We start from the raw sequence: 82,633 nt of genomic DNA, 5'->3' as shown, positions 1-82,633 counted from the left end.
AAAGGCCGTCTGAAACGTTTCAGACGGCCTTAAAATGTCAAGGTTTTCGCGTCAGGCGGCAGCCGCTTTCCGTTCATGAATCAGTAAATTCAACAGGGCGGCCGCGCCTGCCAAGACTGCGTCGGCGTACCACATCCAGCCGTAATCGTTGAAGCGCGTGATGACGATGCCGCCGATGTACGAACCCAAAAAGCCGCCGATTTGGTGGCTCAACATGGTCAACCCGAAGAGGGTGGCCAAGTAGCGCGTGCCGAAAAGTTTGCCGGTAATGGCGGCGGTGGGGGCGACGGTTGCCAGCCAAGTGAAACCGAGTCCGGCGGCGAAAAGATAGAAGTTCAAATCGGTTTTAGGTGCGGCCAGATAAATCAATATCATGGCGACACGCGAAGCATATAAACCGAAGAGGACGTATTTGCCCAAAAATCTGCCGGTACACCAGCCTGAAAAAATACAGCCGGCAATGTTTGCCAAATCAATAATGGCAATGGAGGTTGAAGCGACCGTAGCGGGGAGGCCGCAAAGTGAAATTTCGGTCGGCAGGTGGGTAACCAAAAAGGCGATGTGGAAACCGCAGGTAAAGAAACCCAAATGCAGCAAGATATAGCTGCGGTTGGCGAAAGCCTTGCAGACGGCCTGCTTCAGGGTTTGGCCGCCGTCGTCGGTATGGACGGTATGAGCAGCATGTTTGCCGCCGGCCAGCCACCAAGAAATCGGCAAAATCAAGATGGCAATGACTGCCCAAACATAAAATGTCCCCGTCCAGCCGACATGGGGCAGGGCAATCAAACCTTGAACCAGCGGCGCGAACAAAAATTGCCCTGCGGACCCGCCAGCATTGACCAGGCCGGAAGCCAAGCCGCGCCGATGAGGCGGCGTTTTGGCGGCAACCTGTCCCATAATGATGGAAAATCCGCCCGAACCCGTACCGAATGCCAACAATAAACCGATACCCAGCATCAGCCCCCAATAAGTCGGCATTTGCGGCACCATCAGACAGGCGGCAATCAACAGAACCGTACCGCCGGCTAAAACCTTAAACGCGCCGAAACGGTCGGCCAACGCGCCGGACAAGGGTTGCGATATGCCCCACATCAATTGGAACACGGCAATAATCAGGCTGAACTGGGTCATGCTCAACTCGGTCGAGTTGACGACGGGCAGGACAAAAAGCCCTAAAGTCATCCTCATGCCGATGGTAATCAGCAGGATGGAGGCGGCAGCGGCAATCAGCAGCCACAAATTGGGTAATTTGGCAGAAGAATCGGTCATGATGTTTGTGTGTGTAATAGGCAGGGAATAAAAGCTATTCCTGCCACTATATTATTTATTTGATTTCTCGGCGGGCCGATATATAAACGCGCGATTCTAGCATTGGGCAAGAAACGGCATAAATAACCGTTGGTTCTTTGGATATGGTAAAAAGTGATATGGCTTGAGGATGAATTGAGGATGAAGCGGCCAAATATTCTTCGTTTGGCGCTGACGGAGCAAGCAAATTGTCGTTGAATTTCCGTTTGAGAAGAAAGGCCGTCTGAAAAGTTTCAGACGGCCTTTGTTTGACTGACTTACATCAGATGATTTCCAAAATGAAATACTGACGCAGTTTTTCGTACACATTATTTTGTACGTTGATACAACCATTGGTTATGATGCGGTCGGCCACATTGGGAGAGGCGATGCGTTCCATGCGTCTTTCCTGCGGCTTGAGCGTCCATACCCTGTGTAACGCAAACAGAAAGTCATTTTCTTCTTTGAAGCCGATAACTTCGCCACCGTAACCCGGTTTGCTGGTCATCATCGGCGTCATATTGAATTTGCCTTTCGGCGTGGTCTTGCCAATCAGTACCGGATGGCACTGACCGTCATCGGCAAAGCAAAGCTCCGCCTTAGCTGTATTGACCACAACTTTTTTACGCTGGATATAGTCACTGACAGCATCGGCAGCGGCCAAAGAATTCAGACCTGCTGCCAAGGCTATACCCAATAGGATCCGTTTCAAATTTGTCCTTATTGACGGATGCGTTTAGGAGCTTCTTTAATGATCTCGCGGATGATCACTTGAGGCTCTTGTTTAGGTGTAGGTGCTGGAGGAGGACATACAGCATCTTTAGGGAATACTGGATTCCAGAAGAAGCTGCGTGCAAATTTGTCTTTGTCGAAGATCACTTTGTATTGGCAAGTAGTGATGCCTTCAACGCCGGAAGTGTTTTCAGGGTCAACACCTACGCCTGGGGTGTAGAAGTGGAACAGGTAGTCCCATTCACGCACGCCGACCATGCCTTCGTCGTAGTGAGGACGGCCGAGGATTTTGTAGATGTCGTCTTTGGTCAGGCCGGGACGCATTTGATCCAGCTCGTCAAAAGTCGGGAATGTACCGCGGTCTTTGTTGAAGGTCAGGGAGTAAGGTTTAGGGAAGCGTGGCTCGTCTGTAGTGCCTTCAGGAGTGATTTTGCTCTTAGTAGCACAGGCGGCCAGCAGGCCGGTAGCCAGCAGGACGAAGCCCACTTTTGCGATTTTTTTCATTTGATAATCCTTTTATTGATTTTACCAGCCGAACTTTTCAGACGGCCTGTTAGTGCCGGCAGCGAGTTTGCCGGTTTACCCAAATAATGTTGTGCTTCTTAAAGATGTACCCGACGGTTTGACAAACAGAACATCGGCACATTCCGAGGGCATTGCGCCCCATCTCTGCTGTATCCGCCTGAATCGGCACAACCGTTCAGACGGCCCGACTGACATTTATTGTCACTTTGTAACAATTTCACTGCGAGTCAGGCTTGGGGTTTGGAGATTTTCGGTTTTCGATAAATCAGGTTGTATTGCGTAATACCTTGTTATCTTTGTGCTTTAGTTCTTTTTGGCATTTGCCGGAGATTAGGTACTTAATCTTTCGGGTGTTATCCCTGCAAATTGTATGCCAGTTTTCCTTGATGCGCATAATTTGTGTATGCCGGAATGTTGGCTTTATACAACATTCATATTAACGAACCAGAAACGGATTGTACCTTTTCTCATGCCCGATACTGGTCATACGGCCGTGTCCGGCTATAACTTGCGTGGTTTCGGGCAGGGTTAATAGTTTAGCGCGGATATTGTTTATGAGGTCATCATGATTGCCGCGCGGAAAATCTGTGCGACCAACGGTCTCATAAAATAAAACATCGCCTGCGACTAAAAGTCCGTTTTCAGCGTTGTAAAAAACGACTTGGCCGGGGGTGTGGCCGGGAATGTGGAGGACTTGGAAACTGTGGTTGCCGACCTTGAGCGTTTCCCCTTCTTCCAGCCAGCGCGTCGGCGTGAATGACGGAGAAACGGGGAAACCGTATTGCGCCGTCGTTTGTGGAAGGGCTTGGAGCAGGAATTCGTCGTCTTTGTGCGGGCCGAGAACAGGTACGTCGCAGGTTTTCAAAAGTTCAACCACGCCGCCTGCGTGGTCAAGATGGCCATGGGTCAGCCAAATCGCGGTCAGCTTGAGGCCTTTGTTTTGGACTTGTTGCAATAAATGGGGTACGTCGCCGCCGACATCGGTCAACACAGCTTCTTTGGTTTCGTCATCCCAAATCAGCGTGCAGTTTTGACGGAAGGGGGTAACGGCGTTGATTTCAAATTGGAGTGCCATGAGTGTTCCTGGGAAAGGCTTATTTAATGGTTATTTACGTTTTAGACGACCTTTGGTCTATTTAGAATCTAGGCATTGAGCAGGCTTCGTTTACAACGATTTTGCATTTAAGAGCACCAGCTGCATTACATTTATTTAAAGCTTTAGGTTCAGCAAGACCGGGAGCTTCCATACCATAAAATGTTTTTAATTTTTTTCCGGATGTTCCTTGAGCTACTGCAACGCAGCCGTTTCTGACTGAAGCTGCTATAACACAGGGGGCATTGCTTCCTCCTCGTTCACAGGTCCTGATGGCTTCCTTTTCAGCTTCGGCACGAGAATCCATATCGAGTGCACCACCTGAAATACCCGTTTTAATATTAACTGCCAGTGCCAAATATTTTGAAGGAACATCAATATTGATAATTTTGGGTTGAGTGGAACCGCTATTGGAAGATTGAGGTCTTCCAACGTTATATAGAATCTGTCGGCCAGAGCTATCAATAATACGGCAGGTTCCAGTTGCAGGTTGGTATTCTCCACCACAGCCATTGGCGTAAACATTAAGGCTTGCCAGCCCCAATAACACAAAAAGCATTTTTTTCATTTCAAATCCAATCTATTAGTTATCTAAATCTTTGTCAGTTGGTGCACACCGTCCTTTATAAGGTTTCCAATACATCGGGCAATTCGGCCAAGCTGTTGAGCATGGCGATATGGGGCAGGGCGGAAAGCTGTTTGGCGGTGTGCGCGCCGGTGGTGACTGCGATGGCACGGATTTTGGCATTGGCGGCCATTTCTAGGTCGTGGGTGGTGTCGCCGACGACGACGGCCTCTTCCGGCTCGACCCCCAGTCGGTCGCAGAGGGCGAGTACCATATCGGGCGCGGGTTTGGACGGATATTCGCTAGCGCAGGCGGTTTCCAGCCAGAAGGCTTGGGTGCCGGTTTGCTCGATGGACCTATCCAGTCCGCTGCGGCCTTTGCCGGTCGCTACGGCAAGCCAATAACCTTGTTGCTTCAAGCGTTGCAGGCAGGGCAGGGCTTCGGGGAACAGGGTCATGTTGCGGTTGTTGGGATTGAGGTAGTGCGCGGCATAGGTCTCAATCAGGGTTTCCTGAACGTGTTCGCTGACGTTGTGGGCAAGGCGGCGGATGATGCCGGAGAGGCTGTATCCAATGAGCGGGCGGATTTGGTCGGCTTCGGGAACGGGCAGGCCGCAATCGGCAAAGCTTTGCTGGAAGGTGTGGATGATGGGGTTGGTGGTGTCGGCAAGCGTGCCGTCCCAGTCGAAAATGATGAGTTTGGGTTTCATGGGTTTCCTTTCAGACGGCCTTTTCCTGATTTTCCAACATTACAACAAATTGTGCCAATTCTTGCGGCAGGGGGGCTTTCAGAATCAGTTTTTCGCCGGTCAGCGGATGGGCGAGGTGCAGCTCGGAGGCGTGCAGGAACATTCTTTTCAAACCGAGTTTCTGCAGGCGTTTGTTGGCTTGATAGTCGCCGTAGCGTTCGTCGCCGGCAATGGGGCAGTCTTGTGATTGCAGGTGGACGCGGATTTGGTGGGTGCGGCCGGTTTTCAGGGTGGCTTCGACAAAGGTCAGGTCGGATAGGCCGACTTGGTGTAAAAGGCTGTCTGAAAAACGGTTTAACACGCGGAAGATGGTGTGGGCGGATTGGCCGTCTTCGCTGACGCGCACCATTTTTTCGCCTTGTGCGCCGGTGTATTTGAACAGGGGGAGCTTGACGTGGAAGCGGTCGTTCGGCAGCCTGCCGACACCCAGTGCGAGATAGATTTTTTTCGGATGGTCGTTGCGGATGGCTTCGTGCAGCTTCACTAATGCGCTGCGTTTTTTGGCTATCATCAAAAGGCCGCTGGTGTCTTTGTCGAGGCGGTGGACGAGTTCGAGATAACGCGCTTCGGGACGGGCGCGGCGGATTTGTTCGATGACGCCGAAGCTCACGCCGCTGCCGCCGTGGACGGCAACGCCGGAAGGTTTGTTGATGACCAAAAGCGCATCGTCTTCGTAAACGATGTCAAATTCGCGCGCGGGCGCGGCATGGTTTTCAGACGGCCTTTGTTTTTCGGCGGTGCGTATCGGCGGAATGCGGACGGTATCGCCTGCCTGAATGCGGTTGTCGGGTTTGCAGCGTTTTTTGTTCAGCCGCACTTCGCCGGCGCGGATGATGCGGTGGATATGGCTTTTCGGGACGCCTTTGAGGATTTTTATCAGATAGTTATCAAGGCGTTGGCCTTCCTCGTGTTCGGCAACGGCAATCAGGCTGACTGAATCTTTGCGTATTGCGTGCATTTTCTCTATAATCCCAAACGTCCGTTTCGGGACTTGAACCTGCCGTTGCAGGCCGTCTGAAACGGATTTATTGTTAAAACGAGATTTTATATTAAAAACGCACTCCGCAAAGCATTTCCTTGTGTTTGTTCAAAGCCGGCAAACGCAATCCCGTAATTAAGTTTGAATTGAACCTGCCGTCCGGCCGGGCGTAAGACGCAGTCTGCGCAGCACCGTCCGAAATTACCGGCGCTACGATAATAAGAAGATGTAGGCTGCCTTATTTTGTCCGAAGCATCAGCATTCGGACGGCAGCGGAACCATCAACCTTTCCGCCGCATCGTTCTTTATTTCCTTCTTTATCTGAATCCGTCCGCACATGGCTTGAGCTCAAGCATGCAACCTTGCGGATTTCAAATCAAATACTGGTTACACGGGGATTTTCCCATCTTGCCTTTGAAGAGTGCCAACCGGACAGACAGGCCGTCTGAAAAAGATATTCACAAATCAAACGGCCGCTGTTCACGAGGTGACTATGAAAAGAATGTTATTCAACGCAACGCAGGCTGAAGAGCTGCGCGTTGCCATTGTCGATGGCCAAAACCTTTTGGACTTGGACATCGAAACGCTGGGCAAAGAACAGCGTAAAGGCAATATCTACAAAGGTATCATTACCCGCATCGAGCCGTCGCTGGAAGCGTGTTTCGTCGATTACGGAACCGACCGCCACGGCTTTTTGCCGTTTAAGGAAGTGTCGCGTTCATATTTCCGCGACTACGAAGGCGGCAGGGCGCGTATTCAGGACGTGCTCAAAGAGGGCATGGAAGTCATCGTCCAAGTCGAAAAAGACGAGCGAGGCAACAAAGGCGCGGCACTGACCACGTTCATCAGCCTGGCCGGCCGCTATTTGGTATTGATGCCGAACAACCCGCGTGGCGGCGGCGTATCCCGCCGCATCGAAGGCGAAGAGCGTCAAGAGTTGAAAGCCGCTATGGCCGAACTCGACATTCCAAACGGCATGAGCATCATCGCCCGCACCGCAGGCATCGGCCGCAGCGCGGAAGAGTTGGAATGGGATTTGAACTACCTCAAGCAACTCTGGCAAGCCATTGAAGAAGCAGGCAAAGCGCATCATGACCCTTATCTGCTCTTTATGGAAAGCTCGCTGCTGATTCGTGCGATTCGCGACTATTTCCGTCCCGACATCGGCGAGATTCTAGTGGATAATCAAGAAGTTTACGACCAAGTTGCCGAGTTCATGAGCTATGTCATGCCGAGCAATGTAGGCCGTCTGAAACTCTATCAAGACCACACGCCGCTGTTCTCCCGTTTCCAAATCGAACACCAAATCGAAAGTGCATTCTCACGCAGCGTCAGCCTGCCTTCCGGCGGCGCGATTGTGATCGACCACACCGAAGCCTTGGTTTCCATCGACGTCAACTCTGCGCGTGCCACACGCGGCTCGGATATTGAAGACACCGCGTTTAAAACCAATATGGAAGCTGCCGAAGAGGTTGCCCGTCAAATGCGCCTGCGCGACTTGGGGGGTTTGGTCGTGATCGACTTCATCGACATGGAAAATCCGAAACACCAACGCGATGTTGAAAACGTCCTGCGCGACGCGCTCAAAAAAGACCGCGCCCGCGTGCAAATGGGCAAACTTTCGCGGTTCGGCCTTTTGGAGTTGAGTCGCCAACGTTTGAAACCGGCTCTGGGCGAAAGCAGCCATGTTGCGTGTCCGCGCTGTGCCGGTACAGGCGTCATCCGCGGCATCGAATCCACCGCCCTGCACGTTTTGCGCATCATTCAAGAAGAAGCAATGAAAGACAACACCGGCGAAGTACACGCACAAGTGCCTGTCGATGTTGCCACCTTCCTGTTGAACGAAAAACGCGCCGAGCTGTTTGCGATGGAAGAGCGCTTGGATGTGAACGTCGTCCTGATTCCAAATATCCACTTGGAAAATCCGCATTACGAAATCAACCGCATCCGCATCGATGACGTAGAAGAAGACGGCGAACCGAGCTACAAACGCGTCGCTGAGCCGGAAGAAGACGAATCCGCCAAACCTTTTGGCAGCGAAAAAGCCAAAGCTTCCCGTCCTGAGCCAGCTGTCAAAGGCGTGCGCCATACACAGCCTGCACCGACTGTCGCCCCTGAGAAAAAAGCCTCTTGGTGGGACAGCTTCAAAGCTTGGTTGAAACGCATTTTCGGCGGTGAGCCTGCACCTGCCGCAGTTGCTCAAGAGCCTGCCGAAAAACGCACTACAACCAACCGCAGCCAAAACAGTAACCGCCGTTCAAACAGCCGCCGTCAAAATCCACGCCGCAACAACAAACACGACGGCAGCAAAGTCGAAGTGCGCGAAGTGAATGCCGAAGCTGCCGACAGCAAGTTTGAAGAAAACAAATCAAGCGAAAGCCGCAACGACGAGCGTAAAGACAGCCGCCGCAACCGCAACCGTAACAACAACCGCCGCGATGATCGCAACAACGAGCGCAACCGTGTTGAGGAAGTGGTTGAGGACGTAAACGTTCAAGAAGTGGCTGCACTGGCTGAGATGCCGTCTGAAAACCAAGCGGAACAAAACGGCAATAAACGCCGCCGCAACAACAGTCGCAACGAGCGCAACCGTCATCAACCTGCGGAAAACCGTGTTGAGGACGTGAACGTTCAAGCCGATGGCGAACAGGCGCAAGTCGAAGCGGACGACAACGCCCGCAACGAAGAGGGCGTGAAAAACAATGGCCGTCAAGGACGCGACCGCAACAACCGTCAGCGCAACAACCGCAACGACCGCCGTTCCAACAGCAAAAAACGCAATATCCCGTCTTCAGCAAAAATCGAGCAATACCTGAACATTACCGATACCGCCGACAAAGTCCTCTTTGCTGTAGCGCATGTTTTGGGTTTGAATGAAATGGTTGAAGCTGCAAATGCGACATTGTCTTCTGAAAGCGATCAAGCCGAGCCGCTGGTGATTGTGGTATCCGAGCCTGAAGTGACCAGCGCAGAGCCATTCGTATTTGCCATTGAAAGCGAAGACGAGCCTGCCGTAGCGCAAACTGAAGGCGCGGATGCCGAACAAGCCCTGCTTGCTTCTGCTGTCAGCAACGTCAAAGAAGCTATTTCTGCAGTATTGTCTCCGAATGCAACGACTACTGTTGCACCGGTTGAAGTACCAACCGAAGCTATTGCCACACAAACTGAAACCGTCGCTGAAGTAGCGCCTGTTGCAATCGTTGTACCTGAGAGCTTAGGCGATTTGATCTTCGTTGAAACCGATCCGCAAGCCGTTGCCGCTTTTGCAGCGCAGCCACAACCTGAACCAGTTGCTAAAACACGCCGTTCGGATGTGCCTAAAGTAGAAGTGGAAGACGTAGCAGTCGAAATGATTTTGGTGGAAACACGCAAAGACTAAGATTGGTTTTCCAGTTAAAAGCCCGATGTTGAACACATCGGGCTTTTTATTGGTTGAGAGGGAGTGAGCCACTTATTTTTTGTATAGTGGATTAACTTTAAACCAGTACGGCGTTGCCTCGCCTTGCCGTACTATCTGTACTGTCTGCGGCTTCGTCGCCTTGTCCTGATTTAAATTTAATCCACTATATTTGCCATGAGCGGTTGCTTCATGGTTAAAAAGCAGGATAGCTTGCTGAGAAAGGGAGGGGCGTTATTTTCTCAAAGGGAAAGGCTTGACGATAAATAGATCGGTATGAAAAAAGGCCGTCTGAAATGGTTTCAGACGGCCTTAGTTTGTGTGTATGTTTGGGTATTGTGATTATTTTTTGTTCAGGGAGTCACGGATTTCGCGCAACAACAGAACTTCTTCGCTAGGCTCTGCCGGTGCTTCTTCAGCAGGAGCTTCGGCTTTTTTCACAGAGTTGATGGCTTTAACCACGCAGAAGATGGCAGCGGCGATGATCAGGAAGCTGATTACGGTGTTGATGAACAGACCGATGTTCAGGGTAACGGCACCGGCTGCTTGGGCGGCTGCCAGGTTGGCGTAACCTTCTGCAGGAGCGGTTTGTGCGCCGTTTTTCAGGGTGATGAACAGGTTGGAGAAATCAACGCCGCCGATCAACAGACCGATAGGAGGCATGATTACATCGTCAACCAATGATTTGACGATGCCGCTGAATGCTGTACCGACAACCATACCGACTGCGAGGTCGACAACGTTGCCACGCATAATAAATTCTTTAAATTCTGAAGCGATTGACATAATTAATCTCCTGTATGTGTTTGAGTCAAAATCAGATGTGATTCAGTTAATCGGCAGGCATCTTAACGCTTTATTAGTTAAGAAGAATTCAATAATGTTAAATTTTGTATTTCATGCTAAAAATGCCCTGCTTCTATGCCTTCTGTATGAAAAACAGGCCGTCTGAATTTTTTCTGTTACTTTTTTACACCACTTTTTATCAGTAGCTAAGTATCAGATAACATGAATGTTATCTTTAGAATCAATGCTCTATCGGAATTTTAAATTGAGGTAGAATGATAATATAATAATGTTGAAAACATAATCATTGAAAGCCTGTAAAGGTAATGTTTCGTATCCGTATTTGACTTTCAGACGGCCTTTTTTGTCATGCAGTTATTCAAACCATAATGTAATGACCATAAAAAAACGCACTTTCATCATGAAAGTGCGTTTGGAGTGAAAACTGTTTAGTTCTCTTCGTCGTTCAGCGCGTTGATGCTGTAACCGCCGTCAACGTATGTAATCTCGCCGGTGATGCCGGAAGCGAGGTCGGACAGCAGGAAGGCGGCTGTATTGCCGACTTCTTCAGTGGTAACGTTGCGGCCCAATGGGTTGTGGGAAGCGACGTGGCCCAAGAGTTTGCTGAGATCGGCGATGCCGGAAGCGGCCAGGGTTTTGATCGGGCCTGCGGAGATGCCGTTGCAGCGGATGCCTTCTTTGCCCAGGCAGGCGGCGGTGAAGCGGATGCCGGCTTCAAGGCTGGCTTTGGCCATGCCCATAACGTTGTAGTTAGGAATGGCACGAACGGCGCCCAAGTAGCTCAGTGCAACGATTGCGGCGTTGCGCCCCTGCATTATCGGACGTGCGGCTTTGGCCAGCGCAGGCAGGCTGTATGCGGAGATTTCGTGAGCGGTGTTGAACGCTTCGCGGCTGATGCTGTCGAGGAAGTCGCCGCTCAAGGCTTCCTTGGGGGCGAAGCCGATGGAGTGGACGAGGCCGTCCAAGCCGTCCCAGTGTTTGCCCAAATCAACGAAAACTTGGTTGATTTCGTCATCGCTGGCAACGTCGCAGCGGAACACGAGTTCGGAGCCGAGTTCGGCCGCCATTTTACGGACGCGCTCTTCCAGTTTGTCGACAACATAAGTAAATGCCAATTCCGCGCCTTGTTCGCGGCAGGCTTTGGCGATGCCGTAAGCGATGGAACGCTCGGAGATCATGCCGGTAATCAGAATTTTTTTGCCTTGCAAAAAGCCCATTTTCTTATCCTTTAGCAGTGGTATTGCGGTTGCATTAAACTGCGCATTATAGCAAAAACCGCTGTTTCGGCATAGAAAAAAACGGATAACCCTTTGTCTTGCCTCAAATAGGGATAAGGTTTTCTGTCAAGGCCGTCTGAAACCTGACGGAACAGCGTCAAAACGTTATACTTGATAGTCTTAATGACCGATGTTTCAGGAGTAAACCATGCCCGAGCAAAACCGCATTCTCTGCCGAGAACTCAGCCTGTTGGCGTTTAACCGCCGTGTACTGGCTCAGGTGCAGGATACGAAAGTTCCTTTGTTGGAGCGTTTGCGTTTTTTGTGCATCGTGTCTTCCAATTTGGACGAATTTTTTGAAGTGCGCATGGCGTGGTTGAAACGCGAAAACAAATTGCGCCCGCATCAGCCGCTCGACAACGGCAAAACCGCGGCCGAAACCATCGAAGCGGTGGCAAAAGAGGCACAGGCCTTGATTCGCGAGCAGTACGATCTGTTTAACAAAGTATTGCAGCCTGCACTCAGTCGCGCCGGCATTCATTTCTATCGCCGCCACAAATGGACGGCCGCGCAGAAAAAATGGATTGAAAATTATTTTGACAACGAGCTGTTGCCCATTCTCACGCCCATCGGCCTTGATCCGTCACACCCGTTCCCACGCCCGTTAAACAAATCGCTCAACTTTGCCGTCGAACTAGAAGGTACGGATGCGTTCGGCCGTCCGTCCGGAATGGCGATTGTTCAGGCTCCGCGCATTTTGCCGCGCGTGGTCCCCATGCCGTCTGAAATTTGCGGCGGCGATGCAGGCTTTGTGTTCTTGTCTTCGATTTTGCACGCCCATGTCGGCAAACTCTTTCCCGGCATGAAGGTTAAAGACTGCCATCAGTTCCGCCTCACGCGCGACAGCGATTTGACGGTTGATGAAGAAGATTTGAAAAACCTGCGTGCCGCGATTCAAAACGAATTGCACGACCGCGAATACGGCGACGGCGTGCGCTTGGAAGTGGCGGATACTTGTCCGGCGCATATTCACGACTTCCTGCTTGCCCAGTTCAAGCTGACTTCTACCGAGCTGTATCAGGTCAAAGGGCCGGTCAATTTGGTGCGCCTCAATGCCGTCCCCGATTTGGTGGACAGGCCGGATTTGAAGTTTCCACCGCGCAACGCAGGCCGTCTGAAAGCCTTGCGCAAAAACGGCTCCGTGTTCAAACTGGTCAAACAGTCGCCGATTTTGCTGCACCACCCGTATCAGTCGTTCGATCCGGTTGTCCAAATGATACGCGAGGCTGCGGCCGATCCGGATGTGTTGGCCGTCAAAATGACCATCTACCGCACCGGCAGCAATTCCGAGCTTGTGCGCGCATTGATGAAGGCCGCACTGGCGGGCAAGCAAGTTACCGTCGTGGTCGAACTGATGGCGCGTTTTGACGAAGCCAACAACGTCAATTGGGCGAAGCAGCTGGAAGAGGCGGGCGCGCACGTCGTGTACGGCGTATTCGGCTACAAAGTCCACGCCAAAATGGCTTTGGTTATCCGTCGCGAAGACGGCGTGCTCAAGCGTTATGCACACCTCGGTACCGGCAACTACCACCAAGGCACATCGCGCATTTACACCGACTTCGGCATCATTACCGCCGACGAACAAATCACTGCCGATGTGAATACTTTGTTTATGGAAATCACAGGCTTGGGCAAGCCGGGCCGTCTGAACAAGCTCTATCAAAGTCCGTTTACCCTGCACAAAATGGTCATCGACCGCATCAAGCAGGAAACCGACCACGCCAAAGCCGGTAAACCGGCGCGGATTACCGCCAAGATGAATTCACTCATCGAGCCGAGTGTGATTGATGCGCTGTATCAAGCCAGCGCGGCAGGCGTACAAATCGACCTGATTGTGCGCGGTATGTGTACCTTGCGCCCGGGTGTCAAAGGCTTGTCCGAAAACATCCGCGTCCGCTCCATCATCGGCCGCCAACTCGAACACTCGCGCGTGTATTGCTTCCATAACAATGGTGCAGACGATACCTTTATCTCCAGCGCCGACTGGATGGGTCGCAACTTCTTCCGCCGCATTGAAGTCGCCACGCCGATTACCACGCCCGAACTCAAAGAACGCGTGATCCGCGAAGGTTTGGAAATGGCCTTGGAGGACAATACCCAGGCTTGGCTGATGCAGCCTGACGGCAGCTACGTCCGCACCCAGCCGCAAGACGGCGAGCCTGCGTTTGGTTCGCAGGAAGGTTTGTGGAAAATATACGGACGTTAAATTGAATAATGTCTCAGGCCGTCTGAAACGCAGGTTTCAGACGGCCTTTTTTGATTTTGCCGTTATAATTCCGTTTCCCAATCTTTCAGACGGCCTTTTTTTATGAAATCCTACCCCGATTCCTATCTCCATTTTGAAAACCTCGAATCTCCCGAAACGCAAGAGTTTGCCGCTGCGGCGCATGTCGAAACGCGCGCCCGTTTTTTAGAAAACGACAAAGCACGCGCATTGTCGGACGGTATTTTGGCGCAGTTGCAGGACACGCGGCAGATTCCGTTTTGTCAGGAACACCGCGCGCGGATGTACCATTTCCATCAGGATGCGGAATATCCAAAAGGTGTGTACCGCGTATGTACCGCGGCGACTTACCGTTCCGGCTATCCCGAGTGGAAAATCCTGTTTTCGGTGGCGGATTTCGACGAGCTGCTCGGCGACGATGTATATCTAGGCGGCGTGTCGCACTTGGTGGAAAAGCCCAACCGCGCGTTGTTAACATTGAGCAAATCGGGCGGCGATACGGCGTACACGCTGGAAGTGGATTTGGAAGCAGGGGAGTTGGTAGAAGGCGGTTTTCACTTTCCAGCAGGCAAAAACCATGTGTCGTGGCGCGATGAAAACAGCGTATGGGTGTGTCCGGCTTGGGACGAACGCCAGTTGACCGAATCGGGCTATCCGCGCGAAGTGTGGCTGGTGGAGCGCGGCAAGAGTTTCGAGGAAAGCCTGCCGGTGTATCAAATTGCCGAAGACGGCATGATGGTGAACGCGTGGCGTTATCTCGATCCGCAGGGTTCGCCGATTGATTTGATTGAAGCGTCGGACGGTTTTTACACCAAAACTTATTTGCAGGTCTCAGCCGAAGGCGAAGCGAAACCGTTAAACCTGCCCAACGATTGCGACGTAGTCGGCTATCTGGCCGGACATCTTTTGCTGACGCTGCGCAAAGACTGGAATCGCGCGAATCAAAGCTATCCGAGCGGCGCATTGGTGGCAGTAAAATTAAACCGTGGCGAATTGGGCGCGGCGCAGCTTTTGTTTGCGCCCGATGAAACGCAGGCATTGGAAAGCGTGGAAACGACCAAGCGTTTTGTGGTGGCAAGCCTGCTGGAGAACGTACAAGGCCGTCTGAAAGCATGGCGCTTTACCGACGGCAAATGGCAGGAAGTCGAACTGCCGCGCCTGCCTTCGGGTGCGTTGGAAATGACCGACCAGCCGTGGGGCGGCGACGTGGTTTACCTTGCCGCCAGCGATTTCACCACGCCGTTGACGCTTTTTGCATTGGATTTGAACGTGATGGAACTGACCGTCATGCGCCGTCAGCCGCAGCAGTTTGATTCAGACGGCATCAACGTGCAGCAGTTTTGGACGACTTCAGCCGACGGCGAGCGCATTCCTTATTTCCACGTCGGCAAAAACGCCGCCCCCGATACGCCGACTTTGGTTTATGCATACGGCGGTTTCGGCATTCCCGAATTGCCGCATTATCTGGGTAGCATCGGCAAATATTGGTTGGAAGAGGGCAATGCCTTTGTGTTGGCGAACATCCGCGGCGGCGGCGAATTCGGCCCGCGGTGGCATCAGGCGGCGCAGGGAATCAGCAAACATAAAAGCGTTGATGATTTATTGGCAGTCGTGCGCGATTTGTCCGAACGCGGCATGAGTTCGCCCAAACACATCGGTTTGCAGGGCGGCAGCAACGGCGGCCTGATTACCGCCGCCGCCTTCGTGCGTGCACCGCAAAGCATAGGCGCGCTGGTGTGCGAAGTGCCGCTGACCGACATGATCCGTTATCCGCTGCTCTCCGCCGGTTCAAGCTGGACGGACGAATACGGCAATCCGCAGAAATACGAAGTCTGCAAACGCTGGCTGGGCGAATTGTCGCCGTATCACAATCTTTCAGACGGCATCAATTATCCGCCTGCGCTCATTACCACCAGCCTCAGCGACGACCGCGTCCATCCCGCCCACGCGCTCAAGTTCTACGCCAAACTGCGCGAAACCTCGCCGCAATCTTGGCTCTACTCGCCTGACGGCGGCGGCCATACCGGCAACGGCACCCAACGCGAATCCGCCGACGAACTCGCCTGCGTCTTGCTGTTTTTGAAAGAGTTTTTGGGGTAGAAGCAAGCAGCAGGACTGACCGTTTTGTAAAGTTGAGAAACAAAATACTCTTGTTTCGGCAAGTGAAAAGAAGGCCGTCTGAAAAACGAATATTAAAGTTTTCCAGACGGCCTTCTTTTCTTTTAACTTTCAACATATCCCGATAAAATGGATACTTCGTAAGTAATCATTGATGGAAGACGTAATTATGGCAACCGAACCGAACCGAACCGAACCGAACCGAAATTATACACGATTTAGAAAATAATTTCAAACAAAACAACATATTAAAACTCAAACAAATCTTTCCCGAAGTCTTTTGCGAAGACCAAGTCGACTTTGAAAAGCTCAAACTCGTTCTCGGCGCCGAAAACCTTGCCGGTGCGGGCGAACGTTATCAACTCGATTGGGCGGGCAAAACCGCCGCCTATCTCAACCTGCAAAGCCCCACTTCCCGCACGCTCGTTCCCTGTAAAGAAGAATCTACAGATTTCGACAGCACGCAAAACGTGTTTATCGAAGCCGAAAACCTCGAAGCCCTGAAAATCCTGCAAAAAGCCTACGCCGGCAGCGTGAAGATGATTTACATCGACCCGCCCTACAACACCGGCAGCGATTCCTTTATTTATCCCGACAAATTCTCCGAAAGCCGCGAAGAATACGCCCGCCGCGTGGGCGATACCGACGACGCAGGCTACCTGAAGCGCGACGGCGTATTCCAAGGCGCGTGGCGCAAAAACGGCAAAGACAGCGGCCATTACCACAGCAACTGGCTCTCCATGATGCTGCCGCGCCTGCATCTGGCGAAAACCCTGCTGCGCGAAGACGGCGTAATCTTTATCTCGATAGACGACAATGAACAGGCGCAGTTGAAATTGTTATGTGATGAAGTGTTTGGGGCGGAGAATTTTTTAGGTGGAGTTATTTGGAAAAATGCCACTGATAACAACCCAACAAATATAGCTATTGAACATGAATTTATCGTTGCATATTGTAAAAATAGAGTGTCTATTAACAGTGTCTGGAAAAGTCAACTATCTGATATAAAAGAAAAATTAGTTTACACTGGACATGAAATCTTATCTAATTCTTCTAATCTAGAAGAGGCGAAAAAGGCATATCAGATATGGTTTAAAGATAATAAACACCAATTAGGTAAATTAGACAGGTATAAATATATTGACGAACAAGGAGTTTACACAGGAAGCCAAAGTGTACATAACCCTGGCAAAGAAGGCTATAGATATGATGTGATTCATCCTGAAACTGGCTTACCGTGTAAACAACCGTTAATGGGATACCGTTTTCCCAAAGACACAATGGACTCACTATTAAAAAACAATAAAATCCTTTTTGGTAAAGATCACAATAAGATTATTGAATTAAAAGTATATGCTCATGAATTTTCAGAAAAGTTATCAAGCGTATTTGATTTGGATGGAAGGATAGGAGCATATGATTTAAAGGAATTATTTGAATTAACACAACTTTTTACCAATCCAAAACCTGTTGAATTATTGTGCCATTTTTTTGCTTTTACAGCTAATCAAAATGACCTAATCCTAGACTTCTTCTCCGGCAGCGGCACTACCGCCCATGCTGTGATGCAGCTTAATGCCGAAGACGGCGGTAGCCGCCGTTTCATCTGTGTCCAGCTTCCCGAAGAAACCGACGAAAAGTCCGAAGCGCGCAAGGCGGGTTTCAACACGATTGCCGAAATCGGCAAAGAGCGTATCCGCCGCGCGGGCAGGCAGATTTCAGACGGCCTTCAAGACGGATCGAAAATAGATACGGGCTTTAAAGTCTTCAAACTTGCCGAAAGCGGTTTCAAACAATGGCGGCAGCCCGCCGGCACCGATGCCGAAAGCCTACAAGGTGAATTGTTGTTGAATATCGATTCCGTGCTGTCTGAAACATCGTCTGAAAACCTGCTCTACGAATTGATGCTGCGTATGGGCTTGAAGCTGACTTGCAAGGTTTCGCTTTCAGACGACGTGTATTTCGTGGAAGACGAGGATACGGGCGGGCTGTACGCTTTCCTGCTGGAACGCGTGGATCAGGGTTTGATTGATGCCGTGCTGGAGAAGCACCCCGTCAAGGTGGCGGTTTTGGACAGGCTGTTTGAGGACGACGACGCGCTCAAAAGCAATACTGTGTTGCAGATGAAGGACGCGGGCGTGATGTTCGAGTGTGTGTAGGGAGAAAACGATGGAACTGAAATTTGAAGAACTGCCCTATCAGCTTAATGCGGTAAATGCCGTTGCGAATCTTTTTGCAGGGCAGCCGAACCATGCCCGGACATTTGATTTGACCAGTCAGGGGACGGGGCGGTTTGTAGGAAACGGCTTGGATTTGGATGGGGAAACGCTAGGCCGAAATTTGAATGCAGTACAAAAGCAAAACGGACAGCCTGAAACGGAAATTGGCGCGCACGGGCTGAATTTTTCCCTGGAAATGGAAACGGGTACAGGCAAAACCTATGTCTATCTGCGTACGGTTTACGAATTGAACAAGCTCTACGGCTGGAAAAAATTTGTCATTGTCGTACCGAGCGTACCGATACGCGAAGGCGTATTGAAAAGCCTGGAAATTATGAAGGCACATTTTGACGGGGTGTTCGACAGGCCCGTGATGCGTTATTCGGAATATTCAAGCGGCCGGCTGTCGGACTTGCGCGCTTTTGCGGTAAACGACCACATCGAGATTTTAGTTATCAACATCCAGTCGTTTGAAAAAGATGGAAACGTTATCAACAAGGTAAACGAAAGCGGGGAAGCACCGATTAAGTTTATTCAGGAAACGTGTCCTATCGTCATTATCGACGAGCCGCAAAATATGGAAACGGAAGGCCGTCTGAAAGCTTTGGCATCGCTCAATCCGCTTTTTACCCTGCGCTATTCGGCAACGCATAAAAAACCGTACCACAAGGTTTATAGTCTGAATCCCGTGCAGGCATACAATTTGAAGCTGGTAAAGCAAATCGAAGTTTTGCCGGTATTGGCGGAAAACGATGTGAACGGCGCATTTGCGGAGCTGCTGGAAGTAAAGCAGGCGGCCAAAGGCCGTCTGAAAGCCGATTTGAACATTCATTATCAGGATAAAAAGGAAACCAAGAAGAAAAAGGTATCCGTCAAATCGGGAGACGATTTGTTTGAAAAATCGGGCGGCAACGAAGCCTACCGCCACGGTTTCATCATTGACGGCATGGATTTCGATAAGCAGGAATTGGCGTTCTCAAGCGGTAAAACCATTACGCGAGGCGGAGACGGCGATGCGGTGCGCGATGAAATCATGAAAAACCAAATCCGCGAAACGGTAAGGGAGCATTTGGCGAAGGAGAAACGGCTGAATCCGCTGGGGATTAAGGTGTTGTCGCTGTTTTTCATCGATCGTGTGGAGAATTACCGCACAGCAGATGGAACAGCAGGCAAGTTTGCCCTTTGGTTTGAAGAAATCTATCGAGAGCTTGCAGGCAATACCGATACGGCAGGTGTACACGACGGCTATTTCTCGCAAGACAAGAAAGGCCGTCTGAAAAACACCGACGGCACAACGCAGGCGGACAACGATACCTACCGCCTCATTATGCGAGACAAGGAAACCCTGCTTTCCTTTGATAGCCCGCTGCGCTTTATCTTTTCCCATTCCGCGCTGAAAGAAGGTTGGGACAACCCCAATGTATTCCAAATCTGCACGCTCAACGAAACCCGCTCGCCGCTGAAAAAGCGGCAGGAAATCGGGCGCGGGCTGCGTATAGCAGTCAATCAGGAAGGACGGCGCGTGCGCGATGAAAAAGTGAACATACTGACTGTGGTGCCGAACGAAAGCTACGAATCGTTTGCCGCCAACCTGCAAAAGGAATACGAAGATGAATGCGGTATTAAATTTGCCGCCGAAAACATCAAGGACGGCAATAAGAAGAAAAAACAGCTATTCCGCAAAGATTTTCCGCTCGATCCTGAATTTCAGGCAATTTGGGAGAGGTTGAAATACAAAACGCGCTACCGCGTGCGCTTTGATACGGAAGAATTGATTAAACAAGCTTCGGAGGCAGTAGCAAACTTGCCAGAAATCCAAAAGCCGAGAATCCGCGTCCGCAAGGCGCAATTAAAACAATCACAAACCTACGGTATCGAAACAGTTGAAATTGCCAGCCGCAGCCGTGAAATGGACGTTCAATGGGAGATTCCGGACATACTCGGCGAGATTCAAAAAAAGACGGGGCTGACGCGGCGCACGGTGTACGAAATCATCACACAGTCAGGCCGTCTGAAAGATGTAGCTGGTAATCCGCAACGCTTCATCGACCTTGCTGCCGAAGCGGTAAACCGCAGCCTGTACGCATTGATGGCGGCAGGAATCGAGTATGAACAAACCGGCAAAGTGTATGACCAAAAGCTGTTGGAAAATATGGTGCGTGAAGGTATTGAGTTTTATGAGAACAGCTTTACATTTGCAGTAAGTAATCCGCAAAAAACCATTTGCGAAAACTATATCCCATTGGATTCCGGAACGGAAAAAAACTTTGCCGCCGATTGCGAGCATTATGATGCTGACCATGAAGGCGGTGTAGCGTTTTATTTCAAACTGCCAGGCTGGTTCAAAATCCCTACCCCACTGGGCAATTACAATCCCGATTGGGCAGTGGTAAAACAGGTTCAGGGCAAAGTGTACTTTGTTGCAGAAACTAAAAATACTGGCAAAGGCATTCAGGCTGGTGTGGATACGGACAAACTACGCCAAAATGAGAGGCTGAAAATCGAATGCGGCAAGCGGCATTTTGCGGCATTGGACGGGCTGGAATATCGTGAGACGGATGATGTGGGCAGTTTGGAAAAATAATTGGAGGAAATATTTGAAATTGCATTAAAGCCGTTTGAGAAGCCGAAATTAGGATTTTTAGACGGCCGCGACTCATGATAATAAAACTTAACCCTATGATATCAAATAAAAACAATTTCCTGCTTGTAGGTTAAAATCAGCCTATGCTAATATGCGCAACAACAGGTTTTTACTGAATAATCTGTGCTAAAATGCAGGATTAGATGGAAAACTCTATCCGAATTCGGTACAATACCGACGAATTATTTCTCTTAAACAACCTGCCGCAAGGCGAAAAGGAACGACTGACATGTCAAACATCGAACAACAAGTTAAAAAAATTGTTGCTGAACAACTGGGCGTAAACGAAGCCGAAGTGAAAAACGAATCTTCTTTCCAAGACGATTTGGGTGCCGACTCTCTGGACACCGTAGAACTGGTGATGGCTTTGGAAGAAGCTTTCGGCTGCGAAATCCCTGACGAAGACGCTGAAAAAATCACTACCGTACAATTGGCTATCGACTACATCAACGCCCACCAAGGCTAATCGGTCGCACCAAACATCCAGCCTCTGCTGCGCTATCGCAATAGAGGCTTTTACCTTATTATTAAACCCCTGAAATTTCAGACGGCATGAGTTTTGCCCGTTTCACGAAGAAAAAGAGCAAGGCTGCCGCGAAAATCCCGACAACCAACAGCGAGATTATCATGAGTCAGAGAAGAGTAGTCATCACAGGTCTTGGCCAAGTATCACCGGTCGGCAACGACGTCGCCACCGCATGGAGCAATCTGCTCGCAGGCAAAAGCGGCATCGGACGGATTACCCGCTTTGACGCATCCGACATCAACAGCCAAATCGCCGGCGAAGTGCGCGATTTCGACATCGGCCAATACATCAGCGCGAAAGAAGCGCGCCGTATGGACGTGTTTATCCACTACGGTATCGCCGCCGCCCTGCAAGCCATCAACGATTCAGGCTTGGATGATTTGGAAACCCTCGACAAAGACCGCGTCGGTGTCAACATTGGCTCCGGTATCGGCGGCCTGCCGAGCATCGAAGCGACCGGCAAAGCCGTTATCGAAGGCGGCGCGCGCAAAATCAATCCTTTCTTTATTCCGGGTTCGCTGATTAACCTGATTTCCGGCCACGTCACCATTCTCAAAGGCTACCGCGGCCCGAGCTACGGCATGGTTTCTGCCTGTACAACCGGCGCACACTCCATCGGCGACTCTGCACGACTGATTAAATACGGCGATGCGGATGTGATGATTGCCGGCGGTGCGGAAGGCGCGATCAGCACTTTGGGCGTGGGCGGTTTTGCTGCGATGAAAGCCCTTTCCACCCGCAACGACGACCCTGCCACCGCTTCCCGTCCGTGGGACAAAGGCCGTGACGGTTTTGTTATCGGCGAAGGCGCTGGCGTGCTGGTGTTGGAAGAATTGGAACACGCGAAAAAACGCGGTGCGAAAATCTACGCCGAAATCGTCGGCTTTGGTATGAGCTCCGATGCCTACCACATTACCGCGCCTAACGAAGAAGGCCCTGCATTGGCGGTTACCCGCGCGCTGAAAGATGCCGGACTGAATCCCGAAGACGTTAATTACGTCAACGCACACGGTACGTCCACTCCGCTGGGCGATGCCAACGAAACCAAAGCCCTCAAGCGCGCACTGGGCGATCACGCGCACAAAGTCATCGTCAACTCTACCAAATCCATGACCGGACACTTGCTCGGCGCGGCAGGCGGCGTGGAAGCGTTGTACAGCGTGTTGGCGGTACACGAGCAAAAATCTCCACCGACCATCAATATTTTTGAACAAGACGTTGAAGCCGGTTGCGATTTGGATTACTGCGCCAACGAAGCGCGCGACGCGAAAATCGACGTTGCCATCTCTAATTCCTTCGGTTTTGGCGGTACCAACGGCACATTGGTATTCAAACGCTTTACAGGCTGATAGAAGGTTGTAAGTAGATTAAAAGGCCGTCTGAAACTTGGTTTTCAGACGGCCTTTATATTGTCCGTATTATAAATATTGTTGATAATCTATATCATTTATAGAATAATATGGTCTTGTTTAAAATTTGTCCGAGTTTTTCGGATAAATAGTTTAACCATATTCTACATCAGGAGTAAGCGATGAAACGCATCGGTATTTTGACATTGGCCGCCTTAGCTGCCATACCTGCATTTGCAGCTGATTTCGGCCATGAACAAGCATTGGCCATAGACGGCAAACCTGCTTATCTGGCAGAAACATCGGCCCGTATTTTGGCAAATGAAGATTTGACTGCGCCGCAGTTGGTTGAAGATATTGCCGATGGATTGGGTTCGAAAAAAATTCCGGGCTATAAATTGATGATTATGGGCCGTACTTATTCGGTGGCGGCGGAAACCAAACCGCCGAGAGAGGGCCAAACTCAGTGGCGGGACAATACGTTCATTCATCGCGGTGTAAAACTGTTTGTCGGTATTCCGGTTAAAAACGGCAAGATGGATTTGGCAGCTGCCCGATTAATTAATATCGGCGTGGTTGACGATAACGGTGGTGCCGCGCCTCATGATGAGGGTGAAAAAATCCGTCCGGTCGGCAAGCAGCTGATGTCTCCCGATACCAAAGTGGAAAATGTGAAACTCAATATTGCCAAACTGACGTTCCCAAATATGAAATTGGGCGAAACCAGTGGCGGTGGCGTGAAATTGGAAGCGTCGGCAACATTGGACGGTAAACCGATACAAACCAAAATCGACAGCACTTTCTCCCGCTTCTATTCGGCCAAGCCAGCCGCTACACGGCCGTTTATGGCAGATGCACGGTTTGTGAAATAATCGCAAAGGCCGTCTGAAACCCAATTTCAGACGGCCTTTTATTCATAAAAGCAATTTAATACCGCATCATCTTGGCATCGATTTGCTCCGCCCAAGCATCAATACCGCCTTGCAGGTTGTAGAGGTTTTCAAATCCGGCGTCTTCCAAATACATTGCCGTGTGCAGGCTGCGGATGCCGTGGTGGCAATAGACGACGATGGGTAAATCATCGTCGGGCAGCTCGTTTTGGCGCAGGGGGATGAGGTTCATCGGAATATGAATGGCAGCGGGCAGGGTGCAGATGGCGCGTTCTTCATCGGTGCGGACGTCGAGCAGATGAAATGCGCGGCCTTCGTCCTGCCATTGCTTCAATTCGGTAGGCGAGAGTTGGATGATGTCGGTCATAGGGTAGGGTATGAAAGCATGAGGCCGTCTGAATTTTCAGACGGCCTGTTGTTTAAAAATCGAAATCGCCGAACGGATTGGCCGATTTGTCTTCCAAGTGGGCCACGACGGTGTCGAACAATACTTTTTCGGAAAACTCATTGCCGTTGCGTGTCAGCAAAAGCGCGTGTTGTACCGGTTTGCGGCCGACAATGATGACCATGCGACCGCCGTCTTTCAATTGCTCTTTTAAGATTTCAGGCACGCTGTCTACTGCGCCGCCCACATAAATCGCATCAAAAGGCGCGCCTTGCGATGCTTCGGTCAGACCGTTGTTTTGCACATAATCGACGTTGGCAAAGCCCAATTCGTCCAAGACTTTTTTGGCGCGTTGCTGCTGCTCGGTATCGATGTCGTCGGTGACGACTTTGCCGGCCAGTTTGGACAGTAGGGCGGTTGCATAGCCTGAGCCTGTACCGATTTCTAAGACGGTTTCGTCTTTTTTCAGTTTCAAACCTTGAGCCAGGCGGGCAACGACTTTGGGTTCCAACATCTTATGGCCGTTGGCCAGCGGCAGCTCCATATCCGCATAGGCCAAGCCTTGAAAAGCCTCGCCGACGAAATGTTCGCGCCCGATTTCCTCCAAAGCATCCAAAATGTCGAAATCCAAGACATCCCACGGACGAATCTGCTGTTCAACCATATTGAAACGCGCTTTTTCAAAGTCCATATTTGTGCTCCGTTCAATTCTTAATTTTATCGAAACATACATTATAAATCCTTGTCGGAGAGTGTGCCATCTTTCAGACGGCCCCGAGGCTTGTTAATAATTGCCAAGCGCACATATATCCACTAAACTTTCACATTACACCACGCTACAACAAGCAACAACCAACACACGGAGCAATAAAGATGTATCACCAAATCGGAATGTGGGATCAAAAATGGGTTATCGGCAACTGGAAAATGAACGGCCGACTCCAAAACAACAATGCACTTATGCACCGCTTCCGCGTCATGCCAACCGCCGAGCGCGTATTAATCGGCCTGGCCGCTCCGACCGTGTATCTGTTGCAACTGCACAACGCCATGCAAATCGTTTTGAACAACCGCATCTTGACTTGTGCGCAAGACGTGAGCCGTTTTCCGAATAACGGCGCGTACACCGGCGAAGTGTCCGCCGAAATGCTTGCCGACATCGGTACAGACATCGTCCTCATCGGCCACTCCGAGCGCAGCCTTTATTTCGGCGAGAAAAACGAAATCCAACGCCGCAAAATGGAAAACGTCCTCAACGTCGGCCTGATTCCATTGTTGTGCGTCGGCGAAAGCCTGGAAGAGCGCGAAGCCGGTAAAGAACACGAAGTCATTGCCCACCAGCTTTCCATCCTGCAAGGTCTGAACACCCAAAACATCGCCGTTGCCTATGAGCCGGTTTGGGCGATCGGTACAGGCAAAGTCGCCACCGTCGAACAAATCGCCGACATGCACGCATTTATCTACAAAGAAATCTTGTCTTTGTGCGGAAGCGATGTTAAAATCCGCGTTCTTTACGGCGGAAGTGTGAAAGCGGATAACGCAGCCGACATCTTCGCAGTACCTCATGTAGACGGCGCATTGGTTGGTGGCGCGTCATTATCATATGACTCCTTTACCGCCATCATCAACGCAGCACAAGCCTCGTAGAAAACATATGGAAGCCTTTAAAACCCTTATCTGGATTATTAATATTATTTCCGCTCTATTCGTAATCGTGTTAGTATTGCTGCAACACGGTAAAGGTGCGGATGCCGGCGCAACATTCGGTTCCGGCAGCGGTAGCGCGCAAGGCGTATTCGGTTCTGCCGGTAATGCCAACTTCCTCAGCCGCTCGACTGCCGTTGCTGCAACATTTTTCTTTGCGACCTGCATGGCAATGGTGTATATTCACACCCACTCCAATAAGCACGGTTTAGACTTCAGCGATGTGAAGCAGACCCAACAGGCTCCTAAGCCTGCAACGCCTGCACAAAACAATACAACTCCTGTTGCTCCGAATCCTCAGCAGCAGTAAGACAATTTGATTTATGCCGACATGGTGGAATTGGTAGACACGCTATCTTGAGGGGGTAGTGGCCGTAGGCTGTGCGAGTTCAAATCTCGCTGTCGGCACCACATTAGAAAATCTAACCGCTTTTTAGCGGTTATTTTTTCGTCTTGAGAATCTGCCTTTCCTTTATTTTTAGGCCGAGACAGGGAAATACAATGAAGCGTTTGGTTGTCGGCATCAGCGGTGCCAGCGGTTTTCAGTATGGCGTGAAGGCTTTACAGCTTTTGCGCGAGCATCAGGTAGAAACGCATTTGGTGGTTTCGCAAGGGGCGGAGATGACCCGTGCTTTGGAAACGGATTACACCAAAGAAGACGTTTATGCTTTGGCGGATGTCGTGCATTCTGTCCGTAATGTCGGGGCAAGTATTGCCAGCGGTTCGTTTTTGACGGACGGAATGTTGATTGCGCCGTGTTCAATGAAAACTTTGGCTTCGGTTGCTCATGGGTTTGCCGATAATTTGCTCAGCCGTGCGGCGGATGTAACGTTGAAAGAGCGGCGCAGGCTGGTGTTGATGGTGCGTGAAGCGCCGTTAAACTTGGCACACATCGACAATATGCGCCGTGTAACAGAGATGGGCGGCATAGTGTTTCCTCCCGTTCCGGCTCTGTATCAGAAGCCCGAATCCATTGATGATATGATTACGCACAGCGTGTCTCATGCTTTGGACTTGTTCGGTATTGTTCAAACCGATGCGCCGCGCTGGCAGGGCTGATGTTTCAGACGGCCTGAAAATAAATTAATACACTGAGAAAGAAGATAAAAATCATGCAAGCGATTCCTGCCAATATCGTTAAATTTTTGAGCAATCATCATGTCGTTAGTATTGCTGCTGCGGCAGACGGCGAAGTTTGGGCGGCTTGTTGTTTTTATGTGTTTGATGAAGCCAATGCCCGCCTGATTGTGCTGACTTCTTTGAAAACAAAGCATGGCGGACTGATGAGCCGTTCTGTCAAAGTAGCCGGCACCATCGCCGGTCAGCCTGACAGTATCACGAAAATCAGCGGTGTTCAGTTTGCGGCGACTGCCGCTTTGATTGAAGATGAAGCGGATTTGAAAGCGGCGCAGTCTTTATTTTACAAAGCGCATCCTGCCGCCAGGGTGATGAAAAGTGATGTCTGGGCGTTGAATTTGGACAGTGTGAAATTCACTGACAATAAATTGGTATTCGCACAAAAAACGTACTGGAATCGCGAGGATTAAGAAAAGGCCGTCTGAAAGATGAAATTTCAGACGGCCTTTGATGCTTTAAGAATTAATCGTGTCCGATGTCTACGGTTTTTTCTTTGTAACGTGTGTCGGGAATCAAAACAATTTTATCGTCCACTTTACCGATGGCTTTCACGTCTTTGCCCGGATAGTCCAGCTGGTGCAGGAAGTAGCGGATACAGTTCAAACGTGCGCGTTTTTTGTCGTCGGAGCGGATGATGACCCAAGGCGCGTCGCCGGTGTGGGTGTGGAAGAACATGGCGTTTTTGGCTTCGGTGTAGTCGTCCCATCGGTCGAGCGACTGGATGTCCACAGGGGACAGTTTCCAGTGTTTCAGGGGGTCGTCACGGCGGGAGATGAAGCGGCGGAGTTGTTCTTCACGGGATACGGAGAACCAGAATTTGAACAGATGGATGCCGCTGGCAACAAGCATGCGTTCCAATTCAGGAGTTTGACGCATGAAGAGCAGGTATTCGTTAGGTTCGCAGAAGCCCATGACGCGTTCTACGCCGGCACGGTTGTACCATGAGCGGTCGAAGAATACCATTTCGCCTGCGGTCGGCAGGTTTTGGATGTAGCGTTGGAAATACCATTGGCCGCGTTCGGTAGTGGTCGGTTTTTCCAGTGCGACAACGCGTGCGCCGCGGGGGTTCAAATGTTCCATAAAGCGTTTGATGGTACCGCCTTTACCGGCTGCATCGCGGCCTTCAAACAGGCTGACGATACGCTGACCGGAATCTTTGACCCAGCTTTGTACTTTTAATAATTCGATTTGCAGCTTCTGTTTTTCTTTTTCGTAAACAGAACGGCGCATACGTTGTTTGTACGGGTAGTTGGCAGGAAGCGGTGCGCTGCTGGAATCCTCGTCAGTGCCGCGTCCTTCGTGTTCCAAAACAGCCTTTTCGAATACTTGCAGCTGGTCTTGTTTCTCGCCCAGTTCAACATTTTCGAACGGTTCTAGTTGGTGGTCTGCCATAAAGTCTCCTTATCGATTAAGTTTTAAATGATATAGTGTGGTATGGTTTGATTCTACCCTTTTATGCCTCGTTCGACTACATAAAATTACATTTGAGTGCTTTTTTTGAATTTGTCTGCTAACTTATGTAAAAGCAGCGTATAATCAGCCTATTTGTACAGCAATCATGCCTTATTTCGCCCTGTTTGACGATGCCGTGAGCGGCCGAGCAAAACTCTATCAAAATCATGTAGAAAGCCATCGGTTTTATCATAACGAACTGGATTCGTTAACAAGTATTTTGCAAGCCGGCTGGAAAAAGGGTTTGCATGCAGTGTTGTTTGCAGACTACGAATTCGGGTTGCCGCTGATGGATATTCCGTCTGGCCGCAGTGGCAGTCTGCGTTTACACTGGTTTGCCGATTATTCCGAAATCGATGCCGAAAACTGGCTGGCCAATCATTCAGACGGCCTTGAGGCAGGTATTTCCACTCCCCGATTCTCCGTATCCGAAGCCGATTATCTCGAGCATATCCGTCAAATCCACGAAGCCATCCGCCGCGGCGATACCTATCAAATCAATTACACCGCACGCCTGCACCTGCAAACTTACGGCAATCCGATTCAACTTTACCGCCGCTTGCGCCAGCCTGTGCCGTATGCTGTTTTGTCTTGTTTGCCCGACGGGGTAGGGCAGGAAGCGTGGACTTTGTGTTTCTCTCCCGAACTTTTCCTCAAAATCGATTCAGACGGCCTGATTACAACTGAGCCGATGAAGGGCACTGCGCCGATTCTTCACGATGGGCAAGATGAACGCCGCGCGGTTGAGTTGCGAAACGACCCGAAAAACCGCGCAGAAAATGTGATGATTGTCGATTTGTTGCGCAACGACCTCGGCAAAATCGCGCAAACAGGCAAAGTACGCGTGCCTGAACCGTTTAAAGTTTCCCGTTTCGGCAGTGTTTGGCAGATGACCAGTGCCATCGAAGCGCAGGCGCTGGCTGATGTTTCGGTTGCCGATATTATCCGCGCAGCCTTCCCGTGCGGCAGTATCACCGGCGCACCCAAACGCATGAGTATGCAGATTATTGAGTCCCTTGAATCCGAACCGCGCGGTTTGTACACAGGCAGCATCGGTTTTTTGCATCCGTGTGATACGGGTTTGGGGTTTGAAGGCGTATTTAATGTCGTGATCCGCACCTTATCCCTGAAGCCGGTTTCAGACGGCCTTTATCAAGGTGTTTATGGCGTAGGTTCGGGGATTGTGATTGATAGCGATCCTGAGGCCGAATATCGCGAGTGCGGTTGGAAGGCGCGCTTCATCAATGAATTACGGCCTGATTTCGGTATTTTTGAAACCATGCGCGTGGAAGACAAACAATGCCGTTTGCTTGATTTGCATTTGGGCCGTCTGAACAGCTCGGCGCAAGCGCTTAACCTGCCTTGGCCTCAAAATGCAATAGAGCAAATCCAACATTATATAGATGCATTGCCAAATGGGTTGTTTAGAGTCAAAGCAGCCTTGTTTTCAGACGGCCTTGTATTGAGCCATGCGGCTGTTTCTGAATTGGATGAACAACAATACGTCATCCTGAGTGAACACACATTAAGCCAACGCGATTATTTGCGCCGTTTCAAAACCACACGCCGTGAAATTTTTGACCAAGCATGGAAAACGGCAGAAGGGCAGGGCGCATTTGACACCTTGTTTTTCAATTCAGACGGCCTGTTGTTAGAGGGTGGAAGAAGCAATGTGTTTATCAAATATCAGGGACAATGGCTTACGCCGTCTTTGGATTTGGATATTTTGAACGGAGTGATGCGCCAAGCGGTATTGAAGCAGCCGCGGCTTTTAGGTGCGGATACAATCAAAGAAACCCGCATCACGCGTTCTATGTTGGAAAATGCGGAAGAAATCCGCTTAAGTAATGCTTTAAGGGGTGTGTTTGCGGTTTCGCTCCGTAGATAAACGGCAAGGGTCAAATCATCGTGATTCAAATTGTCGTAAAGCGGCAATATCCGATAGAATACGTCATTTCAACACTGAGGCCGTCTGAAAGGGAAAACAATATGGCAAAAGCAAAAGGATTGGGACGCGGTTTGGATTCGCTGATATCCAATGCGGTGGACAGCAGCAGTAGCGACCGCCTGACAACGGTTGCCATCACCGATATTCAGCCCGGCCGCTATCAGGCGCGTGTGCAAATGGATGACGAAGCCTTGCAGGAATTGGCCGATTCTATTAAGGCACAAGGCATTATCCAGCCGGTTATCGTACGCGAACGTGGTCTGTCTCAATATGAATTGATTGCCGGCGAACGCCGTTGGCGCGCTTCCCAGTTGGCCGGTTTGACCGAAATTCCCGTCGTCATCAAAACCATCAGCGACGAAACCGCGTTGGCCATGGGTTTGATTGAAAACCTGCAACGCGAAAACCTCAATCCGATTGAAGAGGCACAAGGTTTGAAACGCCTCGCCGACGAATTCGGTCTAACCCACGAAACCATTGCAAAAGCCGTCGGTAAAAGCCGTAGCGCCATCTCCAACAGCCTGCGCCTGTTGAGCCTGCCTGAGCCGGTTCAAGAAATGCTTTACCAACGCCGTCTGGAAATGGGTCATGCCCGTGCGTTGCTGACCTTGCATGTAGTTGACCAATTGGAATTGGCGCAAAAAGCCGTCAAAAACGGCTGGTCGGTGCGCGAAGTAGAACGCCGCAGCCAATTGGCGCATCAAAAAGCCAAGCCTGAAGCAGCCAAAACCATCAGCCCGGATATCCGCCGCATCAATGATGCATTGACCGAGCATTTGGGCGTTAATGCCGAAGTCAAAACCAGCAATCAGAAAAAAGGCAAAATCGTGCTGCATTTTGATACGCCGGAAACATTCGAATATTTGCTGAAGCAGTTAGGTATCAATCAAGCGTTCTAACGGCTTTATAAACAGAACAGGCCGTCTGAAAAAAGCTTTTCAGACGGCCTCAATTTTTGAAAAAGCGTAGAGCGTATAAATGTTTACAATACAAATCAAAATCTTCTGTAAAATCTATGTAACAACATGTAATTTGTGTTAAACTCCATTCCAGCAAAGATTTGTTTTATATGTGTTAATCATTTACTTGTGAAAGGTTCACAAAGATTAACATATTGCTTGACGTTAACAAACTTCTTGATTATATTAGCCTGCCTTGCTTTTTGGGGTACAAAGTACAATGAATCAGATAGTCCCATTGCAAGTGATTGTATTATTAATAATTTCAGTTGTTTGTGCATTATTCTCCGGATTGCCCGGCTTCCTCTCTGCTTTGGCGGGAGGATTTTCGTATATTTTGCCTACCCTGGTTGCAGTTTTACTTTTAAAGTTTTCCCGACGAAATCCCGATCTGCAAAGTTCGATGTTTATCGGCGGAGAGGTTTTAAAAGTAGTGCTGTCGCTGGTATCTATGTTGGTCGTTTTTGCGATATGGCATCGATCACTGGTATTTTACCCATTTTTATTGGCGTTTCTTGGCGTCAGTCATTTGGTTTTTTTAGTATTGTTGAGAGTAAAACACTATGGCAGGTGAAACTATGACCGCTGCCGACTACATCAAGCACCACTTGCAAAGCTTGACCAGTATGTCGGATGTTACTCAGGGTCAAGGACTGAAAAACATTGCTGATTTTTCGTTCATTAACCTTGATGCAATCTTTTTTGCCGTTCTGTTGGGCGTAATCGGCAGCTTCCTTTTGTGGCGCGGCGCTAAAAAAGCGACGGCCGGTGTTCCCGGTCGTTTCCAAGCGGCTGTTGAAATTCTGTTCGAATTCGTGGATGACATGTGTAAAAGCATTATCCATAACGAACAATCGCGTAAAGCCGTTGCCCCGTTGGGTCTGACCTTGTTTGTCTGGATTCTCTTGATGAATGCCATGGATATGCTGCCGGTTGATTTGCTGCCGATGGCATGGCAAGGCATTACCGGTAATCATCATGCCCTGTTGCGCGTCGTACCGACTGCTGACTTGAATACGACTTTGGCTCTGGCGATTGGCGTATTGCTGATCTGTATTTACTACAATGTCAAAATCAAAGGCCTTGGCGGTTGGATTCACGAGTTGTTCTGCGCACCTTTCGGTCCGTGGCTTGCTCCGGCCAATTTCCTGCTGAACTTGGTAGAGTTTTTGTCCAAAACTGTATCCCACGGTATGCGGTTGTTTGGTAATATGTATGCTGGCGAGCTGGTGTTCCTGTTGATCGCTCTGTTGGGTGGTGCATGGGCGTCAACCGGCAGTGTCGAAACTTTGGATCCGATTTTATTTGTGTTCCACCTGATTGCTGGTTTGGCTTGGGCGATTTTCCACATTTTGGTCATCACCTTGCAGGCATTTATTTTCATGGCGTTGGCGTTCGTATATATCGGACAGGCGCATGATGCACACTAATCAAGTAGTTTTTTCGTAGTTTGTTTTTTGTAGTTTAACCTTTACTATTTTAAGGAGTTTAAAAATGGGTTTGATTGCTATCGCATGTGGTTTGATCGTTGCCTTGGGCGCATTGGGTGCCTCTATCGGTATCGCAATGGTTGGTTCTAAATACTTGGAATCTTCTGCTCGCCAACCTGAGCTGATCGGTCCGCTGCAAACCAAACTGTTCTTGATCGCTGGTCTGATCGATGCGGCTTTCTTGATCGGTGTGGCTATTGCCCTGTTGTTCGCCTTCGTTAACCCGTTTAGTGGTGCGTAATCAAGACGGAGCGATCCGTTCAGATACAGGCTTGCCGTCTGTTTGATTAACCCAGATACGAAGGTTAAGTAACGTGAATATTAATGCAACCTTATTTGCGCAAATCCTAGTTTTCTTTGGCTTGGTTTGGTTTACGATGAAATTCGTATGGCCTCCGATTGCCAAAGCATTGGATGAGCGTGCCGCAAAAATCGCCGAGGGCTTGGCTGCCGCCGAGCGCGGTAAGAGCGATTTTGAGCAGGCAGAGAAAAAAGTTGCAGAACTTATGGCCGAAGGGCGTAATCAGGTAACCGAAATGGTTGCCAACGCCGAAAAACGTGCTGCAAAAATTGTAGAAGAAGCCAAAGAGCAAGCTTCTCATGAAGCAGCACGCATTGCAGCCCAAGCAAAAGCTGATGTAGAGCAAGAAGTTAACCGTGCACGCGAAGTGTTGCGCGAACAGGTCGCTTCATTGGCTGTTAAAGGTGCGGAATCTATCCTGCGTAAAGAAGTCGATGCTTCCAAACATGCAGATCTGCTCAGTGCCTTAAAACAGGAGCTGTAATCTTATGGCAGAGTTCGCAACGATTGCCAGACCTTATGCGAAAGCATTGTTTAGTCTGGCTCAGGAAAAAAACCAAATCGAGTCTTGGTTGGGCGAACTGAAAGAACTCGCAGCGGTTGTTCAGGATGAGAAAGTCATTGCTTTCATCGAGCAGCCGGAAACGGGAGCTTCCGAAAAGGCAGAAACGCTCAAAGGTCTTGTAGGTATCAAAAATGTCGAATTGGCAAATTTTATTACCGTTTTGGCCGAGCAAAAGCGTTTGCTGGTATTGCCGGAAATTTATGCCCAATATCAAGATTTGACCTTGATACACAACAATACGAAATCGGCAGTAATTTACAGCGCGTATGAGCTCAGTTCTCAGCAGCTGGCCGATGTTACCGATATCCTGACAAAACGCTTCAACAGCAAATTGGATGTGGTAACTAAAGTTGCCCCTGAATTAATCGGCGGCATCAAAGTAGAAGTGGGTGATCAGGTCTTGGATTTGTCCGTACAAGGCAAACTGAATGCTTTGTATGCGACTATGACAAATTAGGAGAGTTTTCATGCAGCTTAATCCTGCTGAAATTAGCGATTTGATTAAAGCCAAAATCGAAAATCTGTCCGTCAATACAGAAGTGCGTACCCGTGGTACCGTTGTTTCTGTTACAGACGGCATTGTGCGCATTCATGGCTTGTCAGACGCGATGCAAGGTGAGATGCTCGAATTCCCCGGTAACACTTTCGGTCTGGCCATGAACTTGGAGCGCGACTCCGTCGGTGCCGTAGTGTTGGGTGAGTACGAACACATTAAAGAAGGCGATACAGTTACCTGTACCGGCCGTATTTTGGAAGTGCCGATCGGTCGCGAATTGGTTGGCCGCGTAGTTGATGCATTGGGTCGTCCTATCGACGGTAAAGGTCCAATCAATACAACTTTGACTGCTCCAATTGAAAAAATCGCACCGGGTGTGATTGCGCGTAAATCGGTTGACCAACCCATGCAAACCGGCCTGAAAGCCATTGACTCTATGGTTCCGGTTGGTCGTGGCCAACGTGAGCTGATCATTGGTGACCGTCAAACCGGTAAAACTGCCGTAGCACTGGATGCCATCGTTAACCAAAAAGGTACAGGCGTTATCTGTATCTATGTGGCTATCGGTCAAAAAGCATCTTCTATTGCCAACGTAGTGCGCAAATTGGAAGAGCATGGCGCGATGGAACATACCATCGTGGTTGCTGCGACTGCTTCTGAAGCCGCTGCGCTGCAATACATTGCTCCTTACTCCGGTTGTACCATGGGTGAATTCTTCCGTGACCGCGGTGAAGATGCATTGATCGTATACGATGACTTGTCTAAACAAGCCGTTGCATACCGTCAAATTTCCCTGCTGCTGCGCCGTCCTCCTGGCCGTGAAGCCTATCCTGGTGACGTATTCTACCTGCACTCCCGTCTGTTGGAACGTGCAGCCCGCGTCAGCGAAAACGAAGTTGAAAAACTGACCAATGGCGAAGTAAAAGGCAAAACCGGTTCTCTGACTGCGTTGCCGATTATTGAAACCCAAGCCGGTGACGTATCAGCATTCGTACCAACCAACGTAATTTCGATTACAGACGGCCAAATCTTCTTGGAAACCGACTTGTTCAACGCCGGTATCCGTCCTGCAATCAATGCCGGTATTTCCGTATCGCGCGTAGGTGGTGCGGCACAAACTAAAGTCATCAAAAAACTGGGTGGCGGTATCCGTTTGGCGTTGGCACAGTACCGTGAATTGGCGGCGTTCTCCCAATTTGCTTCCGATTTGGACGAAGCAACACGCAAACAGCTGCAACATGGTGAAGTGGTTACTGAATTGATGAAACAAAAACAATTCAGCACATTGAACACTGCCGAAATGGCATTGACTTTGTGGGCGATCAACAACGGTTCTTACGCAGATGTTCCGGTATCCAAAGCCTTGGCTTTCGAAGCAGAATTCCTGAGTTTCGTACGTACGCAACATCCTGAGGTTCTGGATGCGATTAATGCATCAGGCGCAATGTCTGACGAAAGCGAAAAAGCATTGACCGAAGCCATGAAATCTTTCAAATCTTCTTACGCTTACCAAGCATAAGTATTGAGATGAAAGGAGTCTGAAATGGCAGTCGGAAAAGAGATTCTCACCAAAATCCGTAGTGTTCAAAATACCCAAAAGATCACTAAAGCGATGCAAATGGTGTCGACCTCTAAAATGCGGAAGACTCAAGACCGGATGCGCTTAGCGCGTCCGTACGCCGAAAAAGTGCGTACAGTGATGAGCCATCTTGCACAGACCAATGCCGATCATGGTATCAAATTGTTGGAGCCACACCGCGAAGTGCGTCGTGCCGGTTTCATTTTGATTACCTCGGACAAAGGTTTGTGCGGCGGCTTGAATGCAAACGTACTGAAAAAGTTTTTGGCGCAAGTTCAAGAGTATCAGGAACAAGGCATCGAAGTCGAAGTCGTGTGCCTGGGTAGTAAAGGTTTGGCTGCATGCCAAAGCATCGGTTTGAACGTTATTGCCAGTGCAACCAATTTGGGCGATACCCCGAAAATGGAAGCGTTGCTTGGCCCTTTGACCGAAATCTTCCAACGTTATGAGAAACATGAATTAGACCGTATCCATATGGTTTACTCACGTTTTATCAACACAATGCGCCAAGAGCCGCGTATGGAAGTTTTGCTGCCTATCGGTGAAAACGTTATTGACGACGGAACAGGTCATTCTTCATTTACTTGGGAATACCTCTACGAGCCGAGCCCTATCGCCGTATTGGAATATTTGGTTCGCCGCTATTTAGAGTCTGTGGTTTATCAGGCATTGAGCGACAACATGGCATCTGAACAAGCCGCGCGTATGGTAGCGATGAAAGCCGCAACCGACAACGCAGGCAATGCCATCAAAGAATTGCGCTTGGTGTACAACAAATCGCGTCAAGCCGCGATTACCACAGAATTGTCAGAAATTGTAGCAGGTGCAGCGGCAGTTTAATGCCGTCTGAAGCCTGAACAGGAAATTAGGATACGATAATGAGCCAAGGCAAAATCGTACAAGTTATTGGTGCGGTGGTTGACGTGGAATTTCCACGCGACGCTATCCCGCATGTTTACGATGCCCTGAAATTGGACGAGAACGGTCTGACTCTGGAAGTTCAACAGCTTCTGGGCGACGGCGTTGTCCGTACTATTGCAATGGGTAGTTCAGACGGCCTGAAACGCGGCATGTCTGTAAGCAATACTGGTGCGCCAATCACTGTGCCGGTAGGTAAAGGTACATTGGGTCGTATTGTCGACGTATTGGGTACGCCTGTTGATGAAGCAGGTCCGATCGATACCGACAAGAGCCGTGCCATTCACCAAACTGCTCCGAAATTCGACGAGTTGTCTTCAACTACCGAATTGCTGGAAACCGGTATTAAAGTGATCGACTTGCTGTGTCCGTTTGCTAAGGGCGGTAAAGTAGGTCTGTTCGGTGGTGCCGGTGTGGGCAAAACCGTAAACATGATGGAATTGATCAACAACATCGCCAAAGCGCACAGCGGTCTGTCCGTGTTCGCAGGTGTGGGTGAGCGTACCCGTGAAGGTAACGACTTCTACCACGAGATGAAAGATTCCAACGTATTGGATAAAGTAGCCATGGTGTATGGCCAGATGAACGAACCTCCGGGCAACCGTCTGCGCGTTGCTTTGACCGGTTTGACCATGGCCGAATACTTCCGTGACGAAAAAGACGAAAACGGTAAAGGTCGCGACGTATTGTTCTTCGTTGACAACATCTACCGTTACACTTTGGCCGGTACCGAAGTATCCGCACTGTTGGGCCGTATGCCTTCTGCAGTGGGTTACCAACCGACATTGGCTGAAGAAATGGGTCGTTTGCAAGAGCGTATTACCTCTACCCAAACCGGTTCCATTACTTCCATCCAAGCCGTATATGTACCTGCGGATGACTTGACTGACCCGTCTCCAGCGACAACTTTCGCCCACTTGGACGCAACCGTCGTATTGAGCCGTGATATTGCCTCTTTGGGTATTTACCCGGCAGTTGACCCGCTTGATTCTACTTCACGCCAATTGGATCCGATGGTATTGGGTCAAGAGCACTACGACGTAGCGCGCGGTGTACAGTCCACTCTGCAAAAATACAAAGAATTGCGCGACATTATTGCCATTCTGGGTATGGACGAATTGTCTGACGAAGACAAACTGACTGTAATGCGTGCCCGTAAAATCCAACGCTTCCTGTCTCAACCGTTCCACGTTGCAGAAGTGTTTACAGGTTCTCCAGGCAAATATGTCGCCCTGCGCGATACCATTGCCGGCTTTAAAGCCATCTTGAACGGCGAATACGACCATCTGCCTGAACAAGCGTTCTACATGGTAGGCGGCATCGAAGAAGCAGTTGAGAAAGCGAAAACCTTAAACTAAGGAGGTCGGCATGAGCGTCATGCAAGTTGAAGTGGTCAGTAGCGAGCAAAACATCTATTCGGGCGAAGCCAGCTTCGTGGTGGTTCCGACCGTTCAAGGTGAGCTTGGTATTTATCCACGACACGAGCCGATTATGAGTTTGGTACGCCCCGGCGCATTGCGTTTGACTGTTCCGGGTGAAGCTGAAGAAGTGCTGGTTGCCGTTTCCGGCGGTGTTTTAGAAGTACAGCCTGATAAGATTACCGTATTGGCAGACGTCGCCGTCCGCAGTACCGAAATGGATCAGGCGCGTGCTGAAGAAGCTAAGAAAGCAGCCGAGGCAGGTGTTTCTGCAGCCAAAGATGATAAATCTCTGGCCGAAGCGCACAAAGCATTGGCAGCAGCCATTGCCCAGCTGAAAACTTTGGACTACCTTCGTTCGCAAAAAAACAAGTAATGTGGGTTCATCAAGAAAAAGCACAACGAAATGTTGTGCTTTTTTATTTGCCTGAAGATAAGCGGCTTGATATTGAAATGTCGATAGACGAGTAGATGGCAAGTTTGAAATCGAAACGCTAGAATTGGTTTTTATGACTCAATTGTTGGTGGATCATTGTCAAAGCAGTTAGTCTTGTTATTTGGCTAAAAATAGCCCACTCAATCTTTTTTAACCACAAAAAGCAGGTTGGATGATTCCTAATTAATTGCAACCGCAACAGATCTGAATTGGTCAGTATTGAAAATATTAGAATTTGTGGAAGTTCTTGTCTAAACAAAAGGCCGTCTGAAAACCTGTTTCAGACGGCCTTTAAACCATTATGACGGTATCTGTTTATGATTGGTCGATGCTTTTATCCAGTCCTTGGGTCAGACCGTTGATGTCGCCACCATTCAGTCCCAACTCTTTCAAGAGGCCGTCAACCAGCGGGGCTTGGCTGCGGTAGCGCAGGGCGCTGTTGACCATTTGGTCTGCAAGGCTGGCTTGTGTGGTTTGGCCGTCTGAAGCACCTTCCGCGCCGTTTGCACCACCGGCAAAGCCACCCAGACCATTGACTTGCAAAATCTTGATGTCTTCGATTTTTTCCATTGGGCGGACGGATTCGCGGATGATGTCGGGCAGGTGTTTCAAGAGGGCAAGGCGGACTTGCATTTCAACCTGCTCGACGCTCAGCACGTTGGCGGCTTCGTTGACGGCGCGGGTACCTTCGGCGTCAACCTTGTATTGTTGCTCTTGCGCTTGCGCCAACAGAATTTTGGCATCGGCTTCACCTTTGGCTTGCAGGCGTTGTTTCTCGGCTTCGGCTTCGGCGGCGATACGCACGGCTTCAGCTCGGTCTTGTGCAGCTTGTTTTTCGGCTTCAGCGGCGACGGTGAGCGAAATCGCGTCTTTTTGTGCGGCTTCTTCGGCGGCAATCAACTCGACCGCTTTGGCACGCTCGGCGCGTTCGGTTTCGCGTACGGTAATCACGCTCTCTTCTTCGCGAACGGCGGCGGCGCGGGCTTTGTCGGCCTCTGCTTTGGCTTCGGATTCGGCACGCGATTTCTCGGCAACGGCGATAGCGCGGTCTTGCTCGGCCAACTCGATGGCTTTGCGGCGTTCAACCTCTGCCTGCTCGACGGCTTGGGCTTTGCGGATGTCTTCGTTTTTAATGTCGCGTTCGGCGGCAATGCGTTTCAAATCCACTTCGCGTTCGGCGGCAATTTTCGCTTCTTCCGCCTCGCGTTTTTTCTGAGATTCTTGTTCGGCAATGCTGGCCTCTTGTTCGGCGCGGCGGACGGCAATTTCACGCTCTTGTTCGAGTTTGGCGTATTCTTCTTCGCGCGAGATTTTCAGGCGTTGCTGCTCGGCTTCGAGGTTTTTGGTTTTAATCGCCAAGTCGGTGTCTTGTTCGATTTCGTTGCGTTTTTTGCGGCGGCCTTCGATGGTTTCGGTCAGTTTGGTCAAACCTTCCGCGTCAAAGGCGTTTTGAGGGTTGAAGAACTCAAAGCTGGTTTGGTCGAGGCCGGTCAGGGAGACGGTTTCGAGTTCGAGGCCGTTTTTAAACAAGTCTTCGCTCACGACTTGTTGCACTTTCTGAACGAAATCAACACGTTTTTCATGCAGTTCTTCCATGGCCATTTCGGCGGCAACAGCACGCAGGGCATCAACGAATTTACCTTCGACGAGGTCTTTCAGCTCATCGGGGGACATGGTTTTCATACCCAGCGTTTGTGCGGCGGTCGCAATGCTCTCGGCGCTGGGTTTGACGCGGACGTAAAATTCAGCCATCACGTCAACGCGCATACGGTCGCGGGTAATCAATGCTTGTTGGGCAGCGCGGCGCACTTCGAGGCGCAATGTGTTCATGTTGACGGGGATGATTTCGTGCAGCACGGGCAGCACCATCGCGCCGCCGTTCATGATGACTTTTTCGCCACCGAAACCGGTACGGACAAATGAGACTTCTTTGCTGGCGCGGCGGTACAGACGGGTCAGGATGAGGCCGAGTACAATTAGCGCGACGAGTATGACGCCGGCGATGGTGCCGATGGAGACCAAGTTCATGGTTTTTCCTTTCTTCTTGTTAATATGCCTTTGAGGGCGGTGGATTCAGAAGGCTTTGAGGGAAAGAGGCCGTCTGAAAGGGTTAAAAATATGGGTTGAAATAATAGGGGGGCTAATTGTTATTTCAAATTTCTAGATAGTGAGGATAGAGCGGTAAAGTATCTATTTTTCCCGTATCGATAAATCAGCGGTTTCAGACGGCCTTAATCTACCAAGCTGCCGCTCGGATTCAAAATCGCTTTAAATGTATTTCCGTCCAACGACACCAGTAATACCGCATCTCCTTGTTTTAATACATCTTCAGAGTCAGGCTCTACCATCACATAATGCTGTTGGCCGTAAGCATCTTTCACGCGCACCTGCGCCGCATTGCCTACCCGAGCTTCGCCCAACACCACCGTGCCGACGCGGCCGATTAAACTTTCCTGCGAAACGGCAGTGGTTTCATCTTTCGGCATAATTTTGTACAAACCGCTAGCTGTTACCCGCACTAAGGGTAGGGAAAGAAACCAAACGATGACTGCTGCCAGCGTGCCATTCAGATAACTGCCGAATACAGTGGCAAAGGCCGTCTGAAACAGATAACCCGTCAATCCGTATACGGCAAGAAACACCACCATCAACATCAACACCGGGATACGTCCGACATACAGCCAGCTCAGGAAACGCACGAATATGCCTGCGTCCGCCACATCTAATCCGACCTCGGCGTGCGCGGTTTCGGTCAGGCTGTCGGGCAACAGGTTGTCCAACCAGTCGCTAATACCGCCTGCCAGCATGGAAATGACTTCAAACACACCGAGCAAAACCATCAGTGCAATGGCAATGCCGAAGATTTCAGTTTCGGGGGCGTTGATTAGATTCCACATATTGCATTTCCTTATTCTTTTTAATTTTCAGACGGCATATATTTTATTTTAAAGTTAAGCCGGTTGGATATGGATATTTTTATTAATTTGTCGTAACTGACAGGATTTTTCCCAATCCGGCATCTTTTTGTTATTGAAGCATGTATGGTTTTCTTTTTTCAGACGGCCCCGTGAAGATAAAGGCCGTCTGAAACCGCGATTTTCTCAATATGGCTTATGATTTCGCTTTCAACGCCGCCAATCGTTCGGCAATACGGTTGTTACGGCTCAAGTCTTCCAATTCCTTCAATTTTGCCAACTGCGCCGCATCGGTGCTGCTGTGTACCGAGTTTTGGCGACCCATCACGCGGTCGAAAGCGTTGCCGCTTTTTTCAGCATCACGGGCGATGCGGTTGAGGTCGTTGCCGCCTGAAGCTTTGCCTGCGCCAGCGTTCTGCTGCGCGGCGCGCCAGTCTTGCAACTGCTGCTGCATCTCACGTTTTTTTGCCTGCAGGGCGGCGATAAAGCCTTCGAGCTCTTTTTCTTGTGCGGCACAATCGGCAATGGTGTTTTCTAAGATGGGCAGACGCGCTTCGATGTCCATCTGTTCGGCGATGCCTGCCTCGGCAAGATCGTCGCGTCCCGCGACTACGGCGGCTTGCAGGTTGGCATCGATGGCTTCGTGGCGGTTGCTCTCATCCGCCATTTTCTTGGCGGCAAGGTGTTTCTGCGCCAACACTTTGCCCAACTCGGCGCGTACTTCGTCCACCGCCCGCTCGATTTCGCGGATGCTCTCGTTCATGACCGCTTCGGGTGCAAGGTTTTCCGCCGCATCAATCAGGGCATGAAAACCGCCGCTTACCAGACGGCCTACTCGGCGGGATAGGGTTTCGCTCATTTGGATTTTCCTTTCACTAAAATGTGTTTGTTTCATTTGGTATGGCGGCAGTCTTAAACTTCATTTGCCTGCTGCACAATCTTCGCCAGTTTCAAAGTATTTTCAAGCTGTTGCAGCACGGTGTCGTCATATGCCGCGCCTTTGCCGGTTACGGCGAGTTGCAAGATGCTGTCGGTGAGGCGGACGATGCGCCACATCAGTTCGCGTTCGTATTTTTTCAAATCGTCGAGGTCGGCTTCTTCGGGCAGGTCGGCGGCGAGCGTTGCGCCTAAGTCGGGAAGCTGTTCAAACAACCTCGCCACGATATGCGAATGCACTCCGGCCTGTTTTTCAGCGTGCAAGATTTCGTGTTTCGCCGCTTGGAAAAATTGCTCCTGCGCCGTCAGTGCGGAGCTGTAATCGCGTGTCTGCGTATGCGCCAAGCGCGCCAGTTTGAGCAGTTCGCGGATTTTTTCAGACGGCGTATTCGCACCTTCGATTTTGAGTTCAGCAATAAAATCAGCATCTTCCTGAGTGATGCGCACACTAATTGGGATACGGTTCGTTGCATTCATATTCGTTTGCTTTGGTTTGTATTCATTTGAATACAAATATACAAGATGGGATTCTGAGGCGCAATACCTGAAACCGTATATTTATGTAAACATCAGGCCGTCTGAAACTTGATTTTCGGTTTTCAGACGGCCTTTTCCTTTATAATCCGTACATTATTTTCATACACACAGCAGGTTCTCCATGTCCAACAAACCCACTCTCCTTCTCGTTGACGGTTCTTCTTATCTTTACCGCGCCTATCATGCTATGGGGCAGAATTTGTCCGCGCCCGACGGTGCGCCGACAGGGGCGATGTATGGCGTGTTGAACATGCTGCGCCGGCTGCGTGCGGATTATGTGCATGACTATTGCGCAGTGGTGTTTGACGCTAAGGGCAAAAATTTCCGCCACGAGATGTTCCCCGACTATAAGGCGACGCGCCCACCGATGCCGGACGATTTGCGCCCGCAGGCGGAAGCTTTGCCGGATTTGGTGCGCCTGATGGGCTGGCCGGTGTTGGTGATTCCGCAGGTGGAAGCGGACGACGTTATCGGCACTTTGGCTAAGATGGCTGGCGAAGCAGGGTGGAACGTGGTGGTGTCCACCGGCGATAAGGACATGGCGCAGTTGGTGAATGAGCGCGTGACGCTGGTGAACACGATGAGTGGCGAAACGCTCGACATTGAAGGCGTGAAGGAAAAATTCGGCGTGCGCCCCGACCAAATCCGCGATTATCTCGCGCTGATGGGCGACAAGGTGGACAATGTGCCGGGCGTGGAGAAGTGCGGCCCGAAAACGGCGGTGAAGTGGCTGGAAGCCTACGGCTCGCTGGCCGGTGTGATGGAACACGCTGCGGAAATCAAGGGCAAGGTCGGCGAAAACCTGCAAGCTGCGCTGCCCCAACTGCCGCTTTCGTATGATTTGGTGACGATTAAAACCGATGTGGACTTGCACTCGGAGCTTTCAGACGGCCTCGAAAGCCTGCGCCGCACTTCGCCGAAATGGTCGCAGCTTGCTGTCGATTTCAAACGCTGGGGCTTCCGCACTTGGCTGAAAGAAGCGGAAAGCCGTATGCACGAAGCGGCGGACGGCGATTTGTTCGGCAGCGATACGATAGGCGAACAGGCGGCGTTGGACATGGAAACGTCGTCTGAAAAAATCATAGAACATGCCCCCGCCCCCAAAAAGCTGGATTATCAAGCCGTTACCACCGAAGCGCAGTTTGCCGCCTTGTTGGACAAACTGTCTCAGACGGACAAAATCGGCATCGACACGGAAACCACATCCTTAGACGCGATGAACGCCGCGCTGGTCGGCATCAGCATCGCGTTCCAAGCAGGGGAGGCGGTTTACATCCCCGTAGGACACAGCCTGACTGCCGCGCCCGAACAGCTTGATTTGCAAGACGTATTAGGTCGTCTGAAACCGCATTTGGAAAACCCCGCCCTGAAAAAAATCGGGCAAAACCTCAAATACGACCAACACGTTTTCGCCAATTACGACATCGCCTTGAACGGCATTGCCGGCGATTCCATGCTCGCTTCCTATATTATTGAGAGCCATCTCGGACACAGCTTGGACGAGTTGTCCGAACGCTGGCTCGGCTTGGAAACCATTACCTACGAATCGCTGTGCGGCAAAGGCGCGAAGCAGATCGGTTTTGCCGACGTCGCCATCGGGCAGGCAACCGAATACGCCGCCCAAGACGCCGATTTCGCCCTGCGCCTCGAAGCGCACCTGCGCGCGCAAATGGATACCAAGCAGCTTGAAATGTATGAAAAAATGGAGCTGCCCGTCGCGCAGGTATTGTTTGAAATGGAACGCAACGGCGTACAAATCGACCGCGCCGAACTCGCCCGCCAAAGCGCAGAACTCGGCGCCGAACTGATGAAGCTCGAACAAGAAGCCTACGCCGCCGCAGGCCAGCCGTTCAACCTCAACTCGCCCAAACAGCTGCAAGAAATCCTGTTCGACAAAATGGGCATCCCCACCAAAGGCCTGAAAAAAACCGCTAAAGGCGGCATTTCCACCAACGAAGCCGTGCTCGAACAGCTCGCGCCCGACTACCCCCTGCCCAAAATCATCCTGCAAAACCGCAGCCTGGCGAAACTCAAATCCACCTACACCGACAAACTGCCCGAAATGATTTCGCCCAAAGACGGACGCGTGCATACCACCTACGCCCAAGCCGTCGCCATTACCGGCCGCCTCGCCAGCAACAACCCCAACCTGCAAAACATCCCCATCCGCACCGCCGAAGGCCGCCGCGTGCGCCGCGCCTTCACCGCACCGCAAGGCAGCGTCATCATTTCCGCCGACTATTCCCAAATCGAGCTGCGCATCATGGCGCACCTCTCCGGCGACAAAACCCTCATCGCTGCGTTCCAAAACGGCGAAGACGTACACCGCCGCACCGCCGCCGAAGTATTCGGCATCGCCCCCGAAAACGTCTCGTCCGAACAGCGCCGCTACGCCAAAACCATCAACTTCGGCCTCATTTACGGCATGGGTCAATACGGCCTCGCCAAATCATTGGGCATTGACAACATCTCCGCTAAAAACTTTATCGACCGCTACTTTGCCCGCTACCCCGGCGTCGCCGAATACATGCAGCGCACCAAAGAACAAGCCGCCGCACAAGGCTTCGTTGAAACCCTGTTCGGCCGCCGCCTCTACCTGCCCGACATCCACAACAAAAACGCCAACGCCCGCGCCGGAGCCGAACGCGCCGCCATCAACGCCCCCATGCAAGGCACCGCGTCCGACCTCATCAAACGCGCCATGATAGACGTATCCCACTGGCTTTCAGGCGACCTCATGCAAAGCAAACTGATTATGCAGGTGCATGACGAATTGGTGTTGGAAGTACCCGAAGCCGAACTGGATTTAGTGAAAGAAAAATTGCCGCAGATTATGGCGAAAGTGGACGAAGGGATGTTGAACGTGCCGCTGGTGGCGGAAGTGGGCGTGGGGATGAATTGGGAAGAGGCGCATTGAGGAAGTAGTATGTATTTTAATCGCTATATTTTTGATTGTTATCTGCAAACTGATTCAGCAAGAGAAACTAAAAACTTTTTTGAGAATTTATCTGTATGGGTAAAAGAAGAAAAATGGAAGGAAATATACTCTTATTTATTTAAGCAAGGATATACACAGGAAAGCGAAGGTTATTGGATAGAAACTTTTGTCTTTATACAAAACCTATTAGAAAATTTTTCAGATTGGGAACGTGCTGAGAATATTGAGCAGGCAATTGAAAAGTTTGAAGGATTTGTTGATTCTTTTCTTGCTGAAAGTGATAAAAAGGAATGTAGGAACAAATTGGCATGGTTAGATAGAATTTCATTTTTTTTGTATCTAAAAGACCCTGAACATTATATTCCGTACTTTTTTACTAACCGGTTTTTCTTGTTGGAAAGAGTTTTCCAGTCATTTGATATACCTTTGCCAATACTGCCAAGTAAACAAAAATACCGTGATCGTTTCTTTTACTATGGAAATTTATGCCGAGATATTTACGAATTTCGGAAAAAATATTCATTAGACTATATAGAATTAAATTGTTTTCTATATGATTTTTCGTTAAAAACCCTACCTGAATTTATCAATACCGATGAATTGCCTGATGCGATCAATATTTATATCAGCGGAGGAACCAAAGAGGATACGGATCTATTAAGTAAGAATGGAGAAAAATATCAAACTTTTTGGCAGGGAAATCCGCAAACAAAAATAGGGGATATTATTTTATTGTATAGTTTGTCCCCGTATAGTGGATTGACGGCTATCTTCCGTGCGGTATCTCCTACCTACTATGATCCATTTAGTTACTATCCTGAACGAGTTTGGGTAGGCTTTCCCATAGTCATTCCGACGATTTATTTATCTGAATTGAAAAATAATCCAGTTTGGAAAGAAAAAGGTTTGGTTAAAGCCAATATGCAAGGAGTGAATGGAAGGGAATGTACATCAGATGAATACAATGCAATCATAGAGATTTTAAAATCTAAAGACTTTGATGTTTCTATACTGCCAAAATTACCATTTTTAGACGAGCCTGATTTTGGCAATTTAAGTAATGAGCGGGATGTAGAAATTACTTTACTTGAACCATTATTGAAACAATTAGGTTTTGATGAAGATGATTGGCTGAGGCAGATGACTTTAAGAATGGGGCGTAATGATCGTGTTTTTCCTGATTATGCCCTATTTGCAAATGATCGACGTGGAGAAGAGAATGCTCGATTTATTTGGGAAGCCAAATATCGTATTGCTAATGAAAGACAGTTAAAAGATGCCTTCCTGCAGGCAAAGTCTTATGCTTTGCGTTTGGGGTGTGATGGCTTTGGCTTGGTTGCGCTTGAAGGGGTATGGATTTCAACTCGGCAAGATGACTTTAAGTGGGAGCGATTGCATAAGTTTTCTTGGAGTGAGTTGAAACAAAAAGAAAATTTTTCAAGATTGACAGGATTGGCAGATAAACGTGTATTGATTAAGTAGTTGTAGATTGAATTCAAAATATATCCAAGGTCGTCTGAAAGCCTTTCAAGGTTTTCGGACGACGTTATATTCAGCATTACTAGATTTTAAGAATTTGATTTAATGGCAGCCACTATTTCAATGGGTGTAATTAAAAAATAGTTATGGTATCGAAAATAAAAAATAAATAAGACTGGGAATATAAGATGAAATTGTTACTTGCTTGTTTTTTAATAGCTGTCGCGATTTTCCTTTTCAAGCTTATGAGGCGAAGTACGGCTAAGGAATATGCTCCTGTCCATACTCCTGATCCTATTCAAGCTATTACTCAGTTGGCAGAAGAAGGGAATGTCCATGCCCAATATAAATTAGCTGGGTTATGTTGTAATAAAGAGCCTAAAGATTATCGAAAGGCAGTGCATTGGTATATGAAGGCGGCAGAGCAGGGGCATCTTGATGCGCAATACCTTTTAATAAAGGAGTATTCTAGTTTTCTGACTAACAGGGACTATGAGCAGTTGAAACAGTGGCTGCATGTGAAGGCAGAGGAGGGTATTGTTCAAGCCAAATTCTATTTGGGTGAGCTGTATTTCCAACTGTCAGATTATGAGCAGGCATTGTATTGGTATCGTTTAGCTGGTAATCAGGGATATGGTCCTGCTATGTGCCGATTGGGGCAGATGTATGAGAATGGAACGGGTGTTGCGCAAGACTATAAACAGGCAGAAGAATGGTTTATTAAAGGCGGGCCATATGGCGATGCTCAGTGGCATCTGTTGACGATGTATGAGCATATGGCAAATGAAGGAGATATAGAGGCTCAATATAAATTGGGTTTGCAGTATCGATACGGTGGAAGTGTAGATCAATGGGATCCTTCTTTTGGTATTGATTATAAGCAGGCACTGTCTTTATTTCGTAAATCGGCGGAACAAGGACATGCCGATGCTCAGTTTCAATTGGCTCAGATGTACAATGATGGAGTAGGCGTGACGCAAAATGATGTATTGGCGATTTATTGGTATCGTAAAGCAGCAGAGCAGGGGGTTGCATCAGCTCAGTTTTGTTTGGGCATTAAGTATAAACTTGGCCAAGGTTTTCAACAGGATGACACGCTGGCTCAGGAATGGTTTGAGAAGGCTTATAGCAACGGGTATCCTCGTGAAGAGTCTTAAGGTTCAATAAGTAGTTGCTCAATAATATTAGGCCGTCTGAAAACCTTCTAAACATTTTCAGACGGCCTTTTTCTATGTCGATTATCTATATTCTATTTGCCGTATGCTTTTATTCTCGGCCTTTTGTCTCTTTTTTTCATGAATAATGTTGCCGGTGTTACAATCGGCATATTCTTATTGTTATCAAACAGGTGTTTTATGCAGTTTTTCGGCCTGCTTATTCCTATTATTATCGGCTATTTTCTTGATGAGATGGCCACGGGCGTGATTATTGGGTCGTTGTTTTGGCTGGTTGCTTGGTCGATTGCCAAACAGCGTCAAGAAGAGCGTTTGGCTGAATCTGCTACGGCAGGCGAGAGGATGCAGAAGCTGGAGCAGGAAATCGAGCTGCTGAAACGGCGTTTGTCGGTGTTGGAACATGAGGCTGTCCGTGATGAGGCGAAGGTAGGGCAGGGGCTTGAGGTTCGGCCTGTTGCCGATGTTCAGACGGCCTCTGAGCCACGTCATGTCCAGGTTGAGCCTGAGGCGGAAGCTGCGCCTGTTAAGCAGAAAATTGAAGAGGCGTTTGCCCCTTCTTTTTCTATACCTATTAATCCTGTTTCTGCCAAGGCTGCTGCTTCGTCTGAGCCTGTTGCGGAAGAAGTTGTCGGGGTGGTCGCTCCGGTTGTTGCTGAACAAGCAGGGCTGCCTAAGGAAGAGGTTGTTGTTGCTTCGATGCCGTCTGAAAAAGAAGAAGCGCCATCGCGTCAATTCGTTATCCATAAAGCTCAGTCGGAAGGCGGAGAGTATAAGTTTTCCGACAATCCGATTGTTGCTTGGTTCTTGCGCGGCAATCCGCTGTTGAAAACCGGTATTGTGGTGCTGTTCCTCGGCTTGGCGTTTTTGCTGCGCTATGCCTCCGAGCGGGTTCATGTGCCGGTGGAGTTGCGTTATTTGACTGTGGCTGGCGCGGGTTTGGCGGCGGTGGTCGGTGGCTGGAAGCTGCAAAGCCGTAAGCGTGAATATGGCTTGGTGTTGCAGGGTTTCGGCGTGGCGGTGATGTATTTGACGGCGTTGGCGGCGTTGAAACTGCATCCGCTGCTGCCTGTGTCGGTCGTGTTCGGGCTGATGGTGGCGATGGTTGTGCTGATGGCGTGGCTGGCGGTAAGGCAGAATGCGCAAATTATGGCGCAGGTTGCTTTAATCGGCGGTATGGCCGCGCCTTTGCTGACTTCAGACGGCAGCGGCAATTATTTGGTGCTGTTTTCTTATCTTGCCCTGCTCAACGGCGGTGTGGCCGCGATTGCTTGGTTTAAGGCATGGCGTCCGCTGAATCTGACGGGTTTTGTCGCTACTTTTGCCATTGCCGCGCTGTGGGGCATGCGAAGTTATACGCCGCAACATTTCGCCACTACCGAGCCTTTCCTGATTTACCACTGGCTGCTCTATACCTTTATCGCTTATCTGTTTGCACGTCGTAAGCTGATGGAAAACAGCAAAGACAGCGTTACGCCGATTGCCGACAATGCGACTTTGGAGGAGATTGGCAACAGTATTTATACACACGGCCTGCGCGTGCATGTCCTCGACCATACTTTATTGTTTGGCACGATGGCGGCGGCGTTCGGCCTGCAATACCGCATGGTAGAGCATTGGCCGTCTGCAGATGCGCTTTCTGCATTGGGTTTTGCCGCTGTTTACGGATTGGCGGCGCTGCTGCTGAAACGTCAGCAGGGTTTGTATATTTTGCGTCAGGCGTTTTTTGCGTTGGCGGTGTTGTTCCTCACGATTGCCGTTCCGCTTTATTTTGAACCGAGCAATACGGTCATTTTGTGGAGTGCCGAATCTGCACTGGTTTATTTCTTCGGTCTGCGCCAACAGCGTCCGCATATCCGTTTGGGTGCGCTGATTGTTTATCTCTTGGCGGCGCTGATTCAGCTGGGCAATTATCAGGGCTTCGGCACCGATACCGTTCTGGAAGGGCAGTGGTTTACGACGGTTGTGGTGTTGCTTGGCGGTGCGGCGATTTATTTGCTGTGGTATTTCTCGCGTCGCGAAGGTTCGGCGCAATGGGAAAAATCCGTTCAGACGGCCGTGTTGTCTGCCGCCTTGCTGTACATCTCTATTTTGCCTTTGCTCTTCTTGGCCAACCGCGGCAGCATTGTTGCTCTTTCCGCTTTGGCGGCGGCGTGGGCATTCTGCCGGCGCAAACACGAGCCGAATGTGTTCATCACTTTTACTTTGGGCAATGTATTGTTCGCCCTGTTGTTGCAAAGCAGCATTATTTATGAATCCAAAGGCTTCCTGACCCATCTGTACCTTGTTGCCGCTACACCTTTGCTGTTTGCGGCTGCCTACGCGCTGCAATATCCGCGCGTGCCGGTTGCAAGCGAAAAGCCGGAAGGAAACGAGGTTTACTTTGCGCAGGTTGCAGGCTGGATCATCCTGCTTACTGCGTTGGCAACAGGCAGCTACGCCCTTTATATGCAATGGACAGGCGAGGAAACCCTGTTTACCCAGTTGTGGTTGTGGCCGATATTTGCCAGCTTACTGTTGTTTGCCAAACGTCTGAAATGGGAAGAGCTTCTGCAAACCAATTTGGCATTCTTGCCATTGTTTGGCCTGCATTTCCTCTCCTACCATACCGAACATGCGGTGACGGCCGCCGCATCCTTGCCGCTTGTCGCCGCCACCGTGTTGAACTTCATTATTTTGAACAACTATCCGCGCCATGATCTGTCTTGGTTGCACAAACTCAATATCACGATACTTGGCGTGCTGTGGACGCTTTGGACGGCGCTGTATGTCAGCGAGCGTTTTTACGGCGTTTGGGCGCAGCTCTCATGGCTTGTCGTGCCGCTGGCGATGTGGATTGTTTTCCATACGCAACGCCACCGCGAATTTTTCAGACGGCATCAAGCCATTTATCAGTATTTTGCTATGCCGTTGTGCGCCCTTGCCGCTGCCTGTTGGATGTTGTGGACTAACTTTTCCACGCCGTTCCAACCTTCGCCGTTGCCGTATATTCCCGTGCTCAATCCAGTGGAACTTGCCAGCGCCGGCATGCTTTGGTTTGCCCTGAAATCCCTGCCTGAAGCCTTGCCGCCCGACCTTCGCCGTACTACAGCGACCACTGTCTCCGCCTTGGCATTTATGCTGATCAGCGCAGGCGTGATGCGCGTATGGCATTTCTACGACGGCATTACTTGGCGACTCGACATCATGCTCCAATCCTTCGGTCTGCAAGCTAGCCTCTCCGTCGTTTGGGCAGTAACCGCCATCATCTTGATGGTACTCGGCAACCGCCACAAACAGCGTTCCTACTGGATGACAGGCGCGACGCTGATGGGCATCGTGGTCGTCAAACTCTTCCTGATCGAGCTTTCCAACAGCGGCGGTATCGAGCGTATTGCCTCCTTCATCATCGTCGGCTTGCTGCTGCTTCTGGTCGGCTGGTTTGCACCCGTTCCGCCCAAAGCAGAGAATGATGGCAAACCTAAAGCCTAATCATTAATCCCCAAAGGAAAAGGCCGTCTGAAACCCCATTTAAGTTTCAGACGGCCTGAGACCTTTGCAAAGGATGGTTGAACAAATTATACATTATACCCGTGCAGAAAACGTGCTGCTTCATTGTTCCATTTGACCAAATGATCGCCTTTGGCCGTCAGGTTTTCAGCACCGCGCTCGCCCAAGATAATCTCGGAAGACTGGCGTTTGCCTGTTTTCAACGCAATTTTGGTCGGCAGGTTGTCACGTAGGCGGCCGCTGAGTGTTTTCGCATCGGGGCGTTGCGTTGCCAATAACAGATACATTCCTGCGGAGCGCGCTTTTTGTGCCAGCCGTACCAAATGCCCTTCTGCGTCACTGCTGACATCGATAAGGTCGGCCAGTTCGTCAATCACGATAACAACATATTTTGGACGGGCGTGCTGTGGGACTTCTGCAATATCCTTTGCAGCGTATTCGTCCATCAGGCGGTATCGTTTATCCATCTCGTCAGCAAAAGACGACAATATTTCAGCAGCTTCTTCCGCATCGCTGACTATGCGCCCCTGCCATAAATTCGGACGGTCTTTGAAGGCGGCGAAATCCGCAGAAACTTTGCAATAACACACGACGATTTCCGTTTCATTCTGAGGAGCGAGTTCGAACAGGGAAGCCAGCATTGAGCGCACCAGTACCGATTTCCCAGCCCCCGTTCCCCGCCTACCATCACATGCGGCGCGGTGGCAAAATCTTGAAACACGGGTTCGCCGCGTTCATCCAAGCCGATACACACGGGCAATCTGAACTGCCGTGCCGATGTGCGGTATTGCTGCAAGGCCGTCTGAAACTCATCTTGTCCATATTGCCGCCAAGTATCTTTCGGGCGCAAGATATTGATGTGCCAAGTGTTGGATTCCCCGTGAGTGGTGCGTCCGCAGCGCATTTCGTCATCGCCGATGCCCAATTCGGAGCAAATTTGGCTGTGGTATTTTTCCAAATCCACATAGCGGTCAAACTGCACGCGCAAGCAGTCATAGCGCACGCCGCCGTATTCAGGCTGTATCGTACCGCCTTTGCCGACTGTTTTGTCCAGTGCGGTTTTGAGTTTGATGCAGGTTTGTTCTTCCGTGCCGGAAGCGGCCGGGTGCAGGCTGCCTGAAACGGCAGGGGCAGCACCGTCCGAACCACTGCCCCGGTGTTGCGCCGCCAAGCCGGCCAGTTCGTCAAAGAATATTTTTTTGGCTTCCACGATGCTGCCGTCACAGTAGTCCAAGGCTTTCCGGTAACGTTCCTCCAGCAGTTTCGCGCCGTTGTGCCACGCCAGTTGGATATAGGCAAACAAGTGTTTTTTGGTGAATTTCCGTTCTGGCACTTCGTCAAACATGCGCTGGCTGATGTAGGCTAGCCAAAATTTTTCTTCGCCTTTTTTGCCGTTTTGATTAAAGCAGGTGTTGAACGATGCGATTTCCAAACCACCGTCCATGCTGGGTTTCTGTTCCCAATCTTTGATATTTTTGGTTTTGGCAAAGCAGAAGGCGATGCACAGCCGCGCCCATTCATGGTTCTGCATTTTAGGCAGCACGCCGTCGCTTTCGAGCTGTTTTAGGATTTTGGCTGCTTCGCCGCTGGATTTGATGTGGGTGTTTTCGGTCAGCGTTACCCAGTATTTGTCGTTGCAGATTTTGTCGTCGTCCAATTCGTACATGGCGTTTCCCTTTATTCAAAATAGGCGTGCGGGGTAACGGTGGCGCATTTTCCGCCACCTTGCAGGCTTTGCGAACGGATAAGGTAGCTTTTGCCGATGCGCCCCTGTGCGTTGAGCTTTTGATAGGCTTCGGAACCGATTTCGGCACTCTGCACCAGAATAATCACTTGGCGGTTCAGATTCATCCAGTATTGCACCAGGTTGTTGCAATGGCGCGTGTCCAAAGATGTGAGCGGGGTGTCGACCACGAAGGGGACCTGGTAGTCGGTAATTTCGGCCAGTGCGGCAATCAGGGTCAGCACCAGTATTTTCTTTTCACCGTGCGAAAGCGGCTGGAAGTCGATAGCCGTACCGTTTTGGCTGTACAGAGACAGGCTGCCGTCTTCGCCGATTTCGATGTCGCCGATTTGTTTGTCATGGGCGATTTTCTTGTGCAGGCTGCTTACGGTTTTGCGGAATGCATCCAGTTTGCTGCGGCGCAGTTGCACGGCCAAGTCGTCTATCAGACGGCATACGGCTTCGGCGCGCTCGGCCTTTTGTTGTTTGGGCAGGCTGTCTATCAGTGCCTGTTGCAGGGTTTCCCATTCGGTTTTCAGGCGGTTGGCTTCGGTTTGGCTGCGCTCGATGCTGTTTTGCGCGCCGCCGAGTTTTTGGTTGGCTTCGGCCAGCTCTTTCTGAACGCGCTCCAATTCTTCGCGCAGGCGGTCGGAATCGGCAAGGCTGTCTTCCTGCTGTTCGTAGCGGCGTTTCAGCTCGGCCAGTTTGGTTTCCTGACGGTTTTTCTCTTTGTTTAGGCTGCCGAGGTCGTTGTCAGGCGATGTGATGCGGGCGATGTTGTCGGAGGCCGCCTGAAAGCCTGCATCGTCCAAGTAATTATGCTGCATGGGGTCAGATGCATCTGGCGGCAGTTTATCGAACAGAACGTTCCATGATTCGTTCAGAGCACGTTTGAGCAGTTCGTCTTTCAGGATTTTCGGCGTCAGTAGTTCCAGCGTGTTGGGATTGGTGGAAAACGCTTGCCAGAATTCTTCCAACCGGTGCGCGTTCTGCTCTTTGCCCTGCTCGTGCAGCAGGCGGCGGTAATCACCGTGAAGCTGCGTTTTCAGGGCAGCGATATCGTTTTCAGGCAGTAGGGCAAGCGGCAAGGCTAACAAGGCTGCCTGAATGCTTTGGTTCAGTTGGGTGGTTTCGGTTTCGCACTGTTCGATTTGGGCAATCAGCTCTTTGGAATGCTGCGTGCTGCCCGCGCCCCGCAACCGCATCTGCAAGTCGTCCTGCCGAGTTTCGGCTTCCTGCTTCTGCCGCTGCCACTGTTGCAGGGTTTCGGTATGACGCGCCAACTCTTCAGAGGCAGCCTGAAAACGGCGTTCGGCTTCAGAAAGCTGCTCTTTCTGCCTGCCACCCGCCTTTTCGCTGTATAGCTTCTGCCCGTATTCCCTCACGTCTGCCTGCAAGACTTTAAGCAGGTCGATGCCCAAAAGTTTGTTCAGCGCACTGCTCATCCAGCCGCCTGCGCCGAACTGTTTGGCGATATTGACCAGCTGTTCCCCGTCAAAAAAGAAAAACGTGGAATATTCGGACGGCAGGCCGTAATCTTCCAGATAGTCTTGGATTTCTTCGCCCGAAATGGGGTGCAGGCTGCCTTTGTCGGACGAATACAGCATCAGTTCGTTAAACTCTTCCCGATAACGGCCGTGATGGTCGAAATGCCATTTGCGGACGATGCGGATGCCCTGTTCGTCGAACGTGCCGGTTTTCATCAAATCCATTTCTAACACCATCTCGTAGGATCTAGCCATTTGGGCGGCGGCTTCCTTGTACAGCGACTGACTGATGAAGTCATGGTATTTGAATTTGCTGTCGCCCAGTCCGGCGCGTTGGAAATTGGCAATCGCGTCTTTGTCGTACAGGCACAGGTAAATCGCTTCCAGCAGCGTGGTTTTACCGTGCCCGTTTTCCGCCCCGACCAAAATCAGGTTTCGCCCTTTTTCAGGTGGGGGAAATTCAAATTCGGCTTCGGCGTAGGATTTGAAATTTTTCAGTTTTATCCGTTTGATATACACCTTATTCCCCCCATAAATCCTGTTGTTCGAAGATTTTGTCCAGCTTCTGCTTCATGCCGCCGTATTTGTCACCCTTGCGCCGCACCTGACGCGCCCAAGCAAGAAGCTCCGCCGCCGCTTCCATTTTGACATTGTGTTTTTTGGCGGCCACTTCCAGCAAATGGCGCGCGTCGTGGTCGCGCCACAGCAGTAGGTCGGCAATTTGTGCTTCGGTTTCCGGGTTCATCGTCTGTCTCCTTGTTTCAAAATATCTTCCGTCCAAATCTGTTTGATTAGGTCGATTTCGTCCTGCGAAATCAGTTCTTCGCCGAAAGCAGCCTGCACTTTTAGCAGCTTCGCCAGCATTTCCTGCCGCGCCTTGATGGTGAACGGGCCGGGGATGTGTTTGCCGCCTTTGAACGTAAGTTTTCCGTTGCGCCGTTCGGCCTGGCGGTATTCGGGTTTGTTGCGGATGTCCACCAGCCAGTCGCGGTATTCGATTAACGGTGTGAATTCGGTTTTCCCCGCATCCACAAATCCTTGCAGGCTTCTATCTTTATTGACCACCGTACACGTCCAACAGCCGAAACGGCTAGAGTTGGTGCCACAGCCAGGGGCTTCTTCCTGCGACAGTACAATCGGGCATTCGCCGCCAGCGGCTTCGCGGTAGAGCTTGATTAAATCGCTGTGTGCGCCTCCCCAGGGCGGGTCGTTGGCAGCAAGGAATTCCCACACGTCGTCGGTACTCAAATCGACAATCGGTCGGTACACCAACGCGTTTTTCAAATCACTGTGCGGAGTCAGATTGCTGTTTTCCAAGTTTTGGTGGCTTTCGATACTTGCTTTGCGGGTGGCAGATTCGTCTTTGCGCACGCCCAGTACGATGATGGCTTTGCCGTTTTCGTTTACTTTTTGCAGGATGTAGCCGCTAGTAGGCTGGATTTTCAGGCGGTCGGTGCACCAGCGCATTGAGCGGTTGGGCGTGGGGTAGCCTTTGCCAATGAGTAGCGTCCAAAAGGTGTCCTGCAATTTCGGCACGGTGATTTCGCCGCTGACGGGCAGCCTGAAAATTTCAGCGGCACGCAGAATTTCTGCCAAAGATTGGCGCATGTGTTTCACTACCAGCGGGCTTTCCACCAGCGTGTCGTTGGAAATGAAGAACACCTGCCGCGTCCGCAGCATCGGCGGCAGCGAAAGCAGCATGTCAAACACCAAATGGGCGACAAGGGTGCTGTCCTTGCCGCCTGAAAAGGTAACAATCCAAGGGTAGTGCTGCGTTTCGCTCAAATATTCTTCAGTGATGTTTTGGCGTATAGCGTCGAACGGGTTGGCAGGGTGTATGGGTATTACGGTCATTTTTATACATATTTCTTATTTGCACCTAAAACAGGTGCATGCGTGATTGTACCTAAAATCGGAGCGCATGAGAAATATTCGTTTGTCGGTACACTCTGCCGAACACACCTATTTGCGACAACTCCTTATCCGCAGAAGATTGGATTTGGGGTTGTCGCAGCGTGCATTGGCGGAACGGATGAATGTGGTGCATTCGTTCGTAGGAAAAGTGGAAACAGGTGACAGGCGGCTGGATATCTTTGAGTTTATTGATTATTGCCGCGCATTGAATTGGCAACCGGAGGAGGTATTGCAAAGTTTGCAGAAGGAAGCGGTATGAAAGATTTGGCAGCATTATTAAAATATGCGGAACAATTCCGCAGCCTGCATACAAGTTTTACACAAGCAAACAACCGTGCCCCGCATAAATTCATCCTTCTATACAGTTTATGCCTGCTGTATGAATCAGGCAGCCTGCACACAGAAAAAATTGATTTTTCGGATACGCTTTTGGAAGAATGGCAGGCAATATTCAGACAGCAATGGCAGCGGTGGGTGGCAAACGCATACCACCAAGAAAATTTCGGCATGCCGCTCTACCACATGAGGACCGAGCCGTTTTGGTATTTTTGTGTCAAACCTGGTATGGAAGATGCATTCGAACAAAAAAACCGCATGAAGGCTTTATCCAGCCTGCGTCAAACTGTTTCGGGCGTAGAAATCGATGCACTACTCGCACGGCTGCTTCGGCAGGCCGAAACGCGGGTGGTGCTGCAGGATGTGCTGTTGGCACAATTGTTTGAAATCTTATGAGCAGGGAAACGAGTGAAATTTAAAGTGCAGGCTGCTTTTTCATCACCCCAAAAGCAGCAGCCGTAGGTCGGATTCTCGAATCCGACATTTTCCAACAGCGTTTTTTTCGGAAACGATAGACGCGTCAATGTTTTTGTTGGATACGAGTATCCAACCTACATTTCTACTTCTGGATTCCCGCCTGCGAGGGAATGACGGCGGAGGTTTCGGCAAAATTGCTCCTCCCGTTTTCAGACGGCCTTTATCATTCCAAGCTTTCTAATTTCTACATCTCTTCCAATTTCGCAAACTTGGTGTCCAACTCTTTCACGCCCTGTTTGCCGAAGTTGATGGTCAGTCGGGCGGATTCGCCTTTGTCTACGGCATCGATGATGACGCCGGTGCCGAATTTGGCGTGGCGGACGTTTTGGCCGATACGGAAGCCTGCGTAGGTTTGGGGCTGTTTGAAGTCGTCGATGATTTTGTCCCGTTGTACGGTGGTTTGGCGTGTGTTGCCGTAGCTGTCGAAGGCGGGTTTTTTGACGGACAGGTAGTGCAATACTTCGGGTGGGATTTCTTCGACGAAGCGGGAGACGATGCCGAATTGGGTTTGTCCGTGCAGCATGCGTTGTTGCGCCATGGTGATGTAGAGGCGTTTTCGGGCGCGGGTGATAGCGACGTACATGAGGCGGCGTTCTTCTTCGAGGCCGCCGCGTTCGGCAAGGCTCATTTCGCTGGGGAAGCGGCCTTCTTCCATGCCGGTGAGGAAGACGGCGTTGAATTCCAAGCCTTTGGCTGCGTGGACGGTCATGAGTTGGACGGCTTTTTCGCCTGCGCCTGCTTGGTTTTCGCCGGATTCGAGGGCGGCGTTGCTGAGGAAGGCGAGGATGGGGAAGGCGGGGTCGTCTGAAATGTTTTCGGGCAGGGTTTCAAAGTTGCTGTCTTCGGGTTTGAACTCGATGGCGGCGTTGACGAGTTCGTCAAGGTTGTCGAGGCGGTCTTGGTTGTCGCCTTTTTGGGTTTTGTAGTGTTCGGTCAGGCCGCTGTCTTTGAGGATGCCGACGATGATTTCGGATAGGGGCATTTGTCCGACTTGGTTGCGCAGGGCTTCAATCAGGCGGACGAAGGCGGCGATTTTGGTGGCTTTTGCGCCGGCATTGCAGGCTGCCTGCCAAAGGGTGATGCCTTGTTCGTTTGAGGCCGTCTGAAGGTTTTCAATGGTGCGTGCGCCGATGCCGCGCGGTGGGAAGTTAATCACGCGCAAGAGGGCGTTGTCATCGTCGGGATTGACGGCGAGGCGCAGGTAGGCGAGGGCGTGTTTGATTTCTTGGCGTTCGTAAAAGCGCAGGCCGCCGTAGATTTTGTAGGGGATGCCGCTGCGAAACAGGCTTTGTTCGATAACGCGCGATTGGGCGTTGCTGCGGTAGAGGACGGCGATTTCGTCCAAATTCCAGCCTTCGCGTTCGAGGGCTTTGGTTTCGTCAACGATGAATTGGGCTTCTTCGAGGTCGGTAAAGGCGGAGTAGTAGCGGATTTTGTCGCCTGCTTCGGCGTCGGTGCGCAGGTTTTTGCCGAGGCGTTCGTCGTTGTTTTCGATGACGGCGTTGGCGGCGGCGAGGATATTGCCGACGGAGCGGTAGTTTTGTTCGAGTTTGACGGGCGCATCAATGTGGAACTCTTCCATCAGCGCGGTCATGTTGCCGACGTTTGCGCCGCGGAACCGGTAAATGCTTTGGTCGTCGTCACCGACGGCAAAAATGGCGGCGTTGTTGCCGGCAATCAGTTTCAGCCAGGCGTATTGCAGCTTGTTGGTGTCTTGGAACTCGTCGACCAGAATGTGGTTGAAGCGGTTTTGGTAGTGTTGGCGCAGGATTTCGTTGCTTTGCAGCATTTCGTAGCTGCGGAGCATGAGTTCGGCAAAATCGACCACGCCTTCGCGTTGGCAGATTTTGTCGTATTCGGCGTAGCACTCAATCATGCGGCGCGTGTGCGGATCGGGCGCGCTCAACACGGAAGCGCGCAAACCGGATTCTTTTTGCGCGTTGATAAAGCCTTGCAATGAACGCGGCGCGATGATTTCTTCGGCGATGTTGAGGTTTTTGAGCAGGCGTTTGATCAGGGAAAGCTGGTCGCCGCTGTCGAGGATTTGAAAGGAAGAGGGCAGGCCGGCATCGCGGTGGTGCAGGCGTAGAAAGCGGTGGCAGAGACCGTGGAACGTACCGAGCCACATGGCGCGGACGTTGACGGGAATCATCGCGCCCAAACGGGTTTGCATTTCTTTGGCGGCTTTGTTGGTAAATGTTACCGCCATAATGCTGTGTACGCTGGCTTGCCCGCTTTGCAAAAGCCATGCGATGCGCGTGGTCAGCACGCGCGTCTTGCCGCTGCCCGCGCCTGCCAAAACGAGGGCGGATTGCGGCGGCCAGGTTACGGCGGAGAGGTGTTCGGGGTTTAAGCCTTGCAGCAGATTGGGGGCGGATTCGTTAGGAAACATGAAGAGGCCGTCTGAAAATAAATGGGAATGCGATATTTTAAAGGAAATACAAAAGGCCGTCTGAAAAGATGTTTCAGACGGCCTTTGCGTTGGAAGCCGATTAGAACGGACGTACTTCCAAACCGAACATACGGCGCGCGGTGTTCAGCATTTGGCAGCTGAAGCCCCACTCGTTGTCGTACCATGCGAACACTTTAACCATTTTGCCTTCGGTTACTTTGGTCAGCGTAGAGTCGAATGTGCTGGCTTGGGTGGTGTGGTTGAAGTCCATAGAAACCAGCGGCAGGGTGTTGTAACCCAAAACGCCTTTCAGACGGCCTTCTTCGGAAGCGGCTTTCATCAGCGCGTTGATTTCTTCGACAGAAGTCTCACGGCTTGCCTGGAAGCTCAGGTCAACCAGGGAAACGTTGACGGTCGGTACGCGGATGGCGAGGCCGTCGAGTTTGCCTTTCAGGGCTGGCAATACCAAGCCGACGGCTTTTGCCGCGCCGGTTTTGGTCGGAATCATGTTTTCCACGCCGCTACGCGCACGGCGCAGGTCTTTGTGGCGTACGTCGGTGACGGTTTGGTCGTTGGTCAGCGCGTGGATGGTGGTCATCACGCCGTTTACGATGCCGATGTTTTCGTTCAACACTTTGGCCACGGGCGCCAGGCAGTTGGTGGTACAAGACGCGTTGGAGATAACGGTCATGTCGCCGGTAATCACGTCGTCGTTTACGCCGTAAACGATGGTTGCGTCAACGTCATCGCCGCCGGGAGCGGAAATCAGTACTTTTTTCGCGCCGCTTTCCAAGTGGATTTTGGCTTTCTCTTTGCTGGTGAACGCGCCGGTACATTCCATGACCAGGTCAACGCCCAATTCGCCCCATGGCAATTCGGCAGGATTGCGGGTGGAGAAGTAAGGGATTTTTTTACCGTCGATGATGAGGTGTTTCTCATCGTGGGAAACTTCAGAGTTGAAGCGGCCGTGAACAGTGTCGAATTTGGTCAGGTGAGCATTGGTCTCGATGCTGCCGCTGGCGTTGATGGCAACGATGTCAAGTTGGTCTTGCAGTTTGTAGTCGAAAATAGCGCGCACTACTTGGCGGCCGATGCGGCCGTAACCGTTGATGGCAACTTTGATACCCATGGCTTTTCCTCTTCTTTTGGGTTTGGGTTGTGGATTGAATGGCGGCAATTATAGCAAAAATGTAGTGCTGTGTAATTAATGTTTTATTGAAATTTTTTGATTCGATTATTTTTGATTGTGGATAATTAGAGTAGAAATACGGGTTTAAAATTAATATTATTTTGGATTTTTTATTATTTTATTTTTTATTCATTTTATTTTTGATATTTTATGCTTATTTTAAATGATGGTGATGAAGGGCGCAGAAAAAGGTGGATTGTTTTTGTTTATATTAAACAGAATTTGAGGACGGTTTCTTGATTACAACATGCAACAGTGAAATTTTCAGACGGCCCGGATGGGACGGAAGGAAAACAGGCCGTCTGAAACATTTTGATGACGGGGATTTGAATGCGTTGGGTTGCCGCTTTTCCCTACGGGATAAGGGGAAGGCGGTTTGCGGCAAGGGTGGTTGTCAGTGGGAAGGGGAGGAAAAAACGGGGCTTGAGTGTTGCGTTTGGCTTGTATATAAAGAAGTGTATGAAGATTTTAGTCGTAGTGCATGAAGATTTTCCTTGCGATTTTAATGCAATACTGACTTGCCAACAGTGTTAAATTTTTTTACGATAAGGTCAGATTATGTTTGCATGGCCATAAGCGGTGCATTCTTTAAATACCGGATATTATCCTTGTCCGAATATCTATTTTAACCGGCCGCTTTGTCCGGCCTGATTTCTAAATATATACGCGCAAGGCCGGGAGGCCTTGACGACACTCGATTTTTAAGAGGTTCATTGTGTCAAATTCTCAATCCAGCGAACGCGCGACGTTTAGCAGTCGCCGTGCCTTTATGTTTGCCGCCATCGGCTCGGCCGTGGGCTTAGGCAACATTTGGCGTTTCCCTTACATCGCCTTCGACAACGGTGGCGGTGCTTTCGTCCTCCCTTATTTGGTTGCGCTGTTGACGGCAGGTATTCCGCTGTTGCTGCTTGACTATGCCATCGGCCACCGTTACCGCGGTTCGCCTCCTTTGGCCTTCCGCCGCCTCGGCCGTTGGTTTGAGCCGGTGGGTTGGTGGAACTTCCTGACCAACGTCATCATCTGTATCTACTACGCCGTGATTGTCGGCTGGGCGGCAAGCTATGCCTATTATTCTTTGACTTCGGCGTGGGGTGCGGATCCGCAGGCATTCTTCTTCAAAGACTTCCTGCAAATGGCCGATGCCAAAGACTTGGGCTTGGACTTTGTCGGCAAAGTGGCCGGTCCGTTGATTGCCGTGTGGGTGTTTACGCTGGCGATTATGGCTTTGGGCGTGCAAAAAGGCGTGGCCGGTGCGTCCACATTCTTCATGCCTTTGTTGGTGGTGATGTTTGTCATCATGGTGGGCATTGCGCTGACCTTGCCGGGCGCAGCAAAAGGTTTGGACGCTTTGTTTACGCCTGATTGGAGCCGATTGTCCGATCCGAAAGTCTGGGTAGCCGCATATGGTCAAATTTTCTTCTCGCTCTCCATCTGCTTCGGCATCATGATTACTTATTCTTCTTACCTGAAGAAAAAAACCGACTTGGGCGGCACAGGCTTGGTTGTCGGCTTTGCCAACAGTAGCTTCGAGTTGCTCGCCGGTATCGGCGTATTTGCCGCATTGGGCTTTATGGCTCAAGCCGCAGGCAAGGAAGTCAGCGAAGTGGCATCCAGCGGTATCGGCTTGGCGTTTATCGCGTTCCCGACCATCATCAACCAAGCCCCTATGGGCGCGTTGATCGGCGTGTTGTTCTTCGGCTCGCTGGTGTTTGCGGGGGTAACTTCCATGATTTCCATCGTTGAAGTGATTGTGGCCGCGATTCAAGACAAAATGAACATCGGCCGTGTCAGCGCAACGATGATTGCAGGCGTTCCTATGGCGATTATTTCCACCTTGCTGTTTGGTACGACCACTGGCCTGCCTGTGTTGGATGTATTGGACAAATTCATCAACACCTACGGCATTGTGGCTGCCGGTTTTGTTTACGTTTTGGCAATTGTCTTGTTGAACAAGCTGCCGGAACTGCGTAATCACTTGAACGCGCTGTCTTCCATCCGTGTCGGCAAAGTGTGGACAGCCAGCGTGGTGGTTACTGTCGCCATGCTCGGCTATATGCTTTATCAGGATACTGCCGGCCTCTTAAAAGAGAATTACAGCGGCTACCCTGACAGCTTCCTCAATATCTTCGGCTGGGGCATGGTAGGCGCCATCCTCATATTGTCGGTCTTGCTGTCGTTCTTGCCGTGGAAACACGGTCAGGGCTTCAACGTCAAAGACGAACATGAACACGAACGTGAAGGAGAAGAATAATGAGTACTTCAGCTATTGTCATGATGCTTGTCGCACTGATTGTCATTTGGGGCGGATTCATCGTCTCCGTCTTGCGCCTGCCTAAAGAATAAGGCTTGAGCAAATGAAAGGGCCGTCTGAAAGTCATTTTTCAGACGGCCTTTTTGCCACACAGCAAGGGGACGGAAGAGGGTGAATCATCTTGGTGGAAGGCATGGGCGAGATTTTTAATAATGGATGACCGGGTATGATGTATAAATTATATCTATTTGTTTTAAAAGGATTTAAATCCGATTATCGTGTTAATAAACCGTTGTTCCCTTCAATCTTTGCCCACTGTTTTCTTTGTTCTAGAATAAAGTCTGCAATGCCTTTTATAAGGCATTAGGTACAGTATCCGTTTATTTGTTAAGGAGAATTTCATGGCTAAAGTACATCAACCAAGTAAAGAAGGTGATTCCGAAGATTTTGTTATCCGCCTCGATCCGCGCGAGTGGGACGGTACTTTTTCAGGAGAAGGCAAAGGTCCTAATGACGGCTATGACGATGATCATACTATCCGCCTTGATCCGCGCGAGTGGGACGGTACTTTTTCAGGAGAAGGCAAAGGACCTAATGACAGCTATGATGATGACCATATCATCCGCCTCGATCCGCGCGAATGGGAAGGTTTCGAGCCTGCGCAGCCGGCCGCGAAGCCGATATTGGAATCCAAAGCTTTCGATGGTGATGAACTTTTGAGCCGTGCCTTTGGTGAGGCTGATCCTCTTGATTCTTCTGCCGGTCTTTCCTCAGACAATGCGACCTATTCAAGCAATGGTACAGGTTCATCTGCGTTGGATACCATTCATGATTTAGCAGAAGCTTCTATTTTCAAACTGTAATCGTTCCATAATATAAAAGGCCGTCTGAAACCGATATATGTTTCAGACGGCCTTTTGTGTATGGTCATCAGGACGGGGCCTAACTCATCATCCAGATTACCAAATGCACCATGGTCGGACCAAACAATACCATAAACAGTCCGGCTAAAATCATGGTCAGGCTGGCCATCACGCCTTCGGTTTCGTGGCGTTGTCCGGCACGCGATGTGCCGAAGCCGTGGGCGGCATTGCCGAATGCCACGCCGTTGGCGGTGTGGAAACGGATGCGGGTAAAGGCCAAAAACAGGTCGCCAAATATCATGCCGACAAAGCCGGTGATGATGGTGAACAGGGAAACGAGCGAGGCGGAGCCGTGGATTTCGCTGGCGAGGACGACGGCAAACGGGGTGGAGATAGAACGCGCCATCAGGCTGTTGGTCACTTCGTTGTTGAAGTGGAACATATGGCTCATGAGGAATGCGCTGACTACGCCGACAAACATGCCCACCATAATGGCGATGGAGAGGATGGGTAGTTGGCGGCGGATGACTTCGCGGTTTTCATAAATGGGGACGGCAAAGGCAACGGTAACCGGAGTGAGCAGGAAGACGATGCCTTGGGTATATTTGTGGTAGGTGTCGTAATTGACGCCGAATGCCAGCAGCAGGAGGATGGTGCTGACGGAGACGGTAACGACGGGGGAGAAAATCATTAAGGGTTTTTTGCGGTGGATTTTTTTGGCAACGACATAGGCAAAGCAAGTCCAGATGAAACAGGCGAGGGCGGTGTAGTCCATTTTTATTCTCTATTTTTAGGAGTGGAGTTTTTTGTAGAGGCGGCGTTTCCAGCGGTAGCAGAAATCGAGGGTCAGGGCGGTGCTGATCATCACGAGCGCAGTGCCGACGGCGATGGTCAAAATCAGCTGCCAACCTTCGGACATCAGCAGGTCTTGATATTGCAAGACGGAAACCATGATGGGGATGAAGAAAAAGACGAGTTCGCCCAATGCCCATTTTGCGCCGCGGTCAACCATGCCCGGGCGGATGATGCCGAGCCCCAAAAGGGCGAGCATGAGGAACAAGCCCAATACGCCTGAAGAAATAGGCAGATGCGTGAAGCGGACGATAAGGTCGGAAACGCCCCATACTGCGCCGATGATGGCAAGCTGCAAGGCCGTCTGAAAAAATCTGTTGAGAGAGTCCATGATATGGGTGTGTGTTGAATGAAAGGCTTGATTATAGAAACCTGGTTTCTGCATAATATGAATTATTAAACGAATAATCATGCCTTAGAGGAATAATGGACTTCAAAAGCCTGTATTGTTTTGCCGAACTCATCCGCCTGCAAAGTTTTTCGGCCACGGCTTCCGCGTTGAATTTGACGCAGCCGACGGTCAGCAAAATCATTCAGGCTTTGGAAGAAGAATTGGGCGTGCCGCTGTTGTGCAAAGAAAACGGACGCAAAAAGCGGCAGGTGCAGCCGACCGCAATCGGCGAAGAAGTCTATCGCCACGCGTTAAACCTTTTACACGAACGCGATTTGCTGCTGGCCCGCATTGACGATTACCGCCATGTCAAAAGCGGGACGCTGCGTTTGGGTTTGGCTTTGTTTGGCAGCGATTTGCTCAGTCATGCGCTGTTTGATTTCCACCAAAAATGGCCGGACATCGAATTGTCGTTTTTGGAACAAGGCTCGCTCGCCATCGAGCAATCATTGCGCAACAACGAACTCGATGCCGGACAGCTGCTCGCGCCGGTTCACGAAGACTTCGACAGCATTACCTTGTGCGACTATCCGCTGGTGGTCTTGATGCCGAAAAATCGGGCGAGACACGATGCGCTGACGCTCAAAAGCCTGCAACACGAGCCCTTCATTCTGTTCGGCGCCGGCTTTTCCCTCAACGAAACCATTCAGACGGCCTGCCGCAATCAAGGTTTTACGCCCAACGTTGTCTGCCGTACCGGACAATGGAATTTGGTTGCCGACATGGTGGCGCACAATATGGGCATTGCCCTGCTGCCCGAATACTATGCCCGAAAAATCAATCCCGATGTCTTTGCCGCCATTCCTTTGGTCGAACCCGAAATCCGCTGGCAGCTCACCATGGCATGGAAAAAACACCAACGCCCGACGCCGGCCTTAAGGGCTTGGTTGGACGTGGTCAGGGAAGCGTTCGGCAGGCGAAACAAATAAAATCAAATCATCAGGCCGTCTGAAAAAAAGGGGTGTCGTTATCACCCGGTTTCAGACGGCCTTTCCCGTTAAAAATGGTAAAACGGCCTAAAAAAGAGTAGAATATGCACCGTTTACAACTCTGCGCCTCTCAGCAGGCTCGAATTATGGACCTTCCCAGTTCGCCTTTGAACTTCCCATCAGACACACAACAACCATAATCATCCCGCCGAAATGCCTCCCCGCGTCCGGCGGGCGGAGCATTTATGAGCATCGAACAAACCCCTCCGAATCTCGACCATACCCCCGACAATGAAGCGGTGGAAGACCGCATTTCTGACGATCGCATCTCTGACGATATCGACCGCATCCACGCCTTATGCGAAATCCTCGAGCCGTCCTTCGAACAAATCGAAGCAGGCGTGCCGATTGAAGACGCAAGCCTGCGCGACAAGTTCACCGAGCTGACCGTCCTCTTGGCCGAGTTGCACCCTGCCGACGTGGCCGCCGTCTTGGAATCCCTGCCGCCGCGCGAGCGTAACATCGTTTGGCTTTTGGTCGCCCCTGAAGACGACGGCGAAGTGTTGCTGGAAGTATCCGACGCCGTACGCGAAACGCTGATCGAGTCCATGGACAAAGACGAGCTGTTGGCCGCCGTCGATGATTTGGACGCAGACGAATTGGCAGAACTGGCAGACGACCTGCCGCACCAAGTGGTGTACGAAGCGCTGCAAACGCGTGATGAAGAAGAACGCGAGCAGGTCAAAGCGGCGATGTCTTACGAAGATAACCAAGTCGGCGCGATTATGGACTTTGAATTGGTCAGCATCCGCGCCGATGTGGCGTGTGAAGTCGTGTTGCGCTACTTGCGCCGTTTCGACAGCCTGCCCGACCATACCGACAAGATTTTCGTGGTTGATGAAAACGACGTGTTGCAAGGCGTGTTGCCCATCCGCAAACTCTTGGTCGCCGACCCCGAAGACATGGTGGCGGACGTGATGGCCACCGATGTCGTGCGCTTCCGTCCCGAAGACGACGTGGAAGAAGCGGCACAGGCGTTTGAACGTTATGACTTGGTCACCGCGCCGGTTGTCGATGAAAACAAAAAGCTGATCGGCAGGATCACCATTGACGAAATGGTGGACGTGATCCGTGAAGAATCCGAAGCCGACATGTTTAACATGGCCGGTTTGCAAGAAGAAGAGGACTTGTTCGCCCCGATTTGGGACTCGGTGAAAAACCGCTGGATGTGGCTTGCCATCAACCTGTGTACCGCCTTTATCGCCAGCCGCGTAATTGGCGCATTTGAAGGCAGTATCGAGAAAATCGTCGCACTGGCTGCGCTGATGCCCATCGTCGCCGGCATCGGCGGCAACTCCGGCAACCAAACCATCACCATGATCGTCCGCGCCATGGCAATGGGACAAATGACCAGTACGCAGGCAGGCCGCCTGCTGAAAAAAGAAGTCGGCGTCGCCCTCGTCAACGGCATTATTTGGGGCACGGTAATGGGCGTGATTTCATGGCTGCTCTACGGCAACATCGGCATCGGTTTGGTCATGGTGGCCGCGATGACCTTGAACCTTTTGCTGGCCGCGACCGTCGGCGTCCTCATTCCCGTCATGATGGACAAAGCCGGACGCGACCCGGCATTGGGCAGCTCGGTGCTGATTACCGCGGTTACCGACTCCGGCGGCTTCCTGATTTTCTTGGGATTAGCAACCATGTTCCTGTTGTAATAGGAAAAAAAAGACGTGTTCGATACGTCCTTTTCAAACCGTTTAAAAGGCCGTCTGAAATTTCAATTTTCAGACGGCCTTTGCTGTTTTTTAAAGCTTTACATCATGAGGGCGTTTAGTTTTGGGGCTGACGTAGATTAGCCCCTTGTTTAAAGCGAAGTCAGAAAAGTCAGAAATCCCAATATCACGCCGACTGCGTTGGGTATAATCAGAATCCAGTCTTTCCGGGGTTCTTTGCTCCAACCGTACAAAACCCAAATCAGACAGGATACTGCTGCAAACAGGGGTTGCCACGGCCGCGCCTTTGCCCCTTGCATATTGGCGATAATTTGGGGGATATAGGCGACAAATACGAAAATACCTATTGCCGCTCCTATGCTGCCGACAACGGTATTGAATTTTGCTTTGCTTATCATGCTGGTAAGTCTCCTTTTAATATGAAAATCGAGGCGGTAGATAATATGGGCAGGCTGACTCAGCCGAGGGAACAGCCGCAGCCGCAATGATGTTCGTGGCCTTGGCCATGTTCGTCCGAATCTTCGGCAAGCAGGGCTTCGTAGTCGCCGCTTTCAATCAGGCTGACCAGTTCTGCCGGACTTTCCGCGCCTTCTACCTAGTCGCAGGATAAATAACTCTATTCTACCGCAAAATATGTATGTCATCATCCATCATTTGGCCTTGGCTGCCGATGAGGTTTTCGAGGGCTCTGTCGAGCTGGACGAAAGCTATTTCGGCGGACAGCGTAAAGGCAGACGTGGTCGCGGCGCGGCAGGAAAAGTGGTTGTCTTTGGTATTCTGAAACGCAACGGACGGGTCTATACCGTTGTGGTGGATAATGCCAAGTCTGAAACGTTACTCCCCGTCATCAAAAAGAAAATCATGCCGGACAGCATTGTTTACACGGATAGCCTGAGCAGCTACGACAAGTTGGATGTGAGCGGTTTCATCCATTACCGCATCAACCATTCCAAGGAATTTGCCGACCGTCAGAACCACATTAACGGCATTGAGAATTTTTGGAATCAGGCAAAGCGCGTCTTGCGAAAATACAACGGAATCGATCGCAAATCTTTCCCGCTGTTCTTGAAAGAATGCGAATTTCGATTTAACTTCGGCACACCGTCTCAACAGCTTAAAATCCTGCGGGATTGGTGTGGAATTTAGGGCTAATCTACGTCAGCCCCTTAGTTTTTGATGACGTTTACGGCGTAATGGGCAGTAGTGTTACGGCGGGCTTGGGCGCGCATCATATAGACCTGCACTTTATATTTGCCCGATTGGGTAGCGATACCGTCAAATTTATCGCCTTGTGCCGAACCGTTAAATACGGCTTCATCGTCTTTGGGTGCCCATACGTTGAAATAGGCGTTAGGGCTGCCGGTTTTACTGATGCGCAGGCGGTCGCCCTTGCGTACGGAGAACAAATGCTCGGCGGTTTGATAGCCGGTGATTTTGCCGGAAAAACGCTGCTTGGTTTGTTTGTGTGCCGAAGCTGGTTTTGAAGCTTCCGCTTTAGGCGTGGCGGCATTTGAATAAGTGGTAAACAGTAAGGGAAGGGCGGCTAACAAGAGAAATTTTTTTCATGGGTTGGGTCTCCGAATGTGGGGCGCCAATATGGCACTCATTTTGATAACCCATCAGTATGTTCATATTTTTATAAAGCCAAAGCCGAATAGGGCAATATTCATTTTTTCAATCAGGCCGTCTGAAAACAAATATTATTCAGACGGCCTTTTCTGATAATATAACAACGAATTATTCCTTTCGGAGCCGTTATGACCTTCCCGCCACTCAAATCTCCCCTGAAATTTTACGCCGTTGTTCCCACTGCTGACTGGGTCGAGCGCATGGTCAAAGCAGGTGCCGACACGGTGCAACTGCGCTGTAAAATCCTGCATGGCGACGAGTTGAAACGCGAAATCGAACGTTGCGTCGTAGCCTGTCAAAACAGTGCAACCCAGCTTTTCATCAACGACCACTGGCGCGAAGCGATTGCCGCAGGTGCATACGGCGTGCATCTCGGGCAGGAAGACATGGACACTGCCGACCTCGCCGCGATTGAAGCTGCCGGTTTGCGCTTGGGCTTGAGTACGCACTCTGTTGCCGAACTCGATCGCGCCTTGTCCGTACAACCTAGCTACGTCGCCAGCGGTGCGATTTTCCCGACCACGACCAAGCAAATGCCGACCGCCCCGCAAGGTTTGGACAAACTGCGCGAATACGTCAGACAGGCACGCGGCACGCCCGTCGTCGCCATCGGCGGCATCGATTTGAACAACGCCGAAGATGTGCTTGCCACCGGCGTTTCCTCACTTGCCGTCGTCCGCGCCGTGACCGAAGCGGAAAATCCCGAAGCGGTGGTTAAAGCGTTTCAGGCTTTGTGGGATGAATAAGGCCGTCTGAAAATAAGAAGTCTGACAAGAGGAGCAAACATCATGAAGATTATATTGAACAATGAAACCATCACATTAAACGGCACAACCGTTGCCGACCTTATCGCCCAAACTTCGCCGCCAAAACCGTTTGCCGTTGCCGTCAATACCCAGTTTGTCGCCAAAGGCACGTATGCGGAAACGGTTTTGAACGAAAACGATAAAGTGGACATTGTGCGCCCGGTAGTCGGCGGATAAGCGGTTTTACTGCGCGTATAGCTGCGCTATTGGTTTAATGCTGAGAAAAGGAAAAGAAATGTTTATCTTATCGTTGGAATATATTAAAGACTTGGCTGCGGTTGAAACCTACCTGTCCGAGCATATTGCGTATCTTGAACGGTATTATCAAGCAGGTGTATTTGTGATGTCTGGACGCAAACAGCCGCGGACAGGTGGCGTTATCCTGATGAAAGCATCAGGTAGGGAACAGGTGGAAAAATTAATTACAGAAGACCCGTTTCATCGAGAAGGCGTAGCGAAATACACAATTACCGAGTTTATTCCGACTAAGGTCGCCGAAGGACTTGAAAACTATTTGGAAACTATCTGAACCGATTTTTCAGAAGGCTCTTGCCCTAAAAAATAATATTACAAAGGAATCTATCATGTTTACCCTATATGGAGAAACTTTCCCTTCACGGCTGCTACTTGGTACGGCTGCTTATCCGACGCCGGAAATCCTCAAGCAGTCTGTCCAAATCGCGCAACCGGCGATGATTACCGTTTCGTTGCGCCGTGCCGGCAGCGGCGGCGAAGCGCACGGGCAGGGCTTTTGGTCGTTGTTGGAAGAAATGGGCGTACCTGTGTTGCCCAATACCGCAGGCTGTCAAAGCGTTCAGGAAGCCGTGACCACTGCGCAAATGGCGCGTGAAGTGTTTGATACCGATTGGATCAAGCTCGAACTTATCGGTGATGATGACACATTGCAGCCCGATGTGTTCCAGCTTGTCGAAGCGGCGGAAATCCTGATTAAAGATGGCTTTAAAGTGCTGCCTTATTGCACCGAGGATTTGATTGCTTGCCGCAGACTGCTTGATGCGGGCTGTCAGGCGTTGATGCCGTGGGCGGCACCAATTGGCACAGGTTTGGGTGCGGTTCATGCTTATGCGTTGAAAGTCCTGCGCGAACGCCTGCCCGACACGCCGTTGATTATTGATGCAGGTTTGGGTTTGCCTTCGCAGGCGGCGCAAGTGATGGAATGGGGCTTTGACGGCGTGCTGCTGAATACCGCCGTTTCCCGCAGCGGCGATCCGGTCAATATGGCACGCGCTTTTGCGCTTGCGGTCGAGTCGGGCCGTCTGGCTTATGAGGCGGAACCTGTGGAGGCGCGTGAGAAAGCGCGCGCCAGTACGCCGACAGTGGGCCAGCCTTTCTGGCATTCGGCGGAATATTGATAAACGTCAGGGCGTGTCGAACACGCCCTTTTTTGTTGGTGAAAAACCTGATTTCAGGTTGAGCAGAATGTTCAGACGGCCTTGGCCAAAAGCTGTTTCAATGGCTTTAAGATTTGCCATGCCTGCGCTTTGAGTTGAGGCTGCATCAGCAGGCGGGCGGGGTGGGGAATGACGAAATGCGGCCGCTCTGCGCACAATTCGTTCATCAACCCGATCATGTCGGGGCTGTCGAAGATTTTGCCGAGAAACAATACTGCGCGCGCTTGTGAAGCGGTCAGCTCGTTTTGCATTTCGGCAAGCTCGGAGCGGATGTGTTCGGCATCGGGCAGGGCGGTGAACACGGGTGCGGTTTTGACCCATGCGGTCTTATGCGCCTGCTCGGGCTTGAGGCCGATGGCGGCGAGGATATTATCGAGAAGCGTGCCGACGTCGCCGCTAAACAGCGTACCGTGCAGGCTGTCTTCGGTGGACGGGCAAATGCTGACCACCATAATTTCAGACGGCCTGATGGTTACGTCAAGACGGGGCAGATTGTCTGAATGCGCGGCTTTTTCTGTTTTTGCCGGTGTTTCGACAATGGTTTTGGGTGCCGCTTCGGGAACGCGGACAGCAGGTTTGGCCGTTTGCGCAGTGGCAATGGCGGCAGTGCGTGCCTGATGGGCGCCTGCGGATAAAGTGCGCACGGCTTGTGTGGTATCGGCAACAATGGTTTTGGGGCGGACGGGCGCAGCTGCGGCTTGAGGCGCGGCATGGATGATTTTGGCGTTTCGGTTCAGCCACATTGGGCCCAAGCCCAAGGCTTCGTGCAGGTGCAGGTAGCGGCTGCTTAACATGATTTCTCCATCAATACGGCATCTTCGCTGCCACCGTCGGGCAGGGCGTAGTAGTTTTTGCGGCGGCCGCAGGTTTGGAAGCCGTGTTTGCGGTAGAGCTGTTGCGCGGTTTCATTGCTTGCGCGGACTTCGAGCAGCAATCGGGTTGCGCCTTGCTGTTGCACTGCGTTTTGCCAGTGTTGCAGCAGGGCGGACGCAATGCCTTGGCGGCGGTATTCGGGCGCGACAGCAATCAGGTGCAGTTCGGATTCGTCAAACACGGTTTGCCACACGATAAAACCGGTAATTTGGTGGTCGGCCTGACTGAGCCAAACGCTGTCGGGATGGTGTTGAACCGCTGATTCAAACTGCTGCGCCGTCCACGACGAAGGATTGCCTTGTGCGTCGATGGCGGCAAGGATGGAGCAGTCAGCAAGTACGGCTGGGCGCAGGTTCACGGTTTGGCCTTTTGTTGGGCTTGCTCTTGCGCGGTCAGGGCAATTTTATTGCGGACGTAGAGCAGCTCGGCGTGTGCCGCATCGGTGGCAACATAGCGGCCGCTGCGGGCAAGTCTAAGATAGTCGGCGGCGGTCGGCATATCGGCTTGACCGTCAAAAGGCGGTTTGTCGGCGAGGGCAAAGGCATTACCGATGCCGCCGGTAGGCGTTTTGCCTTCGAGCGCGGTAATGGCGGCGGCTTTGCCAACCGTGTAATCGCTCAAGCGGACGTGGTTTTGCGTATCAAACCATGCGTAGAACACTTCGCCCATACGCGCATCGGTAGCAGCTAGTACGCAGCTTGATGGCGGCAGCAACGAAGCGGCGGCATCGAGGCAGGGAATGCCGATCATGGGCGTGTCAAACGGCGTGGCCAAACCTTGTGCAACCGCTGCGCCGATACGCAGGCCGGTAAATGCGCCGGGGCCCTGTGCATAAACGATGCAGCCCAAATCGGCGGCCGTGATGCCGGCTTCTTTAAAGAGGCGTTCGATTTGCGGCAGGATTTGTTCGGATTGCTTGGTGCCGACGTTTTCATGAAACAGGCGGATTTCGCCTTGATGTTCCAATGCGATGGACAGAAAGGATGTGCTGGTGTCGATAGCGAGAGTCGAGCGGTTGTCGGTTGGCATGGTGTTATTTTTTAGAAGGATATGGGTTGCCATTATAGTGGAACGGCGAGGGGGAACAAAGTGTTCAGGCCGTCTGAACATTCAGACGGCCTATTTTTATTCGGGCTTTTTCAGGCCTTCGATGTCGGTTTGGCAGGCATCGGCGTATTTTTGCAGGGTTTTGGCCGGTAGTTTGGCAAACACTTCGGGGCGGAAATGCCGACGAAGCTGCCATTTCCATACGCCTGCCGCCATGGCCAAGCCGGTTTCATCATAACGGCAGCGGAACATATGGTAGTACAGCGGCGAATATTCGCCTTTTTTGACGGCTTTGCGCGCGGCCTGCGTTTGGGCATCGAGTTCGCACACCGCCATTTCGGTGGCGTAGGCTTCGTCCTGCCAACCGTTGCTGGTGGCCGCTTCGTAGTGGCCGTCGCGGGTGCCGTAGATGACTTTGCGGTGGCCGTGGTAGCTGGCGCTGTTGTCTTGAGGGATGTCGTCAATCTTCATTCAGACGGCCTTTACTGCTTCCAAAAGCATGAAACATGTTGAAAAACGGCCGCTTTCCGGAACGTAACACAGGATTTTTTGGCCGTGTTCGATGGGGAAGGTGCGCATAAATTCTTCAAGGATGATGTAAATCGAGGCCGAACCCGTGTTGCCCTTGCTGTGCAGATTGGTAAACCATTTTTCCTGCGGAATGTCGAAGCCGATGTTTTTCAGGCCGTCTGAAAGGCGGTCGCGGAAAAAGCCGGAAGAGTAGTGGGGTAGGAACCAATCGATTTCTTCGGCGCGGATGCCGTGTTTGGCGGCGATTTGGGAGAGGGGTTTTTCCACCGTGTAGCGGACGATGTTTTCGTTCAACAGTTTGACGTCCTGCTTGACCGCCATCAGGCTGTGGCGGCGGCCGTAATCGGCATCGGCGTGTTTCCAGCCTTCAAATACGCCGTCGCGGAATTCTGCGCCGGCATACATGCAGGGCGGCATTTCGTTGGCGTAGGAAAGCAGGTCTATCCAATGAATTTTCAGGCTGAGGCCGTCTGAATTGGGGCGGTCGGACAGATACACCGCGCCTGCGCCGTCAGACAGCATCCAGCGCAAAAAGTCTTTTTCAAACCCGATTTCGGGGGACGCGTTTTCCAGTTTTTTATGGTCGGTTTCACTTTGGAACACTTCGCCGCGCATGACCGCCGAGGCGTTTTCAGAGGCAACGGAAACCGCATGTGCGTGTTCGCCGGTGCGCACGGCGTTGTAGGCATGTTTCATCGCCGCCATCCCTGCTGCGCATACGCCTGCCATGCTGAACACTTCGCAAGGCGGCATATCCAGCAAACCATGCACCATCACGCCGTGTCCGGGCATGGTTTGGTCGGGATAGGAAGTGGCGCAAGCCAGGCTGCCGACGGCTTCTGCAGGAACACCTTGGGCAAACAGGCCGTTGACCGCTTCTGCGGCCAATTCGGCATTGGTGTGCGTCGTACGACGGCTTTCGGGGGCGATGGCGTAATGGCGCGACAAAATGCCGTTGGAACGCAAAATCATTCGGCGCACGCGTGACGGCACATCGCCTGCCATGCCGAGGACGGCTTCCATTTCGTCATTGCCGATGGGGGCATTGGGCAAAAAAGCAGAAACGCGGTTGAGATAAACGTCTTTGAGTGTGTTATTCGATGTCATGATGTGTTTGTCAAAATAATCAACCGATAAACCGCGCCGCGTAGTCGCAGCTTGCAGTCAACGGGATGTGGTGTGTTTCGGCATATTCCATCAGCGCGTCCACCAGCAGTTTGGCAATGCCGCGATGACGGAAGTTGGGCGAGACCTCGGTATGGTTTACGTCCCAGCCGCCGTTGTGTTCGGTATAGCTGATATAGCCTGCTTCCAAACCGTCAATATCGATTTGAAAGCGACGGCGCTCGGGGTAGTGGATAACTTCGGGCATGATGGATTCCTAGTTTGAGGCCGTCTGAAACGTATCATCTGCCTGACGGTTGCTCATAATAATCCGCCAGCTTTTTCAGACGGCCTTTGAGCAGTGGATGCAGCAGTTTTTTCAAAATTACGCTGACAGGCAAAACCACCAAAATCATCGCCAATAAAAAGACGATGTAAAAGCACAGCAGCGCACGGCGCAAAAACGGAGAGATACGGCCTGCCGCCATCAAAAGCCTGCCCCAGACGAAGAAGCTGCGGCCGGCGGCGCGTTCGCTGAAAATCAGTTTTTCATTGACTGTCACTGCGCCCATATTTTGAAACAGGGTTTCGTCCAAAGGCTGTTGGTTTAACAGCGCATCGCGCAATTTCGTCCCAAACCGCGCCGCATCCGCCAATTCTTCTTCAGCAATGCCGGCGGAGGGCAGGGAGCGGAAATAGCGTTTGTCGCCGGTCAGCATCCAGGCAGGCGTGGTAATGAAACTGGCCGCGCTGTTGCAGGCATCGATTTTTACGATGTTGCCGATGAGTTTGGCGCCGTTTTGTTTCAGCAAAGATTTCATTTTTTCCTGTGCGCCCAGCCACATATTGCGGCAGCCGATAAGCGTGATGACCGGTTTGCCGTCCAGCAGCCGGCGTGTTTCTTCGCGTTGCAAAAAGGCGGTCATCGGTTGCGAAGGAGAGAGGAACCAAACGGTGTAGGCAATGACCACCACATCGTAATCTTCGGACGGAATGTGCGGCGGCAGAATCGGGGCGGGTTTTAAATGGACGGTTTCCGGAAAGGTATCGAAAAAACGCCAAAACGGCCACGGAAACGGAAATGCCTGCACCGGGACGATATTGACGCAATCGACCTGAATGCCGGCTGTTTGCAACGGCGCGGCAAAATTCTGCGCCAGGCTGGAGAGCTGCCCCGTTTGCGAGTAATGTACAATCAGCACTTTTTTCATTATCTTCCCTGCAATGAGTAAGTTATGGTTGGTTTGGACGGTATTATATAGTAAACCGACCTACCTTAAACTTTATTCATATTCAGTATGTTCGCGAAGGTTTCAGCAGATTTGGATGGAAGCGCCGTATTCTATCGGAATGGGGCGGTAAAGCGGATTTTTATGCCATGCCAACATGAACAACGGCCGTCTGAAAATTTTCAGACGGCCTTGTGTGGAAATCGAGACGCATGGTCTGGAATGGGATTTGCGCTAAGTATGGCGTGCAAATCGTATAGATAAAAAAATAACCGCTTCAAGGCGGTTGGTGGTGGCCAGAGGCGGAATCGAACCGCCGACACACGGATTTTCAATCCGTTGCTCTACCAACTGAGCTATCTGGCCTTCGCGTGTTTCGTTGCGAGATGTGAATTAAACCAAATTTCGTTGCCTTGTGCAAGCGTTTGCAGGCTTTATTTTTGAGGCGGTAAATTAAGATTTTGTTTTGTATTGAATTATTTTTCGTTTTAATTGGCGGTTTTTAAGTTTGCCGGTTTGATTTTCAGACGGCCTAAGATACAATCGGCTTTTTTGCTTTGGATTTATGCCATGCTGTATGTGTTTGTTCGTGATATGTGGGATGTTTTGCGTTTGCGCTATCGTTCGCCGGAGACGTATTTGTATTCGCCTTTGGTGATGGCGGCGGTGTTGCTGCTGTTGGGCGTGGTGAACGCGGCCAGCATGTCGCCTTTGTTTGGCAGCGGCGCGGCGGCGGTGTGCCTGTCAGTGATTTTGGTGATGGTGAAATGGTTGGTGTTGAGCCGCTCGATGCGCAAAGTGCTGCATTATTACGGTGCGCCCCGGCTGCCTTTGTGGGGCTTTATTTTGGTGTCCGAGGCTTTGCTCTTGCCGCTGTTGCTGGTATTGTATGTGCCGGCGTTGGCTGCGTTTGCGCTGTTGTGGCAGGCTTGGGTGTTTGTGGTGCAGGTGCGCGGTTTGATGTGGATGGGGAATGCGACGGTAGGCCGTGTTTTGGTGGGTTATGTGTTGTATGGTATCGGCATGTTGTGCGTGGGTACGGTGATTTTGATGTTGTTTATTAACGCCGGTTGGTTGGACATGGAAACGTTGAATCAAAACCTGCAGGCGTTGATGTCTGCACGTCAATAATCAATGAAATTTGGAAGGCCGTCTGAGATGTTCAGACGGCCTTTGTTTTATGTGTTTGTTTCGTGGTCTTGCAGGATTTTTTGATAGACGGGATCGGGGAGGTAGCGGCCTATCATGTCGCGCCAGCCTTGTGGGCCGACCAAGCCTTTGACCATGGTGGAGGACACTTCGGCTATTTCGCGCGGCGGCATCAGGAATATGGTGGAAATTTCGGGGGCGATGTCGCTGTTGATGTAGCGCATCGAGCGTTCGTATTCGTAGTCGGCGGAGGAACGGATGCCGCGGACGATGAAATTGGCGTTGGCTTCGCGGGCGTAATCGACCAAAAAGCGGTTTTCAAACACGCTGATGCGGACGTTGGGGAACGGGTGGGTAATGGCATCGAGCATGGCGCGGCGTTCTTCTATGGTGTAGGTGCTGCGTTTTTCGGGATTGGTGCCGATGGCGACGATGAGTTCGTCAAAGAGGGACTGGGCTTCCTGTATCATCCACAGGTGGCCGAGGGTGGGAGGGTCGAAGCTGCCTGCGTACACGGCACGGCGCGGAGTGGTCGTGGTCATTTTGAGTTGGGAATAGGGTTTGTGTGGCGTTCAGGATAGGGGAGTTTGCCGGTGATGTCAAAAATCAAAAAGGCCGTCTGAAATTTCAGACGGCCTTTGCGGCTTGATCAGTCGTCACCACTAATAGAGATGAGGATTCTCAAGAGGCTGCTGAAAATATTGTAGATGGAGATGAAGATGGTCAGCGCCGCACTGATGTGGCTGTCTTCGCCGCCATCGATGACGGTACGTACCTGCCACATAATCATCAGGGAACTGAAGACAACGAAGCCGGCCGCGATGGTCAGGCTCAGGGCAGGGATGTTGAGGAAGATGTTGGCCACAACGGCAATCATGAGTACGATGGCGCCGGCACCGAGGAAGCTGCCGAGTTTGTTCATGTTCATTGTGGTGCGGCGTGCCATGGCGGACATGGTGAAGAATACGCCGGCGGTCATGGCGGCGGCCGTACCGACGATTTGCGCGCCGTTGTTAATCGCCAGGGCGTATTGCAGCATAGGGCTGATGGCAAGGCCCATTCCGAAAGTGAAGATCATCAACAGGGCGACGCCGACGTTGCTGTAACGGTTTTTCTCGATCAGGAAGGTCATGCCGTAGAAGAAGCCGAAGAAGGCGGCCAGGGCAACCCAGTATGAACCGAACATGGCGAAAATGTTAAAGCCTGTTTTGGCGGAAAAGAATGCGCCGGCAATGGCAGGAATGAAAGACAGGCCAAGCAGGCGGTAGGTTTTTTGCAGGACGGTATTTTTGGCAACCGAGCCTTGCGAGGTATAGTCGTAAACGTCGTTTTGCATGGCGTTTGCTCCAGTGTGGATTGAAATGAATGAAATTTGGATTTTAACAGAGAATCATGGGTTTGTATGATTTATCTGTTCTATTTGTCTAATATGCGGGGCAATCGGGAATTTTAAAGGCCGTCTGAAAATCGGGTTTCAGACGGCCTTGGCGTTTAATGCTTATTTAGGCTCTTGCGGAACGTAGCCTTGTACGGCATCTGCGCCTTCGCCGAAGAAGTATTGTTCCATCTGCTGGGCGAGGTATTCGCGTGCGCGCGGATCGGCAAGGCTTAAGCGGTTTTCGTTGATGAGCATGGTTTGGTGGCGAGTCCATGCCATCCATGCTTCTTGGGAAACGTTTTCGAAGATGCGTTTGCCCAGCTCGTTGGGCAGCGGCGGAAATTTCATGCCTTCGGCTTCTTTGCCGAGTTTGACGCAGTGAACCATACGGGTCATGGCGGTTTCCTTATGATGGGTTGCAAAGTTGGTATTTTAGCCGATTGCACGGATAGGGGAAAGCGTGGCTTTCAGACGGCCTGAAAGCTTGCTATGATGGTCTTTTCTGTTTATTCAGGCAAAGATTATGAACCGCCTCGACACCGCCCGCCGTTATTCCCTGTTTCTCGCCCGCCAGCTCGACAACGGCAAACTCAAGCCCGAAATCTTCCTGCCCATGCTGGACAAGGTGTTGACGGATGAGGATTTCCAAGCCTTTGCCGACTGGGACAAAATCCGCGCGGAAGAAAACGAGGAAGAATTGGCGCGGCAGTTGCGTGAGTTGCGCCGTTATGTGGTGTCGCAGATTATCGTGCGCGATATAAACCGCATCAGCGATTTGCACGAAGTAACCCGCACGATTACGCTGTTTGCCGATTTTGCTGTCAATACCGCGCTGGATTTCGCCTACGCCTATTATCGGGACATGTACGGTACGCCGATCGGGCGTTATACGAAATCGCCGCAGCATTTGAGCGTGGTGGCAATGGGCAAGGCGGGCGGCTATGAGTTGAACGTGTCTTCCGACATCGATTTGATTTTCATCTATCCCGAATCGGGCGACACTGATGGCAGGCGCGAGCGCGGCAATCAGGAGTTTTTCACCAAAGTCGGGCAGAAACTGATTGCATTGTTGAACGACATTACCGCCGACGGGCAGGTGTTCCGCGTCGATATGCGGCTGCGGCCGGACGGTGATTCGGGCGCGCTGGTATTGAGCGAAACCGCGCTGGAGCAATATTTAATTACGCAAGGGCGAGAATGGGAGCGCTATGCGTGGTGCAAAGGCCGCGTAGTTACGCCGTATCCGAACGACATCAAAGCGCTGGTGCGCCCTTTCGTGTTCCGCAAATATCTGGATTACAGCGCGTATGAGGCGATGCGGAACCTGCACCGTCAAATCCGCAGCGAAGTCAGCAAAAAAGGCATGGCGGACAACATCAAACTCGGCGCTGGCGGCATCCGCGAAGTCGAATTTATCGCCCAGATTTTTCAGATGATACGCGGCGGACAAATGCGCGCGCTGCAACTGAAAGGCACGCAGGAAACGCTGAAGAAACTTGCCGAGCTGGGCATCATGCCGTCTGCAAACGTCGAAACCCTGCTGTCCGCCTACCGATTCCTGCGCGACGTCGAACACCGCCTGCAATACTGGGACGACCAGCAAACCCAAACCCTGCCGACCTCGCCCGAACAGCAACAACTGCTCGCCGAAAGCATGGGTTTCGACAGCTATGCCGCTTTTTCAGACGGCCTCAATGTTCATCGGAACAAGGTCAATCAGTTGTTTAACGAAATCTTGAGCGAACCCGAAGAGCAAACGCAAAGCAACAGCGAATGGCAATGGGCATGGCAGGAAAAACCTGACGAAGAAGAACGGCTAGGCCGTCTGAAAGAATATGGGTTTGATGCCGAAACCATTGCCACGCGGCTCGACCAAATCCGCAACGGCCATAAATACCGTCACCTCTCCGCCCATGCCCAGCCGCGTTTTGACGCCATTGTGCCGTTGTTGGTACAGGCGGCGGCCGAGCAACCCAACCCGACCGACACATTAATGCGGCTGTTTGACTTCCTCGAAAACATCAGCCGCCGCTCCGCCTATCTCGCCTTCCTCAACGAACATCCGCAAACCTTGGCGCAACTGGCAGAAATCATGAGCCAAAGCTCATGGGTGGCGGCGTATCTGAGCAAATATCCGATTCTGCTGGACGAACTCATCAGTGCGCAGCTTTTGGATACTGCATTCGACTGGCAAGCCCTTGCCGCCGCCCTTTCAGACGACCTCAAAGCTTGCGGCGGCGACACCGAAGCGCAAATGGACACCCTGCGCCGCTTCCAGCACGCCCAAGTCTTCCGCCTCGCCGTCCAAGACCTCGCCGGACTGTGGACGGTAGAATCCCTCTCCGACCAACTCTCCGCCCTCGCCGACACCATACTCGCCGCCGCCGTGTCGTGTGCGTGGGCGGATATGCCCAAAAAACACCGCGACACGCCGCAATTTGCCATTATTGGCTACGGCAAACTGGGCGGTAAAGAGCTCAGCTATTCCTCCGATCTCGACCTCGTCTACCTCTACGACGATCCCCATCCCGACGCAGGCGACGTGTACAGCCGCCTCGCCCGCCGCCTGACCAACTGGCTTTCCGCCGCCACCGGCGCAGGCAGCCTCTACGAAACCGACCTGCGCCTGCGCCCCAACGGCGACGCCGGCTTCCTCGCCCACAGCATCGCCGCCTTCGAAAAATACCAGCGCGAAAACGCCTGGACGTGGGAACACCAATCCCTCACCCGCGCCCGTTTTATTTGCGGTACGCCTGATGTTCAAACGGCCTTCGACCGCATCCGCACCGAAATGCTGACCGCCGAGCGCAACCCAACCGTTTTAGCAGGCGAAATCATCGAAATGCGCGAAAAAATGTTCCCCACCCATCCGCCGGTCGACAGCAACGTCAAATACGCGCGCGGCGGCGTGGTCGACGTCGAATTTATCGTCCAATACCTCATCCTTGCCCATGCCCGAAAATATCCGCAACTTCTCGACAACTACGGCAACATCGCTCTCCTGAACATCGCCGCCGACTGCGGCCTCATCGACAAAACCCTCGCCGAACAAAGCCGTACCGCCTACCGCTTCTACCGCCAGCAGCAACACAACACCAAACTGCGCGATGCCAAAAAAACCGAAGTAACGGACGAATTGCTGACCCACTACGGCAATGTGCGAAAACTGTGGCGGGAAGTATTCGGGGCAGAAGTGAAGTTCGGATAAGTAGCCATTTATCCGATTAAGGCATACTTTCGGGCATAAAAAAACGTTGTTTGGTGAACCTAATAAAAAGGCCGTCTGAAACTTTTCAGACGG

78 protein-coding genes, 2 tRNA genes and 2 pseudogenes are annotated in these 82,633 nt (G+C 51.1%); 42 read left to right on the top strand and 40 right to left on the bottom strand.

The genetic code is table 11. The features are described 5' to 3' along the window. Positions 1-51: 51 nt before the first annotated feature. From HMPREF2551_RS03180 to HMPREF2551_RS03150, 7 genes are all read right to left on the bottom strand, one after another. Complete coding sequence (locus HMPREF2551_RS03180) at positions 52-1,269, bottom strand: MFS transporter (RefSeq protein ID WP_070837097.1); 1,218 nt, start codon at positions 1,267-1,269, stop codon at positions 52-54. A gap of 301 nt (positions 1,270-1,570) precedes the next feature. Beyond that, positions 1,571-1,999: a hypothetical protein gene (locus HMPREF2551_RS03175; protein ID WP_036492127.1), complete on the bottom strand. Its 429-nt coding sequence runs from the start codon at positions 1,997-1,999 to the stop codon at positions 1,571-1,573. Between the two features lie 8 nt (positions 2,000-2,007). Further along, on the bottom strand, positions 2,008-2,523 hold the full coding sequence (locus tag HMPREF2551_RS03170) for an outer membrane protein assembly factor BamE (RefSeq protein ID WP_049332857.1): 516 nt from the start codon (positions 2,521-2,523) through the stop codon (positions 2,008-2,010). Between the two features lie 457 nt (positions 2,524-2,980). After that, positions 2,981-3,619, bottom strand: coding sequence for an MBL fold metallo-hydrolase (locus HMPREF2551_RS03165; RefSeq protein ID WP_070837095.1), 639 nt, complete (start codon positions 3,617-3,619; stop codon positions 2,981-2,983). Between the two features lie 61 nt (positions 3,620-3,680). Continuing rightward, positions 3,681-4,205: a DUF4189 domain-containing protein gene (locus HMPREF2551_RS10215; RefSeq protein WP_049323581.1), complete on the bottom strand. Its 525-nt coding sequence runs from the start codon at positions 4,203-4,205 to the stop codon at positions 3,681-3,683. Positions 4,206-4,260: 55 nt separating this feature from the next. Next, positions 4,261-4,911 (bottom strand): HAD-IA family hydrolase, encoded by a 651-nt coding sequence (locus HMPREF2551_RS03155; protein WP_070814628.1) that lies wholly within the window; start codon positions 4,909-4,911, stop codon positions 4,261-4,263. 10 nt (positions 4,912-4,921) lie between these two features. Then, entirely contained in the window at positions 4,922-5,908 is a 987-nt protein-coding gene (locus HMPREF2551_RS03150; RefSeq protein ID WP_070837093.1) for an RluA family pseudouridine synthase, read from the bottom strand. A gap of 514 nt (positions 5,909-6,422) precedes the next feature. On the opposite strand from HMPREF2551_RS03150, the gene HMPREF2551_RS03145 reads away from it, so the two are divergent. Then, complete coding sequence (locus HMPREF2551_RS03145) at positions 6,423-9,308, top strand: Rne/Rng family ribonuclease (protein ID WP_070837091.1); 2,886 nt, start codon at positions 6,423-6,425, stop codon at positions 9,306-9,308. A gap of 81 nt (positions 9,309-9,389) precedes the next feature. On the opposite strand, the pseudogene HMPREF2551_RS10640 reads toward HMPREF2551_RS03145, so the two are convergent. The 3 genes and pseudogenes from HMPREF2551_RS10640 to fabI form a co-directional block, all read right to left on the bottom strand. Continuing rightward, positions 9,390-9,500, bottom strand: a pseudogene (locus tag HMPREF2551_RS10640) (IS5/IS1182 family transposase); the annotation flags it as partial. A gap of 168 nt (positions 9,501-9,668) precedes the next feature. After that, a complete protein-coding gene (mscL, locus tag HMPREF2551_RS03140; protein WP_070837090.1) occupies positions 9,669-10,112 on the bottom strand; it encodes a large conductance mechanosensitive channel protein MscL in 444 nt (147 codons plus the stop codon). Positions 10,113-10,561: 449 nt separating this feature from the next. Continuing rightward, entirely contained in the window at positions 10,562-11,350 is a 789-nt protein-coding gene (gene fabI, locus HMPREF2551_RS03135) for an enoyl-ACP reductase FabI (RefSeq protein WP_070837088.1), read from the bottom strand. Positions 11,351-11,558: 208 nt separating this feature from the next. Between fabI and ppk1 the strand changes: the two genes are divergently transcribed. Together ppk1 and HMPREF2551_RS03125 are read left to right on the top strand one after the other, a co-directional pair. Then, the gene (ppk1, locus tag HMPREF2551_RS03130) at positions 11,559-13,616 is read left to right on the top strand and encodes a polyphosphate kinase 1 (protein ID WP_070837086.1); all 2,058 of its coding nucleotides are present in this window, start codon (positions 11,559-11,561) and stop codon (positions 13,614-13,616) included. A 102-nt stretch (positions 13,617-13,718) separates the two neighbouring features. Next, positions 13,719-15,734 carry a prolyl oligopeptidase family serine peptidase gene (locus HMPREF2551_RS03125; RefSeq protein WP_070837085.1) on the top strand — a complete coding sequence of 672 codons (2,016 nt, stop codon included), beginning with the start codon at positions 13,719-13,721 and terminating at the stop codon, positions 15,732-15,734. 266 nt (positions 15,735-16,000) lie between these two features. Here the strand turns inward: HMPREF2551_RS03125 and HMPREF2551_RS10480 are convergent, their stop codons facing one another. Continuing rightward, complete coding sequence (locus HMPREF2551_RS10480; RefSeq protein WP_168167195.1) at positions 16,001-16,267, bottom strand: hypothetical protein; 267 nt, start codon at positions 16,265-16,267, stop codon at positions 16,001-16,003. Between the two features lie 24 nt (positions 16,268-16,291). On the opposite strand from HMPREF2551_RS10480, the gene HMPREF2551_RS10205 reads away from it, so the two are divergent. The 5 genes from HMPREF2551_RS10205 (at position 16,292) to HMPREF2551_RS03095 (ending at position 23,362) form a co-directional block, all read left to right on the top strand. Continuing rightward, entirely contained in the window at positions 16,292-17,911 is a 1,620-nt protein-coding gene (locus tag HMPREF2551_RS10205) for a site-specific DNA-methyltransferase (protein ID WP_283122404.1), read from the top strand. A gap of 10 nt (positions 17,912-17,921) precedes the next feature. After that, a complete protein-coding gene (locus tag HMPREF2551_RS03110; RefSeq protein WP_070837081.1) occupies positions 17,922-20,555 on the top strand; it encodes a restriction endonuclease in 2,634 nt (877 codons plus the stop codon). Positions 20,556-20,844: 289 nt separating this feature from the next. Further along, positions 20,845-21,081, top strand: coding sequence for an acyl carrier protein (gene acpP, locus HMPREF2551_RS03105; protein WP_003679644.1), 237 nt, complete (start codon positions 20,845-20,847; stop codon positions 21,079-21,081). A gap of 161 nt (positions 21,082-21,242) precedes the next feature. Further along, positions 21,243-22,490 carry a beta-ketoacyl-ACP synthase II gene (fabF, locus tag HMPREF2551_RS03100; RefSeq protein WP_070837325.1) on the top strand — a complete coding sequence of 416 codons (1,248 nt, stop codon included), beginning with the start codon at positions 21,243-21,245 and terminating at the stop codon, positions 22,488-22,490. Between the two features lie 182 nt (positions 22,491-22,672). Beyond that, positions 22,673-23,362: a hypothetical protein gene (locus HMPREF2551_RS03095; RefSeq protein ID WP_049349410.1), complete on the top strand. Its 690-nt coding sequence runs from the start codon at positions 22,673-22,675 to the stop codon at positions 23,360-23,362. A gap of 55 nt (positions 23,363-23,417) precedes the next feature. Here HMPREF2551_RS03095 and HMPREF2551_RS03090 read toward each other — a convergent pair whose 3' ends face one another. Together HMPREF2551_RS03090 and HMPREF2551_RS03085 are read right to left on the bottom strand one after the other, a co-directional pair. Continuing rightward, complete coding sequence (locus HMPREF2551_RS03090; protein WP_070837079.1) at positions 23,418-23,747, bottom strand: rhodanese-like domain-containing protein; 330 nt, start codon at positions 23,745-23,747, stop codon at positions 23,418-23,420. A gap of 52 nt (positions 23,748-23,799) precedes the next feature. After that, positions 23,800-24,456, bottom strand: coding sequence for a protein-L-isoaspartate O-methyltransferase family protein (locus HMPREF2551_RS03085; protein WP_070837077.1), 657 nt, complete (start codon positions 24,454-24,456; stop codon positions 23,800-23,802). Positions 24,457-24,638: 182 nt separating this feature from the next. Here HMPREF2551_RS03085 and tpiA point away from each other — a divergent pair, with 182 nt between their 5' ends. The 5 genes from tpiA (at position 24,639) to HMPREF2551_RS03060 (ending at position 27,016) form a co-directional block, all read left to right on the top strand. After that, entirely contained in the window at positions 24,639-25,412 is a 774-nt protein-coding gene (gene tpiA, locus HMPREF2551_RS03080) for a triose-phosphate isomerase (RefSeq protein WP_003748082.1), read from the top strand. Between the two features lie 7 nt (positions 25,413-25,419). Further along, entirely contained in the window at positions 25,420-25,779 is a 360-nt protein-coding gene (secG, locus tag HMPREF2551_RS03075) for a preprotein translocase subunit SecG (protein ID WP_036492092.1), read from the top strand. A gap of 15 nt (positions 25,780-25,794) precedes the next feature. Next, positions 25,795-25,880: transfer RNA gene (locus tag HMPREF2551_RS03070), tRNA-Leu, on the top strand. A gap of 90 nt (positions 25,881-25,970) precedes the next feature. Continuing rightward, positions 25,971-26,528 (top strand): UbiX family flavin prenyltransferase, encoded by a 558-nt coding sequence (locus HMPREF2551_RS03065; RefSeq protein WP_049323108.1) that lies wholly within the window; start codon positions 25,971-25,973, stop codon positions 26,526-26,528. Positions 26,529-26,581: 53 nt separating this feature from the next. Then, entirely contained in the window at positions 26,582-27,016 is a 435-nt protein-coding gene (locus HMPREF2551_RS03060) for a PNPOx family protein (RefSeq protein ID WP_070837075.1), read from the top strand. A 52-nt stretch (positions 27,017-27,068) separates the two neighbouring features. Here HMPREF2551_RS03060 and ppk2 read toward each other — a convergent pair whose 3' ends face one another. Then, positions 27,069-27,998 (bottom strand): polyphosphate kinase 2, encoded by a 930-nt coding sequence (gene ppk2 / locus HMPREF2551_RS03055; protein WP_036492084.1) that lies wholly within the window; start codon positions 27,996-27,998, stop codon positions 27,069-27,071. 166 nt (positions 27,999-28,164) lie between these two features. Between ppk2 and HMPREF2551_RS03050 the strand changes: the two genes are divergently transcribed. From HMPREF2551_RS03050 to HMPREF2551_RS03005, 11 genes are all read left to right on the top strand, one after another. Then, entirely contained in the window at positions 28,165-29,946 is a 1,782-nt protein-coding gene (locus HMPREF2551_RS03050) for a bifunctional chorismate-binding protein/class IV aminotransferase (RefSeq protein WP_070837073.1), read from the top strand. A 101-nt stretch (positions 29,947-30,047) separates the two neighbouring features. Continuing rightward, positions 30,048-30,905, top strand: a complete 858-nt coding sequence (locus HMPREF2551_RS03045) for a ParB/RepB/Spo0J family partition protein (RefSeq protein WP_070837071.1) — start codon at positions 30,048-30,050, stop codon at positions 30,903-30,905. A gap of 280 nt (positions 30,906-31,185) precedes the next feature. Then, entirely contained in the window at positions 31,186-31,539 is a 354-nt protein-coding gene (locus HMPREF2551_RS10200; protein ID WP_049331704.1) for an ATP synthase subunit I, read from the top strand. Next, positions 31,529-32,395 carry a F0F1 ATP synthase subunit A gene (atpB, locus tag HMPREF2551_RS03040; RefSeq protein ID WP_003748099.1) on the top strand — a complete coding sequence of 289 codons (867 nt, stop codon included), beginning with the start codon at positions 31,529-31,531 and terminating at the stop codon, positions 32,393-32,395. The genes HMPREF2551_RS10200 and atpB overlap by 11 nt, the downstream gene beginning before the upstream one ends. Positions 32,396-32,459: 64 nt before the next feature. Continuing rightward, the gene (atpE, locus tag HMPREF2551_RS03035; RefSeq protein WP_004519005.1) at positions 32,460-32,696 is read left to right on the top strand and encodes a F0F1 ATP synthase subunit C; all 237 of its coding nucleotides are present in this window, start codon (positions 32,460-32,462) and stop codon (positions 32,694-32,696) included. Positions 32,697-32,769: 73 nt separating this feature from the next. Next, the gene (locus tag HMPREF2551_RS03030; RefSeq protein WP_003708446.1) at positions 32,770-33,240 is read left to right on the top strand and encodes a F0F1 ATP synthase subunit B; all 471 of its coding nucleotides are present in this window, start codon (positions 32,770-32,772) and stop codon (positions 33,238-33,240) included. A 4-nt stretch (positions 33,241-33,244) separates the two neighbouring features. After that, a complete protein-coding gene (locus tag HMPREF2551_RS03025; protein ID WP_003683778.1) occupies positions 33,245-33,778 on the top strand; it encodes a F0F1 ATP synthase subunit delta in 534 nt (177 codons plus the stop codon). A gap of 10 nt (positions 33,779-33,788) precedes the next feature. Beyond that, positions 33,789-35,336, top strand: coding sequence for a F0F1 ATP synthase subunit alpha (gene atpA / locus HMPREF2551_RS03020; RefSeq protein WP_003748105.1), 1,548 nt, complete (start codon positions 33,789-33,791; stop codon positions 35,334-35,336). Between the two features lie 24 nt (positions 35,337-35,360). Next, positions 35,361-36,236, top strand: coding sequence for a F0F1 ATP synthase subunit gamma (atpG, locus tag HMPREF2551_RS03015; protein WP_003748108.1), 876 nt, complete (start codon positions 35,361-35,363; stop codon positions 36,234-36,236). A gap of 38 nt (positions 36,237-36,274) precedes the next feature. Further along, positions 36,275-37,672 carry a F0F1 ATP synthase subunit beta gene (gene atpD, locus HMPREF2551_RS03010; protein WP_003748111.1) on the top strand — a complete coding sequence of 466 codons (1,398 nt, stop codon included), beginning with the start codon at positions 36,275-36,277 and terminating at the stop codon, positions 37,670-37,672. Positions 37,673-37,682: 10 nt separating this feature from the next. Continuing rightward, a complete protein-coding gene (locus HMPREF2551_RS03005) occupies positions 37,683-38,108 on the top strand; it encodes a F0F1 ATP synthase subunit epsilon (protein ID WP_036492070.1) in 426 nt (141 codons plus the stop codon). Between the two features lie 375 nt (positions 38,109-38,483). Here the strand turns inward: HMPREF2551_RS03005 and HMPREF2551_RS03000 are convergent, their stop codons facing one another. From HMPREF2551_RS03000 to HMPREF2551_RS02985, 4 genes are all read right to left on the bottom strand, one after another. Then, on the bottom strand, positions 38,484-40,196 hold the full coding sequence (locus tag HMPREF2551_RS03000) for a flotillin family protein (RefSeq protein WP_049323103.1): 1,713 nt from the start codon (positions 40,194-40,196) through the stop codon (positions 38,484-38,486). A 203-nt stretch (positions 40,197-40,399) separates the two neighbouring features. Further along, positions 40,400-41,065, bottom strand: a complete 666-nt coding sequence (locus tag HMPREF2551_RS02995; protein WP_070837069.1) for a YqiJ family protein — start codon at positions 41,063-41,065, stop codon at positions 40,400-40,402. A 214-nt stretch (positions 41,066-41,279) separates the two neighbouring features. Beyond that, positions 41,280-41,942 carry a PspA/IM30 family protein gene (locus HMPREF2551_RS02990; protein ID WP_070837067.1) on the bottom strand — a complete coding sequence of 221 codons (663 nt, stop codon included), beginning with the start codon at positions 41,940-41,942 and terminating at the stop codon, positions 41,280-41,282. 53 nt (positions 41,943-41,995) lie between these two features. Continuing rightward, on the bottom strand, positions 41,996-42,496 hold the full coding sequence (locus tag HMPREF2551_RS02985; RefSeq protein WP_049344991.1) for a hypothetical protein: 501 nt from the start codon (positions 42,494-42,496) through the stop codon (positions 41,996-41,998). 181 nt (positions 42,497-42,677) lie between these two features. Here HMPREF2551_RS02985 and polA point away from each other — a divergent pair, with 181 nt between their 5' ends. From polA to HMPREF2551_RS02965, 4 genes are all read left to right on the top strand, one after another. After that, positions 42,678-45,473: a DNA polymerase I gene (gene polA, locus HMPREF2551_RS02980; RefSeq protein ID WP_070837065.1), complete on the top strand. Its 2,796-nt coding sequence runs from the start codon at positions 42,678-42,680 to the stop codon at positions 45,471-45,473. Positions 45,474-45,482: 9 nt separating this feature from the next. Continuing rightward, positions 45,483-46,976 carry an EVE domain-containing protein gene (locus HMPREF2551_RS02975; RefSeq protein WP_070837063.1) on the top strand — a complete coding sequence of 498 codons (1,494 nt, stop codon included), beginning with the start codon at positions 45,483-45,485 and terminating at the stop codon, positions 46,974-46,976. Between the two features lie 185 nt (positions 46,977-47,161). Continuing rightward, positions 47,162-48,130, top strand: a complete 969-nt coding sequence (locus HMPREF2551_RS02970; protein ID WP_070837061.1) for an SEL1-like repeat protein — start codon at positions 47,162-47,164, stop codon at positions 48,128-48,130. Between the two features lie 198 nt (positions 48,131-48,328). Then, entirely contained in the window at positions 48,329-51,616 is a 3,288-nt protein-coding gene (locus tag HMPREF2551_RS02965) for a DUF2339 domain-containing protein (RefSeq protein ID WP_143128508.1), read from the top strand. Positions 51,617-51,702: 86 nt separating this feature from the next. Here HMPREF2551_RS02965 and HMPREF2551_RS10690 read toward each other — a convergent pair whose 3' ends face one another. From HMPREF2551_RS10690 to dndC, 5 genes are read right to left on the bottom strand one after another with little or no spacing between them, the layout of a single operon-like run. Beyond that, a complete protein-coding gene (locus tag HMPREF2551_RS10690) occupies positions 51,703-52,263 on the bottom strand; it encodes an FtsK/SpoIIIE domain-containing protein (protein WP_283122410.1) in 561 nt (186 codons plus the stop codon). Beyond that, the gene (locus tag HMPREF2551_RS02960) at positions 52,152-53,300 is read right to left on the bottom strand and encodes a hypothetical protein (RefSeq protein WP_283122403.1); all 1,149 of its coding nucleotides are present in this window, start codon (positions 53,298-53,300) and stop codon (positions 52,152-52,154) included. The genes HMPREF2551_RS10690 and HMPREF2551_RS02960 overlap by 112 nt, the downstream gene beginning before the upstream one ends. An 11-nt stretch (positions 53,301-53,311) precedes the next feature. Further along, complete coding sequence (locus tag HMPREF2551_RS02955; RefSeq protein ID WP_070837057.1) at positions 53,312-55,363, bottom strand: AAA family ATPase; 2,052 nt, start codon at positions 55,361-55,363, stop codon at positions 53,312-53,314. A gap of 1 nt (position 55,364) precedes the next feature. Then, positions 55,365-55,589 (bottom strand): DNA modification system-associated small protein, encoded by a 225-nt coding sequence (locus HMPREF2551_RS02950; protein WP_070606192.1) that lies wholly within the window; start codon positions 55,587-55,589, stop codon positions 55,365-55,367. After that, positions 55,586-56,698: a DNA phosphorothioation system sulfurtransferase DndC gene (dndC, locus tag HMPREF2551_RS02945; RefSeq protein WP_070606190.1), complete on the bottom strand. Its 1,113-nt coding sequence runs from the start codon at positions 56,696-56,698 to the stop codon at positions 55,586-55,588. The genes HMPREF2551_RS02950 and dndC overlap by 4 nt, the downstream gene beginning before the upstream one ends. 67 nt (positions 56,699-56,765) lie before the next feature. On the opposite strand from dndC, the gene HMPREF2551_RS02940 reads away from it, so the two are divergent. Together HMPREF2551_RS02940 and HMPREF2551_RS02935 are read left to right on the top strand one after the other, a co-directional pair. Then, positions 56,766-57,017 (top strand): helix-turn-helix domain-containing protein, encoded by a 252-nt coding sequence (locus tag HMPREF2551_RS02940; protein WP_004518984.1) that lies wholly within the window; start codon positions 56,766-56,768, stop codon positions 57,015-57,017. Beyond that, a complete protein-coding gene (locus HMPREF2551_RS02935; protein ID WP_063068390.1) occupies positions 57,014-57,490 on the top strand; it encodes a hypothetical protein in 477 nt (158 codons plus the stop codon). Before HMPREF2551_RS02940 ends, HMPREF2551_RS02935 begins: the two co-directional genes overlap by 4 nt. 265 nt (positions 57,491-57,755) lie before the next feature. Here HMPREF2551_RS02935 and uvrD read toward each other — a convergent pair whose 3' ends face one another. Both uvrD and gap read right to left on the bottom strand, forming a co-directional pair. Further along, complete coding sequence (gene uvrD / locus HMPREF2551_RS02930; RefSeq protein WP_070837055.1) at positions 57,756-59,963, bottom strand: DNA helicase II; 2,208 nt, start codon at positions 59,961-59,963, stop codon at positions 57,756-57,758. A gap of 100 nt (positions 59,964-60,063) precedes the next feature. After that, on the bottom strand, positions 60,064-61,092 hold the full coding sequence (gene gap, locus HMPREF2551_RS02925) for a type I glyceraldehyde-3-phosphate dehydrogenase (protein ID WP_070814607.1): 1,029 nt from the start codon (positions 61,090-61,092) through the stop codon (positions 60,064-60,066). 775 nt (positions 61,093-61,867) lie between these two features. On the opposite strand from gap, the gene HMPREF2551_RS02920 reads away from it, so the two are divergent. The 3 genes from HMPREF2551_RS02920 to HMPREF2551_RS02915 all read left to right on the top strand — a co-directional run bounded on the left by HMPREF2551_RS02920 (position 61,868) and on the right by HMPREF2551_RS02915 (position 64,266). After that, a complete protein-coding gene (locus tag HMPREF2551_RS02920; RefSeq protein WP_083323099.1) occupies positions 61,868-63,403 on the top strand; it encodes a sodium-dependent transporter in 1,536 nt (511 codons plus the stop codon). After that, the gene (locus HMPREF2551_RS10195) at positions 63,403-63,495 is read left to right on the top strand and encodes a methionine/alanine import family NSS transporter small subunit (RefSeq protein WP_036493939.1); all 93 of its coding nucleotides are present in this window, start codon (positions 63,403-63,405) and stop codon (positions 63,493-63,495) included. Before HMPREF2551_RS02920 ends, HMPREF2551_RS10195 begins: the two co-directional genes overlap by 1 nt. Positions 63,496-63,804: 309 nt before the next feature. Continuing rightward, on the top strand, positions 63,805-64,266 hold the full coding sequence (locus tag HMPREF2551_RS02915; RefSeq protein WP_070837051.1) for a hypothetical protein: 462 nt from the start codon (positions 63,805-63,807) through the stop codon (positions 64,264-64,266). A 79-nt stretch (positions 64,267-64,345) separates the two neighbouring features. On the opposite strand, the gene HMPREF2551_RS02910 is transcribed toward HMPREF2551_RS02915, so the two are convergent. Together HMPREF2551_RS02910 and HMPREF2551_RS02905 are read right to left on the bottom strand one after the other, a co-directional pair. Next, a complete protein-coding gene (locus tag HMPREF2551_RS02910) occupies positions 64,346-65,041 on the bottom strand; it encodes an LrgB family protein (RefSeq protein WP_003748143.1) in 696 nt (231 codons plus the stop codon). Positions 65,042-65,056: 15 nt separating this feature from the next. Further along, the gene (locus HMPREF2551_RS02905; RefSeq protein WP_070837049.1) at positions 65,057-65,530 is read right to left on the bottom strand and encodes a CidA/LrgA family protein; all 474 of its coding nucleotides are present in this window, start codon (positions 65,528-65,530) and stop codon (positions 65,057-65,059) included. 14 nt (positions 65,531-65,544) lie between these two features. On the opposite strand from HMPREF2551_RS02905, the gene HMPREF2551_RS02900 reads away from it, so the two are divergent. Beyond that, the gene (locus HMPREF2551_RS02900) at positions 65,545-66,438 is read left to right on the top strand and encodes a LysR family transcriptional regulator (protein ID WP_003748147.1); all 894 of its coding nucleotides are present in this window, start codon (positions 65,545-65,547) and stop codon (positions 66,436-66,438) included. A 245-nt stretch (positions 66,439-66,683) separates the two neighbouring features. Next, positions 66,684-68,156 carry a magnesium transporter gene (gene mgtE / locus HMPREF2551_RS02895; protein WP_070837047.1) on the top strand — a complete coding sequence of 491 codons (1,473 nt, stop codon included), beginning with the start codon at positions 66,684-66,686 and terminating at the stop codon, positions 68,154-68,156. 149 nt (positions 68,157-68,305) lie between these two features. Here mgtE and HMPREF2551_RS02890 read toward each other — a convergent pair whose 3' ends face one another. Next, the gene (locus HMPREF2551_RS02890) at positions 68,306-68,572 is read right to left on the bottom strand and encodes a SemiSWEET family transporter (RefSeq protein WP_070837045.1); all 267 of its coding nucleotides are present in this window, start codon (positions 68,570-68,572) and stop codon (positions 68,306-68,308) included. A gap of 218 nt (positions 68,573-68,790) precedes the next feature. Here HMPREF2551_RS02890 and HMPREF2551_RS02885 point away from each other — a divergent pair. Then, a pseudogene (locus tag HMPREF2551_RS02885) lies at positions 68,791-69,320 on the top strand (IS1595 family transposase); the annotation flags it as partial. Between the two features lie 20 nt (positions 69,321-69,340). On the opposite strand, the gene HMPREF2551_RS02880 reads toward HMPREF2551_RS02885, so the two are convergent. Further along, entirely contained in the window at positions 69,341-69,724 is a 384-nt protein-coding gene (locus HMPREF2551_RS02880) for a hypothetical protein (protein ID WP_004518967.1), read from the bottom strand. A 207-nt stretch (positions 69,725-69,931) separates the two neighbouring features. Here HMPREF2551_RS02880 and thiE point away from each other — a divergent pair, with 207 nt between their 5' ends. From thiE to HMPREF2551_RS02860, 4 genes are read left to right on the top strand one after another with little or no spacing between them, the layout of a single operon-like run. Next, positions 69,932-70,549 (top strand): thiamine phosphate synthase, encoded by a 618-nt coding sequence (thiE, locus tag HMPREF2551_RS02875; RefSeq protein WP_049329750.1) that lies wholly within the window; start codon positions 69,932-69,934, stop codon positions 70,547-70,549. A gap of 42 nt (positions 70,550-70,591) precedes the next feature. After that, on the top strand, positions 70,592-70,786 hold the full coding sequence (gene thiS / locus HMPREF2551_RS02870) for a sulfur carrier protein ThiS (protein WP_049351218.1): 195 nt from the start codon (positions 70,592-70,594) through the stop codon (positions 70,784-70,786). 58 nt (positions 70,787-70,844) lie between these two features. Next, positions 70,845-71,138 (top strand): YciI family protein, encoded by a 294-nt coding sequence (locus HMPREF2551_RS02865; protein WP_049351219.1) that lies wholly within the window; start codon positions 70,845-70,847, stop codon positions 71,136-71,138. Between the two features lie 55 nt (positions 71,139-71,193). Continuing rightward, a complete protein-coding gene (locus tag HMPREF2551_RS02860) occupies positions 71,194-71,982 on the top strand; it encodes a thiazole synthase (RefSeq protein WP_049332237.1) in 789 nt (262 codons plus the stop codon). 71 nt (positions 71,983-72,053) lie between these two features. On the opposite strand, the gene HMPREF2551_RS02855 is transcribed toward HMPREF2551_RS02860, so the two are convergent. The 8 genes from HMPREF2551_RS02855 to HMPREF2551_RS02820 all read right to left on the bottom strand — a co-directional run bounded on the left by HMPREF2551_RS02855 (position 72,054) and on the right by HMPREF2551_RS02820 (position 77,171). Continuing rightward, positions 72,054-72,815, bottom strand: a complete 762-nt coding sequence (locus tag HMPREF2551_RS02855) for a uracil-DNA glycosylase family protein (RefSeq protein WP_070837044.1) — start codon at positions 72,813-72,815, stop codon at positions 72,054-72,056. Then, complete coding sequence (gene rimI, locus HMPREF2551_RS02850) at positions 72,809-73,252, bottom strand: ribosomal protein S18-alanine N-acetyltransferase (protein WP_070837042.1); 444 nt, start codon at positions 73,250-73,252, stop codon at positions 72,809-72,811. Before rimI ends, HMPREF2551_RS02855 begins: the two co-directional genes overlap by 7 nt. Next, positions 73,249-73,923, bottom strand: a complete 675-nt coding sequence (gene tsaB, locus HMPREF2551_RS02845; protein ID WP_070837040.1) for a tRNA (adenosine(37)-N6)-threonylcarbamoyltransferase complex dimerization subunit type 1 TsaB — start codon at positions 73,921-73,923, stop codon at positions 73,249-73,251. Before tsaB ends, rimI begins: the two co-directional genes overlap by 4 nt. 96 nt (positions 73,924-74,019) lie before the next feature. Next, positions 74,020-74,412, bottom strand: coding sequence for a DarG family dialkylresorcinol biosynthesis protein (locus HMPREF2551_RS02840; protein ID WP_070837039.1), 393 nt, complete (start codon positions 74,410-74,412; stop codon positions 74,020-74,022). Next, positions 74,413-75,579 carry a beta-ketoacyl-ACP synthase III gene (locus HMPREF2551_RS02835; protein WP_070837038.1) on the bottom strand — a complete coding sequence of 389 codons (1,167 nt, stop codon included), beginning with the start codon at positions 75,577-75,579 and terminating at the stop codon, positions 74,413-74,415. A gap of 19 nt (positions 75,580-75,598) precedes the next feature. Beyond that, complete coding sequence (locus HMPREF2551_RS02830) at positions 75,599-75,844, bottom strand: GNAT family N-acetyltransferase (RefSeq protein WP_036493959.1); 246 nt, start codon at positions 75,842-75,844, stop codon at positions 75,599-75,601. 34 nt (positions 75,845-75,878) lie between these two features. Next, on the bottom strand, positions 75,879-76,787 hold the full coding sequence (locus HMPREF2551_RS02825) for a hypothetical protein (RefSeq protein ID WP_070837037.1): 909 nt from the start codon (positions 76,785-76,787) through the stop codon (positions 75,879-75,881). Positions 76,788-77,095: 308 nt separating this feature from the next. Next, positions 77,096-77,171, bottom strand: a tRNA-Phe gene (locus tag HMPREF2551_RS02820). A 204-nt stretch (positions 77,172-77,375) separates the two neighbouring features. Here HMPREF2551_RS02820 and HMPREF2551_RS02815 point away from each other — a divergent pair. Continuing rightward, positions 77,376-77,936 carry a hypothetical protein gene (locus HMPREF2551_RS02815; protein ID WP_070837036.1) on the top strand — a complete coding sequence of 187 codons (561 nt, stop codon included), beginning with the start codon at positions 77,376-77,378 and terminating at the stop codon, positions 77,934-77,936. Between the two features lie 47 nt (positions 77,937-77,983). On the opposite strand, the gene coaD is transcribed toward HMPREF2551_RS02815, so the two are convergent. From coaD to HMPREF2551_RS02800, 3 genes are all read right to left on the bottom strand, one after another. Continuing rightward, positions 77,984-78,496, bottom strand: a complete 513-nt coding sequence (coaD, locus tag HMPREF2551_RS02810; protein ID WP_003682645.1) for a pantetheine-phosphate adenylyltransferase — start codon at positions 78,494-78,496, stop codon at positions 77,984-77,986. 107 nt (positions 78,497-78,603) lie between these two features. Then, positions 78,604-79,290, bottom strand: a complete 687-nt coding sequence (locus tag HMPREF2551_RS02805) for a Bax inhibitor-1 family protein (RefSeq protein ID WP_070837035.1) — start codon at positions 79,288-79,290, stop codon at positions 78,604-78,606. A 162-nt stretch (positions 79,291-79,452) separates the two neighbouring features. Next, the gene (locus tag HMPREF2551_RS02800; RefSeq protein ID WP_003748182.1) at positions 79,453-79,728 is read right to left on the bottom strand and encodes an oxidative damage protection protein; all 276 of its coding nucleotides are present in this window, start codon (positions 79,726-79,728) and stop codon (positions 79,453-79,455) included. 127 nt (positions 79,729-79,855) lie between these two features. Here HMPREF2551_RS02800 and glnE point away from each other — a divergent pair, with 127 nt between their 5' ends. Continuing rightward, the gene (gene glnE / locus HMPREF2551_RS02795; RefSeq protein ID WP_070837034.1) at positions 79,856-82,540 is read left to right on the top strand and encodes a bifunctional [glutamate--ammonia ligase]-adenylyl-L-tyrosine phosphorylase/[glutamate--ammonia-ligase] adenylyltransferase; all 2,685 of its coding nucleotides are present in this window, start codon (positions 79,856-79,858) and stop codon (positions 82,538-82,540) included. The last annotated feature ends 93 nt before the right edge of the window (positions 82,541-82,633 follow it).

Source organism: Neisseria sp. HMSC066H01 (genome assembly GCF_001837375.1).
Taxonomy (GTDB): Bacteria; Pseudomonadota; Gammaproteobacteria; order Burkholderiales; family Neisseriaceae; genus Neisseria.
The sequence above is the reverse complement of the archived record's forward strand: the minus strand, read 5'-3'. Positions and strand labels throughout refer to the sequence as shown.

Excerpts from the sequence above, each read along its gene's own strand:
- HMPREF2551_RS03150 (WP_070837093.1), bottom strand. The coding sequence starts at position 5,908 with ATGCACGCAATACGCAAAGATTCAGTCAGCCTGATTGCCGTTGCCGAA.
- HMPREF2551_RS03095 (WP_049349410.1), top strand. The coding sequence starts at position 22,673 with ATGAAACGCATCGGTATTTTGACATTGGCCGCCTTAGCTGCCATACCT.
- HMPREF2551_RS02890 (WP_070837045.1), bottom strand. The coding sequence starts at position 68,572 with ATGATAAGCAAAGCAAAATTCAATACCGTTGTCGGCAGCATAGGAGCG.
- fabI (WP_070837088.1), bottom strand. The coding sequence starts at position 11,350 with ATGGGCTTTTTGCAAGGCAAAAAAATTCTGATTACCGGCATGATCTCC.
- atpD (WP_003748111.1), top strand. The coding sequence starts at position 36,275 with ATGAGCCAAGGCAAAATCGTACAAGTTATTGGTGCGGTGGTTGACGTG.
- HMPREF2551_RS02965 (WP_143128508.1), top strand. The coding sequence starts at position 48,329 with ATGCAGTTTTTCGGCCTGCTTATTCCTATTATTATCGGCTATTTTCTT.
- HMPREF2551_RS03155 (WP_070814628.1), bottom strand. The coding sequence starts at position 4,911 with ATGAAACCCAAACTCATCATTTTCGACTGGGACGGCACGCTTGCCGAC.
- HMPREF2551_RS02985 (WP_049344991.1), bottom strand. The coding sequence starts at position 42,496 with ATGAATGCAACGAACCGTATCCCAATTAGTGTGCGCATCACTCAGGAA.
- atpA (WP_003748105.1), top strand. The coding sequence starts at position 33,789 with ATGCAGCTTAATCCTGCTGAAATTAGCGATTTGATTAAAGCCAAAATC.
- HMPREF2551_RS02995 (WP_070837069.1), bottom strand. The coding sequence starts at position 41,065 with ATGTGGAATCTAATCAACGCCCCCGAAACTGAAATCTTCGGCATTGCC.
- HMPREF2551_RS03085 (WP_070837077.1), bottom strand. The coding sequence starts at position 24,456 with ATGGACTTTGAAAAAGCGCGTTTCAATATGGTTGAACAGCAGATTCGT.
- HMPREF2551_RS10205 (WP_283122404.1), top strand. The coding sequence starts at position 16,292 with ATGATTTACATCGACCCGCCCTACAACACCGGCAGCGATTCCTTTATT.
- coaD (WP_003682645.1), bottom strand. The coding sequence starts at position 78,496 with ATGACCACGACCACTCCGCGCCGTGCCGTGTACGCAGGCAGCTTCGAC.
- glnE (WP_070837034.1), top strand. The coding sequence starts at position 79,856 with ATGAACCGCCTCGACACCGCCCGCCGTTATTCCCTGTTTCTCGCCCGC.
- HMPREF2551_RS03005 (WP_036492070.1), top strand. The coding sequence starts at position 37,683 with ATGAGCGTCATGCAAGTTGAAGTGGTCAGTAGCGAGCAAAACATCTAT.
- fabF (WP_070837325.1), top strand. The coding sequence starts at position 21,243 with ATGAGTCAGAGAAGAGTAGTCATCACAGGTCTTGGCCAAGTATCACCG.
- acpP (WP_003679644.1), top strand. The coding sequence starts at position 20,845 with ATGTCAAACATCGAACAACAAGTTAAAAAAATTGTTGCTGAACAACTG.
- HMPREF2551_RS10215 (WP_049323581.1), bottom strand. The coding sequence starts at position 4,205 with ATGAAAAAAATGCTTTTTGTGTTATTGGGGCTGGCAAGCCTTAATGTT.
- HMPREF2551_RS02905 (WP_070837049.1), bottom strand. The coding sequence starts at position 65,530 with ATGATTATTCGTTTAATAATTCATATTATGCAGAAACCAGGTTTCTAT.
- thiS (WP_049351218.1), top strand. The coding sequence starts at position 70,592 with ATGAAGATTATATTGAACAATGAAACCATCACATTAAACGGCACAACC.
- HMPREF2551_RS03090 (WP_070837079.1), bottom strand. The coding sequence starts at position 23,747 with ATGACCGACATCATCCAACTCTCGCCTACCGAATTGAAGCAATGGCAG.
- HMPREF2551_RS10200 (WP_049331704.1), top strand. The coding sequence starts at position 31,186 with ATGAATCAGATAGTCCCATTGCAAGTGATTGTATTATTAATAATTTCA.
- HMPREF2551_RS02865 (WP_049351219.1), top strand. The coding sequence starts at position 70,845 with ATGTTTATCTTATCGTTGGAATATATTAAAGACTTGGCTGCGGTTGAA.
- uvrD (WP_070837055.1), bottom strand. The coding sequence starts at position 59,963 with ATGTTTCCTAACGAATCCGCCCCCAATCTGCTGCAAGGCTTAAACCCC.
- atpE (WP_004519005.1), top strand. The coding sequence starts at position 32,460 with ATGGGTTTGATTGCTATCGCATGTGGTTTGATCGTTGCCTTGGGCGCA.
- atpB (WP_003748099.1), top strand. The coding sequence starts at position 31,529 with ATGGCAGGTGAAACTATGACCGCTGCCGACTACATCAAGCACCACTTG.
- ppk1 (WP_070837086.1), top strand. The coding sequence starts at position 11,559 with ATGCCCGAGCAAAACCGCATTCTCTGCCGAGAACTCAGCCTGTTGGCG.
- HMPREF2551_RS10195 (WP_036493939.1), top strand. The coding sequence starts at position 63,403 with ATGAGTACTTCAGCTATTGTCATGATGCTTGTCGCACTGATTGTCATT.
- HMPREF2551_RS03000 (WP_049323103.1), bottom strand. The coding sequence starts at position 40,196 with ATGAACTTGGTCTCCATCGGCACCATCGCCGGCGTCATACTCGTCGCG.
- HMPREF2551_RS02910 (WP_003748143.1), bottom strand. The coding sequence starts at position 65,041 with ATGGACTACACCGCCCTCGCCTGTTTCATCTGGACTTGCTTTGCCTAT.
- HMPREF2551_RS02970 (WP_070837061.1), top strand. The coding sequence starts at position 47,162 with ATGAAATTGTTACTTGCTTGTTTTTTAATAGCTGTCGCGATTTTCCTT.
- HMPREF2551_RS02960 (WP_283122403.1), bottom strand. The coding sequence starts at position 53,300 with ATGTACGAATTGGACGACGACAAAATCTGCAACGACAAATACTGGGTA.
- HMPREF2551_RS02840 (WP_070837039.1), bottom strand. The coding sequence starts at position 74,412 with ATGAAGATTGACGACATCCCTCAAGACAACAGCGCCAGCTACCACGGC.
- HMPREF2551_RS02855 (WP_070837044.1), bottom strand. The coding sequence starts at position 72,815 with ATGTTAAGCAGCCGCTACCTGCACCTGCACGAAGCCTTGGGCTTGGGC.
- HMPREF2551_RS02975 (WP_070837063.1), top strand. The coding sequence starts at position 45,483 with ATGTATTTTAATCGCTATATTTTTGATTGTTATCTGCAAACTGATTCA.
- HMPREF2551_RS03170 (WP_049332857.1), bottom strand. The coding sequence starts at position 2,523 with ATGAAAAAAATCGCAAAAGTGGGCTTCGTCCTGCTGGCTACCGGCCTG.
- polA (WP_070837065.1), top strand. The coding sequence starts at position 42,678 with ATGTCCAACAAACCCACTCTCCTTCTCGTTGACGGTTCTTCTTATCTT.
- atpG (WP_003748108.1), top strand. The coding sequence starts at position 35,361 with ATGGCAGTCGGAAAAGAGATTCTCACCAAAATCCGTAGTGTTCAAAAT.
- mgtE (WP_070837047.1), top strand. The coding sequence starts at position 66,684 with ATGAGCATCGAACAAACCCCTCCGAATCTCGACCATACCCCCGACAAT.
- HMPREF2551_RS03065 (WP_049323108.1), top strand. The coding sequence starts at position 25,971 with ATGAAGCGTTTGGTTGTCGGCATCAGCGGTGCCAGCGGTTTTCAGTAT.
- HMPREF2551_RS02830 (WP_036493959.1), bottom strand. The coding sequence starts at position 75,844 with ATGCCCGAAGTTATCCACTACCCCGAGCGCCGTCGCTTTCAAATCGAT.
- HMPREF2551_RS02950 (WP_070606192.1), bottom strand. The coding sequence starts at position 55,589 with ATGAACCCGGAAACCGAAGCACAAATTGCCGACCTACTGCTGTGGCGC.
- HMPREF2551_RS03025 (WP_003683778.1), top strand. The coding sequence starts at position 33,245 with ATGGCAGAGTTCGCAACGATTGCCAGACCTTATGCGAAAGCATTGTTT.
- HMPREF2551_RS02940 (WP_004518984.1), top strand. The coding sequence starts at position 56,766 with ATGAGAAATATTCGTTTGTCGGTACACTCTGCCGAACACACCTATTTG.
- HMPREF2551_RS02835 (WP_070837038.1), bottom strand. The coding sequence starts at position 75,579 with ATGACATCGAATAACACACTCAAAGACGTTTATCTCAACCGCGTTTCT.
- HMPREF2551_RS02935 (WP_063068390.1), top strand. The coding sequence starts at position 57,014 with ATGAAAGATTTGGCAGCATTATTAAAATATGCGGAACAATTCCGCAGC.
- HMPREF2551_RS03145 (WP_070837091.1), top strand. The coding sequence starts at position 6,423 with ATGAAAAGAATGTTATTCAACGCAACGCAGGCTGAAGAGCTGCGCGTT.
- dndC (WP_070606190.1), bottom strand. The coding sequence starts at position 56,698 with ATGACCGTAATACCCATACACCCTGCCAACCCGTTCGACGCTATACGC.
- HMPREF2551_RS03045 (WP_070837071.1), top strand. The coding sequence starts at position 30,048 with ATGGCAAAAGCAAAAGGATTGGGACGCGGTTTGGATTCGCTGATATCC.
- mscL (WP_070837090.1), bottom strand. The coding sequence starts at position 10,112 with ATGTCAATCGCTTCAGAATTTAAAGAATTTATTATGCGTGGCAACGTT.
- tsaB (WP_070837040.1), bottom strand. The coding sequence starts at position 73,923 with ATGCCAACCGACAACCGCTCGACTCTCGCTATCGACACCAGCACATCC.
- HMPREF2551_RS03180 (WP_070837097.1), bottom strand. The coding sequence starts at position 1,269 with ATGACCGATTCTTCTGCCAAATTACCCAATTTGTGGCTGCTGATTGCC.
- HMPREF2551_RS02825 (WP_070837037.1), bottom strand. The coding sequence starts at position 76,787 with ATGAAAAAAGTGCTGATTGTACATTACTCGCAAACGGGGCAGCTCTCC.
- tpiA (WP_003748082.1), top strand. The coding sequence starts at position 24,639 with ATGTATCACCAAATCGGAATGTGGGATCAAAAATGGGTTATCGGCAAC.
- HMPREF2551_RS02990 (WP_070837067.1), bottom strand. The coding sequence starts at position 41,942 with ATGAGCGAAACCCTATCCCGCCGAGTAGGCCGTCTGGTAAGCGGCGGT.
- ppk2 (WP_036492084.1), bottom strand. The coding sequence starts at position 27,998 with ATGGCAGACCACCAACTAGAACCGTTCGAAAATGTTGAACTGGGCGAG.
- thiE (WP_049329750.1), top strand. The coding sequence starts at position 69,932 with ATGACCTTCCCGCCACTCAAATCTCCCCTGAAATTTTACGCCGTTGTT.
- HMPREF2551_RS03060 (WP_070837075.1), top strand. The coding sequence starts at position 26,582 with ATGCAAGCGATTCCTGCCAATATCGTTAAATTTTTGAGCAATCATCAT.
- HMPREF2551_RS02915 (WP_070837051.1), top strand. The coding sequence starts at position 63,805 with ATGGCTAAAGTACATCAACCAAGTAAAGAAGGTGATTCCGAAGATTTT.
- HMPREF2551_RS03110 (WP_070837081.1), top strand. The coding sequence starts at position 17,922 with ATGGAACTGAAATTTGAAGAACTGCCCTATCAGCTTAATGCGGTAAAT.
- HMPREF2551_RS02860 (WP_049332237.1), top strand. The coding sequence starts at position 71,194 with ATGTTTACCCTATATGGAGAAACTTTCCCTTCACGGCTGCTACTTGGT.
- secG (WP_036492092.1), top strand. The coding sequence starts at position 25,420 with ATGGAAGCCTTTAAAACCCTTATCTGGATTATTAATATTATTTCCGCT.
- HMPREF2551_RS02800 (WP_003748182.1), bottom strand. The coding sequence starts at position 79,728 with ATGACCCGTATGGTTCACTGCGTCAAACTCGGCAAAGAAGCCGAAGGC.
- HMPREF2551_RS03165 (WP_070837095.1), bottom strand. The coding sequence starts at position 3,619 with ATGGCACTCCAATTTGAAATCAACGCCGTTACCCCCTTCCGTCAAAAC.
- HMPREF2551_RS03050 (WP_070837073.1), top strand. The coding sequence starts at position 28,165 with ATGCCTTATTTCGCCCTGTTTGACGATGCCGTGAGCGGCCGAGCAAAA.
- HMPREF2551_RS03125 (WP_070837085.1), top strand. The coding sequence starts at position 13,719 with ATGAAATCCTACCCCGATTCCTATCTCCATTTTGAAAACCTCGAATCT.
- gap (WP_070814607.1), bottom strand. The coding sequence starts at position 61,092 with ATGGGTATCAAAGTTGCCATCAACGGTTACGGCCGCATCGGCCGCCAA.
- HMPREF2551_RS02815 (WP_070837036.1), top strand. The coding sequence starts at position 77,376 with ATGCTGTATGTGTTTGTTCGTGATATGTGGGATGTTTTGCGTTTGCGC.
- HMPREF2551_RS02900 (WP_003748147.1), top strand. The coding sequence starts at position 65,545 with ATGGACTTCAAAAGCCTGTATTGTTTTGCCGAACTCATCCGCCTGCAA.
- HMPREF2551_RS02805 (WP_070837035.1), bottom strand. The coding sequence starts at position 79,290 with ATGCAAAACGACGTTTACGACTATACCTCGCAAGGCTCGGTTGCCAAA.